Origin of the sequence: Pseudoalteromonas sp. PPB1 (assembly GCF_015356275.1) — a bacterium.
GTDB lineage: Bacteria > Pseudomonadota > Gammaproteobacteria > Enterobacterales > Alteromonadaceae > Pseudoalteromonas > Pseudoalteromonas rubra_D.
This window is the reverse complement of the sequence record NZ_JACEQV010000014.1, coordinates 57672-164064: the sequence shown is the minus strand read 5'-3', so window position 1 is coordinate 164064 and position 106393 is coordinate 57672. Positions and strand designations below refer to the sequence as shown.

Below are 106393 nucleotides of genomic sequence, written 5' to 3'. Positions count from 1 at the left end.
ACTTTCTTTCTTGGATCTTTAGTTTGTTTGGAGAGCTTAATAAATTCAGAAGGCTGCAAAATCACTATCACATAGATGGAAATTGGATTTTGACATTAGATCATAAATTTAATCAATTTGGTATAACTGCCCGCTCACAAAGCCCACACCACCGTCATCCCACACTTGATGCGGGAACTGCCAACAGGCCACACGATTAATATGAATTGTCCTTCCACCTTGCAATCATGATCAGGTATTAATACCAATTTCACTTAATACCTGGTCTATTTGAAGGAGCAAATAGGACGCTAACAGCGTTAAAAATTTCTCATTTAGAACAACTAAATAGCAAAATTTTTGCCTTGTTATCGACCCTATTTTCTCGCCTCAAAATAGATCACTTAATTAAGCAAATTGGTATAAGTGAACCTGGTATAAATATGTCTCTTTGCAAAGAGCGAACAATCACTGGGTACTAATCGCAGAGCAATTTTCTTGATATTGCGCCAGATAAGGTTTGTTTGAAATAAGCGTTTGGAGTGCGTTATTAAAAAGCGCCACATATTTTTCGTTATGTTGGTTAATCAGTAAAAAACCCTGATTAACGAATGCTGGTTTAGGCTGTCGTACCAGGCGTTTTACCTCAGAGTTAGACAGGGCTTTTGCGTATTCCCTTTCTGTTTGCTCATCCAGAACGACAATATCCGCGCGTTGACGCAGCAGAAATTGCAAGTTCTTGGTCGTGTAGGTCGCCTCCATCACCTCTATTTCATATTCTTTTATCGCTTGCCATAGTGTTTTCGGATACGTTAAACCTTTATTAATCAAAAGTCTGAATGGTTTTAAATCAGCGTAGGAGTTAAACTTAAAGGGGATGCTATCCAGGTGGTAAAAGTGGGAAACTTCTGAAGTGAGCGGGTACGATGTATACAGGTACTCGGTTGCTCTTTTTTCATTGTAATACCAATAAGCGCTGCCAATAAATTCCGTTTTTTTTCCTTCTTCGTATGCGCGTTGCCAGGGCATAAATACAAACCGAACACGGATCCCGTGCAAAGCAAAGGCATCTCGGATAAGCTGAGCGGTACACCCTTGATCCTCACGATGCCTGTCTACGTATGGAGGCCATTGACCAGTCGTAATATGCACTGTTTCAGCACTTAACGTAAAACTATAAAATAAAGCAAAAATAAAGTATTTCACTGACAAGGCTCTGAAAATCGGGCTAAACAAAACTATAGCGCTTATTGTTGAATAAAACGAATCGGCTAACAAAAGCGTCTATCCCATTGATCAAAAATAAAAGGCTAAGCTGTGGAGAGTTTTTTAGATATTTATGAACGAGCATGCGAGCGTAAAGGTTCGAAAGACATACTGGAATCATTACTCAGCGAACCCGTATCAAATACGCAACTTGCAATGCTTCCTGATGATGTTTGGCTGGAAGAGTTCACTCGAAAAATATTCCAAAGTGGTTTTTATTGGTCGGTGATTAACGCCAAGTGGTCAGGTTTTCGTGACGTGTTCTGGGACTTTTCGATTGAGAAGTTGCTTTACATGTCGCCTGAAATGTTTGAACAGCGCGCTCAGGATGAACGTATTGTACGTAACTATAAAAAAGTACAGAGCATTGCACATAACTGCCTTATGCTCCATGAGTTGGCATTAGAGCACGGCACTTTTAGTAAGCTTGTTGCAAATTGGCCTGAGGATAACATTATTGAACTATGGTTGTTACTTAAAAAGCAAGGGAGTCGATTAGGGGGCAATACAGGTCCTTATGCACTGAGGGCTGTCGGCAAAGATACGTTTATTCTAAGCCGGGATGTAGAAGCCTATTTGCGCGCGCATGAGGTGATCTCAGGCGGTTTGCATAGCCAGAAATCACTTCGCTCTGCGCAAGCCTTCTTCAATGAGTTACGTAGACAAAGTGGTTATTCATTGCAAAAATTAAGTCAGCTTGTCGCTTATAGTGTGGGTGACAATGAGGTAGGAGTAACATCATGAGCCAGTTTTTTACCCGCTACACCGAGTTGGGAGAGACTTACCTGGTCCCACAACAGCCTTATCAGTTTGAGCAGGCTCAATTACTACTTACTAATCAGGCATTGTTATCTGAATTAGGTATTGAGATCGATCAGCAAACGCTGCGTAACTACCTTGCGGGGGTGTCTCAGGTCGAGCACATTCAGCCGGTTGCAATGGCGTATTGCGGCCATCAGTTTGGTCATTTTAATCCGCAACTTGGTGATGGACGAGCACACCTCATTGCGTCAATCACCGCAGCGGATGGTCTCAGCTATGACATGCACCTCAAAGGCTCTGGTGCGACAGTCTTCTCGCGTGGGGGGGATGGCTTGTGTGCACTGGGTCCGGCTATCCGGGAATACATCATGAGCCATGCAATGCAAGCACTGGGTGTACCAACGACACACTGTCTGGCAGTCTTGACCACTGGTCAACAGGTGATGCGCCAGACGCCAGAGCCCGGCGCTGTTGTATGTCGCATTGCCCGAAGCCATATTCGGGTTGGCACCTTTCAGTTGATGGCAATGAACAAAGATGTGGCGGCGATGAGCAAGCTTGTCGAGTTATGTATCCGTGAATACTTCAGCGACATTACGTCCAGTGGTGAGGCACGTATCTTTGATTTCTTTACGCGGGTATGTCAGCGCCAGTGTGCACTTATTTTAAAGTGGATGCAGGTAGGCTTCATTCATGGGGTTATGAATACAGATAATACCCTGATAAATGGTGAGACGATTGACTATGGCCCTTGTGCGATGATGGAGTCTTTCTCGTTCGATACTGTGTTTAGCTCCATTGATCGTCAAGGACGCTATGCTTTTGGTCAGCAACCTAACATTGCCAGCTGGAATTGTGGCCGTCTGGCAGAGTCTTTGATGGTGTTGATTGAGGATAAAGACGCGGCGCTTGAGCGTTTTTCAGAGATTTTAAGTCAGTTTGCAGAGAGCTTTCATGAGGGCTACCAAGTAATGTGGTCTAAAAAGCTTGGGATAGGTACCTGGGAGGAATCAGATCAGGCATTATTGAGTGAACTGTTATCGCTGATGCAGCAAAATAAACTGGATTACACCAACACGTTTGCTGCTCTGACAAACGCACTCCACGCCAGTCCGCTACCAACCTACCCTTTACCTGAAGTGTTAGCTGACTGGGTCAGTAAGTGGCGAAAGCGGATTAGCGGACACAGTGCAGCTGAGGCTCTGGCGCTGATGCAATCTGTAAATCCGGCTATTATTCCGCGTAATGATCTGGTGGAGCGATTTATTGCCCTGTTTAATGAAGGCACTCTGAGTGATGAGTTTACTGACTGGCTAACTGCTTTGAAGAGCCCCTATACCTATCAAGCCTATCCTGCTCAATGGACGGCGACTATGGCACATGAACAGGCCTACCAGACGTTTTGTGGAACGTAAGCTATGAGTGAGCAGAGTAACCAGGCATTGACCTGGCAGGAAATCAAGCGACAGATCCTGACGCATAAAACTCCCTTGATTTACGCTCATCTGATTGCTTTTTGTGCCGCTCTGGTGAGCGTGCCCATTCCACTCATGATGCCTTTATTAGTGGATGAAGTGTTATTGGCACGCCCAGGTACTGCAGTGGAAACCCTTAATCATGTATTACCTGCTCAGTGGCACGGAGCGACGGGCTACATTATCTCTATCCTGATAGCTGTGGTGTGTATGCGCTTGGGGGCATTGGTGTTGGGTGTTGCGCAGTCACGTCAGTTCACTATCATAGGCAAGGATATTTCTTATCGGATCCGGGAAAGACTGCTTGGCCATCTGGCAAAGGTGCAGCTCAAGGAGTACGAAACCCAGGGCGCTGCGGCGATCAGTTCACGGTGTATCACAGATATTGAGACGCTGGATGGTTTTATCAGCCAAACCTTGTCTCGTTTCTTGATAGGCATTTTGACGATTGTAGGGACGGCCGTAGTACTGCTCTGGATCGACTGGCTGTTGGGTTTGATTATTTTGACACTTAATCCTGCTGTGATTTATTTTTCCCGGCAATTCGGTAAGCGCGTGAAGGACTTAAAGAAGCGTCAGAATAACGCGTTTGAAGCATTTCAGAGTGCGCTGGTCGATACGTTAGATGCCATCGCTCAGCTCAAGGCAATGCGACGCGAGCAAAGTTATTTCGATACGGTTGTAGGGGCGGCTAAATCGCTTCGTCACCACTCTGTACAGTCACAGTGGAAAACAGATGCAGTCAATCGACTTAGCTTCACCGTTTTCTTGTTGGGATTTGAAGTCTTTCGTGCCATCGCTATGCTGATGGTGGTTTTCTCTGACTTAACCGTAGGTCAGATATTCGCCGTATTTGGCTACTTGTGGTTTATGATGGGACCTGTGCAGGAGATACTGAGTATTCAGTATGCTTATTATGGCGCGACCGCTGCACTTCAGCGTCTGAATCAAGTGCTGGCATTCAGTACTGAGCCTCATCAGCCTGCTAACAGCGAGGTATTCAAACAACCCATGATCCGCATCGATTTTCGTCACGTTAGTTTTGCCTATCAAGATGGCATGCCGGTACTCAATGATGTGTCTTTGAGCTTGCCCAGCGGTAAGAAAACAGCGTTAGTTGCGGTATCGGGCGGTGGTAAGTCGACCCTTGTGCAATTACTGCTGGGGTTATATCAGAAGCAGTCAGGAGATATTTTAATTAATGACATGCCTGCCGAAGAGGTTGGTTTCCATGCCATTCGGGAGCATGTCGTGACTGTGCTACAGCAACCCATTCTATTTAATGCCAGTATTCGGGAGAATCTGGCCATGGGTAAAACCTGTGATGATGAGCTGCTATGGCATGCGTTAAAGGTGGCTGAACTGGCTGACACTGTCACAGACATGCCCCAACAGCTCGATACTGTGGTGGGTCGCAATGGGGTGCGACTGTCGGGCGGACAAAAGCAACGCCTGGCCATTGCCCGTATGGTTGCCGCGGATCCTAAAGTGGTGGTTCTGGATGAAGCAACGTCTGCGCTGGATGTGGAAACTGAGGCCAAAATACATCGCAATTTGAATACTTTTCTGTCAGGCAGGACGACCCTGATCATTGCCCATCGACTGAGTGCAATCCGTCAGGCAGACCAAATATATGTTCTGGATGATGGCGTCGTGAGCCAGGCTGGAGATCATCATAGCTTGGTTGCGGAACAGGGCTTGTACCGAGTGTTATTTGGTCATCAGAGCTGAATGTAAAATTAACAAAAAATTCCTAATTTGTGTTAAGTAAATATTAAGACATCATCTACTATTATTACTGCAAATATCAGATTGCATTATTATTTTAGAGAGGGAAGGATGATGAAACTACGAATGCTAAGCGTTGTTGTAACAGCTTTGATGGCAACCAGTGCGTATGCGGATGACCACCAAGAAGGCGTTTATTTGGGCGTCTTTGGTGACTACTATAATGCTGAGTGGGAAAATAGTCGGGATGCAGCTGGCGTCACCGTTGATGATTCAATGGGGTGGGGTGCCGAGCTGGGCTATCGCTTTAGCAAATACTGGAGTGCTCGTCTTGAGTATGCTGATATGGATTTTGATTTGTCAGGATTACGCAGTGACTCTGTAGACGGTGATAGAATTGGTATTGACGGCCTTTATCACTTTAATGGTGGCCCTTTCTATGCACTATTTGGTCTGAAATCAATCGATGTGTTTGACAATAACACCTTTGCCAATGTGGGCGCGGGTTATCGTCATCACTTCAGCGACAACTTTGCTGCTAACTTTGAAACGGCTATTTATCAGGGCATTGATCGGGGTTACACCGATGTGGGCGCAAAGCTCGGTATTAACTACTTCTTTGGCGGCGCGAGCAGCAGTAAACCTGTTGAACCTGCACCAGCTCCGCAGCCAGAGCCAGAGCCTGTTGTCGCAGCGCCTGTCGATACGGACAAAGATGGCATTTATGACATGGATGACCAGTGTGCCAATACAGCAATGAGTGATGCAGTTGATGCGCAAGGGTGTACTTTGTATGAAGACAAAGAGGTAACTGTCAGCTTGCTGGTGCGTTTCCCGAACAATAACTCAAGCGTGTCACAACAGTATCTTAATGATATTCAAGCTGTTGTAAGCTTCCTGAATGAGCACCCAGAAACCACAGTGGTACTTGAAGGGCACACTTCCGCTGTGGGTAAAGCGGATTACAACAAATGGTTGTCTAAGAAGCGTGCTGATGCTGTTGCGAAGCAGCTAATAGAGAAAGGCATTGATGAAATGCGTATCACAACGGTGGGTTACGGTGAAGAACGTCTGAAAAATACCGATGATTCCGCACAAGCCCATGCTGAAAACCGCCGTGTTGAAGCAAAAGTGAAATCTGTAGAGCGTGTCAAAGTTAAGCGCTAACCCTTGTTTATTCTACTCTGGCCCGGCATTGTCCGGGCCTTTTTGTCTCTTTTTCTTACTTCAAGCCATTCATATAAACATTGTTTTTAACTCAGTGTATTCACAGGGTTTATAGTCAATATAAGACGGCAAAGTGGCCGTTTGATTTTCATCTATACTCTAAGACCTTATAATAAATCATCATATTTTACATATAAGCAAATTTATTAGGGTTTTTAACCCTAAAAATTAATTACCTGTTCACGTCACCAAGAGGGCATAACTGTGCTTCAAGAATATCGTAACCATGTTGAGGAGCGCGCAGCGCAAGGGATTGTTCCCAAACCGCTGGATGCGCAGCAAACCGCAGAACTGATCGAGTTATTGAAAACGCCACCAGCAGGTGAAGAAGAGTTCATAGTTGATCTGTTTATCAATCGTGTACCACCCGGTGTGGATGACGCAGCCTACGTCAAAGCGGGCTTTTTAGCGGCTGTAACAAAAGGCGAAGCGACTTCTCCCCTCATCTCTAAAGCTTATGCGGCAGAGTTACTGGGCACTATGTTGGGTGGGTACAACATTGCGCCGATGATCGAATTGTTGGATGACGCAGCATTAGCGCCGATAGCGGTGAAAGGCTTATCACACACCCTGCTCATGTTTGATGCCTTCTATGATGTTGAGGAAAAAGCCAAAGCAGGTAATGTATTTGCTAAACAAGTGATTGAATCCTGGGCAAATGCTGAGTGGTTCCTGGATAAGCCCGCAGTCGCAGATAAAATCTCAGTAACGGTCTTTAAGGTGACGGGCGAAACCAATACGGATGATCTGTCTCCGGCACCGGATGCCTGGTCACGACCCGATATTCCGCTGCATGCGCTGGCTATGTTAAAAAATGAGCGGGATGGCATTACGCCGGACAGAGCTGGCGAAATTGGTCCGGTTACCCAATTAGAAGCGCTGAAGCAAAAAGGGTTGCCCTTAGCGTATGTCGGTGATGTTGTAGGTACCGGCTCTTCACGTAAGTCAGCAACTAACTCTGTTCTATGGTTTATGGGTGACGATATTCCGTTTGTGCCAAATAAGCGAGTGGGTGGTGTGTGCCTCGGTGGCAAGATTGCGCCTATTTTCTTCAATACAATGGAAGATTCGGGTGCTTTACCCATTGAGCTACCGGTTGATGACCTGAATATGGGTGACCAGATTGATATCTACCCATACGAAGGGGTCGTTAAGCGCCATGGTAGCGATGAAGTGGTCACCACATTTAGTTTGAAGTCAGATGTTATCCTGGATGAAGTACGAGCCGGCGGTCGTATTCCTTTGATCATTGGCCGGGGGCTGACTGATAAAGCACGGCATGCGCTGGGGTTGGAGCAGGAAGATATTTTCTGCAAACCTAAACTGATAGAGGACTCAGGTAAAGGGTTCACATTGGCACAGAAAATGGTTGGTCGTGCCTGTAATATGCCAGGGGTTCGCCCGGGTCAGTACTGTGAGCCAACGATGACCACAGTGGGCTCGCAGGATACCACAGGCCCAATGACTCGGGATGAATTAAAAGATCTGGCATGTTTGGGCTTTTCAGCCGATCTAACGATGCAGTCATTCTGTCATACATCGGCTTACCCTAAGCCGATTGATGTAAATACCCACCACACTTTGCCGGATTTCATCATGAATCGCGGTGGCGTATCATTGCGTCCTGGCGATGGCGTGATCCACTCCTGGCTGAACCGCATGTTGCTGCCAGATACCGTGGGGACAGGTGGTGACTCTCATACCCGCTTCCCATTGGGGATTTCATTCCCGGCCGGGTCGGGTGCTGTGGCATTTGCAGCAGCAACCGGTGTGATGCCACTGGATATGCCAGAATCCGTACTGGTGCGGTTTAAAGGTGAGATGCAACCCGGGATCACGCTACGCGATCTGGTTCATGCGATCCCCTACTATGCGATTAAGCAAGGCTTACTCACGGTTGAAAAGAAAGGTAAGATCAATGAGTTCTCTGGCCGTATTCTTGAAATTGAAGGGGTTGAGCATCTGACTGTTGAGCAGGCATTTGAATTGTCCGACGCATCGGCTGAGCGCTCAGCTGCGGGCTGTACCGTTAAATTGTCCCAGGAATCGATTGAAGAGTACTTAAATTCAAATATCGTCATGCTGAAGTGGATGATTGCTGAGGGTTATGGCGATGTTCGCACTATCGAGCGTCGTATCACCAAGATGGAAGAGTGGTTGGCGACCCCTGAACTGATGACTGCGGATCCCGACGCAGAATATGCTCACACGATTGAAATTGATCTCGCTGAAATTAAAGAGCCTATTCTATGTGCGCCAAACGATCCGGATGATGCGCGTCTGTTGTCCGAGGTAACTGGTGAAACAATTGATGAGGTGTTTATTGGCTCTTGTATGACCAACATAGGTCATTTCAGGGCTGCGGGCAAACTGCTCGACAACTTTGGTGCTCGGCTACCAACACAGTTATGGGTTGCGCCGCCTACTAAGATGGACAGAGATCAACTAACAGATGAAGGGTATTACGGTATTTACGGCCGTGTTGGTGCGCGTATTGAAACGCCTGGCTGTTCGTTGTGTATGGGTAACCAGGCCCGGGTCGCGGACAAGGCAACTGTGGTGTCAACTTCTACACGTAATTTCCCCAACCGTCTGGGAACTGGTGCCAATGTCTACCTGGCCTCGGCAGAGCTTGCTGCTGTTGCAGCTATCCTGGGTAAGCTGCCAACGCCGGCGGAGTATCAACAATATGCAGAGCGGATCAATGCCACCGCTGCAGATACCTATCGTTATCTGAATTTCCACAAAATGCCTCAGTACACTAAAAAAGCGGATGATGTGATTATTCAGCAAGCTGTTTAAGTCACTAAGTTCGTATTCAGCCAGAGCCAGCTTCAAGCTGGCTCAGTCATACTTAATGTATATCAAAAGTCAGCTAAGTGTTTGTTTATATTTTATTTCAAATGCTGCCTCATTGGCTTTCGTGGTCCCTAAGGCGAGGTGAGTTTCTTGACTATCTGACGGCTTGACTTATTATTATTCAATAATGTAAGAATCTGTAACCAGGGAGTGGTGCGTTGGTCCTTGTGTTACTTTCCAGTCTACTCTGCGCAAGGTCTAACGTTATGAATAAATCGCTTATTATGGCGTGTTGTCTGGTCACAGGCACCGCTGCGGCTGCACCTAACCCTTCTTATAGTGAAATTCGCCTCGGTTTTGAATCCATTGAATACAGTGAAGCGCTTAATGATTTAAGCGGATTGGGCCGTTTGACTCAGGACGCAAAAGTGCGTAATCCCACAATCAGACAGCTGTCTTATTCTGGCATTAACGACGACTGGGGTGTGTATATTGGCACTGCGGCAACCATTTATCCGGGCCTGGATACAGAAACCTGGTATGTCAATGATTTTCAGGACCCTAACGACAGCTCTGTGACCCACCAGTTTGGCGCAGTGCAATATAACGATTTCAAAGCAAAGTCTAACGAAATAGCAATGAGTGCCGCCTATAACCTAACACGTGCATTGCAAGTCACTATGGGTGGGCGGATTTTTACAACCAGCTTTACCCGGTCGGACTTTCGATTCGCTCAGCCTGGGGCTGGCCAGTTTGATCAGGTCTTACAGTCCGCACCGCGTGGTGATGGCGATCCCGTAGCACGTTTTAATTTACCCGGGCAAAATAACACAGGTACAGGGGATCTGGAGGGCTTACCTGGAAATCTACAGCCCGTCGTTTCTACCACGGAAGATCAATTGAGCATTATTGCTGCGGCCGGGTTAAGATATGACAGCAAACTACAAGATACGTCTAATAAATTTAGCTGGTATGCAGATGCCGAAGTGACACTCCCTGTTTATACCCGAGTACAGAATACCCGGACCATTGAGAGAACACTCAGTGAAACCTTTAATGGTTGGGGCATACAGGGGCGTGCGGGTGTCCGTTATCAGGTTTTTGAGAGCATCGCTGTGATGGCGGGGCTGGATGTATCTTACAAAGAACGTGATGCAATCTCTGAGTCAGATGGCAATCGTCGTACTGTCCCAGACATAGAGTATACCAATATATCCCTGTCAGCCGGGATCCAATGGAGTTATTAATGTACAAACAAAGCAGTATCGCCTTATTACTGGCAGTAACATTATTAGGCGGGTGTAAAACGCTGGATTCAGTGAGCAATATTGTTAGCAGTGATAAGGCAACCCCAGAGCAGATCCAGGCTGCCTATCATAAAGCTGAGGCAGCCTATCAGGAGGCACAACAAGCGATTGGTTTGTCCGCAGAGGCAGAACTGAGTGAGTACGACAGCGAACGGACCTCAAAGGCCAGTAAACTTTGGCAATCATTGCAAGATGACTTCGCTGAGCTCAGTGCAAACCCGGCGGAATCACTCGAAAGCGCCTCTTTGTTTTCCTCGGACACCAAAGCCGATGAGGTGATGGCAGTTAGTCAGGAAATTGTCAGCTTGATTGCGGCAGCACAAAGCGCAAAGCAAGCTATTGTTAGTGTACTGGAACCGGTTCGCGCTCATTTTGTGGTACTCGATAAACTGGAAGCTGGGCAGCAGTTTGCGCGTCGTTATGCTCGGCTTGCGGCGCGCCACGATGACTTCAAAGAGATGCTGGTTGCTGGTAAACGCATTGAGGTTGAGGGAGCGTTGCCTGAACTACAGTCTCAGCTACATGTGCTGGAGCAGGACGCAGCGGAGCACTTTTTTCTGGGTAAAGTGCTGAGTGAGGTACGAACGCTGGCAACCTCAGATAAGGCTGACATTTTGCCGACCGTATATCAGGATGTCAAAGTCACGGCAGAGTCTGCGCAAAGCTATATTCGCCAAAATGTGCGCGCTTATGAAGACATCAAGCACAAGGTGAAACTGGCTGAGTTACAGATAAAAAGAATGGAGCAGCTTTTTTCTGAGCATATGCGCAGGCAGGCTGCCATTGACGATAAGCGCGCAGAAGCCCCGTTACTGGCGCTGGAAGCACAGCTCTTAGAAATGACAAACAAGGCTGGTTTGGGGGATCTGCGTCACCTGAGTTTCAGCGAACAGTTGGAGGCGATTAACAATAAGCTGTAGTGGTGCACTCAGCGACTGTGACACATGGGCAGTCATGTAAATGCTTACTATAAACAAGTTCTTGGATAGAAAAGTTTATGGGGGGCTGTGAATGTCTGGTGGTCGCTTATTGCAATCAACACTTGCTAGTTGGCCAGTTGCAGAGGTGGTTACGACAAATTAATCCCATTTCTGAATTTCCACTCAAAGTACCCATTAAAAGGCTGGGCTTTGTACGTAAAGCCTTGCTTTTTGCATCAACTCCTTTCCATCGCCACAGTATTATACCAATGTCACTTAATACCTAGCCTATTTGAAGGAGCAAATAGGGCGCTAACAGCGTTAAAAATTTCTCAGTTAGAACAACCAAAGAGTAAAACTTGTTCCTCGTCTATATGAATGTAGGTGTCTCAGCGATAGCAGGACGCGGGTACGGTGTGATCGACCCCATTTTCTCGCCTCCAAATAGAATATTGAATTAAGCAAGCTAGTATTATCAATAAGTTACATTGTTAATGACCCGCAATAAAAAATAATTGTATTTTATGCACCTGTTGAAGAAATAGAAACAATGTTAGAATAGGCGTTTAAAACTGCGCTACAAAAGCGATTAGACACAACACAATACTACGAGGATGGATAACCTTGATGCAGGAAGTACAATAATGACTAAAATTAAGGGGTTAATTGTTTCAGGTCAGAGTAAGTGGCCACTTACCGCTGCCTTGGCGTTCGCATTGAGCGGATGTGGAGGGGGAAGTGACAGCACGGGAGCTGACTCAGGTCAGGGCGCTGTTACACCTAAACAGAACCAGGCGCCGGTGGTGAGCATAGCAGCCTTGCCTGAGCAACAGGAGCGCCTCGCATTTACACTGACAGCCAGTGCTAGCGATTCTGATGGCAAAGTGGCCAGTTACGCCTGGTCTCACAGTTCGTCGCTTTCTTTGACGGAAGCAGATACGGATACGGCAATGCCAACCTATACGGTACCGGATATCCAAGAAGATACGACTATTACCTTTACGGTGATGGTAACCGACGATCAGGGAGCGACTCAGCAATCCAGCCAAAGTGTGCTGATCAAACGCAATACAGTTTCAGTTACCCTGAATGGACGCGTGACAGATGAGCCTATTGCCAATGCGGATGTTGTATTGTCTGCGGGCGGATCTGAGGTACAGGTCAAGGCAAACGGAGAAGGCTTGTATTCTGCGACATTGGTTGTAGATGAAAGTGAGGCAGACTACCCGGTCATGATTTCAGCAACCGGCGTGGATGCACAGAGTCAGGTTGAATTTGTTTCTGTGCTGAATTCCATGGCACAGTTGGTACAACAAGCCGGTGAAGATGGTCAGCTCGATAAGACTGAAAACTTTGGCGTTAATGTTACGAACGTTTCGACTGCGGAATATGCGTTGATGACACGCGCAGGCGCTATGCTAACCAGTGATGCTGAATTAAACCAGGCGTTATTAAATGTTGATGCCGACGAAAAAATGTCGCTGGCTTCGTTGATTAAGATTGTTGTTGATAATAGTGATTATAGCCTCCCTGAAGGCGTGAAGACGACATTGGATTTAGTCGACGATGCGCACACTGCTCAACAATTTGAGAATGACGTCAATGCTGCAGATCCCGCGTTGATTGAGTCGACGAAGGCTGCAATAAAGCAAGATGTTGACTTGATTGACGATACTACAGCCCCTGTTGAGGGCGAGTTCATTCTGCAAGCGGTGAAACACTTCAATGCTGCTGCATATCATGTCAGCTTGAGTGGTTCTGGAAAAGGTACTATTTCCGCAATCAATACTGTGGAGATCAAAAGCTGGAAACAAGACAACAACACAGTCCAGATCACCCTGGCGGAGCCGTTACACATCTCAACCCGGGAGAGTGATCCAGAGCGCTCTGTCTACATTGATTCATTGGAAATGACGATCCTGGCGGAAAATGCCGTGTTCAGAACAGTCGACATTGTTGAACAGGGCATCGCTGTGTTCGGCGGGAATGACCCAGAGACAGAACCATATGAAAAAGCTTATACCAGTAATTTGCTGGATAAAGGGATGACCCTGGCCCTGCCGGGTGACGAAGAGATGCAGGGGTTGTGGCATATTGAGGTGCGCGAAAGCGATGGTCAAACTGGCCGTGGTTTCCCGGATCAGTATCAGCTGGAGCAGAACGGAGAAATCTCTACCCCCATTGTGGATCCCAAGCGAGAGGTACTAGCCTGGCGGGTAAATGGCAATACGCTTGAGGTTGACTATCGAGCGGGCGAGCACACTGTGACTGAGGTGTTCTGGATAACCAAAAAACTCGGCGCTGCTTATCAATATGTGAGCCTGGCCAAAGGTGAGGCTGGTATGGCCGATACGCGCTATGGGATCCTGGTTAAACAGCAGCCGGAGGCGGTATTCACCGACAGCAACGTGGTTGGCCGTTGGCAGGGGTTCATTGGCATGAGCCAGACCCCTTTCGATATGGATCTATTTAGCAGTGGTGAGCTGTATATTGATACTTTTGATTGGCAATATGCCTGGTATGTCGACAAGGGTGAGTTAATACGAGAGCGTTACAGATATGGCAGCTATAGCAACACACGCACCCCAGAGTGTAAGCCAAATATGCCAGACTGCACCTTGCAGGCTAAAGTTACACACCAGTTAGTAGCACAATCTGATGATTATTATTATGTAAGTCGTCAGTTTGAGCAGTTTGATAGTGAGGGTAACACAACCTCTTTGTATCATAGTCTGCTGATCTATCACTATACCCCTGAAATAGTACAAACAGAGTTTTTGCCAAGTAACCTGGAAGATATTCACGATATGTGGGCAAAAGACGAAGATTTGGGTTGGTACAAAGTCATGTTTGGACCTATGTTTTGGAGCATAGAACATCCAGACAGTGTTAAAAACCAGTTAATTATCAATGGCGTTGTGCATCAGTACGAATTAGAAGATGGCAAGTTAGCGTTCATGCTCGATGAGCAACCGCATTATGTGGAGCTCCTGAATTATGACGTTAGGGGTATGCAGATCTGTCTTTATGCTGCCAGCCAGGGGTGTCAGGAGTCTGATAAGCAACAGTGGTATTACGATTTTGATGGTTACGAGATCACGACTCAGACAATAGGGCAGGGCAATTTTTATCCCGCCTATCAGGAAATCCCTGAAGGACACTCTGCGCATGTCTATGTTGAGTCCGAGGCAGGTTATATGCTGCAGAGCATCACTGGCTGTGGTGGTGAGCTATCCGAGCCGAATTATTACATTCCAGCACGTGATACGGATTGTGAAATTACCGCCACTTTTGTTGAAAAGGCCAATCTGGCAGAGCTGGCCGGTATCACGGATCCCCGCCTTGCTGAGTGCGTAAACCAGATGTCGGTGCAGTCTCCGCAGGCAATTACCTCACTGTCTTGCACATCGAGTGAAGCAATCCAGTCACTGAACGGATTGAATAATTTGACTGGGTTACAAGAGCTGACACTTGGTCCTGTGGCCGTCAGCGAGTTCGATTTGTCTGGTTTGAGTCAACTGACATCTCTCAGCATTGAGGGGAGCGAACACGGTATTTCTGCCTTGACTGTGCCCGATCCTGAACAGCTACTGGAGCTGAAATTGTATGGTGTCGGACTCAATGATGAGACTCTGGCATCGTTAGGTTTAGCACGTTTTACCGCACTGCATCAACTGGATTTATCCGGCAATGCGCTAAGCACGTTCGACGCACAAAGCTGGCCCAATTTGACAACCCTGATATTGTCAGGCAACCGACTTGAAGAACTTAACCTTGAGCATAACCTTCAGTTACATGACCTGGATGTCAGCATAAATTCGCTGAGTGCGCTGAGTATTGAAAACAATTTGCAGCTGCGTTATTTGGACGCCAGTTGGAACGCGTTAGCGCAGTTGGATATGACTGAGAATACCGCACTGTACAGTGTGGAGCTTTCTGAAAATCATTTAACGCAAGTGTTGACAGGTGAGCACCCCATGCTGACCAGGTTCCGCGCTGAGTTTAATAACCTGACTGCAATGCAGTTGAGTGGGATGCCACGATTAAATGAGCTAGAGCTAGCTTTTAATAATCTGGCACAGCTGGAGCTCATTCATAACCTTGAGCTGGAAACGCTAAACATTAGCAATACACCGCTTGAACAGTTGGAGTTGTCCGCTAATCGTATGCTGAAAGTTCTTCACGCAAGCCGCATTTCGTTGCTGAGTGCGCTGGATTTGAGGAATAATTCGCAGCTTAAAAGCCTATACATTAACGAAAATACCCACTTGCAGTCTGTTATGCTGGCTGACGGGTTACAGCTTGAACATCTGGGCATATCGGATAGCCCTTTACTCGTGAGTCAGCTTGAGCAGTTTGATGGTGAGCGTCTCTCCTTCTTGAGTATCGGTGGGGTGGACTCGCGTTGGGTCGATTTGGCGCAGTATCCAAATCTGATATCATTGGCCTGGCAGGGGGCTGCACTGGAGCAGGTTGATTTGTCCAGTCTGACCAAACTCCGACGGTTGAATCTAAGCCGAAATCCGCTTACGCAAATTGACCTGAGCCACAATACTTTATTGGAGGAGCTGATTTTTTCCTACACGTCCATTACCGAATTAGATTTACAGCATAATCCGCATCTACAATATGTCTACGTGTATGCCAATGCACTGAACTCAGTCTCCGGGGTTGAGGCGATACAAAATAGAAATGTACGACTGGAGTTTGACTTAAACCCGCTCAGTGATGACACGGTCTCTTACCTGTTACAGGTTCAGAACAATGGGTATGATAACCTGACTTACAGTCAGTCCTCTCTGGCAGAGATTGTTATCACAGGGCAGGGCAGCGTCGATGGAACAGTTGTAGAGCTTGGCAACAATCAGTCTCTGGAACTTACCTTGTATCCATATGTCGGTCAGCAGGTTGGTCGTGTCACAGGTTGTCCGGGCGAGTTACTGGACACGGTATACCGACTCGGTCCACTGCAAGGCTACTGTGTGTTGCAGGTGGAGTTCGTGCCGCTACCATAACTCTGTACTCACCCAGCGTTTTGCAATGTAACCAAGATTGCCACAACGCTGACGCTAAAACAGGACTTTGCATGCAAAGTCCTGTTTTTGTATGCAGTAAACACTGAACTTGCAACTTGTGTATTTTTGATTTAAAAAATTGCAAAAAACAGGCTAATTATTCTTTTAAACCGACTAAATAAACAGATTCAAAATCACAATTCCCCTTTAAATGGATTAAGATCTCCGCCAAATTGTCATCCCTAGGCGAGAGCAAAATGACCGCAGTAAACAACCAGAATTTGCTACAACTTCGTTTTATTCAACAAACGCACATCGATGCGGTTAAACCTTCGTTTAACCGTCTGCCAGATAACCCTTATGCGGATGGTGCATTCCGTAAACGTCGTTATTCCGTATTGAAATTCGCCAATGGTGAAGTGGCTTTACAGCCGACTAAAGCCTTTGTGCAGGACGACTCAATCAACACCTTTCAGGGCAATATTGAGCGTGTTTATGAAAATCTGGAAGCAGACCTGATCCACAGCGAAGGTTTCAAGCACCTGCTGAATGAATTTAAAGTAATGACAGGTATCAGCGATGAGCGTGACATCGAAGTCCATCAGTTCCGCATGCTGGCCATTGAGAGTGATACACCGCCAGCACCAGAAGGCGTGCATCAGGATGGTTTTGATCATGTGTGCGTATGTGGTGTGTCGCATGAGAACATCGCGGGTGGTGAGCTGCTGGTATACGAGCACAAAGACGCTGAGCCATGCTTTAAGATGGAGATCAAAGATGGTCTGTTTGCTCTGGTCAATGACCGTGAGGTTTGGCACAACGCGACGCCAATGAACAAGCTAGATGCCACGCAAACGGGGTATCTGGACTGTTTTGTATTTACCGCGTAAGAGGCCATTATGAATCTGAATCAAGTGCGTCGTCAGTTTCCTGCCCTGATGCAACAAGTGGCAGGCCGTTCCCCTATTTTCCTGGATGGCCCGGGTGGCTCGCAAGTGCCGCAGTCTGTGCTCAGTGCTATGTCTGCGTATCTGGGTTACTTTAACTCCAACCTGGGTGGAGCCTTTTTCTCCAGTGATAAAACCGTCGAGCTAATGGACAATGCGCGTCAGGCGGTGGCGGACTTGCTCAATGCGCCAGCCAAAGAGCAGATTGTTTTTGGTGCCAACATGACCAGCCTGACGTTCAGCTTTAGTCGCGCGATTTCACGCGACTGGCAGGCTGGTGATGAGATCATTGTAACCAATGCAGATCATTACTCCAATGTCTCGTCATGGCGTCAGGCTGCTGAGGATAAAGGGGCGAGTGTACATGCAGTGAAGGTGAATGAAGCCGATTGCACGCTGGATATGGACCATTTCCGTAGCCTGCTCAATAGTAAGACTAAGCTGGTGGCCGTGACTTATGCGTCTAATACCACCGGCTCTATCAATGACATCAAACAGATAGTCGAACTGGCGCACCAGGTTGGTGCACTGGTATACGTTGATGCCGTGCACTATGCACCCCATGAGCTGATCGATGTTCAGGCGCTGGACTGTGATTTCCTGGCCTGCTCTGTCTATAAGTTCTTTGGTCCACACGTTGGTGTGGTATACGGTAAAATGGCCCACCTGGCTGGCTTTACGCCGTATAAAGTCGAACCTGCAAAAGACGTGGTGCCGGGCCGTTGGGAAACGGGCACCCAAAGTTTTGAAGGGCTGGCTGGGGTTGTGGCAGCCATTGACTATATTGCCTCGCTGAGTGGATTACCTGAAGATACCCCGCGACGGGAACGTCTGGGTGTGGCTTTTGCCAATACCAAAGCTCATGAAATGGCGTTAAGTGAATACTTCTTGTCACGCCTGCAGGCATTTCCGCAAATCCGTTTGTATGGAATCAAAGACACGGCGCGCTTGGCGAGCGCACCCCCACGTTTGCATTAACCTTTGATGGCATTGCACCACGCACCGTGTCTGAATACCTGGGTAAACAGCATATTTGTGTGTGGGATGGTAACTTCTATGCACAGGGCTTATGTGAACAGCTGGGTGTGATGCAAAGCGGTGGAGTTGTGCGTATCGGTTGTATGCACTACAACACAATTGAAGAGCTGGACACCTTGTTCGGACACTTCGAAGCATTACTGGCACAGTAATACCAAAAAGGCGCCTGAGGGCGCCTTTTTTGAGTGTTCATAAATGGTCTTCAATATAATGGTTGAGTTGACTGATCCGTGCACTCATCCCTTCAATGATCTTATCTTTGATTTTCTCTCTGATCACATTAGGTAAACGTGTCAATGCATCGGGCGTAATAGCCAGCAGGATGGTGTCTTTGCATGCCAGTGCGCTGGTGCTGCGTTCCCGGTGAGAAATAAAAGCGCCTTCGCCGAGAAATTCACCTGGGCCGACCCGGCCAATGGCATGATGTTGATCCTGGTTGTAGATAGACAGCTCACCACTGAGCACAATGTACAGTCGATTGTCTTTATCAAAACGCCGAAATGCGTGCCTGTCTTTGCTGACCAGGTACAGATGGCTAAAGGACTCAAGCAGCACCTGACGTTCGGACAGCGTAAACTCTTTGAAAAAGGTGAGTCTGTTGAGAATTTCCAACTGTTTGATCAGTGGGATATGCTCCAGTAGTTTCATGATATAAAGCAAGTTCGGATCGATATGACAGCATAGTGCTTGCTTTTTACAATGGGGTCAAGGCAGAAGCCAGTTCGAAAACTGCCGGGCTTTCACTCGGCAGTCAGGTGTATAATTAGCAGCCTGGATCATACGGAGAGGTTGGGCAAGTTAGTCCTTGATAGGTCATACATCCCTTGTTATAGGGTGAGCTGGCATACATACCACCTGCAGCTTGTGGTGTTAGCTCCTGAGCTAATGGCGTTTTGTTGTTCAAGCGTTTGAGCGATTTTTTCTGTAAGCTGATTTTCATAGTCGTTCCTTAAATGTTGTAGTTTTAGTGTGCAAAGTGCACTTATTAAAAGTACGAGTTCAAGCTTTTAGGAACAAGTGATGTTTTTTCATACAGGCAACGCTTTTCTCAGGTAAAGTTTCGTTCCTTCAATTTGCGGGTCAGGGTATTACGGCCCCAGCCAATTTTCAGCGCCGCTTCCTGCTTGTGACCATGGCATACGGCCAGCGCAGTTTTGATCAGGCGGGTCTCCAGCTGGGCCTGTACCTGAGGCCAGATGTCTTCTTTGCCCTGATGGAGCTCTTGTTCCAGCCAGTTTTGAAAGGCATCCAGCCAGTCACCTTCAATGGCATCCACAGCGGTAGCTTTGATTGGCTGGTTCAGCTCTTCTGGCAGGTCAGCGACATTGATGACATCACCAGGTGCCATCACCGTTAACCAGCGACAGCTGTTTTCAAGCTGACGCACGTTACCTGGCCAGTGAAATGCCTGCATAACCTTGAGCGCTTCGGTTGTTAGTATCTTGCAAGGGACTTTTAACTCTTTGGCACTGCGTACGAGAAAGTTCTCACTCAGTTTGGCAATGTCTTCTCGGCGCTCACGCAGCGGCGGCAGCTTAAGCCGAACGACATTCAGGCGGTGGAATAAGTCTTCGCGAAACTCCCCCTGTTCTACCAGGCGCTCCAGGTCCTGATGGGTGGCCGCAATGATCCGCACGTCGACCTTAACGCTGTGATGGCCGCCTACCCGGTAAAACTCGCCATCTGCCAGCACTCTGAGCAGGCGGGTTTGCACATCCAGTGGCATGTCGCCGATTTCATCCAGAAACAGCGTACCACCATTAGCCTGTTCAAACCGTCCCCGACGTATGCTGTCTGCACCGGTAAAGGCGCCTTTTTCGTGGCCAAAGAGTTCAGATTCAACGAGGTCTTTGGGAATGGCTGCCATATTCAGTGCGATAAACGGCTGCTCCCGGCGCGGACTGTGGTTGTGCAAAGCGCCAGCCACCAGTTCTTTACCTGTGCCCGACTCTCCGTTGATCAATACGCTCATGCTGGAGACCGAGAGTTTACCGATGGCCCGGAAAACCTCCTGCATGGCCGGCGCTTCACCAATGATATCGGGCTGTTTGGCATTGTTGCTGGGGCGCTTCGCTTTGTTATTTTGTGAGCTGGCCTGATAAGCGCGCTCCACCAGAGAGACGGCTTCGTCCAGATCAAACGGCTTGGCGAGATATTCAAACGCCCCCTTTTGAAAGGCATTGACCGCCGAATCCAGATCGGAATGGGCAGTCATGATGATGACTGGCAGGTTGGGGTGTTGCTCTGCGATTTCTTCCAGCAAGGCCATACCATCTATGCCGGGCATTCTGACATCTGAGATCAATACTGCGGGTTGATCATAGGTCAGCGCGGTGAGTACATCCTGGCCATTAGAGAAACTCTCAGTTTGAAAGTCTGCACGCGCCAGCGCTTTTTCCAGAACAAAGCGAATAGATGCATCATCATCGACAAGCCAAACATTTTTCATGGTGTGATCCCACTTCTCAAAATAGGTTATGAACGCACGTCACAAGACGCGTTTATGCTTCAAAGGGCAGGTAGATGGCAAACTCAGTATGGCCAGGCCAGCTGTCGCAATCGATGAAACCATGGTGTTGCTCGACCAGTGTTTGGGCAATAGACAAGCCTAATCCAGAACCACCTTCCTTGTTGGTTACCATAGGGTAAAACAAGGTGGCCTGCATTTCCTGGGCAATGCCGGGGCCGTTATCTGTGACCCTGATCTGCAACGCTTTTTTCATCAGTTGCTTACCGCGTCTGATACGATGACGGATCCGGGTTGACACTTTTATCTCGCCTTGCTCACCCAGCGCCTGTTGTGCGTTGCGGATAATGTTTAACACCACCTGCTGGATTTTGGCTTCATCCATAACCACATCCGGAATGCTCGGGTCATAGTCTTTGACCAGGCGGATCCCAGCGGCCCCATCGAGTTCACTGAGCCGGATCACCGACTCCAACATACGATGGACATTACAAGGCTCTTTGCGAGGCAATTCGTTAGGGCCCAGTAGCCGGTCTACCAACTCGGTCAGGCGATCCGCTTGCTCAATAATTAACTCTGCGCATTCGTCCCGCTCTTCCTGCTGCACTTCATACTGCAATAATTGCGCCGCTCCTCGGATCCCACCCAACGGATTTTTGATTTCGTGTGCCAGGCCGCGGATCAAGTTGCGGGCAGCCTGATATTGGTGGGCCTGATTAAAGGCCTGATCGAATCGCAGTTCTTCATCGATACGGCGACATTCTAGTTGGATAAATGCCCGGTTTTGGAACATAAAACGACGTGCAAACAGGTTTAGTGTGCTGGCGCGATTATCGATGAAGACCACGTCAACCTTGTGTTGCTGGCAATCGACACCGTCTTCCAGTACGTAACGCTGAAGCCGCTTCATGTCGATCATATGGTGATGAAAAATCGCTTCGAATGGCTGATTTAGTAAGCGTTTACTGCCCAGGCCAAGGAGTTCGCTGGCGCTGTTGTTGGCAAAATAGATGGTGAGGTCTTCGGTCAGTAAGATCACTGCAGTGGATAGATTTTGCCATAATTCATGTATTAATTCTGAGGAGGGTTGTGCCATATTGGATCGCCTTGCACCAAGTTGGTGCACAGCAGATTAGCACACCTATTATTATAATCAACGGTTGAGCACGCTGGCGCGGTGCAGAAAAAAGGTGGTTACTGCACTTTGGGCAACCAGCTTGCCTTTGTCATTAAATACTTTCATTTGCAATTTGTGTTCCCCTCTGGGCACATCGCGTAACGCAAAAGATGCTGTGGTTTGTTTGGGCCCGGTCGCTTTGCCATCAAGAAACAGCTGAACCTGAAAACCATTTGCAAAGCGCGGTGTCACCAGGCCATTCACATACACGCTACCGCTGTTTTCACGTAGCGTTTGCTGATCGCTTGGGGCTGTAATTTTTGCCTGATAAGAAACGGTGGGCGTGGACTGTGTGGGCGTTAAAATACTGGTGTCAGTCGCTGGCATGGTGAGCATATTGGTGCTCAATTTGACCTTCTCAGAGCCTTTTTTTGGCACATCCGAATAGACCCAGTTACCATTTTCGTCTTTCCAGCGGTAGACTTTTTGATCTGACACAGCACTTGCGCTGTACACCAAACAGAGAATCACCCAATAAAGCCGCAACACGATTTCACCTTGCTTAAAAGACACACATTACCAGCTATAACTTTAGTGCTTTTAGCGCAAGTTTACCATTGCACCGGCATGAAAAAAGCCCGCATTGCGGGCTTGAGAACACATATGATTTAAGAGCGCAGAGTCAGCCTGTTCTTTCACGACCAGCGGACTGATCAGTGAGTGAATGCAGCTGAAATAAGCATTCCGGATCGCGCAGTGTGTCAGCTGTAACAGCTCACACACACCAGAACACTGAAAACCAGCTTATACGCTGTAGTACATTTCGAACTCAACCGGGTGAGTTGTCATGTTCAGCTTTTCAACTTCCTGAGATTTCAATGCGATGTACGCGTCGATCAGGTCGTTAGTGAATACGCCACCTTGGATTAGGAATTCACGGTCTGCGTCCAGAGAGTCCAGTGCTTCTTGCAGTGAAGAGGCAACGGTAGGGATCTCTGCAGCTTCTTCAGCTGGCAGGTCGTATAGGTCTTTGTCCATTGCATCGCCAGGGTGGATCTTGTTTTTGATACCATCAAGGCCTGCCATCAGCATGGCAGAGAATGCCAGGTAAGGGTTGGCAGTTGGATCCGGGAAGCGGACTTCAATACGACGTGCTTTTTCAGACGGGACAACCGGAATACGGATTGACGCAGAACGGTTACGTGCAGAGTACGCCAGCATAACAGGTGCTTCAAAGCCAGGTACCAAACGCTTGTAAGAGTTAGTTGAAGCATTGGCAAACGCGTTGATGGCTTTAGCGTGCTTGATGATACCACCGATGTAGTAAAGCGCGTCTTCAGACAGGCCGCCGTACTTGTCGCCAGCAAAGATGTTTTTACCATCTTTACCTAGTGACTGGTGACAGTGCATACCTGAACCGTTGTCGCCAACCACAGGCTTAGGCATGAAGGTCGCCGTTTTGCCATACAGGTGTGCCATGTTGTGGATAACGTACTTCATTTCCTGAATTTCGTCAGCCTTGATAACCATCGTATTGAAGCGCGTTGCGATCTCGTTCTGACCCGCTGTTGCTACTTCATGGTGGTGTGCTTCTACAACCTGACCCATTTCTTCCAGAACAAGACAGGTTGCACTACGCCAGTCACCTGACGAATCAACGGGTGCAACCGGGAAGTAACCGCCTTTGACGCCAGGACGGTGGCCCATGTTGCCTTCTTCGTAGCTTTTATCTGAGTTCCAGCTCGCTTCTTGCGCATCAATCTTGTACATAGAGCCAGACATATCTGTTTTGAACTTGACGTCGTCAAACAGGAAGAATTCAGGCTCAGGACCGAACAATACTGTGTCAGCAATGCCGGTAGAACGCATGTAGTCTTCAGCACGTTTTGCAACAGAACGCGGGTCACGCTCATACCCTTGCATAGTTGAAGGCTCAAGCACGTCACAACGTACAATCAGAGTGGTCTCTTCTGAGAAAGGGTCTAGCTTAGCAGTCGTTGCATCTGGCATCAGTACCATGTCTGATTCGTTGATGCCTTTCCAACCTGCGATAGATGAGCCGTCGAACATTTTGCCATCTTCAAAGAAGTCTTCATCGGCCTGGTGATGAGGAATAGAAACGTGTTGCTCTTTACCTTTAGTATCCGTGAAACGTAAATCAACAAATTTAACGTCATGTTCTTTAATAAGATCTAAAACCGATTGTGACATGTGTCCTCCGACTCGTAGGGTTATATTTTGTTGCAGTGCTCTGCATTTGCGCACTACTAAGCGTTATTCGTGCCAATTTTTTAACTACATGTTTATAAAGGGTTTAGTTTATATCTAAACAAATAAAAAACAGTTTTGCACTAATTTGGTGCGTTAAGAATACTGTTGATGCACCATGTGGGTGCGTTATGCACGGTTTTAATCTAGCACAGTTGAAACCGTATCCTGCGGGTCAGAGCGTATTTTATTTCTCGTTGCGGTGGCAAGCTAGATGGACAGGATAAAAGTGCCTGCATGCAAGTGCACAGACCCGATGAGTCGTATCTTGTAAGTGCATAGTGCCGGAGCTTGCTGTGATATGTCAGAGTGCGACCAGTATGAGCAAAGGCGGTGAGCAAGGTTTCAGAGTCGCTTGGCCTGAGCGGCGTTGTCGTCTCAATAGTCACCTTTTTTCAGGATGACGCGAGCCGTCATACTGACTTCACGCTTGTCTGTCAGGATTAAAAGTTGTGGCCGGATCAGGGGGTTGGTGCTCTGGTGCAAACTTGTTGCCTTAATGACAGTCCTTACTGTTTGTTCTCTTCTGAGTCGGTTCATTGGGCGCAGACAATTGCGTGTTTAGGCATACTGAGCAGAAAAAAACGCTGGATAAACTTTCATCTGTCACATTATTAGGGGATAATACGCGACCTTTAATTGTGGATCGGCATCTTAGGTGCGCATTTTTGCGCGATTCGACTAGGATCACTGAGGGCCAACTTCTCTGAGTAAAAATATGAGCATTGAAAAGTTAAGAAATATCGCGATCATCGCGCACGTTGACCATGGTAAAACTACCCTAGTCGATAAGCTGCTGGAACAATCTGGCACATTAGAGACACGCGGTGGCAACGAAGAGCGTGTCATGGACTCGAATGATATTGAAAAAGAGCGTGGCATCACCATCCTGGCGAAAAACACGGCCATCGAGTGGAATGACTACCACATCAATATCGTAGACACCCCGGGACACGCCGACTTTGGTGGTGAGGTAGAACGTGTACTTTCAATGGTTGACTCAGTATTGCTACTGGTTGATGCCCAAGAAGGTCCAATGCCACAAACGCGTTTCGTAACGCAAAAAGCATTCGCGCTGGGTCTGAAACCTATCGTTGTTATCAACAAGATCGACAAGCCAGGCGCACGTCCTGATTGGGTTATGGATCAGGTATTTGACCTGTTCGATAACTTAGGCGCGACTGACGAGCAGCTGGACTTCCAGGTTATCTACGCATCAGCGATTAACGGTTGGGCGACATTAGACCTGGACGAACCGTCTGACAACATGCAGCCTATGTTCGAAGCTATCGTAGAGCAAGTTGGCCAGCCGGATGCAGATCCAGAGGGTGACTTCCAGATGCAGATCTCTCAGCTGGACTATAACTCATACATTGGTGTAATCGGTGTAGGTCGTATCAAGCGTGGTACCGTTAAAGTCAACCAGCAGGTGACTATCGTTGGTGCTGATGGCACGACACGTAACGGTAAAGTCGGTCAGGTTCTGACGTATCTTGGTCTTGATCGCCACGAAGCGCAAGAAGCACAGGCGGGTGACATCATCGCTATCACAGGTCTGGGTGAGCTGAAAATCTCTGACACTGTGTGTGATGTAAACGCAGTAGAAGCGCTACCTGCGCTATCTGTTGACGAGCCGACAGTAACCATGACCTTCTCTGTAAACACGTCACCGTTCTCTGGTCAGGAAGGTAAATTCGTTACTTCACGTAACATTCTTGAGCGTCTTCAGGCGGAACTGGTACACAACGTTGCATTGCGCGTTGAAGAAACTGATAACCCGGATAGCTTCCGCGTATCTGGCCGTGGTGAATTGCACTTAGGCATCCTGATTGAAAACATGCGTCGTGAAGGTTACGAGCTGGCAGTATCTCGTCCAGAGGTAATCCTGCGCGAAGTAGACGGCCAACTGGAAGAACCGTATGAGACCGTGACGGTTGACGTTCAGGAAGAGCACCAGGGCTCAATTATGGAGCAACTGGGTCTGCGTAAAGCAGAAATGACGGACATGGCACCAGATGGTAAAGGCCGTATCCGTATGGACTTCGTGATGCCTTCTCGTGGCCTGATCGGTTTTCAGACTGACTTCATGACGCTGACTTCAGGTTCTGGTCTGATGTACCACACGTTTGATCACTATGGTCCACACAAAGGTGGTAACATTGGTCAACGTAAGAACGGTGTACTGATTGCAAACGCGGCTGGTAAAGCGCTGACTAACGCCCTGTTCAACCTGCAAGACCGTGGTAAGTTGTTCATTGGTCACGGTGTAGAAGTGTACGAAGGGATGATCATCGGTATTCACGCACGTGATAACGACCTGACTGTTAATGCCCTGAAAGGTAAGCAGCTAACCAACGTACGTGCATCTGGTACTGATGAAGCGCAGAACCTGGTTCCGCCAATCATCATGACGCTTGAGCAGGCACTTGAATTCATCGATGACGATGAGCTGGTAGAAGTAACACCAGAAAGCATCCGTATTCGTAAGAAGCTACTGACAGAGAGCGAGCGTAAGCGCGCGAGCCGTCAGGCCAAGTAAGCAATTACTTGTCGAATACTAGAAAACGCCGCATTCGCGGCGTTTTTTTGTTGCTGCTCTCGGCAAGAGGGCTTTTATTTCTTCCGGTTCATCGTCATTGCAAATGACCTGAGTAGAAAATAGCGCTGGGATCCAGCACCAGGCTCAGGTGTTTTTCTTGTTTTATCTGCCCTTTATTCACCGTGCGGATTAATCTCTGTTGCTGCAGTTGGCAAGATCAGAATAACCCATAGGCTTCTGTTTCTTCCGGTTCATAGTCTTGTAAGTGATCCGGACGGAAGATGGCGCTGGGGTCCAGCACCAGGCTGTGATGCTCTCCTTGTTTAATCAGCCCTTTCATCATCTTGCGCGTTTGAGGGTCAATTTCAAATCCCATACTGGTCATTTCGTGTAGGGATTTGATGTCTGATTCATCGCAGTGAATATTGTCTTCTACCTGGTCAACTAACAAACCAATATGTGGGCGCTGACCATCTTGCGTGGTGAAGACAATGATGGGCTTATGGTCGAGAATGATTTGGTCGCGAGCCGATTCAAACAGCCGGATCAGCTTCATAAAGGTGGTGGATTTTTCTTTTTCCAGTAATCTCAGAGCCTCGGTTTTATCGCCCTTGGCATTGATGGTGAGCAGTTTGTCAGCCAGTGCATGGAGCTTATTATGTGGCTCTTCAAAGCGCGCCAATAGCGTACGCAGGTCATCGTTGTCGGTTTTAAAACTGTAGTACCACTTACCAAAAGCGGATTGCTTTGGGTCCTTGGCCTGGGTAAAAGGCTGATCGTTGTATATGCAGCGCTCCAGCTCTGCCAGCCAGGCTTTTTGATCTTGCTCTCGCTCCTGCAACATAGTGACCAGAGACTTGTTAATGTCGTAGGAAGACTGGTTATTTAAGATTAAACCTAAGTCAAAGATGGGGGTGGGTGTGCCCATGTAGTCTTTGACGCCCATAAAGCTGGGATTATCATTGGGCAGAGAGGTGAGGTTACCTTCGTAGCGCTCGGTCAGCAGGATATCCAATATTTTTAATGAAATGGTTTTTTTCCCTACCCGAAAATTGATTAAGTCCATGTCTGCCTCTGTACGTTAACTTGATGTCCTAAGCATAGACATTATTGAAAGTAAGATCGATACACGCGGGGTTTATTCTCAGTGTCAGAGAGGCCAAAAATCGTGCGTATCGCCGGGTCTTTTTCCAATACCTGCTGCATTGCGTTGGCCAGGCACGCGCGCGTGACCGGCCTGGGGCAGTAGTCGAGCGCTGAAATAAAAATGGCGGCGTTGAGAAACCCTTCAAAAATCTGCGGACTGGTTGCTAAGTGTTGTTTGTGAATCAAAGAGCGAAATAACGCACATAATTGCGCCTGGCACTTGCTTGGGTCGGGTACCACTTCGCTGATCATCAGCGCTGGTTTGCTGGTCAGCTGGGCAAACAGCGCGGTGGAAGAAGTGAAAGAGACACCGGTAAAGGTGCCTTTAAAACCCCGGTGCATCGCTTTATCAATAAAAAGCGAGAGGGGCTGATAAGTGCCTATCATCGCCACGGCTGTGACTTCATTGCGCATGATCACCTTTAGGGCTTTGTTGATATCGGCACTGTTGCGCCGAAAGCGGGCCGTTACTTTGGGTTTGAGGCCCCTGGCGGTCAGTGCCTGACGAAAGCTTTTTTCCAGCGTCAGGCCAAACTCGTCGGCCTGGATCAACAGGGCAATGGCTTTATGTCCTTGTTCATCCACCAGGTAGCGAACCTGCTCATTGGCTTCATCCAGATAGCTGGCTCGCCAGTTAAACACCGGGTAGGGGGTGTTGAAGCGCAGAAAGTCTGCTCCGGTAAAGGGCACCAGGAAAGGGAGCTGATGATGCGTCAGGATTGCCTGAATAGCGTGTGCCGTAGGTGTGCCCATGTTGCCAAAGAGCGCCATGACTTTATGCTGATCAATCAGGTAACGGGTATTTACGACGGTGCGGGCGGGCTCATAGCCATCATCCAGTACCATCAGTGACACTTTGGGGTGGGACCTGTCTGGCAGGCCATTGGCATACTCAAAATACAGCTGGGCGCCTTGTTTGAGTTGCTGGCCAATGTCTTTGGCCGGTCCGCTCAGGGCAACCGACATGCCAAGCTTGAGCACCTCGTCAGCGATAAGCTTAGGGCTGCTCAGCAGAGCGATGCAACAACTCAGGATTGAGATTAATTTCAGCATGTACTTCCGTCACTATTGACCGCAAAGCGGCTTGTCGTTGTTTTTTTGTAGCCAGGTCCAAAGCATCATCTAATACTTTTGGTGGGTGACGTTGTAATAATAGCCGAATCGTTGTGACTTGGGAACTGGCTGATAATCGGTCCAACAGCACAGGATGATTGCGACACAGTGTGCTGATCAGGGCCGCGATTTGTTGCTCTCCTGCTGTGGTGTGTGCAAAGTAGTTTAGCTGTTGCACCAGCACAGGGTCGGGCTCGTTTTGTGGCAGGGTTTTACATAGCTCGATAACCAAAGCACAGGAAAAGTCACGATATAACTCACTGAGTTGATTGAACAGCAGATGCTTAAACCACTGTTGTAGCGGCTCAAGCGCAACGTTCTCAGTACAGGGTTTGATCACCAGGACAGCAAACTCACCGCTGGCTTTATCTTGTTTAAAGCCCAGTTTGACGGGCCGATACTGGTGGTGCTGCCAGAATCGGAGTAATTGCGTGTTACAGCCAAAACTGCTGCCGAAATAGTCAACCTGGCCACTCAGTTGCTGCTCGGCAAAGCGCAATAACTGGCTGCCAATCTGTTGTCCCTGTTGGTGTGGTGACACGGCGATCCGTACCACCCGCGCCCCGCGTTTTTGTGCCAGTTGTGCATTACCGGTTAGTTGCGCAAGTTGCTGTGCCATTAAATGCCCGGCAGGACGCCGCGTTGCTGCCGCAATATCCACACTGAGTGCGGCATCAAAGTCACCTTCCAGTTTTAGCAGACACACCGCCACCACTGTCCCTTGCTGCCGGGCAAGGTATAAACGGTTATGCGGGCTGTCGAGCAGCTGGCGCAGATCGTTCACAGATGTTTGATAATGTGCCAGGACCAATAAGGCAAACACCTGAGACAGAGTATCCTCATCCTCTGCTAACTGTGCGCCCGAACAAGCGCTGAATGCTAAGGGAGCTGTTGCTGTGTACGAACGTTGATAGTCACAATCCAGTGCAAATAGCTGACGTAACAGGGCTTCGAGCGGATCCCGTTCGGCATAGCGGATCGGCTGACTGAGGGATAAGCTCAGGTGCTGTGGGTGGGTGTGTGTAAGCTGCCTGGCAAAGCGCAGCGTATAGCCCCGGCCATTGCCTTCATAGCCAATCAGAGTACTGGAAAACACCACTTTGGGGTAGGCTTTAAGTAATGCCATGAGTACCGGTACTGGGATTGCGGCGGCCTCGTCAACCAGCAGCACATCACAGCTAGGGCGTTGTGCAAGCAGTTGATCAGGAGGCATAAAACGCAGGTTGGCAAGCTGATTAAGTTTGTCGGTAACCGATTTATCCAGCGCGGCACCGAGATGGACAAAACTGTTGTGAACGGCGCGGCGTTGCTGCGCGCATAACACAAAACTCAGCTCGGGCAAGCCAGCTGCCAGTCTGCCAAGCAGCGAGGACTTTCCACGGCCACGATCGGCACTCAGTAATACGGGCCCGGGAGTCGGTTGCTGTAAGTGAGCGGTCAGCTGCGTGAGGGCACGGTGTTGCTCACTGAAATCCAAAGTGGCATACGGTGCATCATAGTGTGGTGGCAGTAAGTCACCCTGTGATTGACTGATCTGCCATACAGAAGTTCTGTTTAGCAGTGTTTGCCAACGTTGCAGGTAGGGGCTGGACTGCGCGGTTTCGTTATAGGACAGCCAGCGCTCAAGTGCCGGATCGCACCAGCTTTGCCACTTTGATAACTCCGGGGAGAGCACAATCAGCACGCCACCGGCTTGTACTGTGCCTGCGGCGGCGGCGAGAGTATTCGGTACTAGCCCGCTGAACAGGTCATAGATGACAAAAGGGTATTCCTGGCCCAGTACCTGATGCAAATGCTCAGGCCAGCAAGCTCCGGGCAGCCTTGCGTGCTGGCTCAGCACTAATGCCGTATTTTGCATAGCAGGGAACAGGCGCTGTACTTCAGTGTAGCTCCAGTCTTGCTCGCCGCTGATCAGGAGTAGTTGGCGATGTCGGGCCTGCCCAAGCTGTGAGAGCAGGCTCGTTAGTTTAGAGTGCTTGCAATCTGGCATAGGCAGTGACCAGCCACTTGCTGCCGACATCGTCAAAATTGACCTGAATTCGTGACTGTGCGCCGTTGCCTTCATAGTTGAGTACCGTGCCGGCACCAAATTTAGCATGTAATACGCGCTGACCGAGGCTGAAACCGCTGTCTTCAAATGCTGCATGGCTCACCGAGCCGCTGAAACGACCACTAGGCGCTGGGCGTGAAACTTGCGTCTTGATGCGAATTTCTTCCAGGCAGTCTTCGGGGATTTCACGCAAAAAACGTGACGGGCTGTGGTATTTTTCCTGACCATACAGGCGGCGGCTTTCCGCATGACTGATGTAAAGTTTTTCCATGGCCCGGGTCATGCCTACATAACACAAGCGGCGTTCCTCTTCGAGACGGCCAGATTCTTCGTGGCTCTGCTGCGAAGGGAACATGCCTTCTTCTACGCCCACCATAAAAACCAGCGGGAACTCGAGGCCCTTGGCCGAGTGCAGTGTCATCATTTGCACGGCATCTTCGTGTTCATCGGCCTGACCTTCGCCAGATTCCAGTGAGGTATAGGCTAAGAAACCTTGTAGTGGCGAGGTGAACTCTTCTTCAGCGGGTAAATCAAACTGACCACAGGCGTTGATCAATTCCTCGAGGTTTTCTACCCGGGCACGGCCTTTTTCACCTTTCTCGGCCTGATACATGGCCAGAAGACCTGATTGCTCTATGGTGGTTTTGGCTTGATCGGCCAGTTCGAGCTCCATCAGTTTGTCGTCCAGCTGTTCAACCAGTTCAATGAAGCGACGAATGACGGTGGCGGCGCGGCCAGCCAGGTGGCCTTGCTCCAGCACAGCTTTGGCCGCGTACCACAGGGGGAGCGACTCGGCCCGGGCACAGTCTCGAATATGGCTCAGGGTTTTATCGCCGATACCGCGTGCCGGGGTATTAATCACCCGTTCAAACGCAGCGTCGTCATTGCGGTTGCTGATCAAACGCAAATAAGACAGGGCGTCTTTGATCTCCTGACGTTCGAAGAAGCGCATACCGCCGTAAATGCGATACTTCAGGCCTTCCTGTAGCAAGGCTTCTTCCAGCACCCGAGATTGGGCGTTACTACGGTAAAGCACGGCACAGTCGCTCAGCGCGTTACCGCCCTGAAGCCAGGACTTGACTTTACCAACCATAAAACGGGCTTCGTCCAGCTCGTTAAATGCGGCGTATACAGAGATAGGTTCGCCCTGATTGCCGTCGGTCCAGAGGCTTTTGCCCATACGCTCAGCATTATTCTGGATCAGCGCGTTAGACGCTTTCAATATGGTGCCGGTGGAGCGGTAGTTTTGCTCAAGGCGGATGGTTTGCGCGTCGAAGTCGGTTAAGAAGCGTTTGATGTTCTCAATCCGTGCGCCTCGCCAGCCGTAAATGCTTTGGTCGTCATCGCCCACTATCATGATGTTGCTGTCGCTGCCGGCGAGTAGTTTTAGCCATAAATACTGAATGCTGTTGGTATCCTGAAATTCGTCGACCAGCATATGGCGGAAGCGTTGCTGGTAATGGCGCAGCAGCGTCGGGTTTTGTTGCAGTACTTCGTAGCAACGCAGCAAAATTTCGGCAAAGTCGACCAGACCGGCACGATCACAGGCATCCTGATAGGCAGTATACACCTGCAACATCAATTGCTCGTTGACGTCATGAGCGGTGATGTCTTTTGGACGTTGGCCTTCGTCTTTGCGCGCGCTGATATACCAACTAAGTTGCTTAGGTGGCCACTTTTTGTCGTCGATGTTCATCGACTTCAGCAGACGTTTGATCATTCTCAGCTGGTCGTCGGAATCCAGGATCTGAAACGATTCTGGCAGCCTGGCTTCGCGGTGATGGGCGCGCAAAATACGATGCGCTAGGCCATGGAACGTGCCGATCCACATGCCACCGACCGGGTTTTGCAAGGTCTCTTCGACCCGGGTACGCATCTCTTTGGCGGCTTTGTTGGTAAAGGTCACGGCAAAAATGCTGTACGCGGAGGCCTGCTCAACCTGCATGAGCCAGGCGATGCGATGTACCAGCACCCGGGTTTTGCCCGAGCCTGCGCCCGCTAATACCAGCATATTTTGTAGCGGTGCGGCAACCGCCTCACGTTGTTTGTCGTTTAAGCCATCAAGTAATTCTGATACGTCCATCTTTGCGCCCATCGTCTTTATTCAGCGCAAAGTATACCTAGGGCAGGGCACAAAGCCCAGTTTGGTGCGGGTATTTTGCACATAGTTAAAATTAACCATTTGAAAAATATAAGGTTTAATTTTTACTTAACCTGTTTTTATATACAGTTATTGATTCAGTACGTCTTTCAGTCGACGTTGCATTTCATCAACCAGTCGGTCCGGCTGAAATTTAGATAAGAAAACATCACACCCCACCTTCTCTACCATGGCTTTGTTAAAGCTGCCACTGAGCGAGGTATTGAGCACGATATAGAGGTCTTTTAGGCGGCTATCGTTACGTATTTCATAGGTTAGTCGGTAGCCATCCATAACTGGCATTTCAGCATCGGTGATCACTGCCATGAGTTCTTTGTTCACGTCTATGCCCTCATCTGCCCAGTGTTGGAGCAGCTTAAGGGCTTCGTGGCCATCGGTTGCGGGTAGCACTTCGATGCCCAGCTGAGCCAGCGTATCGGAGACCTGACGACGTGCCGTGGGAGAGTCATCCACATGCAAAATCTTGCGGCCCTGAAACTCGTTGATGATAGTTTTGTCGAGGATATTTTCGGGGATCACCACGTCGTACGCAATGATCTCGGCCAGCACCTTCTCGACGTCAATGATCTCTACCAGTAACTCCTGGTCGCCGCGCTTGAGCTTGGTCAGTGCGGTGAGGTAATGGTTGCGACCCACTGAGCGCGGGGGCGGCATGATATCAGACCAGGTGGTGTTAACTATCTGGTCGACTTTGCCCACCAGAAATGCCTGAATGGTTCGGTTATATTCGGTGATCACCAGATTGCTGTCACTGTCGTATTCACAATGCGGCATGCAGATCGCCTGGCGTAAATCGATCACCGGGATAGACTCACCCCGAATGGTAGTAACACCGGCTATTTTCGGATGGGCATTGGGCATCTTGTTAAGATGTGGCAACTTAACGACTTCTTTGACTTTAAACACATTGAGTGCAAACAGATGTCGGCTGTGCAAATGAAACAACAGTAGCTCGAGGCGGTTTTCTCCCACCAGTTGTGTGCGTTGATCAACGGATGCTAATACTCCGGCCATAAAGCTACCCTAATATATGTACCTTCCCTCAGTATATACTTATTAGTAAATAAATTAATACTTTCTGTGCGCACAAATTGAGCCCAATCAGGCTGAGTCAAACAATGGCGTTCGGCAAGTGCCACACAGAGGGTTATCTCAGTTGCATAATCCTGATTATTCAGTATGGTAAATCAGAGACTTGCAATATAGGAATGACAATGCCTTTGCTATTTAAGCGTTTGTTGTTGGTATTACAGACGCACATTGATCAGGCCAGTTGGCCACTGATTGGACTGGCGACTGTGTTGCATATGTGCGTGACCTGGGCATTGCTCTGGCTGGCACAGGAGCACGCATTATTGCCTGTCAGCACCTATATCTATTATTACGTCGTGACCACATCGACAGTGGGTTATGGTGATTTTAGTGCCACGACCGACCTGGGACGCTGGGTTGTGGCCTTATTTCAAATCCCGTTGGGTCTGGCGTTGTTTGGCATTTTGCTGGGCAAAGTTGGGCAACTAATTACAATTTGGGTAAAAAGAGCAATGAAGGGCGACAAAGACTATTCACATCTGAGCGATCATATCATCATTTTTGGCTGGCATGCGACACGCACTGAGCGCATGATTGAGTATATTCTGGCCGACAATAAACGCATCGAGCGGCGTATTGTGTTGGCTGTGTGTGACGAAATGGAACACCCGTTGCTGCGTTTTTCCGAGGTGGATTTTGTGCGTTTGTTGAGCTTTACCGATGATCAGCAGTTGGTGCGCACTGGGTTAGCCTATGCGGATAAAATCATTGTTGATGGTCAGGACGATGATCAAACCTTTACGACTGCGCTAAAACTCAGTCCGATGGTGAAAACGGCTGCGCACATCAGTGCTCATTTTAATGATGAAACCAAGGCCCAGTTATTACGCCAGCATTGTCGCAATGTGGAGTGTTCGACGGCGATGTCAGCAGAGATTCTGGTGCGTTCGATGCAGGACCCGGGATCAAGTCGTATTCAGGAAGAGCTGCTCTCCACCCTGCATGGCGACACGCAATTTAGTTTGCAGCTGCCGAAGTCATTAACAGCGTTGACGTTTGGTCAGCTCTTTATGTATTTCAAAACGCATCATAATGCGATTTTACTGGGGGTGGCACGTGACCTCAGTGGTCGTGATATGGATCTAAACCCACCGTTGGATTACGCACTGCAGGGGGGCGATGTGTTGCATTATATTGCACCACAACGCGTACTTCACAGTGAAGTGAACTGGGAGCGAGTATGACAGATCAATTGTTGCTATTGATGGGGGCCTTGTGCTTGTATTTGCTGCCGATAGGACTGGTTGCTGGCAGCAAACGCACTCGGGGTCATGAGAAAAATGGCTGGCTGATCGGCACTTTGCTGTTTTCCTGGCTGGCGCTGATCTTGTACTTTTCTATGATCCCCAAAGGAGGAAAGCAGAAAAAGCGTTAATATATCTGTTTCCTCGTCCGGCACTGTTACTCAGTGCCACCGAGCTGGCAGATGTACGTCCACTCAGCGTCGGTCACAGGCATAATGGACAGACGACCGGCCTTTTTTAGCGCCAGCTCTGTGATGGCATCATCCGCTTTAATGGCTTTGAGTGTCACAGGTCGCGGCAAATGCTGTTGGTAGCATAAGGTGACGCCTACCCAGCGTGGGTTGTCTGTACTGGACTTGGCATCATAATAATCACTGCTCAGATCAAACTGATGGGGATCTGTCTCTGCCCCTTTGGTGATAGTGGCGATGCCGACTACAGCGGGGGTTTTGCAGCTTGAGTGGTAAATAAAGACTTGATCGCCCACTTGTACATCATCGCGCAGAAAGTTACGGGCCTGATAATTACGGATTCCTTCCCAAAACGTACTTTGCTGTGGTGCCTGATGTAAATCGTCGATGGAAAATGCGTCGGGTTCGGTTTTAAATAACCAGTATGCCATGTCAGTTACCTTGTCAGAAAAAGCCGATACACAGTGTATCGCACTCTTGTCCGGCCTGCTACGTGCCTGGGTTAAGCACCTGATTTAAAGAGCTATGCCTCTCTTTACTTGCACAATAGTGTATAATTACAGGATTAGCTATGCAGTGTAAGAGGTGTGCAATGAGTCAGGCATTACAGGGGTTGCTGGAGCTACTTCAGCTTGAAGAAATCGAACAAGGGATTTATCGGGGCCAGAGCCAGGATTTGGGCTTTCCGCAGGTGTTTGGCGGCCAGGTAATGGGCCAGGCACTCTCCGCTGCCAAATACACTTTGCCAGAAGGGCGCTACGTGCATTCGCTGCACTCGTACTTTTTACGCCCCGGCGACGCGGCTAAACCGATTGTGTACGATGTTGAGAATATCCGTGATGGCCGTAGTTTTAGTACCCGCAGGGTCAGTGCTATTCAGTACGGTAAACCCATTTTTTACATGACCGCGTCTTTTCAGGGGGATGAACCTGGTTTATCCCACCAGTCAGAGATGCCGGAAGTTCCGGGTCCGGAAGCATTGCGATCATCGCTGGAGTTTTATCAGGATAAAGCAGACTTAATTCCTGAGCCGCTACGCGCCAAATTTACGCAGCCTATGCCCATCGAAATGCGTCCGGTGGAGTTTCATAACCCGTTTCAGCCCGAGGTGATGGAACCCACACGCCATGTCTGGTTTAAGGCCAATGGGGCCATGCCTGACGATCGCCGCATTCACAACTACTTGCTGGCCTATGCGTCGGATTTTGAGTTCCTGCCCACGGCGTTGCAGCCGCATGGGGTGTCCTTTATGCAAAAAAACATGCAGGTCGCGACCATAGATCATGCGATGTGGTTCCATCGTCCATTTAGAATGGATGAGTGGTTGCTTTATAGCGTTGACAGCCCCAGTGCCAGCAATGGTCGTGGACTGGTCAGGGGCCAGTTCTTTAACCGTCAGGGCGAATTAGTGGCATCTACTATTCAGGAAGGAGTGATGCGTCAGCGCGAAGCGCGCTGACGCTATGATGGTACCTTTATAGTGTAACGTCTTCTATAAGGTATCGCGGATAGACTGCCAGATCCTCGCTGGCAGTAAATCATTGAGGTGATCAGACAAAGTACTGAGTGTTGGCATCGCAGTGATGGTCTGTTGTTCAGAAATACTGATAAAGCCTTGCGTCTGTAATACGCTGATCAGGTTAGTTTGTACCTTCTTATCAAAGAACTCTGGGCTCTTAATGCCGTGTAAGGTACCAAGCCGCTTAGCCAATACGTCACTTTCATTCTCCAGTGTGGTGCGGGCAATGCCTTGATCACGTAATAACAAGCTGACACTGATGGCATAGCGTTCCAGCGTTAGGTGGATCACTTTACCCAGCATCTCTAACTGTGCCAGCGCCTTGTTGTCTTTTACGACGGTTGCCAGGTGACCATCAAAGTCAATTAGGCCCTCCTGAGCGAAGCAGTTTAATACGTCCTCAATATAGTCTTCACGCAGTTCATGCATAAACCATTCTTTGGCAAACAACGGATATAAAGTACCCAGGTGGGCCTGACACTCCGTGACCGTGACGCTGTAGCGGTTAAATAGTATTTGCGCAATAACGCTCGGGACAGCGAACAAATGCAAAATATTGTTGCGGTAATAGTTAAACAGGGTACGCTCTTTTTCCTTAATCGTGATGATCTCACCCAGTTCATCTGCCAGCACATCGAACTTATCCAGCTTAAGCGCGTGATTTAACAGTGCCTCGGCATCTTCATCTGGCGCCGTGACATTGGCATCATAGCGCGCCTGATTTTGCAAGGTGAGATAAAAGCGCATTTGTGTCAGCAGTTTTTGTCGGCTCAGCGCAAACTGCTCATTACACAGCAGCACCATGGCCAGCAGGTTGATGGAGTTCAGTGCCGCACTGGCATTGATGTTGGTCATGATCCGATCTGCCACCTGAGCCACCTGACCATTAAGCCACTGAGGTTTGGCGCCCTCACCCTGGCCGATGGCGTCGCGCCAGTCAGCCTGGTGTTCATTGAGGTATTGATTGAGGTGAATAGGGTCACCGAAGTTCAGATAGCCACGTCCATAGTTTTTGAGGTTTTTAATGGCCTTAAAGACCCCAGCAACGGATTCATTCTTTTTACTGTTACCGGCCAGCTCTTTGAGGTAGGTGTTGATCTCCATGACATGCTCATAGCCAATGTAGACCGGGACGATGGAGATAGGTCGATCGATACCGCGCAACATAGATTGCATGGTCATGGCCAACATCCCCGTTTTGGGCGGCAACAAGCGTCCTGTGCGACTGCGGCCACCTTCAGTGTAAAACTTGACTGAATAGCCTTTGATGAACAGCTGAGTCAGATACTCTTTAAAAATTGTCGAGTAGAGTTTGTTACCGGCAAAAGAGCGGCGAATAAAGAATGCGCCACAGCGCCGGAAAATGCCACCGGCCGGGAAGAAGTTCAGGTTCACCCCCGCTGCAATATGTGGTGGTACCAGACCCTGATGATAAATCACGTAGGTCAGTAACAGGTAATCCATGTGGCTGCGATGGCAGGGCACATAGATGATTTCGTGGCCTTTATCAGCCAGGTCATGTACGCGCTCGGCATTTTTTACTTCGATGCCGTTATAGAGTTTATTCCACAGCCAGGTCAGTACGCGATCGCCCACGCGAACCATAGCTTCAGAGTAGTTGGCAGCAACTTCTTCCAGTAACTCCAGCGCTTTCAGGCGTGCTTCGTCATGGCTCAGCCCTTTCGACTTGGCTTCATCAGCGATGGCGCGTTTGACTGTGGGGGCAGCCAGCAGGGAATTGAACAGAGCTTCACGCGACGGTAATCTGGGTCCGGTTGCAGCCAGCTTCTGGCGATGAAAGTGCACCCGAGCCACGCGGAGTAGTTTATGAGGTAACTCGTCTACATCGGCTTTGTCTGTCATGAGCTGATCCAGGGCGATGGGGGCAGAGAAACGCACCAGGTTATCGCGACCAGAAAACAGCACAACCATAGCCTTGCGTAACCAGCTGGGGGTCAGTGAGTGGCTGAATAAGGTGCCTATACCCGGCTTTTCTTTACCAGGATTACGGCCCCACAGTACAGTCACCGGGACCACTTGTGCTTTGATGTCCGGGTGAGCACGCAAGGCAGAGAAAATCGCTTTACCTTGATCAATTGCGGGGCTCGGTCCTGCTGTTTTGCTCAGCAGGGGAGTCGGGTTTTTGATGCCAATAAAGCGCGGCAGTGTTTTATTCCCTAAAACCTGATCCTGCATCGGGCTTGGCAATCCCAGTTTCTTACACACCGCGTTGAGTGCAGCCAGATCAGCCCGTGAATTGAGTCGGGCTACATAAAAGGTGGGCAGGCTCGGGTCCAGGTTGAACTGCGACACGGGGTCGGCCGGCAACAGTTTGCTTCTGACCAATAAACAGTTGGTCCATTGGGCCACTCGGTTGAGCCCCTGAGAAAGTAAGCGCATAGCAGTACCAGATTCGTATTTTTGCTGTATAGAATATCAGGCTTTAACTGGACTGACCATTTGTGTCAGTACAATGACAAGGACGGTGTATGCAATCCTTTGTATAAAGTATAGACGCCTTGTGCCACTTACAGTGAGGACGAGCCATACGACAAATAATTTTGCAATAATTGTTGCATTTATCGCCAGTCTCATTATAATGCTCAAACTTTCTGTGATTCGTCACACGAAAGTCATACATAGGCCTGGATTTCAGGCACGTAAACAGGAACTCCGATTTGGAGTTCAATGGTAGAAATAGAAGAACAACCGACCTCTTATATTTTGAGATGGCCTCGGGGGTTTTTTTATGCTCTTTTTAAATGCTCTTTTAATTGAGGTTTAAGAATGTCAAATCAACGCATTCGTATTCGCCTAAAAGCTTTTGACCACCGTTTGATTGACCAATCAACGGCGGAAATCGTGGAAACTGCGAAACGCACTGGCGCTCAGGTACGTGGTCCAATCCCACTTCCTACTCGCTTTGAACGTTTCACTGTATTGATCTCTCCGCACGTAAATAAAGACGCGCGTGATCAGTATGAAATCCGCACCCACAAACGTCTGATCGACATCGTAGAACCAACTGACAAGACTGTAGACGCTCTAATGCGCCTAGACCTTGCTGCTGGTGTTGATGTTCAAATCAGCCTGGGTTAATCGAAAGATTAGAGAGGTTTTAGGAAAATGGCATTAGGTCTAGTCGGTCGTAAAGTGGGTATGACACGCATCTTCACTGAAGATGGTGTATCTATCCCTGTGACAGTTATCGAAGCGACTCCTAACCGTGTTACTCAGATCAAATCTGACGCAACAGACGGTTATGACGCGCTTCAAGTTACTGCAGGCGAGAAAAAAGCAAGCCGTGTAAACAAACCAGAAGCGGGTCACTTCGCTAAAGCTGGTGTTGAAGCGGGTCGTGGCCTGTGGGAATTCCGTCTTAACGGCGGTGAAGGTGAGTTTGAAGTAGGTGCTGAGCTTACTGTTGAGCTATTCAACGAAGTAAACAAAGTAGACGTTACTGGTACTTCAAAAGGTAAAGGTTTCCAAGGTGGTGTTAAGCGCTGGAATTTCAGCACACAAGACGCTACTCACGGTAACTCTCTATCTCACCGTGCTCCTGGTTCAATCGGTCAAAACCAATCACCTGGTAAGGTGTTTAAAGGTAAGAAAATGGCTGGTCAAATGGGTAATGTGCAAACAACTACTCAGAACCTAGAGCTAGTACGTGTTGACGCTGAGCGTAATCTGCTTTTAGTTAAAGGTGCAGTACCTGGCGCTATCGGCGGCGACGTTATCGTTAAACCAGCTGTTAAAGCTTAAGTCCTGGAGATTTAGTGATGGAATTAGCAATTAAAGGCGCTGGTGCGCTTGAAGTTTCCGAAGCTACTTTTGGACGTGAGTTTAACGAAGCATTAGTACACCAAGTAGTTGTTGCTTTCGCAGCAGGTGCTCGTCAGGGTACTAAAGCTCAGAAGACACGTTCTGAAGTTGCTGGTGGTGGTAAAAAACCATTCCGCCAAAAAGGTACTGGCCGTGCACGTGCTGGTACAATCCGCAGCCCAATCTGGCGCAGCGGTGGTGTGAGCTTTGCAGCTAAGCCGCAAGATCACAGCCAAAAAGTTAACCGTAAGATGTATCGCGGTGCGATCAAGAGCATTCTTTCTGAGCTTGTTCGTCAAGATCGTCTAGTAGTTGTTGAAGAATTTGGTCTAGAAGCACCAAAGACTAAAGAACTAGTAGCTAAGCTGAAAGAGCTTGAGCTTAAAGACGTATTAATCGTGACTGAAGAAGTAGATGAGAATCTATTCCTTTCTGCACGTAACCTGTACAAGGTTGATACGCGTGATGTAGCTGGCATCGACCCAGTAAGCCTAATCGCTTTCGATAAGGTACTGATTACTGCTGCTGCTGTTAAGCAACTTGAGGAGGCGCTAGCATGATCCGTGAAGAACGTCTTTTAAAAGTAATCCTTGCTCCACACATCTCTGAGAAAAGCACTGTGTCTGCTGAAGAGAACAACACGATTGTTTTCAAAGTAGTTAAAGATGCAAACAAAGCAGAAATCAAAGCTGCTGTTGAGAAGCTTTTCGAAGTAGAAGTAACTGGTGTTCGCACGCTAAATGTTAAGGGTAAAACTAAGCGTACAGGCATGCGTTTCGGCCGTCGTTCAGACTGGAAGAAAGCCTACGTTACTCTTAAAGAAGGCAGCGAGCTAGACTTTGTCGGCGGCGCCGAGTAATAAGGGGAGTTAGAATTATGGCACTTCAAAAGTGTAAACCAACTTCTGCGGGTCGTCGTCACGTCGTTAAAGTGGTTAACCCTGATCTGCACAAGGGTAAGCCTTACGCTCCGCTATTAGAGAAGAACTCTAAATCAGGTGGTCGTAACAACAACGGTCGTATCACGGTTCGTCACATCGGTGGTGGTCACAAGCAACACTACCGTTTAATCGACTTTAAACGCACCAAAGATGGCATCCCAGCTAAAGTTGAGCGTCTAGAGTACGATCCTAACCGTAGCGCAAACATCGCTCTTGTATTATATGCAGACGGTGAGCGTCGTTACATCATCGCACCTAAAGGTGTTCAAGCGGGTGATGCAATCCAGTCTGGTGTTGATGCGCCAATCAAAGCTGGTAACGCAATGCCTATGCGTAACATCCCAGTAGGTACAACGGTACACAATGTTGAGCTTAAGCCTGGTAAAGGTGCTCAGATTGCCCGTTCTGCTGGTGCATATGTACAGATCCTAGCGCGTGAAGGCCAGTACGTGACTCTACGTCTACGTTCAGGCGAAATGCGTAAAGTTGAAGCGGATTGTCGCGCAACTATCGGTGAAGTAGGTAACGCTGAACACATGCTACGTTCACTAGGTAAAGCTGGTGCAACTCGCTGGCGTGGTGTTCGTCCTACTGTTCGTGGTGTTGCCATGAACCCGGTAGACCACCCACACGGTGGTGGTGAAGGTCGTACATCTGGTGGTCGTCACCCTGTGTCTCCATGGGGTAAGCCGACTAAAGGTGCTAAGACACGTAAGAACAAGCGTACTGATAAATTTATCGTACGTCGTCGTACTAAGTAATAGTTGAGGAATTGCCATGCCACGTTCTCTCAAGAAGGGTCCATTCATTGACCTACACTTGCTGAAGAAGGTAGAGAAGGCGTTGGAAAGCGGTGACAAGAAGCCTATAAAGACTTGGAGCCGTCGTTCAATGATCATCCCTAACATGATCGGATTGACCATCGCTGTCCATAATGGTCGTCAGCACGTACCTGTATTCGTTACAGACGAAATGATCGGTCACAAACTAGGTGAATTTGCACCTACACGTACTTACCGCGGTCACGCTGCGGATAAGAAAGCTAAAAAGCGTTAATCGGAGGGTATGATGGAAGCATTAGCTAAACACAAATTCGCCTCTGGTTCGGCGCAAAAAGCACGTCTAGTTGCAGATCAGATCCGCGGACTACCGGTTGATCGCGCGCTAGAAATCCTAGCGTACAGCCCAAAGAAAGCGGCTGTATTAGTTAAGAAAGTACTTGAGTCTGCTATCGCTAACGCGGAGCACAACGAAGGTGCTGACATTGATGAGCTTAAAGTGGCTAAAGTATTTGTAGACGAAGGTCCTACAATGAAACGTATTATGCCACGTGCTAAAGGACGCGCAGACCGCATCCTTAAGCGTTCAAGCCACATCACTGTTGTGGTTTCAGATAGCTAGGAGATATAAGTAATGGGACAAAAAGTTCATCCTACTGGTATTCGCCTAGGTATCTCTAAACCTTGGGTTTCTACCTGGTACGCGAATTCAAAAGATTTCTCTGAGCAGCTTTTTGGTGATCACAAAGTGCGTCAATACCTTACTAAGGAATTGAAAAACGCTTCTGTGTCTAAAATCGTTATTGAGCGTCCAGCTAAATCTATCCGTGTAACAATTCACACAGCTCGTCCTGGTGTTGTTATCGGTAAAAAAGGTGAAGATGTTGAAAAGCTTCGCCACGCTGTAACTAAGCTTGCTGGTGTACCTGCACAAATCAACATTGCAGAAGTACGTAAGCCAGAGCTTGATGCAAAACTAGTTGCTGACGGTATCTCTTCACAGCTAGAGCGTCGTGTTATGTTCCGTCGTGCTATGAAGCGCGCGGTACAGAACGCAATGCGTCTGGGTGCAAAGGGTATCAAAGTTGAAGTTAGCGGCCGTCTAGGCGGTGCTGAAATCGCACGTTCTGAGTGGTATCGTGAAGGTCGTGTACCTCTACACACTCTACGTGCTGACATCGACTACGCAACTTCTGAAGCTTTGACCACTTACGGTATCATCGGTGTTAAAGTTTGGATCTTCAAAGGCGAAGTTATCGGTGGTCTTCCACTGAAACAAGAAGCTGAGAAGCCAGCCAAGCGCGCTCCGAAGAAAGCTAAAAAAAGTGCTAAGTAAGAGGTAGCGACTAATGTTACAGCCAAAACGTACAAAATTCCGTAAAGTGCACAAAGGCCGCAACCGTGGTCTTGCAACTAGCGGTAATAAAGTTAGCTTCGGTTCTTTCGGCTTGAAAGCGACTGGCCGTGGCCGTATGACTGCTCGTCAAATCGAAGCAGCTCGTCGTGCTATGACACGTCACGTAAAGCGTCAAGGTAAAATCTGGATCCGTGTGTTCCCAGATAAGCCAATTACAGAAAAGCCGCTTGAAGTTCGTATGGGTAAAGGTAAAGGTTCTGTTGAATACTGGGTTGCTGAAATTCAGCCTGGTAAAGTACTTTACGAGATGGAAGGTGTGCCGGAAGAGCTTGCTCGCGAAGCATTCAACCTAGCTGCTCGTAAATTACCTTTCAAAACCACTTTTGTAACTCGGACGGTAATGTAAATGAAAGCTAGCGAACTTAAAGACAAAAGCGTAGAAGAGCTAAATGCTGAACTTCTAGAGCTTCTGCGTGAGCAGTTCAATCTGCGCATGCAAGCGAGCACTGGTCAGCTGGCTCAAACTCACGAGCTGAAAAAAGTACGTCGCAATATTGCGCGTGTTAAAACAGTTATCAACCAGAAGGCAGGTTCATAATGAGCGATAATACTCGTACTCTTCAAGGTCGTGTAGTTAGCGACAAAATGGACAAGTCAATCGTTGTTGCTATCGAGCGTCAGGTTAAGCACCCGATCTACGGTAAATTCATCAAGCGTACAACTAAGTTGCACGCACACGATGAGAGCAACACTGCGCAAGCAGGTGATACTGTGACTATCCGTGAATGTGCACCGATCTCTAAGAAAAAATCTTGGACTTTGGTAGACGTTCTGGTTCGTCCTAAGAAAGCTTAATTTTTATTAATTAAGTTTGTCTTGAAAGCCCCGGCCTTTTGGTCGGGGCTTTTGCGTTTGGGGCGGTCAGGTTATTTTGGGGGTCGTCTGAATAGAATGACTATCCGTGAATGTGCGTCACCACCAAAACCCCCTAAGAAAACATCTTGGACTTTGGTAGACGTTCTGGTTCGTCCTAAGAAAGCTTAATTTTTATTAATTAAGTTTGTCTTGAAAGCCCCGGCCTTTTGGTCGGGGCTTTTGCGTTTAGGGCGATCAGGTTATTTTAGGGGTCGTCTGAATAGAATGACTATCCGTGAATGTGCGCCATTCCTGGGGGTATTCTTACAGAGGTACTGCAGCGATGCGTGTTACGTTGCTAAATCAAGGTATTGAGGTTGGTCGTTTTTTGAACTATGCTCGGTGGTGCAATTCACTTTGTTATTAAGGAAAATCCAATGAAATTGAAACTCAACAAAAAGCCGATGAAGGCGTTATCGCCAAGCACAACCACAATGCCTGTTGATATGACCCCAAAAGTTGCGGGTGGCTCACTGCTAGCTTGTTTACCAGTTGGGACGCGCGGTTGTCGAACCAATAACTCCTGTGATCACTTCTGTTTTATTTCCGATCCTGAGGTTCATGGTTGTTAATTGAAGCACCACTAAACGGATTGTACGTATGAGGTGCTTCCCTTTTTGTAAGTCCTTAAATCACCCGTGAAAAGCGGGTGTTTTTGATCTGTTGTTGCAGATAGGCATCAAAGCACATGCAGATGATGCGGATAAACAGGTTCCCCTTAGCTGTGACTTCAATACGTTGCTTGGTGAGGTCCACCAGACCATCTTCAGCCAGAGGTTTAAGTGCCGTCAGCGCATCGGCAAAGTAGTCGTCAAAGTTGAGGCCATGCTCAGCGGCAAAGGTAGTTTTGTCGAGCTCGAAGTGGCAAATAAGCTGCTTGATCGCGGCGGCGCGAATTTCATCATCACGGGTGAGCTTAACGCCTTTATGAATAGCGCTACGGCGCTCAGTGACGGCCTGGTAGTAGGGCTTCAGGTCTTTTTCATTTTGTAAAATGGCATTACCGATCTGTGAAATAGACGACACGCCGAGGCCGAGCAAGTCGCAGTTACCATGGGTGGTATAGCCCTGGAAGTTTCGGTGCAGATGATTATGTCGCTGTGCCACAGCCAGCTCGTCATCGGTTTTGGCAAAATGGTCCATACCGATAAACTGGTAACCGGCATCGCTCATCTGTGTCAGTGTTTGCTTAAAGATCGCGAGCTTTTCTTTGGCGTTGGGCATATCGGCCTCTTTCAGCTTGCGCTGGGCGGCGAATCTGTCCGGCAGATGGGCATAGTTAAACACCGAAACCCGATCAGGGCCCAACTCAATGAGCTGCGCTATGGTATCGCGATAGGACTCAACGCTCTGATGAGGCAGGCCGTAAATCATGTCCATATTAATGGATTTAAAGCCCAGCTCGCGGGCTTGTTTTAAGAGCGACAGCACTTCTGCAATCTGTTGCGGTCGATTTACTGCTGCCTGTACCTGATCATTAAAATCCTGCACCCCGAATGACACCCGATTAAAGCCGAGCTTTTCAAGCGCTGGCAGCATGTCTTCGGCCAGTGATCTGGGGTCGATTTCAATGCCGCGCTGGGCAGTTGGTGTGAAGGTGAAGTGCTGCTCCAGCATGGTGACCAGGCGTGTCATTTGCGCTGTGGTTAGAAAGGTGGGGGTGCCGCCTCCTAGGTGCAATTGCTCAACCTGATAAGCTTTAAACAGCGGTGCCTGAGCGGCTATCTCCAATTCCAGATGGTCGAGGTATACGTCGGCCTTGGACTGATGTCGGGTAATAATCTTATTACAGCCACAGTAATAGCAAAGCTGGTGACAGAATGGAATATGAATATACAGCGACAGTGCACGGGTGTCGGAGTGTGCGATGGCATCAACCAGATCGGCCTGAGTATAACCTGATTCAAGTGATAGGGCTGTTGGATAAGAGGTATATCTGGGGCCTGAGATATTGTATTTGTTGATGAGGGAGTCATCCCACTGAGGTAATTTAATCACGATCGCACTCTCTTTATTATTGAGAATGCTAGTGTAAGCAAAGTTGTGCTTTGAGGCGTTGATCTAAAGCAAAAGGAAGGGCAGGTGATGACGCTCACTGCCCCATCTTGTCGGGCCCTACAGCCTAAATTGGTCCACCAGGGTGTTCAGTTCACGGGCAATGTGGCTCAATGCTTTGGCGTCCTGGGATACTTGCTGTGCCCCTTGCGCTGTTTCCGCGGCACTCTCACTGACATGGGTGACACTTTCAGATATTTGCATTGAGACCGTATTCTGCTCCTCTGATGCGCTGGCAATTTGTAAATTCATTTCGCGAATGGTGCTGATTGAGCCGCAAATTGCTTGTAACGTTGCGCCGGCGTGTTCGGTTTGCTCCGCGGAGTTCTCCGCATGGTCGACATTACGTTGCATATGCTCTACTGAGCGTTTGGCCTCGTTTTGTAAGCGCGAGATCATCGCCTGGATCTCTTCGGTACTTTGCTGCGTACGGCTGGCCAGGCTGCGTACTTCATCAGCCACCACGGCAAAGCCCCGGCCTTGCTCGCCAGCCCGCGCGGCTTCGATCGCCGCGTTGAGTGCCAGCAGATTGGTTTGGTCTGCAATACTGCGGATCACATCCAAAATGGAGCCGACCGACTCCGTCTCGTTTTCTAACTGGGTAATGGCCTCACTGACTTGTTGAATACTGCCCACCAGTTCACTCATGGCTTCACGAGACGTTTGTACCACCTGGATCCCGGTCTGGGATTGCTGATCAGCTTCGGTAGCCGCGTCGGCAGCCAGTTGCGCGCTTTGCGTGATCTCATGTACGGTCGCACTCATTTGTTGCATCGCTGTGGCACTTTGGGTCAGTTGATCTTGCTGTTGATCGGTCTCACTTTTGGTTTTCTCAGTGATTGAAATCATTGCTCCGGTTGTGTCATTTAATGTGGTGGTAGCAGATTTGATTTTACTCACTATGTCCCTCAGTGTGGTTGTCATTTCGGACATCGCCCGATATATGCCTGTGGTATTCGTGGTCGCAAATTGGTAACTGAGATCGCCTTTGGCGATGGCTTTGGCCAGTGCTTCGATTTCTCTTGGCTCACCGCCAATGGGCTCGCGCAGTAAATTGCTGACATACCAGCTCAGGAACGCGCCCGCGAACACCACCAACACCGATACTGTGGTTACCAGCATCACCGCCTGCTCACTGGTGCTTTGCGCTTGAGGGCCAAGCTCGTCCTGGCGGTTTTTAATATCCAGCTTAATATCTTCCAGTGTGTTAGCCACCTGAGGGCCAATAACATTGAGTTTTTGCGAGATGAGCTGGTTACGCTGCAATATGGTCTGGTTCACAGCTTTGACGGCGGTAATGTAATCGAGTTTGTGCTGTAAGAATTCAACAAGCATGCCCTGAACCGGTTGCCATGCAAATGCCCCGGCCTGTTCGTCCAGCAGGGCTGCCAGTTGGCTAAACTCTTCAATGGCGCGTTGGTAATCCTTGTCCGTGTTTGTCACCAGGAATTTGACCACGTATAAACGGCCGAGCAACAACGTTTCCTGCAACCGGGCCGCTGCGAACAAAGCTTCATTATTGTTTTGTTGATGTGCATTGTTGATCACATCGCTGAGTATGGTGCGCATTTGTACGCCTTTGACATCCAGCTGGTTGGTTACTATGTCATTGCGTTGAGCGTATAACTGCACAATTTGCTCGAATGCCCGCCGATATTCTTCAATGTCGCTTGCACTGTTAGTGAGTTGGCTCTGGTAACTGGTATCCGAGATACTTGCCTGGGCCTGATCCATGAGTTCCTTGAGCAAATCAAAACGCTCGTTAAATTCATTAATGTTGGTTGTGCTCTGCTCTTTCAGGTATTTGAGTGCGTTGAGGCGCACCATCAGTAAATTCGCCTGCAGACGGCCGCTTAAATTGGCATTGCGTGCCAATGTACGATATTCGACGAAGTTGTTATAACCGGTATTCAGCCCAAGGTAGGCAGAGATAGAAATCACCGTCATCAGAGCGATGAGGGCGCCAAATGAGTACGCAAGCATCTGCGCCAGTTTGAGGTTTTTAAACATAATTAAGCACTGATCCGCAAAGAGTCACCTTATAAGTGATCGTCTGCAACTGTGCATTAGTCAAGTTTTGGCAAGACAGAAATAGTGAGGAATGTGTTTTCAGGAGGCCCGGGAGCCCGGGCCACTCAGACGTTACAGTTTAAACTGATTTACGGTGTTATTAAGTGCTTTTGCCAGACTATTCAGATCACGGGCTTCATCGGCCAGCAAGTGTGCATGGTTCGCTGTGCTATTGACCAGGTCGTTAATGGCATTGAGGCTATTATTGATATCCTCAGCGACGACCGTTTGTTCTTCCGTTGAGGTCGCAATCTGGTGACTTTGATCTTGTACCGTACTGACCGACTCCGTGATATTACGCAGTGCATCCAGCACTTCCTGCGTTTGTCCCACTGACCCTTCTGCACGCTCCTGACCCTGCTGCATCATCACAGAAGCTTGCTGAGCGATCTGTTGCAGGCGAGAGATCATATTACGGATATCATCTGTCGACTCCTGGGTACGACTGGCCAGGCTGCGTACTTCATCGGCTACCACGGCAAAGCCACGGCCTTGCTCACCCGCGCGGCAGCTTCAATGGCGGCGTTGAGTGCCAGCAGGTTGGTTTGCTCTGCGATGCCATTGATCACGTCAATCACGGCACCAATGTTGCTGGTTTCCTGTTCCAGACCGGCAACCACTTTGGCCGCCTCTCCAATGTGACCAGCAAGCTGAGTCATGACTTCCTGAGCCTGACCCGAGCGCGCTGCACCGTCATTGGTCATGCTCTGAACCAGATCAGCTGCCCGATTTGTTTCATGGGCATTGCGGGAAATCTCAGTGACCGTGGCCGCCATCTCTGTGACTGCTGCGCTCACACTGTCAACTTGCTCTTTCTCCTGCTGGATCTCATTGTTGGTGTTAGTTGAGACATCCTGCAATTGGGCTGCAGCACCACTGAGTTGCTGCGCTTGTGCAGCGGTATCGAGCATCATACTGCGCAGCTTGTCGATAAAGGTGTTCATGTGATGAGCCAGCTGACCGACTTCATCCTGACTGTTGATATCGATACGACGAGTCAGGTCGCCTTCACCTGAGGCAATATCTCGCATGGTATTGGTTAGTGTAGTGATGGGCGCTGCAATCATTTGTGTGGCCCATAGAATCATGGCAACAATAATGGCTAGAATAATGATCACAGCGGTCACTGTGCTCATAACGGCATCATTGACAGGTTCTTCAATTAGGCTGACGGGGATCAACAAACCCAGATGCCAATCCAGGATTGGTTTGTCGAGTTTGACGTTGTTGAATACCACATAGTAGTCAACGCCTTTGAGGGTAACCATCGCGGCCCCCGCGCCTTCTGAACGCATTGCGCGATTGAGCTCAGCAAACCCTTCGGTATCTGCAAATTGTCTTTCCAGCGCTTCCAGACCTTCTTTGCCGTTCGCGCCCTCATCAGTAATAGAGAGTTTATGCCCGGTTCGTTTGGACAGATGGACCACTTTATAATCGTGGTCGAGTAAGAAGCCATAACCCTGACCATCAAACTGGATCTGCTCAACCAGTTCACTGATCTTGTTAATTTGCAGGTCAACGCCACCTACCGCAACCAGTTCGCGCTGGGCATTGTAGACAGGTTGCTGAACAACGGCAGAGACGGCACCCGTGTTGATATCTACAGATACCGCACCGACATACAGACCTCCATGACTCAGCGCATCCTGCCACCATGGGCGCTTGTACGAGTAGTAAGGGCGACCATCAGAGTAGTTTGAGGTACGCTCATTTTCTTTGAAGTATTCACCTGTGCGTGCCGATGCCATAAAAGCGGAAAGAATATTCTCATCGCTGGCTGAGATGCGGATAAAGTCCTGATTGACTTCCTGATAGCCAAGGTCGGCGCTGAGCGGCTTTTCTCGCTGGGTGTAGTCGTCAAACCAATTCACATTATGCGGATTGGTGACGAAGGTTTCTACAATGGCACCATAACGCGTAAAGAAGGATTCCATGGAGAGCTTTTCGGCATATAAATGACTTTCTGCTTCTCTCTCTATGCCTTCTCGGGAAAGTTGGGCAATGTGGTTAACGAAATACCCTGATGCAGCAACCAATAAAATAGAAATGGTACCGCCAATCAAAAAGAGGATTTTTTTTCTAAGGGATAAATTTTCAAGCATGCGTTTTTCTTTTTCTTGGGACCAGGCAAGCCTCAATCAAACCATATCTCATGCAAGAAGGCTACAAATTAAGGCGGTTGATTGATAACACTTGGCGAATAATCTTTACATCCCTAATCGGCAATAGGGACAGATACTTTAACTTTTAGCAATAAATCAGTCGTTTTTATTACTTTCTATGTCATCGCAGATTTTTGCCAGCGCACCGTGCTCTGTTGCATGATGTGTAGCGCTGATCACATCACATTACAGGACAATGATATGCACGATAAACTCGTTGTTGCCGGCGCGGGCTGGTTGGGAATGCCTACAGCTGAGGCTGCGGCGGAGAAGGGGTGGCAGGTACAGGCAACCCGACGGCAGCCACACAGCAATGCGCTGACGCGTCAACTCGCTCATGATGGGACAAGACTGGTGCATGACGTATCGTTACAGCACGCTTTTTGGCTCTGTGCTATGCCGCCGGGTGCGCGTCGTGAAGACAGTAACTATCTGGTGACGCTAGAAGCGACGCTGGCGTTGGCAACAGAGCTGCAAATGCAGGGCTTTTTATTGTGCTCAAGCACTGGGGTTTATGCGCAAGCTGATGGGGTTTATAGCGAGCAGGGAACATTGGCTGCAACCGATTCGCAGCGTCAACGCGTTTTACAACAGGCAGAGCAGCTGGTGCTGTCGCATGGTGGCAAGGTGCTGAGGCTGGCAGGCTTAGTAGGGCCTGAACGGGAACCAGGACAATTTATCGCTGGCAAGACCTTACGCAGTAGCAGCCAGGAGCGGGTTAATATGGTACACCGGGATGATGTGGTTGCGGCCATTATGTCTGTGCTGACTCACTGGCCGCAGGCGAGGTCAGTTTACAACGTGTGTTCTCCTGCACATCCGCTTAAGCAGGATTACTATCAGGCGCATTGCACGCAAGCAGGCACACAGGCTCCGAGCTTTGCCAGTGATGACAGCAAAGCACGTATCATTGACGGCGCGGCTATCTGTGAACTGGGGTTTAGTTATCAGCACGCCATCTGAGTGGGTTCACTTTTTAAAGGTCAGGTGACCGCCCAGGCGATATTTACTGCCCGGTGAGATTAACCGGGCAAAGCTGACAATGCCTCCTTCAGACCAGGTTCTGCGGATCAGTTGTAAGCAGGGCTCTTCATGAAACATATTTAGCCACTGGCAAATATCCGGGCCGGGCATGATGGCCTCAACGGTATGGCGTGCCTCTGTCAGGGGCGCAATCTGGACCAGGTACTCATGGGGGGTGATTTGTGTGAAGTCCTGTTGCAGGTAGTCAGGTGCCAATTGGGGGTTAACGAAGCGCTCTTCGACTTGCAGAGGTTGTTCGTTGTCATGATGTACCAGCACACTGCGATACACCTGAGTATCCATTTCAACACCCAGTGCAATGGCGATTGGGGCAATGGCCGCCATGGATTCCAGGGACAGGACCACACAGGTGTAGTCACCACCGCGCTCTTTGACCTCATCGGCGATATTACGTATTTCCAGCAGAGAAGATTGGGATTTGAATCTGGCAACAAAGGTACCCAGACCCTGGCTACGAGTTAGGATCCCTGCGTCGGTGAGTTCACTGAGCGCGCGTCTGGCGGTCATGCGGCTTACCCTGAATTGCGCGGACAAGGCGTTTTCAGACGGAACTTGTTGATCTTCCTGCCAGACACCACTGCGGATCTGCGTGATGATATGTTGTTTTATTTGTGCAAATTTGGGTTGCGTTGTCACAATCTCATGCCATGGTTAGTAAAGTAAACCCAACTGTAGCGTCAGGCTGAGCGAACATAGCTCGCTGATAAACATGGCACACCTCTATTGTATATACAAGTAATCTTGCTACACTCAAACCAGCAAGTTAGAGATGAGGAATTGAGTGGTGATGGAAGTAGATTTAGTGGTTCTGGACGTTAATCTGGCGACAATGGACCCTGATATTGAGCGCCCTTATGGGGCCATTGAGCATGGGGCGATGATGGTCAAAGATGGGGTAATCTGTTGGCTTGGTGCACAGGCTGATCTGCCGGAGTTTGATCCGGTGACGACACCGACTATCTCAGCAAAAGGGGCCTGGATGACGCCAGGTCTGATTGATTGTCATACTCACATTCTGTTCGCCGGTTCACGCGCTCAGGAATTTGAACAACGCCTTAATGGTGTGTCTTATCAGCAAATCGCGCAACAGGGTGGCGGCATTGCGACGACCATGAAGGCAACCCGTGCGGCGGATCATGAACACTTGTTTGTGGCTGGTAAAACGCGACTGAATGCCTTGCTCAGTGAGGGTGTCACCACAGTAGAAAGCAAATCGGGCTATGGTCTGGATTGTGAAAGCGAAATTAAGCTGCTAGAAGTCAACCGCATGCTGGATGAACATCACCCTATCAGTGTACAAAGTACGTTCCTAGGTGCCCATGCGCTTCCACCGGAATATCGGGATGACGCCGATGGTTATATCGATCTGGTGTGCGAGCAAATGTTACCTCAGGTAGCCGAACACTCCCTGGCCGATGCGGTCGACGCATTTTGTGAAAATGTCGGTTTTAGCAATGCGCAAACGCGCCGTGTGTTTGCCAAAGCCACAGAGCTAGGTTTAAAAGTAAAATGTCATGCTGAGCAGTTGTCTAATCAGCACGGCAGTGAGCTGGTGGCTGAGTTTAATGGTTTGTCCGCCGACCACATTGAGTACCTGGATGAAACCGGTGTTAAAGCGATGGCCGAAGCGGGCACTGTTGGGGTGGTGCTGCCGGGTGCGTTTTATTTTCTTCGTGAAACTCAATTACCCCCGATTGAGCTCCTGCGTCAGCATAATGTGCCGATTGCACTGGCCAGTGACTTTAATCCAGGAACTGCGCCATTGTGCTCATTACGTCTGATGTTGAATATGGCATGCACCTTGTTCCGTATGACACCGGAAGAAGCATTGCTGGGTGTTACACGCCATGGTGCCAAAGCGCTGGGTCTGTCGGATCGGGGGATGCTAAAAGTCGGCATGCGCGCCGATATGGTGCTGTGGCAGGTCGGTCATCCGGCTGAACTCAGTTATCAGTTTGGCGTAAATGACCTGTTAAATACCTGGATTTCGGGTAAACTTGTGCAATAGTAAGAATTTCACAATGGTCCGCCGATGACGAAAAAAGCGCTGCTAAAACATTGTAACAAAAGTATTATCTTACTTCTGGCTGTGTTTCCCTTTGCTGTGATAGCCGCTGCGGGGGGCGTTTCGGCGGTCTCTTTCTGGCAAGGTGCAGGTCAACACTCCCCAATGCTGATGGCTTTTGTAGCCGGTGCGCTGCTCAGTGCCAGCCTTGGTGCGATTATGGTGAGTCAACAGCCATTGCATCGAATTGTATATGCATCCACAACAGCGGTGGCATTGGCGTTCCTTGCTGACACCGCACATCTTTTTTCTTACTTACTGGCGCCGCTGTTGGTATTGCATATCTGGCTTGCCATTCGCTCTGAGCAGTTAAAGTACCAGGTCATTACTTGCTTCAGTGCCTGTGCTGCTGTGTTGGCACTGGCCGGCATATTGTTCTGGCAACTGTCCCCCGGCTTACTGGTGCTGGCGCTGCTACCGATGTTTTTGGCCGAGTTAACGTTATCCAGAGCTTCGCTGGCACCTGCGCCCCCGGCGAGCAGTGATGAAAGCAAAGCGGCGGACATTCTGGAGTTACCGGACAGGGCTGGGTTTCGCAGTGCGTTTTACGATTTTCGTCAGCGTGACCCCAGTGAAGCCATGCTCGTCATGATCCGCCTTGAAGGCTTCCAGCAGGTGAACTTTCATCTTGGCCGGGAGTTTGGCGATCTCTTGCTGGCCCAGTCTGCCAATCGAATTAAACAGCATTTGCAGCATCCGGATGTGATGCCAATTCCGCTTGGCAATGATGTATCCCGGCTGGCTCATCTAGGCGGTTTGCATTTTGTGTTTGTGTGTAGCCTGGTTAATCAGCATCACTTGCATGAGCAGATGATCGGTGAAATTATCGAAAGTACCCTGAAACCCTTTAATGTGGGCAACTGCACCATTGAAGTGAAAGCGCGTGCCAGTTATGTGAACTGTGATGAAGAGCAGGGGGTGTTCGAGAATTTATTAACCTGTGCTTTTTTGGCGCTGGATAGCCAGCCTGACAGTCCGATAGCCCCGTATCAGCAGCAGATGCAGATCAATCGGCTGGAGCAACAGGCCCGTCTGGCAGAGCTTGCACATATTGATTTTCGCCAGGAACTGGAGTTGTATTTTCAGCCTGTGGTACGCAATGAAGATGGTGATATTGAATTTCTGGAGTTGCTGTTGCGCTGGCAGCACCCCAAGCAGGGGATCCTGGCTGCTGGTAAGTTTATCGAAGATATCCGTATTGCGGGCCTGGCATTGCCCGTCGCGCAATACGTGATTGAGCGTGCCGCAGAGATCGCGCTGGCATTGCGTATGGAAGGCATTGCTATGCCACTGAGCCTGAACCTGTTTGGGCCGGAAATGCTGCACGAGGAATTTATCGAGTTTATCGACCACGTGTTGCTGGAGCATCAGCTGAAGCCGGGTGATTTGATCATAGAGTGCCCAGCCAGCTTGTTTACCAGCCTCGAGCCTCAGGGCATTGCCATGGTATCGCGGTTGCGCTCGATGGGGCTGCGTTTGTGTATCGACAGCTTCGGTGAAACCCCGGTCACTTTGTCTAAATTGCCTCAGCTAACCGTAGATTATGTCAAGCTGGGCCGCTCGCTGACCTCAGATCATGGTCATCAGGGCACCTTCAAGAGCGTGGTTCGTGGGATTGTGGAAATGCAGCAGATCCAGGAATGCAAAGTGATTTGTGAGGGGGTGGAGTCACCGGAGCAGCTCCAGTTCGTGAAAAGCCTCAACACGTTCGCGGCGCAGGGATATTATTTTGCCAGACCCCTGAGCAGCGTGGGCATGATCAGCTGGCTGAAACAATGGCGCTGGGAGCACCCGGAAGACACCCCAGAAACTTTTCAGCCAGACTCAAATTAAGTGCCGGTTTATTTAGGCGCGGCCTGCAGGTAGCTACAGACGAGTGAAGCGAGAACCTGGCCGGCATCGCTGATCCCCTGTTTCACACCCTGTGGGTGATGCTCGGGGGCCGCTTCGCACAGATGCAGATAACGCGCGCGTTCCTGACTTGCCGCTAAATGAACGAAGTGCTCGGCATCATTTACGGTAAAACCACAGTTGGTATAGGCGCTCACTGGCATTTGAGATATTGCATCGACATCGACTTCAACACCCAGAGGTGCTTGTCCGTCAAAGCGATTCAGCCCGATCTGGCATGCCTCAGTCAGAGTCAGTGTACGGCGTACCAGAATATCTTGGTAACTGGCGTAGCTGAATCCCGCATTATCCAGTGCTGAGATAATGGTGTGGTTGTTTTTCTGTTCATGCATACCAACCACGTGATAATCGGACAGATGGCCCTGATCATGAGCATAGCTGAAGCCGTTACCAGAATGACGGCCTTCCAGCGCGCGAAAATCGGCATGTGGGTCGAAGTTAATGGCATGACAAGCCTGCTGAGTGCTTTGCGACAACGCTTGCAGCAGGCCGTAGCAGTTATTGTGGCCACCACCAATTACAATGGGCGCCAGACCGGCATCAAAGATGGCTTTCATAACATTGCTGACGCGTTCATCAAGTTGGCCGTTGAGCTCGCGCAACTGAGCCAGTTGCTGCGGGTCACGGTTATCCAGATCGGCACCCTGCTGTTGCAAATCATCACATCGGACTTCGCCTAACAGCAAGACATCATCCGGGGTTAAAAAGCGATTACAAGGCAGGTTTAAGAAGCGCTGTAAAAAAGCTTGCCAGCCCAGGTAGGCGCCACCTCGGCCACAATTAGCCCGAGGTCCCAGGTCCTCGTTAATGGCAACCAACACATACTTAATGCCAAACTGCGCAGCATCGCGCAGCGCCTGGGTTAAGTCATTTTTGGGTTGCAGGAAAGCCAGGGTTTGCCAGAAGCGTTGTTCATTCTCACGGCTGTGGCAATATGCGGTAATGTCCGCTTCGGTGTATATATGAAGCCAGTGGTTACTCATAATTCAGGTCGATCTATGGGGTTGTGCCGGGCAAAGTCGGGCTTTACCCGGGGAGATTAGAATGCGCTAGCGGTGTTATTCGCTCTGTTCGTCGTCGACTTCTAACTGCAGTTCTTCAGCAGAAATAATGATGCCGGTGGCATCCGCATACAGGTAGTCATCGTCATAGAAAGATACGCCGGCAAAATTGACCGGGATACCTTGCTCACCGCTGCCTTGGCTGTCGGCAGCAACGGGTATTGAAGCGATTGCCTGGATACCGAGATCACACTCTTCCAGTTCCTCAACATGGCGCACAGCACCATAGACCACAATACCCTGCCAGTTATTTTCCATTGCCAGTTCTGCAAGCTCAATATCGATGAGTGCCCGGCGTGTGGAACCTCCGCCATCGACCAATAAGATTTGGCCTGTACCATCTTGCTGTAAAACCTGGTTGATCAGTTCATTATTCTCAAAGCACTTGAGTGTTTTGATACGGCCACTGAAGGCGCTTTGACCGCCAAAGTTAATAAACATCGGCTCTAATACATCAACCGCATCGGCAAAATGGTCACATAAGTCGGAAGTGCTGTAATCCATACGGGCGTCCTCGAAAATAACTGAATTCACAATCCAGTATACTCCCATTATGTAGGGGCGCAATGCTTTGAATCAACATACATAATTGTGTCACAAAAATGTCGTGGCAGTGTTATTTAGCTCTTCTATGCTGAATTTGTGAACAAATGTAAGCATGAGCTATGAAAGCACAGATCATCAAACTCGATACGGCGCTTTATTTCGCCCTTTATAAACCCGAGTGTAAGCCTTGGTTCAAAATGGTGATGTTGGCCCTGTCAAAAAGCGGAAACGGTGGACTTTACGTGATTTTGGGAGTCCTGAGTGCACTGTTTATGGGCTCGGTTGGGCAGCAATTTGCCTTGTGTGCCGTGGTCGCTTTTGCCATTGAGCGGCCGCTTTATCTCTATCTGAAAAACCGCATTGCGCGGATCCGTCCCTGTGATTGCCTGGCCGTGAAAGCCATGCTTACGCCAAGTGATAAATTTAGCATGCCTTCTGGTCACAGTGCCGGTGCCTGGCTGTATGCCACGTGTCTGATGGAGCATTTTCCGGCACTGGCGCTACCGCTGATGATGTGGGCATCGGGTGTCTCATTGTCGAGGATTGTTGTCGGGGTGCATTATCCGATTGATGTCATTCTGGGGGCGGTGATAGGTAGCGGATGTGCTGTGTTGGCGATAGGAGTTGTAGGGGAATTATGAAGATTTTATATGGCGTACAAGGGACTGGTAATGGTCATATTACCCGCGCCCGGGTGATGGCAGAGTGTTTTACGCGTTTAGGCGTTGATGTTGACTATGTGTTTTCTGGTCGTCCGGACGAGCGCTATTTTGATATGTCGGTGTTTGGAGATTACCAAACTCGTCGCGGGATCAGCTTTGCGACTCGTCATGGTCGATTGCATTACCAGGGGACGCTTCAGCAATTGCGTGTCGGGCGCTTTGTTAAGGATGTGCAGCGCTTTGATATGCGTGGCTACGACATGGTCTTTAACGATTTTGAACCGGTGACGGCCTGGGCTGCACGTCGTGCTAAGGTGCCAGTGGTTGCAATGAGCCATCAAAGTGCTTTTTTATCACCTAAAGTGCCCATCTTTGGTGGCAACTTTATGCTGCGTTCATTAATTCGTTGGTTTGCACCGGCAGACATTCACCTGGGTGTACACTGGCAACCTTTTGCTGAAAATATCGTACCGCCTTTTATTCCCTACCAGTTGGGAGATTTTGGCAATCAGTCTATCGCGAACAAAGTTTTGGTTTACCTGCCTTTTGAAGACTTATCGCATATTGTTGAGTTACTCAAAGACTTCCCTGACCGGGAGTTTTACTGTTATCACCCGGATGCACATAACACCTCACTGAATCATATTCATTTGCGTGAACCATCACGAGATGGGTTTATCGCTGATTTAGCCAATGCGTCCGGTGTGGTGGCCAATGCCGGGTTTGAATTGTCCAGTGAAGCCCTGAAGTTTGGTAAAAAGTTGTTGTTAAAGCCCTTGCAGGGGCAATTTGAACAGCAAAGTAATGCGATGACCTTACAGTCTCTGGGACTGGCTCAGGTAATGAACTACTTGAATTCAGAAGCGCTGGACGAATGGCTGGAATCACCTGGCGGACAGCAAATTAATTTCCCCAGTGATGCGACACCATTAGCCCTGTGGCTGACAAAGGGACAATGGCATAATGTCAATGAGTTACATGATACGCTCTGGCAAACGGTGCTCAATAAAGCACCAAAGGCCGCTTAATTAATGTGCATTTAGTAATAAAGTCGTGCAAAAATAGCAAATAGTGCGCGGCGTTGCTGACGGAATAATCTATACTCTATTGCAGGTCTTGTAATAATTGGGTAACCGTATGGCATTTCTGGAAAATCTGACCATCAAGCGGCGCTTGCAGTTAAATGCGCTGGTGGTGGGTGTGGCTTTAGTCGTTATGCTGGCAGTGATTATGATCGAAGCCAGTACGATGCGTAAACTGAATGAAACCATTCAGTATGCTGAAGAGCTTGATATTCATGAGCTTTCAATGCGCAAACATGAAAAGAACTTTTTGTTCTATAAAGATACTGAGGCACTAGATTTATATGCCAAGGACTACAGCGAGCTGCAACGTAAAGCTGGACTACTGGACGAGATATTTGCTGAGTTCGGTATCGATGACAGTAATTTACGTGAGTTCGAACGTCTTGCGCAAACCTATGTTGATGATTTCAATCACGTTGTTGAGTTACAACAAACCATAGGACTGCATCCTAAGGATGGTCTCTATGGCGCGCTTCGCAGCGCGGTTCATGAAGTAGAGACAATGCTCAAACAGCAATCACGTGATGACCTGCTGGTCTCCATGTTAATGCTCAGACGCGCAGAAAAAGACTTTATGTTGCGACTGGACTTGAAATACCTCAAGAAGTTTGACGATCAAATCAGCAAATTTGAGGGGCAGGTCAAAGCGGCTGGCTTTGATGCGCAGTATGAGCGTCAGATCCAGACCCTGATAAAGCAATATCAAACCCGCTTTAGAAATTTAGTCGATGCACAGACCAAGCTTGGCCTGGACCTTCACAGTGGTGCTCTGGGCAGCATGAAGAAAAGTGTTGAGCAGAGTGATGCTGTTGTCGCGCGGATCGTCGAGCAGGCAAAACAAGCCGTGACAGAAAATACGCAAATGGCGCAGATGGCTGCCCTGATCATTTTTGTTGTGGCCTCTGTGGTGGTGATGTTGCTGGTGCTGTCGACCAGCCAGTCAATTATTCGTCCGGTTGAACGGGTTTACCAGACCATAGAGCGGATCCGTCGTGAGAATAATTTACGTATCCCTATCGAACAGACGGGTAACGATGAAATTACCCTGATGACAAAAGACTTCAATAGTCTGATTGGCGACTTTAAAGAGTTGATTGGCGACGTAAACAGTGCGCTTGCGATCATCAATGATGCAACCCACCACCTATCGGATACCACAGCACAGACTAGTGCAGGCATGACTGAGCAGCTGCACGAGGCCGATATGGTGGCAACGGCGGCCACTGAGATGCAGGCCACGATCCAGGATATTTCACATAATACCGAAGCGGCGGCAGACAAAGCCGAGTCAACCAACAAGAATGCACAGCTAGGTCGCTCTGAGGTGACTGCAACGATTGAGCATATTATGCAGCTGTCTGAATCGCTCGGTGGTGCATCAGACGTAGTGGGCCAGCTAGAACGCGATGGCGAAACGATAGGCTCAGTACTGGATGTGATCCGCGGTATCGCCGAGCAAACCAACCTGCTGGCACTGAATGCGGCGATTGAGGCGGCCCGTGCCGGTGAGCAAGGTCGTGGTTTTGCTGTGGTCGCGGATGAAGTGCGCTCGCTGGCGCAGCGTACTCAGGATTCGACGCAGGAAATCGAAAGCATTATTTCAACCTTGCAACAGCGTACCCGTGAAGTGGTTAATATCATGGAGCAATGTCGCGAGCAGGGCAATGAAAGTGTAGCACAGGCCGAACGCGCAGGCGATCTGCTCGGAATGATCACCGAAGATGTGCAAACAATAATGGAAATGAGCACCCATATCGCCACCGCGATAGATGAGCAAAAACAGGTGGCCTCTGAAGTAAACAAAAATGTTGTGAAGATCCGAGACATTGCCCAGGTGGCGTCAGATCATGCCAGCAGTAATGCGCAAAGCAGTGAGGAGCTGTCGGAGCAGGCGCGGAATTTATACGAGTCGGTGGAAAAATACCAAGTGTAGTGCCAGCCCGGTTCACCGGGTTTGTAAAAGAAAAGGCGACCACAGGTCGCCTTTTTTGTGTTTATCACAGCGGATCAGGGCGTAAACTTAATGGGCACATCGTGGCGTGCAGACACACGCTGCTGATAAAGTTGCCACAGTTCATCCTCTTGCTCACTGAGCTTTCGCAGGTACTGCCAGCTGAACAGTCCTGAATTATGACCGTCATCGAACACCAACCTGACTGCATAGTGTCCCACCGGCTCAATTTTGCTGATGGCCACATCTTGTTTATTGAGGACCAGTTGCTGCTGACCGGGGCCATGTCCCTGTACTTCAGCGGAGGGAGAATGGACCCGTAAAAACTCAGCGCTGAGTGTGTGCGTCAGACCATCATCAAAGTACACATCAAGCAGGCTTTGTTGGGTGTGGTAATGCAGTTTGGTAACTTGATACATAGGCATAAAAAAGCCCGATCAGTGACCGGGCGGGATTCCGTTAAAGAATAAAGCGGCTCAGGTCTTCGTCCTGTACTAGCATATCTAAATGCTTGTCGACATAGGCGGCATCTATCGTTAGTGACTCACCGGCTTTGTCGGAAGCATCGAAAGAGATTTCTTCCATCAGCTTTTCCATCACAGTGTGCAGACGACGGGCACCAATGTTTTCCGTTTTCTCATTCACCTGCCAGGCAGCCTGGGCAATGCGCTCAATGGCATCATCACTGAATGCGATGCTGACACTTTCTGTGTCCATCAGGGCTTGTTGTTGCTCTGTAAGTGACGCATGTGGCTCTGTCAGAATGCGTTTGAAGTCTTTTGCTGTAAGTGCTTCGAGCTCGACACGAATTGGTAAACGGCCTTGCAGCTCAGGGATAAGATCAGAAGGCTTGGCCATCTGGAATGCCCCTGAAGCGATAAACAGAATGTGGTCTGTTTTTACCATGCCGTGTTTAGTGCTGACCGTTGAGCCTTCAATGAGTGGCAGCAGGTCGCGCTGAACCCCTTCACGGCTGACATCGGGTCCTGAGGCTTCGCCACGCTTACAGATTTTGTCGATCTCATCAACGAACACGATGCCATTTTGTTCAACGGCAAAAATCGCCTGCTCTTTTAGCTCTTCTGGGTTTACCAGCTTCGCAGCTTCTTCTTCAATCAACAGTTTGAAGGCTTCTTTGATTTTTAGCTTGCGGCTTTTCTTTTTGTCGCCTGACAGATTTTGGAACATGCCCTGCAATTGATTGGTCATTTCTTCCATGCCTGGCGGTGCCATGATCTCAACCTGAGGGGAAGTTTCTGCCACTTCAATGTCGATCTCTTTATCATCCAGCTGGCCTTCACGCAGCTTCTTGCGGAATACCTGACGCGTAGAGCTGTTGTCACTCTGTTGTGTTTCACCCCAGGCATCTTTGGCTGGTGGCAGCAGCGCATCTAAAATGCGTTCTTCAGCGGCTTCTTCGGCACGGTGTTTGTGCTTCTTGGTTTGCAGCTCGCGCGTCATTTTAAAAGATACTTCAACCAAATCACGGATGATGGTTTCGACTTCTTTACCCACATAACCGACTTCGGTGAACTTAGTCGCTTCAACTTTGATAAATGGCGCGTTCGCCAGCTTCGCCAGGCGACGGGCGATTTCGGTTTTACCCACACCGGTTGGGCCAATCATCAAAATATTTTTGGGAGTGACTTCTGTACGTAGCTCTTCAGGGAGCTGCATGCGACGCCAGCGGTTTCTGAGCGCAATGGCAACGGCTTTCTTTGCTTTATCCTGACCAATAATATGCTGGTCCAGCTCATGGACGATTTCTCTTGGGGTCATTGCTGTCATGGCAATTCCTATTACAATTCTTCGATGGTTTGGAAATTGTTGGTAAAGACGCAGATATCGCCTGCGATTTTAAGGCTCTTTTCCACAATTTCTCGGGCACTCAGGTCGGTGTTCTCAATCAGCGCGGTGGCAGCTGCCTGAGCAAAGTTACCACCACTACCGATGGCGATTAGATCGTGCTCTGGCTGAACAACGTCACCATTACCTGTGATGATCAATGACGCGGTTTCATCGGCAACGGCCAGCAAGGCTTCGAGCTTGCGCAGTGCTCTGTCGGTTCGCCAATCTTTTGCCATTTCCACGGCTGCACGAGTTAGGTGGCCCTGGTGCATTTCCAGTTTGGTTTCAAAGCGCTCAAACAGGGTGAAGGCGTCGGCAGTGCCACCTGCAAAGCCTGCAAGCACCTTACCGTTGTATAGGCGACGCACTTTTTTAGCATTGCCTTTCATTACCGTATTGCCAAGCGAAACCTGGCCATCTCCACCTATTACGACTTTGTCGCCTCGGCGAACACTCACGATAGTTGTCATAGTATTCCTTAATCAGGAGGCACATGCCTCAAGTATAAAATCAATTAGGGTAGAGATAGGGACGATTTTACGAAGATCAAGTCCACTTCCAGATCCCACAGCTGACGATGTTTATTCGTTCCAGCTTATTTTTATCGCTCTCAGCGCCCCGTTTGGTGTCATAGGGACCCAAACGCACCCGGTACCAGACACCGTTGGAGCCTTCTGTGCGACGGATCTCGGCGATCAGGCCAGCGAACGCCATTTTGGCTTTCATTTGTTCGGCCTGTTCATAGGTTCTGAATGAGCCACACTGCATCTGATAGGGGCCCTGGCTCTCTATTTTCTTGACCTCAACTTTAACCTCATGATCTTTAATGTCTTTGATGAAGTCTGGTGGGCGTGGCAGGTCTTTTTCTGCTTTCGGTTGCTCCGTTTTCTTTGCTGGCATTGGGCTGATGGGCTGTGCCTCGGGTTCGCCATGCTGCTTGATGTACCACAGGCCATAACCAAAGGCACCAATCAACACCAGTGTCAGAGCAGCAAAAAATTTCGGGAAAGGTTTGGCAACCTTTCCTTTGGCGGCTTTTTTACCGCCCGGCTTCTTATTTATGTAGTCGTGTTGTGCCATAACGTTTTTTTAATAGGTATCCATAGGGTCAACGTCAATACTCCAGCGCACCCGGTTGGCGAGTTTATGCTGGCCGATATAATCAGCCAGTTGTGCCAGGTATTGATGCAGTACTTTGCGTTGCGCTGCCTGAATATGCAATTGATATCGGTATTTTCCGGCCAGACGTTCCATCGGCGCGGGGATCGGTCCGAGTAATTGTATACCAGGGTAGGGGGTGGCTGGAACCAGATCCGATAAAAACGCCATGACCAGTTGTGCATTGGTGGCTTCTGCACGGATCAAAGCCAGATGGCTGTATGGGGGCATCTGGGTTTCCTCGCGTTCGCGCAATGCATAGCGGGCAAAATCCTGATAGCCGTTGTTCACCAGATCCTGTAACAAAGGATGTTCCGGGAAGTGGGTTTGCAACAGCACAGTACCGGCTTCGCCACTACGCCCGGCTCGCCCTGCGACCTGGGTTATGAGCTGCGCCATGTGCTCAGTGGCGCGAAAGTCGCACGAATACAAGCCACTGTCTACGTCGAGGATCACCACCAGGTTGACGTCTGCGAAATGATGTCCTTTGGCGAGCATCTGAGTGCCAATGAGCAGTCGCGCGCCCCCTTGGTTAATTTCATCCAGTACGGTTTCCAGGCTACCTTTGCGCCGGGTTGAATCCCGGTCTATCCGGTGCACCGGAAAATCAGCAAATTGCTGGGTTAAAAACTCTTCCAGTTGCTCGGTGCCATATCCCGTTGGCATGATCTGGGTGCTGCCACAGTCAGGGCATTGCACGGGCACAAACGCTTGTTCAGAACAGTGGTGGCAGATCAATCGGCTAAGGGATTTATGATAGGTGGCGCTGGTACTACAACGATTACAGTTGCTGAGCCAGCCGCACTCATGACAGATAAGTGTCGGGGCAAAGCCACGCCGGTTGAGAAATACCATGACCTGCTGTCCGCGTGCCAGTGTAGCAGCTATGGTATCCAGGCTGGCCTTGGCAAACCCCGATTGCTCAGCCTGACCTTTCATATCGACTAACATAAAGCGGTTATCTTGCTGTGTTTGTGCGCGTTTGGTGAGAGACAGCAGTTGATAGCGGTTTTGCAGGGCTTTTTGCAGGGTTTCCAGTGCCGGGGTGGCGGTGCCGAGGATTAATGGAAACTGGCCTTGTGCAGCACGGTAGGCCGCGAGATCACGCGCATGGTAGCGCAACCCGTCTTGTTGTTTGAATGAGCCGTCGTGTTCTTCATCGACTACTATCATGCTCAAGGTCTGAAAGGGCAAAAAGATGGCTGAGCGGGTGCCAATCACCAGAGCTGACTCTCCCAGCTCGGCGCGACGCCAGGTATGTAAGCGCTCATTATCGGTGAGGTTTGAGTGCCAAAGATCGATGGGTAACCCCTCAAAACGGCGTTTGAAACGGTTAACCGTTTGTGGCGTCAGCCCTATTTCTGGCACCAGTACGAGTGCCTGTTTGCCACTGGCTAAAATGGCTTCGAGGCTTTGCAGATACACTTCGGTTTTACCACTGCCTGTCACACCTTCGAGTAAGAAGGTACGAAACCCGGTCTCACTGTTGATGGCACTGCAGGCGGTAGCCTGCTCTGGGTTGAGTCTGGGTTTACTACCGAGCTGCAACGGCCTGGATTGCCAGTGTGTATCTGTGCGCAGTTCTTCTTGGATCAGTGCTTTTTCTAACAAGGCTTTGATCTGTGCCTGTGAGAAGCCCAGTGTTTTGAGCTCACTGGCGGTGGCATCTCCGGCACTGCGCAGTTGCTCAAGCAATGCTAATTGTTTCTTTGCTCTGAGCTGAGTGGTTTCACGCCCCGCTACTGTCAGCGTCAGTACCGGTACCTGGGTTTTATCAACTTGCTCGCCTTCGCGCAGTGCACCGGGCAGGGCAGTAAACAAGGTTTCGCCCAGAGGGTGACAATAATACTGGGCACCGAAGCGCAAGAATCCAAGGTGTTCTGGCGACAGCACGGGGGCAATATCCAGTACAGACTCAATGGCTTTTATTTTCTCGGCGGGCACATCGCTGTGAGACTTTAAGGCCACAACAATGGCAACGCAGGCCCGGTTGGCAAATTTTACTCTGACTCGGCCGCCCACACAGGGCTGCTGTTGTGGCTCGAGGCGGTAATCAAAGGTTCTGTGTAAAGGCACTTTTAAAGCGACTTCGGCGAAGCGCATGGAGACTCCGGCATCTGAATATCAAAGTTAAGGACTGGCGCCTGATAGCCCTATCGGGTGCTAACAGAACACGGGCTCAGTATACCGTAACAATGTAAAAATGCATGCCAGTGGTGAGGGAGTTTAGTGTGTATGGCATATTTTGCGGTTACATTCCGAGATTGCGCAAAAAATAACAGCTAAATTGCATTTATTGCTTGTGGATCATCCCGATTGACCCTAAAATACGCGTCCACAATTTTTGTATAACTACGTATGGTGCCAGACTTCGGGTTTGGAGAGCGATACGGCCTTAACTAGAGGTGTCCTATGAAAGAAGGTATTCATCCTACGTACGAAACAATTACAGCAACTTGTTCGTGCGGTAACAAATTCGAGACTCGTTCAACACTGTGTAAAGACATTCACCTGGACGTATGTTCTGCATGTCACCCGTTCTACACTGGTAAGCAGAAGATCCTAGACACAGGTGGTCGTGTTGATCGCTTCAACAAGCGCTTTGGCGCGCTTAGCAGCAAGAAGTAAGCCTTACTTCTGTTGTAGAAAAAGCACCTTCGGGTGCTTTTTTCGTTTCTGTCCCCGGTAATGTGCGATTTTGCCAAATGCTGCACTTTACTATGCTAAGTGGACGGATCAGTGCCGTTCGGTCAGTAAAGTTTCCAGTAATGCGAGATTGTTGCCGACAAACCTGCATGCTATAGCGTTCGTTAAGTTGTGCTCATGTGACAACCATATCACAGCGCAAATTTCCCCTGAATGATCATATTCACCTGATTAATCTGCATAGCTACCCCGGCCAATGTCTCGATTTTTTTATTTAATATTAGTTAAAAGTCGGTATTTTCTCTAATTATGTTTCTAAATGTCGGGAACTTGTTTTTTACGCTTGTTTTATTCATTTGATTTATACTCCGCATAAAAATGACGCTATTTTGACCTGAAAATGACACTTATCGGATCATTTGTTGTGAGTTAAGTTTGCCGAAAAGTAGCAAAAAAGTCGCTAAATATTGCTAACTGCCAACTATCTTTGCTTTAACAGGATAGACCTGATATGGCTTGAATTAATTTTTAAAAAAGGTATGGTTTAACACAGTTAGCGAATTTTTATCTCACTCTCACTTTCAACTTCTTCGTAGGAAAAAATCGCGTCATGTCAGACTTTCGTGAACAAGCTTTACATTATCATGCCCACCCCGTTCCAGGAAAAATCAGCGTAGAGTTGACCAAGCCTGCAGAAACCGTCAAAGACTTAGCCCTGGCATACAGCCCGGGTGTTGCAGAGCCGGTTCGTGAAATTGCAGCCGACCCCAGCAACGCTTACCGTTACACAGGTAAAGGCAACATGGTGGCTGTGATCAGTAATGGTACTGCTATCCTGGGTCTAGGTAACCTGGGTCCTCTGGCGTCCAAACCAGTGATGGAAGGTAAAGCTCTGCTGTTTAAGCGCTTTGCTGGCCTGGATTCAATTGATATTGAAGTTAAGCACCGTACCACTGAAGACTTTATCAATACAGTTGCAAATATTGCCGATACTTTTGGCGGTATTAATCTGGAAGACATCAAAGCTCCTGAGTGTTTTGAGATTGAGCGTGCGCTGATCGAGCGATGTGATGTGCCGGTATTCCATGATGACCAGCATGGCACCGCGATTGTCACCGCTGCGGGTATGTTGAACGCGCTGGAGATTCAGGGCAAAAATATTCATGACGCGATTATCGTTTGTTTGGGGGCTGGTGCAGCTGCCATCGCGTGTATGGAGCTTTTGATTAAGTGTGGTGCACAACGTGAACACATTTATATGCTTGACCGTAAGGGGGTTATTCACACTCGCCGTGATGATCTCAACGAATACAAAAAGTTGTTTGCCAATAACACGGATAAGCGCACGTTACAGGACGTGATCGAAGATGCAGACGTGTTTGTGGGTGTATCTGGTCCGGACCTGTTGTCACCGGAAGATCTGAAATTAATGGCTGATAAGCCTGTGGTGTTTGCCTGTTCCAACCCGGATCCTGAGATCAGCCCGGAAGTGGCACATGGCGCGCGTGATGATCTGATCATGGCAACGGGTCGCTCTGATTACCCTAATCAGGTGAACAATGTACTGTGTTTCCCGTTTATCTTCCGAGGTGCGCTGGACGTGCGTGCAACGGCCATTAATGATGAAATGAAGATAGCCGCGGTTGAAGCAATTCGTAGCATTGCCAAAGAGCCGGTGCCTGCTGAAGTACTCAAAGCGGCGGATGTGGACAGCCTGGAGTTTGGTGAACATTACATCATTCCTAAGCCGATGGACCCGCGCTTGCTACCACGTATCGCCAGAGCTGTTGCCGAGGCCGCGGTAGAATCGGGTGTCGCACAAATTGAGATGCCAGAAAACTACATGGCCTAAGTCAGTTTGAGCAAAAAAAAAGCCTCACAAAGTGAGGCTTTTTTTATTGCTGTTTTTCACTGTCGCTGCACAGATTATTCTTCATTAATCTCTGGGATCTCCAGACCCATTTCCGTCATGATCTGACGGACTTCCGCCGGGATTTTTTCCGGATTGTCTTTGCGCAGGTCTTCGTCACCAGGGAGTGGCTGGCCGGTAAAGGCATGCAGAAATGCCTCACACAGTAACTCACTGTTCGTCGCGTGGCGCAGGTTGTTGACCTGGCGACGGGTGCGCTCATCGGTTAGCACTTTCAGTACGTTGAGCGGGATAGAAACAGTAATCTTTTTTACCTGTTCTGATTTCTTACCGTGTTCTGCATAAGGGTGAATATATTCACCGTTCCATTTAGCCATAGTGATGTACTTGCCTCAGTGTTGTAGATGCAATGCGAATAAGACTGTGTACTGTGTATGGATCCAACCGTGACACGTAGGCTCTCTGTTGGCAATGTTGCACGTCATTTGCCATAGTTTAAGCTCAAATACTCAGTCTTATTAGCATAGAGTTCGCGTTGAGTGGCGAAATTTTATCGGTTTAAAAAAGATAGTCAAATACTAGTTATTTAGCCATTTAGCGGTATAAATGTTTTGACTTCTAACTTTTGTTCATCTAACCTTTTAGACGTCTAAACATCTAATTCATCCAGGTGACCTATGAGCCAAAGCAACAAGTCAACCATAGCGGTACGTACAGGCATAGATGCCGATAAGCATCATGGTGCGGTGGTGCCGCCGCTTTATCTGTCGACCACCTATTCTTTCGCGGATTTTGATAAGAAGCGTGATTACGATTACGGTCGCAGTGGTAACCCTAATCGCGATATTCTTGCGCAAACACTGGCGGAACTGGAAGGTGGCGCTAAGGGGATCATTACCGCAACGGGTATGGCCGCGGTTCACCTGGTGACTCAGTTACTGAATGCTGATGATACCTTAGTGATCCCACACGACTGTTATGGGGGCAGCTATCGCTTGTTTACCTCTCTGGAAAAGCGCGGTTTGCTGAAGGTCAAAGTACTGGATCTGACGCGCAGCGACAGCTTGCAGGAAATTCTGGCCATTAAACCTAAGCTGGTCTGGATTGAAACACCGAGCAACCCCATTTTGCGCTTGACGGATATTCAGGCTGTTGTGGATGTCGCGGCACAGTGTGGTGCGCTGGTCGCTGCTGACAATACTTTCTTGTCGCCGGCACTGCAAAACCCCATCGCATTTGGCGTCGACATTGTGGTCCATTCCACCACTAAGTATATCAATGGCCACTCGGATGTTGTGGGTGGGGCTGTTATCGCTAAAACCGAGGAGCTGGGTGATGAACTGGCCTGGTGGGCCAATAATATCGGTATCACGGGCGCGCCGTTTGACAGTTACCTGACTTTACGGGGTTTACGTACGCTCAATGTTCGCCTTAAACAGCATCAGGAAAATGCGCTGGCGATTGCACGTTACCTTGAGCAATCAGAATTTGTTAGTCAGGTTTATTACCCAGGGCTGGAAAGCCATCCTCAGCACGCACTGGCGAAACAGCAGCAACAAGGCTTCGGTGGCATGGTGAGCTTTGATATTAAAGGGGAGCTCGCGGATGCCGCTAAATTCCTGACCAGTGTGAAGCAATTCTCTCTGGCAGAATCTCTGGGTGGTGTTGAAAGCTTGATTTGTCACCCGGCGACTATGACACATGCGGGTATGGACCCGGCCGCACGGCTTGAGGCGGGTGTTGGTGACACACTGATCCGCATTTCGGTGGGGATTGAGGAAATCGACGATTTACTAGCAGACTTTGAGCAGGCATTTGCCGCGGTGAAGGCCGCGCAAGGCAACTCCAGTGACAATGCGAAAGCATTTAAGCTCTCGCCAGCACATACGGCATTGTGGTAGAAGAAATGACAAAAGCAGTACATAAATTCGGCGGGTCGAGCTTAAGCTCGGCTGCTCGCTATCAGGCGGTTGCCAATATCATCATTGGACAGTGCCAGAGCGGTGACTGTATCGTGGTATCGGCAGCAGGTAAAACTACCAATACCTTGGTTGCCTTGTGGCACAGTTATCAGCAGCAGGACGAACGAGCCTTTAGCGATATCTTGCTGCAAGTGGAAAACCATCAGTTGCAGCTGATTGATGAGCTATTTTCCGCAGCGCAGCAATCCTCGCTGGTCTCTGAATTACGTGATGAGTTGAGCAGTATCGGTCGCCAGGCGCAGTCGCGTCAGCTACTTGAAGCCCCGTTATTGGCGTTTGGCGAGATCTGGTCAGCACGTTTATTGGCTGCCTTGTTGAACACTTTGAATATTGCCGCTCAGGATATTGATGCACGCACTTTGTTTACTCAGCATCAGGGACAGCTGATGCACAGTCAAAATCGCAGTGCCTGTCATCAGGCACTCGATCAGGACAAAATTTATGTGGTGACTGGGTTTATTGCTGCTGATAGTGCTGGGAATACGGTGACATTAGGGCGTAATGGCAGTGATTATAGCGCTACATTATTGGCCAATTATTTAGATGCCGCGTCAGTGTCAATCTGGACTGACACGCCGGGCGTTTTTAGCACCGATCCGCGCAAAGTGGGTAATGCAATCAAGTACAGCAAAGTGTGCCGTGCTCAGGCTAATTTGCTGGCACGGCTTGGCAACCCGGTATTGCACGCAAAAACACTGTCACCACTTAAAGAAACCGCCATTAAGCTACAGGTACGCAGCAGCTTTGAGCCAGACGTGCAGGGCACTGAAGTGGTTAAGCAAGGTTACAGTAAAGAAAAGCGCTTTGTGACCACTTTTGGTGACCTGGATTTATTGCGGGTTGATACCCTGGTTTCGGGAGAAGTCGGGGCGCTTAGTCAGCTTATTCAGCATGGCATTCATCACTTCAACCAAAACGGTGAAGATTACCTATTGGTGCCTAGCGAGTTTACACATCAGGTTGTTTTACGCCTGAGTGGCCGGGTCACCATCGTCGAGTCACACCTACGTGGCTTTGCTGTGGTTGCACCTTGTCCGGACATTGCTCCGTTGGTGCGTCAGGCACAGACGGTGCTGGATGAACAGGCAGTGGTGGTGCGCTTCACTCACAGTGCGACAGACTATGCTTTATTCCTGACCGATCAGGCCATTGACAGTGATGTATTGGCTATTTTGCATGATAAACTGGTGAATAAGGGACGTGAACTGGCGGTGATCATCGCCGGTCTGGGCAACGTTGGTGAGGTCTTCCTGAGCCAGTGTCAGCAACAAATTACGCGCCTGCAAAGCCAGTTTGATCTTAAAGTGGTAGCACTGTTACGCTCACAGAAAATGGTGTTTTGCCCGAGTGGTTTAACTGTGTCGCAATGGCAGCAGCAGTGGCAAAGTGAAGCGCTGGATTACTCGCATGAAGAGTTGCTGGATCGTATCAGTGAGCTTGATTACGAACATAAGGTGGTGATTGATATCACTGCCAGTGAGACATTTAGCCAGCTGTACCCGGATTTTGCGGCCCATGATTGCCATTTGATCAGTGCAAATAAGTATGCCGGAACTGCGCAGCATGACTGGTACCAGGCATTGCGTACTCAGTTACAGGAACGTAATTTGCTGTGGCGTTATAACACCAGTGTTGGTGCGGGACTGCCAGTTAATTTTGCGCTGGCGGATCTGCAAAATAGCGGTGACAGAGTTGTGCGCATTGAAGGGGTGTTTTCGGGCACTTTATCCTGGTTGTGTAGCAGTTTTGATGGCACTCGTCCTTTCTCTGAGCTGGTTTTGGCAGCACAAGAAATGGGGTATACCGAGCCGGATCCCAGAGAAGATTTATCCGGTCGCGATATGCAGCGCAAGCTGCTGATCCTGGCGCGTGAACTGGGGTTACAGCTGGAGCTGGACGACATTGCATTAGAGGCGTTGATGCCTGAGACACTGGCTGAAGGCAGCTGGGACACCTTTTTGGCACGCAAAGATGAGTTAGATGCGTTTTATCAGCAGCGTCAGGAAGCAGCCCAGGCCGCTGATAAAGTGCTGAGGTATACCGGTGCCCTAGAGATTGACGCATCAGGAACAGTCCATGCCAAAGTGGGGATTGCGCAAGTTGCTCAGGGGAGCGCGATTGCCAATTTGACCCCGGGGGACAACATTTTTGTGATAACCACCCAGTGGTATGAACAAAATCCTTTAGTGATTCAAGGACCTGGTGCGGGTAAAGAAGTCACCGCTGCGGGGATCCATTCCGACCTATACTGGTTAACACAGCAGCTGAGATAACAAAAAAGAAAGACAAAAAAGGCCAGTGATTGACACTGGCCTTTTTGCGTTGTGGTTTTTAGAACAGCTCTTCTGTATCCGGGAGTTGCTCTTCAAATGGCGTACTTGAGCCTGTTTCTAGCACGTATTTTGTTGGGGTTGTGCCGCGTTCAAAGTACTCGAAACGGCTGGTGTGGTCGTTACGCTCACTCAATAACCCGGTTTTTAAATCGATGCGCACAGACACCAGGCCCGGAGGTGGATCAATCGGTGCAAGTGGTTCGTCTTGTAACGCTGTACGCATAAACTGTACCCAGCCAGGTAATGCAGACGTGGCACCTGCTTCGGCACCGACCACTTGTTGTTTACCCAGGTTAGCGTTGTACGCGGCGCGGCCCAGTGATTTACCCGGATCGTCAAACCCGACCCAGACGGTGGTTAATACGTTGCGATTAAACCCCGTGAACCAGGTATCGACCGAGCTGTTGGTGGTGCCCGTTTTGCCAGCCAGATCTTTGCGTTTAAGCGCCTGCGCGCGCCAACCCGTGCCGGTCCAGCCGGTTTTGTGTTTCCAGCTGCCGCCGCCCCAGATCGCGCTTTTCATCGCATCAGCGATTAAAAATGCATTTTGTTCCGAGATGATCCGCGGTGCACAAGTGTATTGATCGATTTCCCACTCTTCTTCACTACAGATGGTCAGTGGCTGGGCGGCTCCCAGAACGTTGCCGTAGCTGTCAGTGAGTTTTTCAATAAAATAGGTCTCGACCAAGTGGCCGCCATTGGCAAAGGCACTCATACCGCGGGCCATTTCCAGCGGCGTCAATGACGCACTTCCCAGAGCCAGCGATTCACTGCGCACAATGTCCTCGTTATTGAAACCAAACTTGAGAATATGATCGGCGGCTTCGTTGAGCCCCATACCCCGCAGCAAGCGTACTGATACAACGTTTTTCGATTGAGCCAGGGCACGGCGAATACGGATAGGGCCACTGTACACATCTGGGCTGTTTTTCGGACGCCAGGCGACGCCCATGCTTTTATCCCAATGATTGATCGGAGCATCATTGATGATGGTCGACAACGTATAGCCAGCCTCCAGTGCACCCGAGTAGATAAATGGCTTGATGTTTGAACCAACCTGGCGTTTGGCCTGAACAGCCCGATTGTACTGGCTTTGACGGAAGCTATAGCCGCCAACCAGGGCTTTAATGCGGCCACTTTGAGGATCCAATGACACCAGAGCACTTGCAGGCTGGGGCTGTTGGCTAAGTTGCCAATTCTGGTCTTTGTAACGTACCCAGATTTGCATACCTGGCGCGAGAATATCACTCGCTTGTTTCGGCGGTAATCCCTGGCGGCGTTCTGTGATGTAAGCACGCGCCCATTTTAATCCGGACCAGGGCACAGTGACTGAGGAGCCGTCTTTGAGCAACACAGTTGCACTTTGCTCCTCCAGTGCTGTTACAACACCAGCTTGAAGCGGGTCTATCTCTTTGACATTGCGCAGCCTTTCCAGGATCTGAGTAGTCGTCCAGGGGGCCTCCTCCGGCTGCCAGTATTGCGCCTGCGGGCCACGGAAGCCGTGTCGCATATCATAAGCGTGCAGGTTGTCGATCAGGGCTTGCTGTGCGGCGGCCTGAACATTGGATTCGACTGTGGTATAGACTTTAAACCCTGAGTTGTAGGCCTGGTCCTCACCATAGGTTTTCACCATGTAAGCACGGACCATTTCCGATATGTAGGGGGCATAGAGTTCTATTTCAGCGCCGTGGCGTTTAGCTGTGATAGGTGCCTGAGTGGCTTCGTTGTACTGAGCTTGAGAAATATAGCCTTCAGTCAGCATCCTGCCCAACACGACATTTCGGCGCAATTTAGCTCGTTGTGGGTTACGGATTGGGTTGAGCGCTGAAGGGGCTTTGGGCAGGCCGGCCAGCATTGCCATTTGCGCCAGGCTCAGCTCGTTTAGCTCCTTGCCATAGTACACTTGGGCGGCGGCCCCAATCCCAAAGGCACGATGACCCAGTTCTATTTTATTGAGGTAAAGTTCAAGAATTTCGTCTTTATTGAGTAAGCGTTCGATATGTAACGCGATAAAGATCTCTTTCACTTTACGAATATAGGCCTTTTCCCGGGTCAGGAAGAAGTTTCGTGCCAGCTGCATGGTGATGGTACTGGCGCCTTGCTTTTTCTCTCCGGTACTGACCAGGACAATAAATGAACGCACAATGCCGATCGGATCAATACCAAAATGATCATAAAAACGGTTGTCTTCGGTGGCCAGAAAAGCCTGGAGTAAAGGCTCTGGAATTTCGTTAATTTTAACCGGAATACGGCGTTTCTCGCCAAACTGGTTGATCAGTTTGCCGTCGCGGGTAAAGACCTGCATTGGGGTTTGCAGCTGTACATCTTTTAAAACCTTTACACTGGGAATGTCAGATTTGACATAGTAATAAAGGCCGAACAAGGTAAGCAGGCCCAGTGTCGTGCAAAGCAGTATAAGTTGTAGTAATCTTTTTAATAAATTCACGAATTTATCCCTAGCGAGACTCCCAATTACAATCGGACGCTGTTAGTATATCCTGATTAAAAAACGATTAATAATTTTTGCGTAAATTACTTTGTGCCTAAAGAAGGTGCATGGGAGTGTGGCCGAAAGTTGGCAAGTAGTATAACGCTTTTCGCCAAACTGTACCTAAATGACTAAACTCTTAATTAACACTGTACAGAATTCTGGATACTTGGGCTAACGGCATGTTGCGTCAATTCTTAAAAAAACAAGCTCCAATGATGGTCGGGGTAGACATAGGCTCACACTGTGTAAAGGCTGTTTTATTGGCTGAATCAAGCGCAGGGTACCGGGTTGAGGCCGTCGCCATTGAACCTTTACCCAAGGGGGCAATGAAAGAGCGCGCCATCCAGGATATTGAAGCGGTTGGTAAAGTCATCAGTAAAATACGTAAGCGTTTGCCAAAAACCAGTCACTTTGCCGCTGTTGCTGTCTCCGGGCAAACGGTTATCACTAAAATGATTTTTATGGATGTGTCGTTAAGCGATGCCGAATTAGAATCACAAATCGCGATTGAGGCCGACAGCCTGATCCCTTACCCACTTGATGAAGTCAGTCTGGATTTCGAAAAACTAACAGTGAATGAAGCGGATCCCTCCAAAGTCAATGTGTTGTTGTCCGCGGCCAGAACAGAAAGCGTGCAGGCCCGCGTTAGTGCACTGGAAGAAGCAGGCTTGAAAGCGAAAGTCGTAGATGTTGAAAGCTATGCCCTCGCGCGCTCCGCAGAAGTTTTATATGGTCAGCTTCCCTCTGATGCTTACGATAAGGTCGTAGGGATCATCGATATTGGCGCCGTGGTGACTTTAGTGAGTGTCGTACAGTCCGGTAAAACGTTATATACCCGGGACCAGGTTTTTGGTGGAGAGCAGTACACCAATAGCATTGTTGCGTATTACAACAAGAGCTTTGATCAGGCCGAGTTGGCAAAAACCACCGGTGATTTGCCGCCGAATTATACCTTTGAAGTGCTCGCGCCATTCCAGACCTCGCTGTTACAGCAGGTGCGTCGCGCGTTACAAATGTTTATGACGACCAGTGGCCAGGAGCAGGTCGACTACATTGTTTTAACCGGTGGTACTGCACAAGTGGAAGGGCTCGACCGTTTGCTTGTGGATGAACTGGGTGTGCATGCGATTGTGGCGGATCCGTTTGCGAATATGGAAATAGCGCCTAAAGTGGATCGAGGTGTACTGAATAATCACAGAGCGCAGTTTGCCATCGCAACCGGGTTGGCATTGAGGAGCTTTTCATCATGCCACATATAAATTTACTGCCCTGGCGTGAGCAGCAACGGCAGGCTTCTCAGCAAAAATTCCTGACCATTTTGGGGATCATCGTCGCAGCCAGTTTAGCGCTGATGTACGGTATTGGTGCATTTTATGACACCCTTAAAGAAGGGCAGGAAATCAAAAATCTTTATCTGTCCAGTGAGATTAAAAAGCTGGATAAGCGGATCGGGGAAATTCGTGGGTTGAACCAACAAAAAGAAAATCTGCAGCGCCGGATCCGATTGATTGAAGAGTTGCAGAGCAACCGTAATTTGGGCACCCAGATTATTGATGAAGTGACACGCGTTGTGCCTGCGGGCGTTTATTTGACGAGCCTGGAACGGCAAAAGAATATGATCAAAGTGATAGGTCGAAGCGAATCGAACAACCGCTTGTCGCAAATGTTGCGGGCTGTCGAGTCGTCCTATTTATTACGCGATCCGTTACTTCAGGGGATTGTCGCCGGTGAACGCGAAGAGCGTTTACTGAGTAATTTCACAATGAATTTTTACGTTAAAACGTTCGCTCAAATGGAGAAAGAACGCGCCGAGTTAGCTCAGACAACGCAGGCGGAGAACTAGGCCATGAAACTAGACTTGAAGTCGCTGCAGGAGATCGACTGGAACGAAATTGAACTGGATAACATTGGCGAATGGCCAATGCCAGTGAAGGCTATTTGTTGCGCTGTGGTGGTGGTGATCATGCTGGTCGTAGGATACAGCATGTTAGTGTCTGCGTCGGTGGCAAGCTTTGAGCGTGCGGTTAAAAAAGAAGAAGAGTTGCGTACCAGCTATCGCGTCAAATATGGTCGGGCAAATAATCTGGAATTATATCGACAGCAGATGCAGGACATGGAAGCGCAGTTTTCTCAACTATTAAGAAAACTACCAACCTCAAATGAAACCCCGGGTTTGCTCGATGACTTAACGTATGTTGGTACGTCCAGTGGCCTGACGTTTCTAAAAATTGGCTGGCTACCTGAGATCAAAAAAGAATTTTATACGGAACTGCCAATTAATCTCGAAGTGGTGGGGACGTATCACGAGTTTGGTGAGTTTGTCAGTAAAGTGGCGCAGTTGCCGCGTATTGTGAGTTTGCACGATTTTCGGATTGAGGGGGCAGGCAATAATCAGTTGGTGTTTAGCGTGGTAGCAAAAACCTACCGCTACGAGCAGGAGACTGAAGAATGAGGCGTCTGCTGGTTTTGTTTGCGGTGATTGCACTGACAGGGTGTAACGATAACACCGCAGAACAGAAAGAGTTTATTGATCGGGTGCAGGCGAATGCAACCCCGAGCATAGATCCTATGCCCGAGATGGCCCGGTTTGAGCACTTCCCTTACAGTGCGGCTCAGCTACGCAGCCCCTTTGTTGCCCCGCAACCGGAAGTTATTGAAAGCCGCCTGGTACAGGTTAAAAATTGTCTTCACCCAGATCCGAATCGTCCCAGAGACCCGCTAGAAAAATACGCGCTGGACAACTTGATGATGAAAGGGACGATCACACGTGGTGAGACGGTATGGGCGTTGATTAGAGCTGGCGAGCAAGGTTTGTTCAGAATAAAGAAAAATGAATACATGGGTTTGTACCACGGTAAAGTGGTGAGCGTACAAGCCGACCATCTGGAGCTGATGGAACTGATCCCGGACGGAACGGGATGTTGGAAAGAGCGCCTGAGCAAAGTCGAAATGGTGGAAGCCGAGGACGTCGGTGCCAGTGAAGAATAAAAAAGGTGAAAATATGATTGCGCGCGACGGGATCAAACACGTTGTGAAAACTCTGATGGGTGGTGTTTTAATGGGCACAGCGTTATTCGCCCAGGCAATGCCAATGCTGTACGATGTGCGTTATAACCCGGTGCCGACCGGAGAGACTGAGTTACAGCTTGTGTTTGACGAAAAGCTGGCGATTGAACCCAAAGTCCAGGTGTTGAATGAACCTGCACGTATTGAGTTGTTTTTCCCGGATGCTGAATATGAGGAAAGCCTGGAACTGCTCAAAGTAAACCAAGCCGGTATCGAGCAGATCAAGAGCAGGATGGAGCAAGGTGGATTTGTCCTGAGTGTTGAAATGGCTGCGCTCAAACTCTACCGCACTGAGGTTAAGAATAATCTGGTGTATATTAAAGTTTCAGACCAGCCTATTCCGGTTTCTAGCGAGGATGCACAACCAGATACGTTGCACAGTGCAATGAATCGGATCCAGAATATAGACTTCCGGCGCACAGATAAGGGTGCCGCTCAGATCCTGGCCTTTCTGGACTCCAGTCAGGCGGCGATAGATGTGCAGGAGCGAGGCGGGCAGATTTACGCAGACTTTCATCATATTGCCATCCCGGATGAGCTATTATACGAGCTGGACGTTGTTGACTTTGGCACCATTGTGAGTACGGTTGAAACTTTCCGTGAAGAGGGAAAAAGCCGTTTGGTGATCAAACCTAATGGGGCTTTTAAGTTCAATTATCAGCAATTAGACAACATCTTTACTCTGACAGTAGAAAAAGATGAGCAGGAATTTTCGTATGCGGATACGAAAAATTATCAGGGACAGCCGATCACACTGAACTTTCAGGATATCCCGATCCGTTCTGTGTTGCAGATAATCGCTGATACTAATAACTTTAATTTGGTCACCAGTGATTCGGTTACAGGCAACATTACCTTGCGCCTGGATGGTGTACCTTGGGATCAGGCCTTGGACGTAGTGTTGCGGGTGAAAGGGCTTGATAAACGCATGGAAGGGGCGATTTTGATGGTGGCGCCGTCTGAAGAGCTGGCAGCCAGAGAAGCGAAAGAGTTGCAGGCCAAGCGTCAGGTTGAAGAGCTGGAACCTTTATATAGTGAGTACATTCAGCTTAACTACGCCAAAGCAGAAGAGTTCGCTGATTTACTAAAAACAGATGAAAATTCCATCATTAGCCTGCGTGGCAGTGTTTCAGTGGACAAACGAACCAATACCTTGTTGATCAAGGATACTTCGCGCAGCATTGAAAACGTCAGACGCATGGTCGAGACGCTGGATGTGCCGGTTAAGCAGGTACGCATCGAATCGCGTATGGTTACGGTGTCAGATAACATTCAGGAAGACTTGGGGATCCGTTGGGGATTCAGTGACCAGCAAGGGACAGACGCCATTTCTGGTTCGCTGGAAGCAACCAATAAGTTGTCTGGTGGCACGATCCCTGATTTGACTGAACGGTTAAATGTGAATTTGCCAGTACAAAACCCGGCGGGTAGTTTGGGCATGCACATTGCCAAGTTGTCAGACGGTACTTTGATAGATCTGGAATTGTCTGCGTTAGAGCAAGAGAACAAAGGTGAGATCATCGCCACACCCAGTATTACGACTGCAAACCAGAAAACGGCGCGCATCGAGCAGGGTACGGAGATCCCGTATGTGGAGTCGGCTTCCAGTGGTGCATCGACCGTCCAGTTTAAAAAAGCGGTACTGAGTTTAGAGGTGACACCACAAATTACGCCGGATAATAAAATTATTTTAGATCTGGTCATAACCCAGGACACTCGGGGTGATACAGTACAGACAGCCAATGGCCCGGCTGTGGCGATAAATACACAAAGGATCCAGACTCAGGTCTTGGTAGAGAATGGTCAGACGGTTGTGTTAGGGGGCATTTATCAGCAGGAAATGACCAATGCGGTGAGCAAGGTGCCTGTGCTGGGAGATGTACCCTACTTAGGTGTCCTATTTAGGAACACACGAGAAATCAATGAAAAGAGAGAGTTATTGATTTTTGTGACACCTAAGATCATGCATGATTCACTCTAGTCAGACTAAAATAACAATAATGGGCGTGAAAGTTACCTTTTGACTTGAAATCACGCATTGATTGCTGAGATAATCCCCTCCTTAATTTTGGGGCCAGGTCGTTAGGCGGGGTTTTATTTCAAATTTTAGAGTTCGTTTGTACTAAAAAGATATGGCTGAGAAACGTAATATATTTCTGGTAGGCCCAATGGGGGCTGGTAAGAGCACGATTGGTCGTCACATTGCGGACCAATTACATCTGGAGTTCTTCGATTCAGATCAAGAAATCGAGCGCCGCACTGGTGCTGATATCTCCTGGGTGTTCGACATTGAAGGGGAAGAAGGGTTTCGTCGTCGCGAAGAGACCGTGATTTCCGATCTTACCGAAAAGCAAGGCATCGTATTGGCTACTGGCGGCGGCTCGGTCATCAGTAAAGAGGTACGTAACAAACTATCTGCTCGTGGTATTGTGGTTTATCTTGAGACCCCAATTGAGAAGCAAGTAGCTCGTACCCAACGCGATAAGCGTCGTCCTTTGCTACAAACAGAAGAAGATTCACGCGACGTATTAGTGCGTCTGGCAGATGAACGTGAACCACTTTATAAAGAAGTGGCGGATCATGTTGTACGCACAGATGAACAAAGCGCCAAAGTGGTTGCTAATCAAATCATTGAGAAGTTAGATTTCTAAACATGTAGGCTAGATAGGAGGTGACGGCACATGCTTGAATTAACAGTAGATTTAAACGAGCGTAGCTATCCTATCTATATTGGCCAAGATCTTCTTACCGATCAGGGGCGGTTATTGCAGCATATTGGCAATGCTCGCCCCGTTATCATCAGCAACGAGACCGTTGCGCCTCTGTATCTGGATACATTACTCACGCAGTTAGAAGGCAAAGCACCGCTTCATTTTTGCATTCCTGACGGGGAGCAATATAAATCTCTGGAGTGGTTTGAGCGCATTAACGCTTTTTTGCTTGAGCACAACTGCGGGCGAGATACCTGCCTGATCGCCTTAGGTGGCGGCGTTGTTGGTGATCTGACCGGGTTTGTCGCAGCTTGCTATCAGCGTGGAGTGCCATTTATCCAGATCCCGACAACCTTATTGTCTCAGGTTGATTCGTCAGTGGGTGGCAAAACAGCCGTCAATCATCCTTTAGGTAAAAATATGATAGGTGCTTTCTATCAGCCTAAAGCGGTGTTTATTGATACCAATACACTGAAGAGTTTGCCACCACGTGAGTTTGCGGCAGGCATGGCTGAAGTGATCAAGTACGGTCTGATCTACGATAAAGACTTTCTGACGCTACTTGAGCACAATGGCAATGCACTGCGCGAGTTGGACACTGACCTGCTGATGCAAGTGATCCATCGCTGCTGTGCTATCAAGGCTGAAATTGTCGCACAAGATGAGAAAGAAGCTGGGTTGCGTGCATTGCTGAATTTGGGGCACACGTTTGGCCATGCCATTGAAGCGCAGATGGGCTACGGTGTATGGCTTCACGGTGAAGCGGTCGCTGCAGGAATGATGCTAGCGGCTCGTCTGGCACAACTTAGAAGTGCATTGACAGAGCATGAAGTTGCGCGTATCGCAGCATTGCTAGAAATGTATCAACTGCCAGTTGCCCCACCCGCATCGATGACAACATCGCAGTTTATTTCCCATATGCGTAAAGATAAGAAAAACAAACAAGGTAAGATCCGCTTTATCGTACCCACCAGTCTGGGCAAGTGCCAGCTGGTTGATGACGTATCTGATGACACCTTAGGCCAGCTAATAGGGCACTGATGCAGTCGCAAATCTTACCGAGTCGTGCCGCTCTGGTCGACCGGATTGCAATGCAGTTTGAATATGGACAAAACCTGATCTGCCTGGTTGGTAACTCAGGGCTAGGTAAAAGTTATCTGGCTGAGTCTTTCATCACAGATAAGTACCCTGATTTTAGCAAAGCTTTTGTTAAATTGGGTGCGCATACCAAAGACACAGAGCTGGTTCAGCAACTGCTAGAAAATAGCTTTCGCGCACCGCTGGTTGATCACAAGTTGTCATTAAGTGAAAATTTCTTTGTTTTGTATAATGAGCAGCCTTGTGGCCCTTGTCTCTGGGTCATTGATGGTGCACGTCATCTGAGTGATGAGCTCATCCAGGAGCTTCAACTGCTGGCTAAAAAGGCCCCGGATACTCTGTATATTCTGGTAACTGGACAAGCCCCTAAGTTACTGCCTGAGGCGCTGGATATTCATCTGGAGCCCTTATCATTAATAGAAAGTCGCCGCCTGATGGCGATGTTTTTTCCAGAGCTTCCGCCTTCAGAAGACCCAATATTTAGCACCTTTTTGAGCGAAGCAGGTGGTAACCCCAGTATTTTGCTCGAATGGCAGCAAAATCAGCATCAATTGACATTGAAATCTAAACAAACAATGAGTAGTCGGCAATGGAAAGGGTTTTTGGGTGCTTTTGTTGTGATTACGGCCTTGTTTCTGGTCGCGCTGCTTTACCAAAAAGATTTGGCCGATTTATTGCGTCTGCAACAGGATGTTGGCGCAACCTCGGTTGAGGCATTGCCTGAGCCGACTGTGTTGACGGCGCAAGAGGCGCTCTCGGATGAAACCGCGCAGCCCGTTTCCGAGACATTGGCAGAACAATCAGAGAGTAGTGACACTCAGGCTCCTTTGCAGCATGATGTGCAATCTATACTCGGCGCGTTAACCTTGGATCACACTGCTGTGGACGCGCGTCAAATCGAAGCCAGTGAAGAAGGCTCTGAACACACTACCGAGTCTGACAGAGATGCACACAGTACACCCAATGCGTCGGCAGCAGTCGCACAAGTGCTGACGCAACCAGATATTCTGAGCGGCGATGCTGAGCACACAGACATCAATGAGCAGATTGAAACGCCACAACCCGACATTATCGCAGAACCTCAGGTGCAGCCGGATCCGGTTTCAAGCTTATCGGACAATGCCTGGTTTATGGCGCAAGACAGCAATGCCTGGACAATTCAACTGCTGGCTGTGACTGACGAGTCCGTGGCACGGCGATATATCGAGCAACATAAGTTGTCGCAGATCCGAACTGCTCAGGTTATGCGCGCAGGCAAGGCGTGGTGGTTTGTTACCCTGGCGCCATTTGCAACCTTAGATGACGCGAAACAGGCCCGGACTGAATTACCTGAAGCCGTGTTAGCAGGGCAGCCGTTTTTTAAACGTATCGTGCAAATTAAGCAACAAATCCAACAGTCACAAACGCAAAAATAGTGTAGAATCGCGCTACTTTGGGGTAACTAGTCAGATCATGCAAAAAAAGACCAGAGCTTTCTTAAAATGGGCAGGTGGAAAATATGCCTTGGTGGAAGAAATTACCAAGCGCTTGCAAGCCGCAAATGAAGAGGCCGAAACTCTGGTGGAGCCTTTTGTAGGGGCTGGATCTGTCTTTCTAAATAGTCACTTCAAGCACTATATACTCAATGACATTAATGCGGACCTGATTAATCTGTACAAAGAGTTGCAACGCACTCCAGACGAGTTCATTAGTGATGCCAGAAAGCTGTTTGTTGATTTGAACAATCATCCCGATGCCTATTATGCGTACCGTCAGCAGTTCAATGAAAGCATTGATGTTTATGAGCGGGCTATTCTGTTTTTGTACATGAACCGGCATGGCTACAATGGGCTTTGTCGCTATAACCTGAAGGGCATTTTTAACGTGCCCTTTGGTAAATACAAGCGCCCCTATTTTCCGGAAAATGAGCTGTACTTTTTCTCAGAAAAAGCACAACAGGCAACCTTCACCTGTTTGAGTTATGAGCAAGTCTTCAAGCGTATTCCGAATAAGGCCGTAGTGTATTGTGATCCGCCCTATGTGCCGCTGAGTAAAACCGCCTCATTCACAGCCTATGCCAAAGGGGGGTTTAACTTTGACGATCAGGCACAACTCGCTAACCTGGCAGAAAAGGCCGCTTTTGAACAGCAAACACCCGTACTGATATCCAACCATGACACGGTGCTCACGCGCAAGATCTACAGCCAGGCTCACCTGGATGTGATCCAGGTAAAAAGAACCATTAGCCCTAAAGGCTCGGGACGTAACCGGGTTGATGAGCTGATGGCCTTATATCACGAATGAGCGCATTGATGGCTGGCATGTCATAATACAACTGCATTAACAAACCAGGCCAAGGCGATAACCAGTGCGATAACAAAACACACGGCTAGCAAGGCAAAAGGCCAAAAGTGTTTTTGGCTGAAATCGACACGATATTTAGCCTGGCTTTGCACACCAAACATCGCAGCAAGTACACTTTGAATAAGTATAAAGAATCGTTCTGTCACGGCATCCTGGCTCCTAATATGCAACGAGATACCTAACAGTATAGTGTATGAATACCAACTCGCCTTAATGACTTGCCCGATTGAAGGCGTACTTAAGCGTGTTGGTATCAATTAGAATTGTGAAAATTGACTCGACGTTTGCTCGTCACCAGATCCCAGTAGTAGCTCAAGCAGATCAAGGTAGTGGAACTGCGCATTACTACTGCCGCCAGTTAACCAGGCATACCAACTAGTGTGTGACTCCAGCTTACATAAATTTGATGATGCGTGCTGACTGACCTGAGTGGTAGAGCACTGGCACATCTCATTTTTTGCGACTAAGTCATCGTCACCGCTGAACGAAACCACGCCAGCAGACAAGACTAAAGCAGCTGTAAGTAAAAGCGTCCGTGTTTTAAGCCGACTTAACATAACCATATCCCCAGTGAATAGTTATCTATAAATAGTACACTATGTATGTTTATTAAACAATCGCTTTGTCCTGCAAAAATGGCAGCTGCTCGCAAATTAACAGTGCCTAACAATCAGGTGTTTTTAGCGTTAAGATGAGTTACAGTAGCCGCTGACATTTTGTTTCAGGGGGTAGTATGTCGCAGAACAATAATAATTCTGAGTTCTTAATTGCACCATCTATTTTGTCTGCCGACTTTGCAAGGTTGGGTGAAGACGTTGCCAGGGTGTTAGATGCTGGCGCGGATGTCGTGCACTTTGATGTGATGGATAATCATTATGTCCCGAATCTGACGTTTGGCCCGATGATCTGTGAGGCGCTGCGCAATTATGGCATAACCGCCCCAATTGATGTGCACCTGATGATCAAACCCGTGGATAGCCTGATCCCGGAGTTTGCAAAAGCGGGTGCAGATATCATTACTTTCCATCCTGAAGCCAGTGAACATATAGATCGCAGTCTGGGTTTGATTAAGGAACAAGGCTGTGAGGCTGGATTGGTACTTAATCCGGCAACGCCATTACATTATCTGGATTATGTAATGGATAAAGTGGATCAAATCTTACTTATGTCTGTCAATCCCGGCTTTGGCGGTCAGAGCTTTATCCCGCAGACGCTGGATAAGTTGCGCCAGGTACGCGAGCGCATAGATGCCAGTGGTCGTAAAATCCGCCTGGAGGTGGACGGTGGCATTAAAGTCGACAATATAGCTGAGGTAGCGGCCGCGGGGGCTGATATGTTTGTTGCTGGCTCAGCGATTTTCAATCAACCAGACTACCGGACGGTCATTGATGCGATGCGTTCTGAGCTCGCTAAGGTGGGCTAATGCGCTACCAGGGTATTTTATTTGATCTCGACGGCACGCTGGTCGACAGTGCGCATGACTTGTATATGGCGCTTAATTTGACGTTAACTGAAGTGGCTTTTCCTGTGGTGAGCCGCGCTCAGGTACTGACCTGGGTCGGCAACGGCATCGATGTATTGGTGCAGCGTGGTTTAAGCGGCAGTCATGATGTTAACGCTGAGCTACCGCCGCGTGTGGTCGCTGAGGCACAAACTCGTTTTGCAGGCCATTATCGGGCCCTGGTTGGGCAATACTCTTTGCTCTATGCCAATGTTGAAACGGTACTGGCTGCATTCAGTCATGTGCCCAAGGCCGTCGTAACCAACAAGAGTCGTGAGTTTACAGTACAGCTACTCGATAACCTTAACCTCAGCCAGCATTTTGATGTTGTGGTGTGTGGTGATGACGGTCAGAAAAAGCCGGCTGCCGAGCCGCTCTTGTCAGCCTGTCAGCAACTTAACATCGAACCACACACGGCCATCATGGTCGGCGATTCAAAAAGCGATATTTTGGCCGCTCAGGCTGCTGAAATACCTGTGATTGCACTCAAATATGGGTACAATCAAGGACTGGATCTGGCCCAGTTTAATCCACAGTACCTCTGTGAGGGCTTCTTGGATATAATCCCCATTTTAAATCAACCTTAAATCAAACTAGGAGTAAGGGAACACAATGACTAAACCAGTAGTGTTAAGTGGCATTCAGCCAACCGGTGGTATGACAATAGGCAATTATGTGGGTGCCATTAACCAGTGGCTTAAGCTACAGGAAGATCATGATTGTTTCTTTATGCTGGTTGATTTGCACGCCATCACCATTCGCCAGGAGCCAAATGTCCTGCGTGATCGCGTTTTGGATGGTGTTGCTTTGTATGCCGCGTGTGGCATTGACCCAGAAAAGTCAGCGTTATTTGTGCAATCACAGGTACCAGAGCATGCGCAGTTAAGCTGGGTGCTGAACTGCTATGCACAAATGGGCGAACTCAATCGCATGACTCAGTTTAAAGACAAGTCAGCGAAAAACACTAACAATGTTAACGTGGGCTTGTTTGCTTATCCGGTATTGCAAGCGGCTGATATTCTGCTTTATCAGGCTGATCAGGTTCCGGTGGGTGAAGATCAGAAACAGCACCTTGAGCTGACTCGTGATATCGCGACACGTTTCAACAACCTGTATGGTGATGTATTCAAAGTACCTGAGCCGTATATCCCAGAGCTGGGTGCCCGGGTGATGAGCTTGCAAGATCCATTGAAGAAAATGTCGAAATCGGACGATAATCCAAATGCCTATATTATGCTGCTGGATGAGCCGAAAAAGATTGAGAAGAAACTGAAAAAAGCGGTGACGGACTCAGACGAACAAGCGCGCATTTACTTTGACCGAGAAGAAAAGCCAGGCGTATCTAACCTGCTGACACTATTGTCGGTGGCGACCAAGCGTGATGTGGCCGATCTGGTGCCAGAGTATGAAGATAAAATGTATGGTCATCTGAAAAAAGACACGGCCGATGCCGTGGTGGCTATGTTGGAGCCTATGCAGGCGCGTTTCAAAGAGATCCGTGAAGATCAAGCGTTGCTGGATCAGATCATGCGTTCTGGTGCAGAAAAAGCAGGTGCTCGTGCAGAGAAAACACTAAAAGCGGCATACGACGCGCTGGGCTTTATCCCGCGCCCGTAATCAGCCAGGTCACAACCACAAAAAAGCCAGCTTATACGCTGGCTTTTTGCTGTTTGAAGATCACATACTGCGGCCGCACCAGACAATTCTGCCCGCAATACCATGCTGTTGGGCATTTTCGGCATGGATTTGCCAGGCTGGGTAGTCCGGGTTATCACTCACTACGCTAATATGATCTCGTTGTTGTTGCAGGCGCTTAGCCATCAGACCATCTTCGGTTTGCAGTACATAAACGCCGCGTTTATTCGCGTCACGCTGGCTTAAATCAACCAGCACCATGTCGCCATGCTGCAAGGTTGGCAGCATACTGTCTCCCCGGATAGTGACAAACGCCAATTGTTCACTGTGCACGCCCAGTTGCGTACTGAGCCAGCGCTTATTCAGGGCAAACTGCTCTGTGATATCTTCACTGCCATTGATGCTACCAAAACCGGCACTGGCCTCAACATCCAGTTTAGGCACCATCAGCATTTCCTGACTGCCCGTCATCGGCGCGTGCTCTGTGGGCTGCTCACCGGTAAGCAGCCAATTTAGATCAATACTGAACAAGCTGTATAAATGTTCCAAATAGGCAACGGATGGTCGGCTCAGGCCACGACAAATACGATAAATGTGTGACGGCGACTTGCCAGTGAGGAGCGCAAACTGACGTTTGTTGCCGGCGCTAAACTGGTCGATCAAAGTAATAAATCGGCGTGAAAATGCTGTGCTCATGACACCCCATACAGGTTACAACAAAGGAAGGGCCTCAGAGTACTTGCCTATTGCGATGCTGTACAGCTACTGACACCTGATTGCTCAATGTCTGCCCAGCTTGGGGGGAGGGAATTACAAATTGCGACATTTTTAACCAGCTACATAACAGTTTGCGAGCTGCTTGTTCCTATAATAACTTACTGAAGTCGACTTGATTGCGACGGCATATAACTCAGGAAAAGAGGAGAAGGAGCGATGAATTATGTGATTAAAAGGGCCTTAGTGCTGGGGATGCTACTGAGTCAATTAACCGCTTGCTCGGGTGGCAGCGATGATAGTTCAGCACCTAAGGATACACCAGACTTGTTGACCATTTCAGCACATAGCGAAGGGGGTGGAGTGTTGGAGCCGGCAAGCCTTCAGGTTGGCAAGGGTAAAGCCGCTGAGTTTATCGCGAAACCTCGGGCGGGTTATGAGCTGGTGGCGCTGAGCGGTTGCGGGGGTAAACGCACGGGGGTTGCTTATCGGGTAGAGCGGGTCGAGCAAAGTTGTCAAATACAGGCACGTTTTTCACCTATCCAGTATCGTCTGGATGCGACCGTTAGTCAGGGTGGAAATGTGGACATCAGCACCCAGCAAATTGTGCATGGCAGCGCTGCTGAGTTTGTCTTTACACCGAACAGCGATCATATTCTGGAGCGCGTTGGGGGATGTAATGGCACACTAACCCAGTACACTTATCACCTACCCGAAGTGACTGGGCCTTGTACTGTGAGTGCGTTATTTTTACCTTACCTTCCTGAGCCTGAGGCGCTCACGCGGATCCGGTTACCGGTCGTCGTACATGTACTGAATAATGGCCATTTTGAACTCAGTGATGCGCAGATCTTATCTCAGTTACGGGCCACGAATTTGCATTTTCGCGGCAAAAATAACGCCGAACTTGAGACTATCCCCGATACCTATTCCCCTTTTGTTGCAGACACTGGGATCCAGTTTTATCTGGCTGACAAAGATCCAGATGGCCAGTCTCATTCGGGGATCGTGCGGGTCGATGCCACAACGAGTGTCTTTGCGCTGGAGGGATACCCCTTTGCCCGCAGCGATGCGGGTGGATCGGATGCCTGGCCGACAGACCGTTACATTAATATCTGGGTGGGCATGTCACGTACCCGGTTCAATGAACCGGTGTTGGGTGGCAGGGCACATGTCCCGGGCATGGCGCCTGAGCTATATATTGGTGTGTCGGTAGAGCAGGGACTATTTGGCACCATCGCACCTCGAGAGCTAAATTATGATCAGGGCAAAACGCTGACGCATGAGTTAGGGCACTTTCTGGGGTTAATTGGTCATACTAATCCGCCGTGGAATGACCAAAACACTCATCGTCACCTGACCTGTGATGGGTTGGCGCAGACTGATTGCGTGAATGCAGATCTGACGATGAACTTTATGAATACCAATGTCTATGATAACAGGCAGAAGATGTTTTCGTTGAGTCAGCGCCAGTTGATGCGTGCGTGGTTAGAAACCGGACCATTGCAGGCTTTGTATCTGAATAACCCGCCTTAACGCTTTAGATATTGCCCGGGTGTGGTGCCGAAAAACTTTTTAAATGCACTGTTGAATGCTGAGCTGGACTCAAACCCCAGTTGCAAAGCGGTGGCTTGCTGGGTTTCACCTGCGGTGAGCATTTCAACGGCACGCAGCGCTCTGAGCTTCTGCTTCCATTGACTAAAGCTCATTGCAAAGCTCTTGTGAAACAGGCGATTAAGGGTTCTGGCTGATGCGCCCACCTGCTCACCCCACTGTTCAAGAGTAAGTGCGCAGCCCGGGTTAGAATACAGTTCACTGACAATTGGCAGCAGGCGATGATCATCGGCTTTGGGAATGAAAAACGCACTGGTAGGTGCCAGCTCTAATCTGTCAATGAACACCTGGATAAAGCGTTCGGTCTTATCGTCGAGCAGATAATCTTCAGGCCAGGTGCAGATAGTGAGGATCATTTCTTTCAGCAGCGCATCGACCACCAGGGTTTTCGCCTGATCGCCCAGGATGGCTGCATACTTTTCATCAATATAGACACTACGAAAATGCCCGCCATAACGACAGAAAGTCTCATGCTCTACGTTGGGCGGGATCCACAAGGCCTGTTGCGGCGGAATAACAAAGGTGCCCTGAGGTGTGAAAATGGTCATCACTGAGTCGCTGATATAGGTGATTTGCCCCCAGTGATGGCTATGGGGCCGCACATGCTCGTTGGCAGGCATCGTGGTGGGTCGGGGGAAGATGGGTCTGCCCAGTACTTTGCGTTTGAATCGGCTGGACACACTGCGCCAGGATGCATCTGTCCGATTTGATAAACTTTGTGTCATGATTTCCCATATTAGCCAGTGTGAACAGCTCATATACTAACCGGGCCGATAACGGCAATCAATGTGCTTAAGGACTGTGAATGAAAAACCCGACCCGACTTTTTGTGCCTTCCCCGATGAGCTTTATGGTGCTGGCAACCATCGTCATGGCTATGACATTTTCTGCCTGGAATGCCTTGCTTAATAACTTTGCGATTGAACAGGCTGCGTTTACAGGTGCGCATATTGGCATGTTGCAATCACTGCGAGAAATCCCAGGTTTCCTGGCTTTTACAGCTGTGTTTGTGTTGCTGGTGCTGAAGGAACAAACCTTTGCCTTGATCAGTTTATGTTTGTTGTCGATAGGTGTGGCACTGACAGGGTTTTTCCCGAGTGTGTATGGCCTGTATGCCACGACGGTGCTGATGTCTATTGGATTCCACTATTTTGAAACACTGAATCAATCGCTGAGCTTGCAGTGGTTCACTAAGGAAGAGGCACCCGAGCAATTGGGCCGTTTACTGTCGATAAAATCGATGGCCTCTTTAGTGACGTTCGGGCTCATCTGGGTGGCATTTACCTGGATGGCGACCGATTATGTGTGGGTGTACTTGTTATTTGGCGGGGCCGGACTGGTACTGACCTTGTTTATGGCGCTGACGCACCCGCACTTCGTTCAACAAGCCACGCAACATAAAAAACTCATTCTAAGAAAACAGTACAGTCTGTATTACGTCCTGACCTTTTTCTCCGGCGCCCGTCGTCAAATCTTTATGGTGTTTGCCGGTTTTTTGATGGTGGAAAAGTTCGGCTTTGATGTGGCCGAGATCACTGCCTTGTATATGCTCAACCACCTTGTGAATATTTTCGTGGCCCCAAAAATTGGTCAGATGATTAGCAAGATTGGTGAGCAAAAGGCCCTGACGCTGGAGTATTCAGGTTTGGTTTTGGTCTTTATTGGCTATGCGCTGGTCGAGTCTGCGCAATTAGCGGCGGTATTATATTTAGTGGATCATATCTTCTTTGCGATGGCCATTGCGCTTAAAACCTATTTCCAAAAAATTGCCCAGCCAGAAGATATTGCCGCCACGGCCGGAGTGAGTTTTACCATTAATCACATCGCGGCAGTGGTGATCCCGGCGAGCTTTGGCATGGTGTGGTTGTATGACCAATCGTTGGTATTTTATTTTGGTGCGGCCCTGGCGGGGTGCTCTTTGATTCTCAGCCAGTTCATTACGCCGCATCTGAAAAAAGTGGCTGCCTGATAAAAAGCCGCCCGGTGTGGGCGGCTTTTAATGTGTGTTTTAAAGGGCCTTAAAGCGGATCGCGGTGCCGCCACTGGTGGCGAGCTTCAGCGTTAAGGTATCTTGTGTCGTGACAATCTGTTTTTGAATGCTCAGATCATAGGGGTTGTATTTCCATTCTGCCTTAGGGCCATCCTGATAGATCTGGGCTTCGAAACGCTGGCCTGGCTCAAGGAAGTCGAGCTTTATGTTAATGCTTCTTGCCTGTTCATCGGTGATGGCACCTAAATACCAGTCATTTCCCGAATACTTACCGCGTTTGCGCTCTTTACGGGCAAAGACCACATAGTCGCCCACTTCACCTGCCAATGCGATACTGTGCTCCCAGTCCGCCGGGACGTCTTTAATAAACTGGAAGGCCTGTGGTTTTGCCAAATAGTTTTCTGGCAGGTCCGCGGCCATTTGCACTGGGCTATACAGTACAACATATAGCGCCAGTTGTTTGGCAAGGGTCGTTTGTGGGCGGTTGGTTTTGTCGCCCAGGCCGTTAAAACTCATGTCGAAAATACCTGGTGTAAAATCCATCGGGCCAGACAACATACGGGTATAGGCCAGCATGGTGGTATGCTCAGGTGGGTTGGGTGGTGTACCCCAGGCATTAAACTCCTGGCCGCGTGCGCCTTCTCGGGTCAGCCAGTTAGGGTAAGTGCGGCGTAATCCCGTATCCTTAATTGGTTCATGGGTATTGATGCTGATCTTATGTTTGGCCGCCAGTTTCACATTGTCCAGGTATTCATTAACCATAAACTGACCGTCGTGCCATTCGAACCGGGCGTGACCACGCTCATCAATGCGCTTGATATTGCCACCATCGGCAACATAGCCGGTTTTAACCTGACGGACACCGGCTTTTTCGTACAGGGCAAAGGCATCTGCCATCTGGTCGCGATAATTGCTGACATTACCTGAGGTTTCGTGGTGACCGATCAGGCGGGCACCTACTTGTTCGCCATGTTTAGCAATGGTATCCAAGTCGAAATCCGGGTAGGTTTCTGTAAAGCTGAATACATCACCATTGAAGAACCAGTCGCCATCCCAGCCGGTATTCCAGCCTTCTACCAGCACACCATCGAAGCCATGCTCGGCTGCGAAACTCAGGTATTCTTTAGTGCGTTCTGTAGTCGCGCCATGTTTTTCACCACTGCCCCAGGTGTTCTTTCCGATGTGCATGCCCCACCAAATGCCGAGGTATTTACCTGGCTCTACCCAGGATACATCGCCTAATTTATTGGGCTCATTCAGGTTGAGAATAAGGCGCGAGTTCAGCAAATCAGTTGCCTGGGCGCCAATCTGAATTGTGCGCCAGGGGGTTTTGAAGTGGCCATTGGTCTTTACGGCAATGCCATCAGACCAGGGGGTCAGATCGCTGATAAAGGTACCGGGGCGACGCTGGTTCAGGGTCATAGCGGCATAGTCAACCAGTGCGGCTTCGTGAATGCTGACATGCACACCATCTTTGTTTTTCAATGTAAATGGGGTGTGGACATGGGCTGCATCATGGAGTGCTGTGGTGTTATAGGTATATTCATAGCGGTTCCAGCCGCGAGCTGGGATCCACCAAGCTTGTGCCTTGTCACTGTCAGCGACAGCAAATTCAGTCAGTTCTCTGGTGATATAGCGGGCAGAGTCCTGAGCTACTTCGTAGCGGAAGCCGACACCGTCATCAAATGCCCGTATTCTCAGGGTATATTGCGCCTGCTTTGACTGACTGTCAGCCAGGGTAACAACCAGTTCATTGTGATGGTCGTGTACTTCTCGTGCCTCACCCCAGGGTTGCTGCCAGCGCTCATCTACGCTGTTGCGCTGGGTTTTGCTGATGATCAGTCCGTCGCGCAGCGAGGGGGCGCGGGCAAAATCGAACCCTAACTTTGAGGGGGCAATCACGGCTTGGTTATTAAACATGATCTGGTAGCTGGGCTGGGTATTGTCATCGCTGACTTGAAAGGTGAGTTTACCGTCTGGCGAGCTGACACTGTATGTCGCAGCCTGTGTTGCAGTGGTAAATAAACCGGCTAAGAGTGTGACAGCAACGCCTGTTGCACTGAAGACTAATCGCATAAACTATCTCGGTTGCAAATGTGAGTGAATGTTTAGCTTACTGTTATCTTCGTCCGGGCATGAACTGTCTGCATACGTATTCACTTTGAAAATGCGATGAATGGAAACTAACGGTCGTCCGGTCTACATCTGTGGCCTATACTAAATCGAGACCGCAAGGAGCTTTTAGGCAATGACTCAATTAAAACATATTCTTAGTATCACTTTAGCTGCCGTAACTCTGATCTCTGCCTGTGCCACTGCCGCTGAGCAGCTCACTGTTCAGGTGCGGGACAAAGAGGGAAAGGTATTGCCCGGCGCGGCCGTATGGCTCAGTGGTAAAGGACTTGCTGCCGATCAGGCTGTCCTCACACGCAGTTATAAAATGGGCCAGAAAAACCGCGCATTTACGCCGCATTTACTGATTGTGCCAAAACAGGCCGAAGTGTCATTTCCTAACTATGACTCTATTTTGCACCATGTGTACTCCTTCTCTCCCGCCAAGCGCTTTGAGTTTAAATTGTATCGGGATCAACCACAGGCCCTGACGTTTTCTGCGACCGGGGCTGTGGAGCTGGGCTGTAACATCCATGACTGGATGCTGGGTTACATTCTGGTTGTTGACTCTACGCATTTTGCCGTAACAGATACTCAGGGCATCGCACGCATTTCAATACCTGCGGCGCAGCACAATGACGTGACGTTAAAAGTCTGGCACGAGGGATTTATGGACTTAGACAGTCCGGAAAGTCATGCATTATCCGCCGTCAAGTCGGGTGAACAACTGAATATTCAGTTGCAGCAGTCCCTTGGTATGCTCCAGGAAGATTTCAGTGATGAGTTTGATGATTATGAATAAACAACTTCAAAAGCTGGGGCTGATTGGGCTGAGTGTTGTGGGCATCAGCACGGCACAGGCACAGGACTTTCAGTATAAAGGTGCAATTCAGGCAAGTTGGCAAAATAGCAGTGAATATGCAGCCTGGTATAACCGGGGCGTGGCAGTAAATCGCTTTGGTGCCGACTCTGAGCGACTCAACTTGAGTCGTGCTGTGCTTGATGTGCGCACTGAGCTGGGCAGCAAATGGTCTTTGCTAGCCAGTGCCCAATATGTTCCCGATCCGGATAGTAAATTCGGGTTTACTGAATTATTTGCACAGTACCATACCCTGAACAAAGGGTCCCGCCAGTGGCAAGCGCGGCTTGGGGGGTTTTACCCACGCATGTCTCTGGAAAACCCTGATATTGGCTGGTCGTCTCCTTATAATTACAGCTATAGCGCGATCAATACCTGGCTGGGTGAAGAGATCCGTACTTTTGGTACGGAAGTGAGCTATAAGCACAGTGACAGCCGGCTGCCACGTCGACAACGAACAGGTCACAATTGGGAGTTACTGGGGGCTGTGTATAAAGGGAATGATCCGGCAGGCACTTTACTGGCCTGGCGTGGTTGGGCAATACATGACAGGCAAAGTGTGTTTAATGAAGCCATCCCTTTTGCGCCGATCAACGCACTACAGGCACCGCCCCTGGCTAAGCAATCCTGGCGAACTGAGCCTTTTACTGAAGTCGATGGTCGGTTTGGGTATTACCTCGGCGCACACTGGGATTATCGGAAGCGTCACACGCTGAGGCTGTATTGGTATGATAATAACGGTGACCCAAGTGTATTGAACTATCAGACCGGGCAATATGCCTGGGATACCAAGTTTTACAGTGCGGCTTATCGTTTTAAGATCACCCGGGCCACGCATCTGGTCATGCAGGCGATGGCTGGCAATACGGCGATGGGGATCAGGCGTGGCGTTGATAACGACTTTAGTAGCCAGTTTATTCTGTTAACCCATAAATGGCAGGATTATCGAGTGAGTGGTCGGGTGGAGCAATTCGACGTGAAAGATCGCGACTTTTGGGATTTCGATCCAAACACCAGTGAGGGAGGGGCGATAACCGTAACAGGTCGCTGGCAGATCTCTGAGCGCTGGCATGTTGGTATGGAGTTTCAGTATCTGGAATCTAAGGTCGCAAATCGAGCCGATTTTAATTTACCGACGCGTCAGATAGAGCAGTTGTGGCGTGTAAGTGGAGCGCTGCGCTTTTAAGGCGCAGCACTCATGCTGGGTCGGGTTAGTCACATAAACGGTTCAATCCGTTGAGTGCGGCAACCCGGTATGCTTCGGCCATGGTGGGGTAGTTAAAGGTGGTGTTGACGAAGTACTCAACATTATTGCCTTTGCCTTTTTGTTCCATAATGGCCTGACCAATGTGAATGATCTCGGAGGCCCGCTCGCCAAAACAGTGTATTCCGAGTATCTCTTTGCTTTCAGCATGAAAAAGCAGCTTCAGTGAACCAACTTCAGTACCTGTGATCTGCGAGCGTGCCAGGTGTTTGAATTGTGCTCGGCCCACTTCGTATGGGATTTTGGCTGCCGTCAGCTGTTGTTCGGTTTTGCCCACTGAGCTCATTTCCGGAATGGTGTAAATACCAGTTGGGATATCAGTGATCAGGCGATCATCGCACTTACCGTGCACAATCGCATGCGCCGCAATGCGACCCTGATCAAAGGCGGCACTGGCCAGGCTGGGATACCCAATCACGTCACCCACGGCGTATACATTGTCTATTTCTGTCTGGTAATGCTCATTGACTTTGAGCTGGCCGCGGCTGTCTGCTTTGAGGCCAATGGCATCCAGATTGAGTGAATCGGTATTACCAGTTCTTCCGTTGGCCCACAAAATGCAGTCGGCTTTAACCTTTTTACCCGATTGAAGATGCAGCACAACGCCCGTGTCCAGGGTTTCAACCTTGGCAAACTCTTCATTGTGTCGGATCACGATACCACTGTTCCAGAAGTGGTAGCTCAGTGCATCGGAGATTTCATCGTCCATAAACGACAGCAGTCGATCACGGGTATTGATAAGGTCAACTTTGGCACCTAAGCCCTTAAATATAGATGCGTACTCACAACCAATGACCCCGGCACCGTAAACCAGTACGCGCTGTGGGTTATGTGTTAAATCTAAAATCGTATCACTGTCATAGACGCGCGGATGAGCGAAATCGACGCCAGGTGGACGATACGGACGAGAGCCCGTGGCAATGACAATGGTCTGCGCAGTCAGTAGTTCCTGCGAACCGTCATGATGTTGGACCCGGATTGTGTGTGCATCGACAAAAGTTGCATCGCCCTGATAGAGGTGGATGCGGTTGCGGTCGTAGAAGCTTGAGCGCAGGCTTGACTGTTTGCTGATCACATTACTGGCATGATGCAGAATGTCCTGAAACGTCAGACGTTGCGGGCGTTCGCTGAACCGAAACAGTGGGTTCGATTTGTACTCAATCAAACGGCTGACAGAGTGACGCAGTGCTTTGGAAGGGATAGTTCCCCAATGTACGCAGCCACCCCCGACATCTTTTTGTCGCTCAATCACGGCGACTTTACGATTGCTTTTGGAGAGATTCATGGCAGCCCCTTCGCCGCCGGGGCCTGTGCCAATGATGATCGCATCATACTGGTATGATGCGCTTTGATTGGGGGTTTTTGTGGCGGTTTTTTTACTCACGGCCTCACCTTACATAATGACTTGTGAGGCGTTATTGGGTTAGCTGGTGGCGCCCTTTAACAACCTCGAGTTTAATGCCAGCCATGCCTGTTTTTGCGCTTCCCAGGCCTGTTCTAGTTCTTGATACTGTTTTAACAGGGCCGATTGCTCGCATTGCTCACGCATGGCATGCTTTTTCGTTTCCAGTACCTGCTTTTGCACGGCACAGAAGTGCTGAAGTTTTTTCAGCAATAAATCATACTCTTGTTGTAACAATGTAAGCTTATCCTGCGCCAAAGGCAATTTCGCTAGGGTAACTTTAGTCTTATTTAATAAGGTTTCTGCCTTGGCTTTTTCTATCCGTTCAATAGGCGTTCGCTTCAGCTTGCTGGCCAGACCAAGATAAGAAAGACCCCGGATCATCCACTTGGTTGGATCATAATGATACCAGCGAATGCCATTGCGATAATCGCTGGCAAAGATATGGTGGAAATTGTGATAGCCTTCACCATAGGTGAGCAGGGCCAGAAAACCATTGTCTCGAGCGGTGTTTTTCTCGGTGTAAGGGCGTTTTCCCCAGATGTGTGCCAGCGAATTGATAAAGAAAGTAAAGTGCTGGCTGAGCACGAGCCGTAGCACACCGGCTAATAATAGCATCCCGATGATGTCGCCCAGCATCAAGCCCAGCAGCAGTGGAATGCCGATATTGGTAAGTAACACCAGCTTCAGGTAGTGCTTGTGTTGCCACATCACGATTTTGTTGCGTTGTAAGTCGCGGGCATTGCTGTAGTCACCGTAGCTGTCTCCCTGATAGTCTCTGAGCATCCAGCCGATATGGCTGTACCAGAAGCCTCGTGTTGCGGCATAGGGGTCTTTGATTGGATCGTCGACCTGACCGTGGTGAATGCGGTGGTCACTGCTCCAGTGCAGTGCGCTATTTTGCAACGCAAAGGCACCGCCCAGTGCAAAGAATACCTGCATAACAGGGTGAACGTCATAGGCCTTGTGGGCCCACAGGCGATGATAACCTGCGGTGATCGACATGCCGGCGTAAAACATACACCCGACAAACGCAATCCAGTGCGTTGCACTGTATCCATATTCGAACCCATACCAGGGGACTAAAGTAATGGCAGCAAGAAAGGACAGACTAAAGAATAAGACATTAGTCCACAATAACGGGGGTTTTTTCATTTTTTAAATCTCAGCGTACACTTGTACGCTAAAATAGTATTTCAAACTTGCGTCGTCAAGTATTAGACTCCCACTATTGTCGATCTGAGCTAATAAATTATAGGAATAGCGTCCATGTCAGGTGTTCGTGCCCAGCAAAAACAAAAAACGCGCCAGGCGTTGATTGAGGCAGCGTTTAATCAGCTCAGTGCTGAGCATAGCTTTACCAATCTTAGTTTGCGTGAAGTTGCCCGAGAGGCGGGGATTGCGCCGACCTCCTTTTATCGTCACTTTAAAGACATGAATGAGCTGGGGTTGACAATGGTGGATGAAGCTGGCCTGACCCTGCGCCAGCTGATGCGTCAGGCTCGGCGCAGAATCGCTAAGGGTGGCGGGAGCGTGATCCACACTTCGGTACTTACCTTTATGGAATTCATAGAAACTTCCAGTAACCAGTTTCGATTGCTGTTGCGCGAACGCTCTGGCACGTCCCCGGCGTTCAGGGCTGCTGTCGCCAGAGAGATCAAACATTTCATCATGGAGTTGTCACATTATCTGGAGACCGAAACACCGTGTGATGCCAGCCATGCTTATATGCAGGCAGAAGCCATGGTGACCTTGGTCTTCAGTTCAGGCGCGGAGGCGTTAGATCAGGATGCGCAGCAACGAGCCGAGTTGACCGAGCGGTTGATCTGGCAACTCAGATATATCGTTAAAGGGGCGTCAGGTTATCAAAAAGAGAGTCAGATACAGGCAACGACCAAAGCACCGGGTCAGTAACCTGATCCGGCTTACTGGCATGATATAATCAGATTTAAACCGCTTTAATACGACATCACAAGGATAGCGCAGTATGCTACTTATGATAGACAATTATGATTCTTTTACGTTCAATTTGGTGCAATATTTTCAACGCCTTGACCAGGAGGTTGTGGTGCATCGCAATGATGCGCTGTCGATCTCTGACATTCGCGCACTAAACCCGGATCATATTGTAATTTCTCCTGGCCCTTGTTCGCCTAACGAAGCGGGTGTGTCTCTGTCGGTCGTTGATGCGTTTCAAGGGCAGATCCCCATTCTGGGTATCTGCCTGGGGCATCAAACGATTGCTCAGGCTCTGGGGGCACGCGTCGTGCGTGCCAGGCAAGTTATGCATGGTAAAACCTCAACGCTGGTGCATAATCAGCGGGGTTCATTCAACGGGTTACCTGCACGCTTTGAGGTTTGTCGGTACCACTCTTTGGTTGTGCAACAAGCAAGTCTGCCAGACGCTCTTGAGGTGACAGCCTGGACGCAAAATAGTTCGGGTGAACTAGATGAAATCATGGGCTTATGCCATACTGAGCGGGCGTTGGAAGGTGTCCAATTTCACCCTGAGGCCATTCTGACCGAGCATGGTCTGCGGCTACTTGATAACTTTATAAGTCGCTTCTAACCTTAGAAAAGTAACCCCCGACAATACCGGAAAAGAACATAATTGATGACAGATGACATTAGGCAACTTAGGATCGCACAAGCGCTGGCAGAGCGTGCCCATGATGTACTAATTAGCCATAACTTTGCGCAGCAGCAGATCGGCTACATTCATACCTTTGATATGAATTTTGGCGAGCGGATACCACAACGCACAATGCTTGAGGTCGAGCTTGCTGCGGCCGCCAAACGCCAGGAGCGCAGTACCAGTCATCATAAGTATATTGCCAAAGCCAGCACCCATCTGCATCAGGTCATCGAAACCGCCATTAATACCCAGCTGGAAGATTTAGATACGATTTATCATGAAGTGGTGGGTATTCAAGAGGCGGTGCCAACGGTATTAGACATTCTGGCTGTGAAGTCGGCATCTGTCGGACGCTTGGAGCCATTGGTTAATGACTTATCCTGGATGGGCCGAGATCTGGTGTCTTTGGTGAATCTCCCTCAATACCGTAAAAAGAGTGCGAAAGGCACAGCCGTGAAGGTTGATACACCGGCATTGGCGTTAAGATATCTGGGACTGGAAAACTTGCAAATGGTGATCCCCACATTTGCAGTACGCCATTGGATGCCTCATTCAACCGAACCTTTTCCATTACTAAAGCGCAAGTTGCGTGATATGAGTATGGCAACCTCCATTGCGGCTAAAACCCTGGCCCCGTTGTATGGCGTAAAAGAGCAACATGCGTTTACGCTGGGTATGTTGTTGGATGTCGGCAAAATTGCCCTGACGCGGCTATATTTGCGTACCTTTGAGCGGGTCTGGCAGGGTAAAGTAAAGATTGCCCGTGATAAAAAACAAAAAGACTTGCATACCGCTCTGGTTGGTTTGGAGCCTGATCCTCTGTTCCTGCGTAACTTACTGCTGGAGCACTCCGCCACGGTGTCACAGTATCTGATTGAGCGCATGGAGTTTCGTTATCTGCCGTTCAATGCCGCTATTGAAGAGTTTGCGCAAAGCTATCTGCCAAAGGCGAATAATCATGCTGCCGACCAATTACCTCTCACTCAGGTAGTGCGTAAAGCCTATTGCTATGCGCAGTATCAGGTCCTAAAAGATACCCATTTATTAGAAGCGGATGAAGCCAAAGATTGGCTTGCCTTCAACCAACTCACCCGCGAAGAGCAAGATCTGCTGTCAAAAACAGCACTGCAAAGCCTACAATTGACTATCCTGTAAAAAAAGCCACACTTTTTTCCCGCTTATTCATTCATCCCGGGTAAGCGGAGGATCTCAGTAAACACCTTGAAGTTATAGGGGCGTTAATTTTAAGCGCCTTAATAGTTATTCACTGAGAATGCAATTATATACTAATCCCTTGAATATAAAGGGCTAGCACGGTGTTTAATATGAGACAAATGCGCTTTTTTTTGAAATAATGAGCGTATGAATTTTGCACCAATTGGGAAAAATTCAGGTCTTTTACATCGCTGTCGCTGAGATTTCATGTATCACTGCCTGCCCCGGTTGAGTGCTGTACTCACCAAAATGAGGAATCAAAATGACTATCAATCGTGAACTTTTCGATCAGGTAATGGTGCCTAACTATTCACCTTCTGCAGTAATCCCGGTTAAGGGTGAAGGTGCGCGCGTATGGGACCAAAATGACAAAGAATACATCGATTTCGCGGGCGGTATCGCAGTAAATTGTCTGGGTCATTGTCATCCGGCACTGGTTGCAGCGCTGAAAGAGCAGGGTGAGAAAATCTGGCACCTGTCTAACGTAATGACCAATGAGCCGGCACTTCGCCTGGCGAAAAAACTGACTGATGCGACCTTCGCAGACAAAGTTTATTTTGCAAACTCTGGTGCAGAAGCAAACGAAGCCGCTTTAAAACTGGCGCGTCGTTGGGCTTTGGACAAATTCGGTGAGCAAAAATCACAAATCATCGCTTTCAACAAAGGCTTCCATGGCCGTACTTTCTTCACTGTTACTGTGGGTGGTCAGGCTGCGTATTCTGATGGTTTCGGTCCTAAGCCGGGCGATGTTGTACACAGTGACTACAATGATCTGGCAGCTCTGGAAGCGCTGATTTCGGACAACACTTGTGCCGTTATGATGGAGCCTCTGCAGGGTGAAGGCGGTATCATTTCCCCAGAAGCGGACTTTGTGAAGGGTGTACGTGCACTGTGTGACAAGCACAATGCATTGCTGATCTTTGATGAAGTACAAACGGGTGTTGGCCGTACTGGTGATTTATATGCTTATCAGGGACTGGGTGTAACGCCTGACATCCTGACAACGGCAAAGGCGCTGGGCGGTGGTTTCCCTATTGGCGCAATGATCACAACCGCAGAGATTGCAGAGCATCTTAAAATTGGTACACACGGTTCTACCTATGGCGGTAACCCGCTGGCATGTGCGGTTGCAGAAGCTGCGCTGGACACGGTAAATACACCGGAAGTACTGAATGGCGTGAAAGAAAAAGAAGCCTTGTTCCGTGAGCTATTAAACGACATCAACGAGAAGCATCAGGTATTCAGCGAGATCCGTGGTAAAGGTTTGCTACTGGGTGGCGTACTGAACGACAAGTATCAGGGTAAAGCAAAAGAGTTCCTGGTTGAAGGTATTAATCAAGGCGTCATGTCTTTGGTTGCCGGTGCCAATGTTGTGCGTTTCACGCCGTCTTTGGTGATCCCTGATGCGGATATCCGTGAAGGTATGGCACGCTTTGAAGCGGCTGTAGCGCGTGTGGTTGCAAACAACGCCTAATTTTAGTCGGTGACATGTGGGTCGCACTTATATGTGCGACTCAGCTATCTACATTTTTTGAGGAGTAAGCGGGCTCATGATGATCCTTCGCCCAATCCAGAAAAGCGATTATTCAGCGCTTTTGAACATTGCCCAGGAGTCGGGGCATGGCTTTACTTCATTGCCGGTCAATGAAGAATTGCTGCAAAACAAGATCGAACGTTCAGTTGCTTCATTTGCTAAAGAGACAGATGTGCCTTTTGATGAAGGCTACTTATTTGTACTTGAAGACAGTGAAACAGGCGAAGTCGTTGGCACCAGTGCCATCGAAGCCGCAGTGGGTCTTGATGATGCCTTCTATCACTACCACTTAAGTAAAGTGATCCACTCATCGCGGACTTTGAATGTTTACAAAGCAGTGGATATTCTAACCCTGTGTAATGATTACACCGGTGCCACTGAGTTGTGTACATTATTCCTGCGCGATAAATATCGTCGCGGATTAAATGGCAAATTATTGTCAAAGTCACGCTTTATGTTTATCAATCAGCATCGTGATCGCTTTGCAGAAACGGTGATTGCTGAGATGCGTGGTGTCTCTGATGAAAATGGCGACAGCCCATTCTGGCAGTGGCTGGAAGAGCACTTCTTCTCAATGGACTTCCCAACGGCGGACTACCTGACTGGCATTGGACAGAAAGTATTCATTGCCGAGTTGATGCCTAAGTACCCAATCTATGTCAATCTGCTGAGCAAAGAAGCCCAGTCAGTTGTAGGTGAAGTACACGACAATACTCGTCCGGCAATTGAACTGCTCAAGAGCGAAGGTTTTACCTTTAATGGTTATGTCGATATTTTCGATGCCGGTCCAACCGTAGAGGCCAAAGTCGACAATATCCGTACCGTGCGTGAAGTTCGTAAGTACATTGTACGCATTGATGATCAGGTTAAGATCGACGCAGAAGGTTCCCCCGTGATGATAGCTAATGATAAACTAGCGGGATATCGTGCGACGGCGCTGACGTTAGCGCTACCAGAAAAAGCAACGGAAGTTGCCATCCCTGGTACGGTAGCTAAGGCCCTTCAGATCGCTGACGGTGATACCGTTAGTATTGCAACTCTTTAATTGGGAAAGAATTATGACAACACACGCAGCACAGTTTATCAATGGTGAGTGGCGCTTAGGTGAAGGCGCAGCGTTTGCTTCGGTAAACCCGGCAAACAACGAAGAGATCTGGCGTGCAAACGCGGCAACCGCAGCGCAAGTTGATAGCGCCGTTAAAGCCGCACGTGAAGCTTTCTACACCTGGAGCGAACTGGCGTTTGAAGAGCGTCTGGCCGTGGTTAAGCGTTTTGCTGAACTACTGAAAGAAAACAGTGAAGCCCTGGCTGTCGCCATTGCTCAGGAAACAGGTAAGCCATTGTGGGAAACGCGTACTGAAGCGGGTGCCATGGTTGGTAAAATTGCCATTTCTGAAAAAGCCTACCATGAGCGTACGGGTGTGGTTGAAAACCCAATGCCAGTGGGCCGCGCTGTGATTCGTCACAAAGCCCATGGTGTGGTTGCTGTTTTTGGTCCTTATAACTTCCCGGGCCATCTGCCTAATGGCCATATCGTTCCAGCATTGCTTGCAGGTAACACCGTGATCTTCAAGCCATCAGAACTGACGCCTTATGTTGCAGAGCTGACATTGAAGCTATGGGAACAGGCGGGTCTGCCAAAGGGTGTCGTTAACCTGGTACAGGGTGAAGTTGAAACGGGTAAAGCATTGGCGTCGCACAAAGGCATCGATGGCTTGTTCTTCACCGGCTCTTCTCGCACCGGTCACCTGCTGCACGAGCAGTACGCAGGTCAGCCAGGCAAAATCCTGGCGCTGGAAATGGGTGGTAACAACCCACTGATCGTGAAAGATGTGGCTGATACCAAAGCAGCTGTACATGACATCATCCAGTCGGCATTTATCTCAAGTGGTCAACGTTGTACTTGTGCGCGCAAACTGTTCCTGCCTGAAGGTGAACAGGGTGATGTGATCCTGGCGCAACTGCTTAAAGCGACCAAAGCGATTAAGATTGGTAACTATGATGCTGAAGATCAGCCGTTCATGGGCTCTATGATCTCTAACAACGCCGCTGCTGGTATGGTTGCAGCACAACAACAGTTGGTTGAGCTTGGTGGTGAGGTTCTGCTTGAGCTGACACATACTGAAGGTACAGGTTTTGTAACACCTGGTATCATTGAATGTAGCAAAGTAACAGACTTCCCGGATGATGAGCACTTTGGTCCGTTGTTGAAGGTTTTCCGTTACAGCGACTTTGATGCGGCGATTGAAAAGGCCAACGACACCAGTTTTGGTCTGTCTGCTGGTCTACTGGGTGACAATCAGGCGGATTATGAGCACTTCCTGCGTCGCAGTCGTGCTGGTATTGTTAACTGGAACCGTCCTATCACGGGTGCTTCAAGCGCAGCCCCGTTTGGTGGTATCGGCGCATCTGGTAACCACAGAGCAAGTGCTTATTATGCAGCAGATTACTGTGCATACCCTGTGGCTTCGGTAGAACTAGACAAAGTAACTTTGCCAGGTACCTTGAGTCCGGGCCTGACAATCGAGTAAAATCCTAAATGGTGAGAGCCCCCTTAATTGCTAAGGTGGATTATCG

At 49.0% G+C, this 106393-nt stretch carries 91 protein-coding genes and 2 pseudogenes; 59 read left to right on the top strand and 34 right to left on the bottom strand.

Annotated elements, in window-relative coordinates; translation table 11 throughout:
* Positions 1-200, top strand: a 200-nt coding sequence (locus IY568_RS24810; RefSeq protein WP_228553368.1) for a hypothetical protein, incomplete at its 5' end; no start/stop codon positions are given.
* A gap of 247 nt (positions 201-447) precedes the next feature.
* Here the strand turns inward: IY568_RS24810 and IY568_RS15615 are convergent.
* The gene (locus IY568_RS15615; RefSeq protein WP_125562999.1) at positions 448-1185 is read right to left on the bottom strand and encodes a substrate-binding periplasmic protein; all 738 of its coding nucleotides are present in this window, start codon (positions 1183-1185) and stop codon (positions 448-450) included.
* Positions 1186-1296: 111 nt separating this feature from the next.
* On the opposite strand from IY568_RS15615, the gene IY568_RS15610 reads away from it, so the two are divergent.
* From IY568_RS15610 to IY568_RS15565, 10 genes and pseudogenes are all read left to right on the top strand, one after another.
* Positions 1297-1989, top strand: coding sequence for a DNA-3-methyladenine glycosylase I (locus IY568_RS15610; protein ID WP_125563001.1), 693 nt, complete (start codon positions 1297-1299; stop codon positions 1987-1989).
* The gene (locus IY568_RS15605) at positions 1986-3422 is read left to right on the top strand and encodes a protein adenylyltransferase SelO (protein ID WP_194868035.1); all 1437 of its coding nucleotides are present in this window, start codon (positions 1986-1988) and stop codon (positions 3420-3422) included. Before IY568_RS15610 ends, IY568_RS15605 begins: the two co-directional genes overlap by 4 nt.
* Positions 3423-3425: 3 nt before the next feature.
* Positions 3426-5213, top strand: a complete 1788-nt coding sequence (locus IY568_RS15600) for an ABC transporter ATP-binding protein (RefSeq protein ID WP_125563005.1) — start codon at positions 3426-3428, stop codon at positions 5211-5213.
* A 111-nt stretch (positions 5214-5324) separates the two neighbouring features.
* Complete coding sequence (locus tag IY568_RS15595) at positions 5325-6377, top strand: OmpA family protein (protein WP_194868036.1); 1053 nt, start codon at positions 5325-5327, stop codon at positions 6375-6377.
* A gap of 264 nt (positions 6378-6641) precedes the next feature.
* Positions 6642-9239, top strand: a complete 2598-nt coding sequence (gene acnB / locus IY568_RS15590) for a bifunctional aconitate hydratase 2/2-methylisocitrate dehydratase (protein WP_138537849.1) — start codon at positions 6642-6644, stop codon at positions 9237-9239.
* A 263-nt stretch (positions 9240-9502) separates the two neighbouring features.
* Positions 9503-10483, top strand: a complete 981-nt coding sequence (locus IY568_RS15585) for an autotransporter outer membrane beta-barrel domain-containing protein (RefSeq protein ID WP_125563009.1) — start codon at positions 9503-9505, stop codon at positions 10481-10483.
* Entirely contained in the window at positions 10483-11463 is a 981-nt protein-coding gene (locus tag IY568_RS15580) for a hypothetical protein (RefSeq protein ID WP_194868034.1), read from the top strand. Before IY568_RS15585 ends, IY568_RS15580 begins: the two co-directional genes overlap by 1 nt.
* Positions 11464-12107: 644 nt before the next feature.
* A complete protein-coding gene (locus tag IY568_RS15575; protein ID WP_194868033.1) occupies positions 12108-16478 on the top strand; it encodes a leucine-rich repeat domain-containing protein in 4371 nt (1456 codons plus the stop codon).
* A gap of 257 nt (positions 16479-16735) precedes the next feature.
* Positions 16736-17368 (top strand): 2OG-Fe dioxygenase family protein, encoded by a 633-nt coding sequence (locus tag IY568_RS15570; protein ID WP_138537846.1) that lies wholly within the window; start codon positions 16736-16738, stop codon positions 17366-17368.
* Between the two features lie 9 nt (positions 17369-17377).
* Positions 17378-18615 (top strand): annotated as a pseudogene (locus IY568_RS15565) (cysteine desulfurase-like protein).
* A gap of 37 nt (positions 18616-18652) precedes the next feature.
* Here IY568_RS15565 and IY568_RS15560 read toward each other — a convergent pair.
* The 6 genes from IY568_RS15560 to glnA all read right to left on the bottom strand — a co-directional run bounded on the left by IY568_RS15560 (position 18653) and on the right by glnA (position 24258).
* Positions 18653-19111, bottom strand: coding sequence for a cyclic nucleotide-binding domain-containing protein (locus IY568_RS15560; protein ID WP_010386139.1), 459 nt, complete (start codon positions 19109-19111; stop codon positions 18653-18655).
* Positions 19112-19226: 115 nt separating this feature from the next.
* Positions 19227-19403 carry a hypothetical protein gene (locus tag IY568_RS15555; protein WP_164517604.1) on the bottom strand — a complete coding sequence of 59 codons (177 nt, stop codon included), beginning with the start codon at positions 19401-19403 and terminating at the stop codon, positions 19227-19229.
* Positions 19404-19511: 108 nt separating this feature from the next.
* Entirely contained in the window at positions 19512-20912 is a 1401-nt protein-coding gene (gene ntrC, locus IY568_RS15550) for a nitrogen regulation protein NR(I) (RefSeq protein WP_125563014.1), read from the bottom strand.
* 52 nt (positions 20913-20964) lie between these two features.
* Positions 20965-22026: a nitrogen regulation protein NR(II) gene (gene glnL, locus IY568_RS15545; RefSeq protein ID WP_125563015.1), complete on the bottom strand. Its 1062-nt coding sequence runs from the start codon at positions 22024-22026 to the stop codon at positions 20965-20967.
* Positions 22027-22083: 57 nt separating this feature from the next.
* Positions 22084-22620, bottom strand: coding sequence for a DUF4124 domain-containing protein (locus IY568_RS15540; RefSeq protein WP_171045038.1), 537 nt, complete (start codon positions 22618-22620; stop codon positions 22084-22086).
* Positions 22621-22851: 231 nt separating this feature from the next.
* Positions 22852-24258, bottom strand: a complete 1407-nt coding sequence (glnA, locus tag IY568_RS15535; RefSeq protein ID WP_010386144.1) for a glutamate--ammonia ligase — start codon at positions 24256-24258, stop codon at positions 22852-22854.
* 775 nt (positions 24259-25033) lie between these two features.
* On the opposite strand from glnA, the gene typA reads away from it, so the two are divergent.
* Entirely contained in the window at positions 25034-26854 is a 1821-nt protein-coding gene (gene typA, locus IY568_RS15530) for a translational GTPase TypA (protein ID WP_049863695.1), read from the top strand.
* Between the two features lie 217 nt (positions 26855-27071).
* Here the strand turns inward: typA and IY568_RS15525 are convergent, their stop codons facing one another.
* The 5 genes from IY568_RS15525 to IY568_RS15505 all read right to left on the bottom strand — a co-directional run bounded on the left by IY568_RS15525 (position 27072) and on the right by IY568_RS15505 (position 34338).
* Complete coding sequence (locus tag IY568_RS15525; RefSeq protein ID WP_010386146.1) at positions 27072-27920, bottom strand: chemotaxis protein CheW; 849 nt, start codon at positions 27918-27920, stop codon at positions 27072-27074.
* Positions 27921-27961: 41 nt separating this feature from the next.
* Positions 27962-29053, bottom strand: coding sequence for an ABC transporter substrate-binding protein (locus tag IY568_RS15520; RefSeq protein ID WP_138537844.1), 1092 nt, complete (start codon positions 29051-29053; stop codon positions 27962-27964).
* Positions 28998-31178 (bottom strand): GNAT family N-acetyltransferase, encoded by a 2181-nt coding sequence (locus tag IY568_RS15515; RefSeq protein ID WP_194868032.1) that lies wholly within the window; start codon positions 31176-31178, stop codon positions 28998-29000. Before IY568_RS15515 ends, IY568_RS15520 begins: the two co-directional genes overlap by 56 nt.
* Entirely contained in the window at positions 31081-33246 is a 2166-nt protein-coding gene (gene uvrD / locus IY568_RS15510) for a DNA helicase II (protein ID WP_194868031.1), read from the bottom strand. The genes IY568_RS15515 and uvrD overlap by 98 nt, the downstream gene beginning before the upstream one ends.
* Before the next feature lie 147 nt (positions 33247-33393).
* Positions 33394-34338, bottom strand: a complete 945-nt coding sequence (locus IY568_RS15505; RefSeq protein ID WP_010386153.1) for a chemotaxis protein CheV — start codon at positions 34336-34338, stop codon at positions 33394-33396.
* Positions 34339-34538: 200 nt separating this feature from the next.
* Between IY568_RS15505 and IY568_RS15500 the strand changes: the two genes are divergently transcribed.
* Both IY568_RS15500 and IY568_RS15495 read left to right on the top strand, forming a co-directional pair.
* Positions 34539-35600 (top strand): potassium channel family protein, encoded by a 1062-nt coding sequence (locus IY568_RS15500; protein WP_125563023.1) that lies wholly within the window; start codon positions 34539-34541, stop codon positions 35598-35600.
* Positions 35597-35791, top strand: a complete 195-nt coding sequence (locus tag IY568_RS15495; protein WP_010386157.1) for a hypothetical protein — start codon at positions 35597-35599, stop codon at positions 35789-35791. The genes IY568_RS15500 and IY568_RS15495 overlap by 4 nt, the downstream gene beginning before the upstream one ends.
* Positions 35792-35817: 26 nt before the next feature.
* Here the strand turns inward: IY568_RS15495 and IY568_RS15490 are convergent, their stop codons facing one another.
* Entirely contained in the window at positions 35818-36282 is a 465-nt protein-coding gene (locus IY568_RS15490) for an EVE domain-containing protein (RefSeq protein ID WP_194868030.1), read from the bottom strand.
* A 161-nt stretch (positions 36283-36443) separates the two neighbouring features.
* Between IY568_RS15490 and tesB the strand changes: the two genes are divergently transcribed.
* Complete coding sequence (gene tesB / locus IY568_RS15485) at positions 36444-37310, top strand: acyl-CoA thioesterase II (RefSeq protein WP_125563027.1); 867 nt, start codon at positions 36444-36446, stop codon at positions 37308-37310.
* A 33-nt stretch (positions 37311-37343) separates the two neighbouring features.
* Here the strand turns inward: tesB and plsB are convergent, their stop codons facing one another.
* A complete protein-coding gene (plsB, locus tag IY568_RS15480; RefSeq protein WP_138537840.1) occupies positions 37344-39770 on the bottom strand; it encodes a glycerol-3-phosphate 1-O-acyltransferase PlsB in 2427 nt (808 codons plus the stop codon).
* A 387-nt stretch (positions 39771-40157) separates the two neighbouring features.
* Here plsB and rpsJ point away from each other — a divergent pair, with 387 nt between their 5' ends.
* The 12 genes from rpsJ (at position 40158) to IY568_RS15420 (ending at position 45755) form a co-directional block, all read left to right on the top strand.
* Complete coding sequence (rpsJ, locus tag IY568_RS15475) at positions 40158-40469, top strand: 30S ribosomal protein S10 (protein ID WP_005495349.1); 312 nt, start codon at positions 40158-40160, stop codon at positions 40467-40469.
* 27 nt (positions 40470-40496) lie between these two features.
* Positions 40497-41132 (top strand): 50S ribosomal protein L3, encoded by a 636-nt coding sequence (gene rplC, locus IY568_RS15470; protein ID WP_010386162.1) that lies wholly within the window; start codon positions 40497-40499, stop codon positions 41130-41132.
* A gap of 17 nt (positions 41133-41149) precedes the next feature.
* Entirely contained in the window at positions 41150-41752 is a 603-nt protein-coding gene (gene rplD, locus IY568_RS15465; protein ID WP_010386164.1) for a 50S ribosomal protein L4, read from the top strand.
* Positions 41749-42051, top strand: coding sequence for a 50S ribosomal protein L23 (gene rplW, locus IY568_RS15460; RefSeq protein ID WP_010386165.1), 303 nt, complete (start codon positions 41749-41751; stop codon positions 42049-42051). The genes rplD and rplW overlap by 4 nt, the downstream gene beginning before the upstream one ends.
* Positions 42052-42068: 17 nt before the next feature.
* Complete coding sequence (gene rplB, locus IY568_RS15455; RefSeq protein WP_054016992.1) at positions 42069-42893, top strand: 50S ribosomal protein L2; 825 nt, start codon at positions 42069-42071, stop codon at positions 42891-42893.
* Between the two features lie 16 nt (positions 42894-42909).
* Positions 42910-43188: a 30S ribosomal protein S19 gene (gene rpsS / locus IY568_RS15450; RefSeq protein WP_010367084.1), complete on the top strand. Its 279-nt coding sequence runs from the start codon at positions 42910-42912 to the stop codon at positions 43186-43188.
* A gap of 12 nt (positions 43189-43200) precedes the next feature.
* Positions 43201-43533, top strand: a complete 333-nt coding sequence (rplV, locus tag IY568_RS15445) for a 50S ribosomal protein L22 (RefSeq protein WP_010386167.1) — start codon at positions 43201-43203, stop codon at positions 43531-43533.
* Positions 43534-43545: 12 nt separating this feature from the next.
* Positions 43546-44247, top strand: a complete 702-nt coding sequence (rpsC, locus tag IY568_RS15440; protein ID WP_194868029.1) for a 30S ribosomal protein S3 — start codon at positions 43546-43548, stop codon at positions 44245-44247.
* Between the two features lie 13 nt (positions 44248-44260).
* Positions 44261-44674, top strand: coding sequence for a 50S ribosomal protein L16 (gene rplP / locus IY568_RS15435; RefSeq protein ID WP_010386169.1), 414 nt, complete (start codon positions 44261-44263; stop codon positions 44672-44674).
* Positions 44675-44866, top strand: coding sequence for a 50S ribosomal protein L29 (gene rpmC / locus IY568_RS15430; protein WP_046004903.1), 192 nt, complete (start codon positions 44675-44677; stop codon positions 44864-44866).
* The gene (gene rpsQ / locus IY568_RS15425) at positions 44866-45123 is read left to right on the top strand and encodes a 30S ribosomal protein S17 (protein WP_046004904.1); all 258 of its coding nucleotides are present in this window, start codon (positions 44866-44868) and stop codon (positions 45121-45123) included. Before rpmC ends, rpsQ begins: the two co-directional genes overlap by 1 nt.
* 437 nt (positions 45124-45560) lie before the next feature.
* Positions 45561-45755, top strand: a complete 195-nt coding sequence (locus IY568_RS15420; RefSeq protein ID WP_125563031.1) for a hypothetical protein — start codon at positions 45561-45563, stop codon at positions 45753-45755.
* 55 nt (positions 45756-45810) lie between these two features.
* Here IY568_RS15420 and hemN read toward each other — a convergent pair whose 3' ends face one another.
* From hemN to IY568_RS15405, 3 genes and pseudogenes are all read right to left on the bottom strand, one after another.
* Positions 45811-47181 (bottom strand): oxygen-independent coproporphyrinogen III oxidase, encoded by a 1371-nt coding sequence (hemN, locus tag IY568_RS15415; RefSeq protein WP_194868028.1) that lies wholly within the window; start codon positions 47179-47181, stop codon positions 45811-45813.
* A 117-nt stretch (positions 47182-47298) separates the two neighbouring features.
* Entirely contained in the window at positions 47299-49248 is a 1950-nt protein-coding gene (locus tag IY568_RS15410; protein WP_194868027.1) for a methyl-accepting chemotaxis protein, read from the bottom strand.
* A gap of 132 nt (positions 49249-49380) precedes the next feature.
* Positions 49381-51410 (bottom strand): annotated as a pseudogene (locus IY568_RS15405) (methyl-accepting chemotaxis protein).
* A gap of 261 nt (positions 51411-51671) precedes the next feature.
* Here IY568_RS15405 and IY568_RS15400 point away from each other — a divergent pair.
* Positions 51672-52433, top strand: a complete 762-nt coding sequence (locus IY568_RS15400; RefSeq protein ID WP_138537835.1) for an NADP-binding protein — start codon at positions 51672-51674, stop codon at positions 52431-52433.
* 6 nt (positions 52434-52439) lie between these two features.
* Here IY568_RS15400 and hutC read toward each other — a convergent pair whose 3' ends face one another.
* Positions 52440-53150 (bottom strand): histidine utilization repressor, encoded by a 711-nt coding sequence (gene hutC / locus IY568_RS15395; RefSeq protein WP_125563042.1) that lies wholly within the window; start codon positions 53148-53150, stop codon positions 52440-52442.
* Between the two features lie 151 nt (positions 53151-53301).
* Here hutC and hutI point away from each other — a divergent pair, with 151 nt between their 5' ends.
* A complete protein-coding gene (gene hutI / locus IY568_RS15390) occupies positions 53302-54522 on the top strand; it encodes an imidazolonepropionase (RefSeq protein WP_194868026.1) in 1221 nt (406 codons plus the stop codon).
* Positions 54523-54546: 24 nt separating this feature from the next.
* Entirely contained in the window at positions 54547-56412 is a 1866-nt protein-coding gene (locus tag IY568_RS15385) for a GGDEF domain-containing phosphodiesterase (RefSeq protein WP_194868025.1), read from the top strand.
* Between the two features lie 8 nt (positions 56413-56420).
* Here the strand turns inward: IY568_RS15385 and IY568_RS15380 are convergent, their stop codons facing one another.
* Together IY568_RS15380 and rraA are read right to left on the bottom strand one after the other, a co-directional pair.
* Positions 56421-57473 carry a formimidoylglutamase gene (locus IY568_RS15380; protein WP_194868024.1) on the bottom strand — a complete coding sequence of 351 codons (1053 nt, stop codon included), beginning with the start codon at positions 57471-57473 and terminating at the stop codon, positions 56421-56423.
* 75 nt (positions 57474-57548) lie between these two features.
* Positions 57549-58055, bottom strand: a complete 507-nt coding sequence (gene rraA, locus IY568_RS15375; protein WP_125563049.1) for a ribonuclease E activity regulator RraA — start codon at positions 58053-58055, stop codon at positions 57549-57551.
* 161 nt (positions 58056-58216) lie between these two features.
* Here rraA and IY568_RS15370 point away from each other — a divergent pair, with 161 nt between their 5' ends.
* From IY568_RS15370 to IY568_RS15360, 3 genes are all read left to right on the top strand, one after another.
* Positions 58217-58738 (top strand): phosphatase PAP2 family protein, encoded by a 522-nt coding sequence (locus IY568_RS15370; protein ID WP_125563051.1) that lies wholly within the window; start codon positions 58217-58219, stop codon positions 58736-58738.
* Positions 58735-59787 carry an MJ1255/VC2487 family glycosyltransferase gene (locus tag IY568_RS15365; RefSeq protein WP_125563053.1) on the top strand — a complete coding sequence of 351 codons (1053 nt, stop codon included), beginning with the start codon at positions 58735-58737 and terminating at the stop codon, positions 59785-59787. The genes IY568_RS15370 and IY568_RS15365 overlap by 4 nt, the downstream gene beginning before the upstream one ends.
* Before the next feature lie 109 nt (positions 59788-59896).
* Positions 59897-61777, top strand: coding sequence for a methyl-accepting chemotaxis protein (locus IY568_RS15360; protein WP_194868023.1), 1881 nt, complete (start codon positions 59897-59899; stop codon positions 61775-61777).
* Between the two features lie 74 nt (positions 61778-61851).
* Here IY568_RS15360 and IY568_RS15355 read toward each other — a convergent pair whose 3' ends face one another.
* The 5 genes from IY568_RS15355 to priA all read right to left on the bottom strand — a co-directional run bounded on the left by IY568_RS15355 (position 61852) and on the right by priA (position 66904).
* A complete protein-coding gene (locus tag IY568_RS15355; protein ID WP_125563182.1) occupies positions 61852-62214 on the bottom strand; it encodes a gamma-butyrobetaine hydroxylase-like domain-containing protein in 363 nt (120 codons plus the stop codon).
* Positions 62215-62254: 40 nt separating this feature from the next.
* A complete protein-coding gene (gene hslU, locus IY568_RS15350) occupies positions 62255-63583 on the bottom strand; it encodes an HslU--HslV peptidase ATPase subunit (RefSeq protein ID WP_125563057.1) in 1329 nt (442 codons plus the stop codon).
* A gap of 11 nt (positions 63584-63594) precedes the next feature.
* On the bottom strand, positions 63595-64113 hold the full coding sequence (gene hslV, locus IY568_RS15345; protein ID WP_010386191.1) for an ATP-dependent protease subunit HslV: 519 nt from the start codon (positions 64111-64113) through the stop codon (positions 63595-63597).
* A 76-nt stretch (positions 64114-64189) separates the two neighbouring features.
* Positions 64190-64723, bottom strand: coding sequence for an SPOR domain-containing protein (locus tag IY568_RS15340; RefSeq protein ID WP_125563059.1), 534 nt, complete (start codon positions 64721-64723; stop codon positions 64190-64192).
* Positions 64724-64732: 9 nt separating this feature from the next.
* Positions 64733-66904 (bottom strand): primosomal protein N', encoded by a 2172-nt coding sequence (gene priA / locus IY568_RS15335; RefSeq protein WP_194868022.1) that lies wholly within the window; start codon positions 66902-66904, stop codon positions 64733-64735.
* A 309-nt stretch (positions 66905-67213) separates the two neighbouring features.
* Here priA and rpmE point away from each other — a divergent pair, with 309 nt between their 5' ends.
* Positions 67214-67429, top strand: coding sequence for a 50S ribosomal protein L31 (gene rpmE / locus IY568_RS15330; protein WP_010386197.1), 216 nt, complete (start codon positions 67214-67216; stop codon positions 67427-67429).
* 628 nt (positions 67430-68057) lie between these two features.
* Positions 68058-69299, top strand: coding sequence for a malic enzyme-like NAD(P)-binding protein (locus tag IY568_RS15325; RefSeq protein WP_010386198.1), 1242 nt, complete (start codon positions 68058-68060; stop codon positions 69297-69299).
* Positions 69300-69373: 74 nt separating this feature from the next.
* On the opposite strand, the gene metJ is transcribed toward IY568_RS15325, so the two are convergent.
* Complete coding sequence (metJ, locus tag IY568_RS15320) at positions 69374-69694, bottom strand: met regulon transcriptional regulator MetJ (RefSeq protein ID WP_010386199.1); 321 nt, start codon at positions 69692-69694, stop codon at positions 69374-69376.
* Positions 69695-69994: 300 nt separating this feature from the next.
* On the opposite strand from metJ, the gene metB reads away from it, so the two are divergent.
* Together metB and metL are read left to right on the top strand one after the other, a co-directional pair.
* The gene (metB, locus tag IY568_RS15315; protein WP_010386200.1) at positions 69995-71218 is read left to right on the top strand and encodes a cystathionine gamma-synthase; all 1224 of its coding nucleotides are present in this window, start codon (positions 69995-69997) and stop codon (positions 71216-71218) included.
* Positions 71219-71223: 5 nt separating this feature from the next.
* A complete protein-coding gene (gene metL, locus IY568_RS15310; RefSeq protein WP_138537826.1) occupies positions 71224-73572 on the top strand; it encodes a bifunctional aspartate kinase/homoserine dehydrogenase II in 2349 nt (782 codons plus the stop codon).
* Positions 73573-73630: 58 nt separating this feature from the next.
* Here the strand turns inward: metL and IY568_RS15305 are convergent, their stop codons facing one another.
* Entirely contained in the window at positions 73631-76078 is a 2448-nt protein-coding gene (locus IY568_RS15305) for a penicillin-binding protein 1A (RefSeq protein ID WP_125563069.1), read from the bottom strand.
* 224 nt (positions 76079-76302) lie between these two features.
* Here IY568_RS15305 and IY568_RS15300 point away from each other — a divergent pair, with 224 nt between their 5' ends.
* From IY568_RS15300 to IY568_RS15260, 9 genes are all read left to right on the top strand, one after another.
* Positions 76303-77382: a pilus assembly protein PilM gene (locus tag IY568_RS15300; protein ID WP_058796913.1), complete on the top strand. Its 1080-nt coding sequence runs from the start codon at positions 76303-76305 to the stop codon at positions 77380-77382.
* Positions 77370-77966: a PilN domain-containing protein gene (locus IY568_RS15295; RefSeq protein WP_125563071.1), complete on the top strand. Its 597-nt coding sequence runs from the start codon at positions 77370-77372 to the stop codon at positions 77964-77966. The genes IY568_RS15300 and IY568_RS15295 overlap by 13 nt, the downstream gene beginning before the upstream one ends.
* Positions 77967-77969: 3 nt before the next feature.
* Positions 77970-78575: a type 4a pilus biogenesis protein PilO gene (locus tag IY568_RS15290; protein WP_049865187.1), complete on the top strand. Its 606-nt coding sequence runs from the start codon at positions 77970-77972 to the stop codon at positions 78573-78575.
* The gene (locus tag IY568_RS15285) at positions 78572-79111 is read left to right on the top strand and encodes a pilus assembly protein PilP (protein WP_125563073.1); all 540 of its coding nucleotides are present in this window, start codon (positions 78572-78574) and stop codon (positions 79109-79111) included. Before IY568_RS15290 ends, IY568_RS15285 begins: the two co-directional genes overlap by 4 nt.
* Before the next feature lie 55 nt (positions 79112-79166).
* Positions 79167-81170: a type IV pilus secretin PilQ gene (locus IY568_RS15280; protein WP_416365170.1), complete on the top strand. Its 2004-nt coding sequence runs from the start codon at positions 79167-79169 to the stop codon at positions 81168-81170.
* 151 nt (positions 81171-81321) lie between these two features.
* Positions 81322-81840 carry a shikimate kinase AroK gene (aroK, locus tag IY568_RS15275; protein ID WP_010386209.1) on the top strand — a complete coding sequence of 173 codons (519 nt, stop codon included), beginning with the start codon at positions 81322-81324 and terminating at the stop codon, positions 81838-81840.
* A 30-nt stretch (positions 81841-81870) separates the two neighbouring features.
* Entirely contained in the window at positions 81871-82941 is a 1071-nt protein-coding gene (aroB, locus tag IY568_RS15270; protein ID WP_125563077.1) for a 3-dehydroquinate synthase, read from the top strand.
* The gene (locus IY568_RS15265; RefSeq protein ID WP_194868021.1) at positions 82941-84413 is read left to right on the top strand and encodes an SPOR domain-containing protein; all 1473 of its coding nucleotides are present in this window, start codon (positions 82941-82943) and stop codon (positions 84411-84413) included. The genes aroB and IY568_RS15265 overlap by 1 nt, the downstream gene beginning before the upstream one ends.
* A 37-nt stretch (positions 84414-84450) precedes the next feature.
* Positions 84451-85281, top strand: coding sequence for a Dam family site-specific DNA-(adenine-N6)-methyltransferase (locus IY568_RS15260; RefSeq protein WP_125563081.1), 831 nt, complete (start codon positions 84451-84453; stop codon positions 85279-85281).
* A 20-nt stretch (positions 85282-85301) separates the two neighbouring features.
* On the opposite strand, the gene IY568_RS15255 is transcribed toward IY568_RS15260, so the two are convergent.
* Both IY568_RS15255 and IY568_RS15250 read right to left on the bottom strand, forming a co-directional pair.
* Positions 85302-85487, bottom strand: a complete 186-nt coding sequence (locus IY568_RS15255; RefSeq protein ID WP_125563083.1) for a DUF2970 domain-containing protein — start codon at positions 85485-85487, stop codon at positions 85302-85304.
* Positions 85488-85598: 111 nt separating this feature from the next.
* The gene (locus IY568_RS15250) at positions 85599-85898 is read right to left on the bottom strand and encodes a hypothetical protein (protein ID WP_125563085.1); all 300 of its coding nucleotides are present in this window, start codon (positions 85896-85898) and stop codon (positions 85599-85601) included.
* Between the two features lie 176 nt (positions 85899-86074).
* Between IY568_RS15250 and rpe the strand changes: the two genes are divergently transcribed.
* From rpe to trpS, 3 genes are read left to right on the top strand one after another with little or no spacing between them, the layout of a single operon-like run.
* Positions 86075-86764 carry a ribulose-phosphate 3-epimerase gene (rpe, locus tag IY568_RS15245; RefSeq protein WP_194868020.1) on the top strand — a complete coding sequence of 230 codons (690 nt, stop codon included), beginning with the start codon at positions 86075-86077 and terminating at the stop codon, positions 86762-86764.
* Positions 86764-87429, top strand: coding sequence for an HAD family hydrolase (locus IY568_RS15240; protein ID WP_010386217.1), 666 nt, complete (start codon positions 86764-86766; stop codon positions 87427-87429). The genes rpe and IY568_RS15240 overlap by 1 nt, the downstream gene beginning before the upstream one ends.
* A gap of 25 nt (positions 87430-87454) precedes the next feature.
* Positions 87455-88459, top strand: coding sequence for a tryptophan--tRNA ligase (gene trpS / locus IY568_RS15235; protein WP_138537821.1), 1005 nt, complete (start codon positions 87455-87457; stop codon positions 88457-88459).
* 60 nt (positions 88460-88519) lie between these two features.
* On the opposite strand, the gene IY568_RS15230 is transcribed toward trpS, so the two are convergent.
* Positions 88520-89173, bottom strand: coding sequence for an XRE family transcriptional regulator (locus tag IY568_RS15230; protein ID WP_194868019.1), 654 nt, complete (start codon positions 89171-89173; stop codon positions 88520-88522).
* Between the two features lie 237 nt (positions 89174-89410).
* On the opposite strand from IY568_RS15230, the gene IY568_RS15225 reads away from it, so the two are divergent.
* Complete coding sequence (locus IY568_RS15225) at positions 89411-90727, top strand: InlB B-repeat-containing protein (protein ID WP_194868018.1); 1317 nt, start codon at positions 89411-89413, stop codon at positions 90725-90727.
* Here IY568_RS15225 and IY568_RS15220 read toward each other — a convergent pair.
* Complete coding sequence (locus IY568_RS15220) at positions 90724-91530, bottom strand: AraC family transcriptional regulator (RefSeq protein ID WP_125563094.1); 807 nt, start codon at positions 91528-91530, stop codon at positions 90724-90726. The genes IY568_RS15225 and IY568_RS15220 overlap by 4 nt on opposite strands.
* A gap of 80 nt (positions 91531-91610) precedes the next feature.
* On the opposite strand from IY568_RS15220, the gene IY568_RS15215 reads away from it, so the two are divergent.
* Positions 91611-92774, top strand: a complete 1164-nt coding sequence (locus tag IY568_RS15215) for an MFS transporter (RefSeq protein ID WP_125563096.1) — start codon at positions 91611-91613, stop codon at positions 92772-92774.
* 39 nt (positions 92775-92813) lie between these two features.
* Here IY568_RS15215 and IY568_RS15210 read toward each other — a convergent pair whose 3' ends face one another.
* A complete protein-coding gene (locus IY568_RS15210) occupies positions 92814-94871 on the bottom strand; it encodes a glycoside hydrolase family 97 protein (protein ID WP_194868017.1) in 2058 nt (685 codons plus the stop codon).
* A gap of 172 nt (positions 94872-95043) precedes the next feature.
* On the opposite strand from IY568_RS15210, the gene IY568_RS15205 reads away from it, so the two are divergent.
* Positions 95044-95709 carry a methylamine utilization protein gene (locus tag IY568_RS15205; RefSeq protein ID WP_010386228.1) on the top strand — a complete coding sequence of 222 codons (666 nt, stop codon included), beginning with the start codon at positions 95044-95046 and terminating at the stop codon, positions 95707-95709.
* Positions 95702-96952, top strand: a complete 1251-nt coding sequence (locus tag IY568_RS15200; RefSeq protein WP_228553366.1) for a hypothetical protein — start codon at positions 95702-95704, stop codon at positions 96950-96952. Before IY568_RS15205 ends, IY568_RS15200 begins: the two co-directional genes overlap by 8 nt.
* Positions 96953-96977: 25 nt before the next feature.
* Here the strand turns inward: IY568_RS15200 and sthA are convergent, their stop codons facing one another.
* Positions 96978-98414 (bottom strand): Si-specific NAD(P)(+) transhydrogenase, encoded by a 1437-nt coding sequence (gene sthA, locus IY568_RS15195; RefSeq protein ID WP_194868015.1) that lies wholly within the window; start codon positions 98412-98414, stop codon positions 96978-96980.
* A gap of 39 nt (positions 98415-98453) precedes the next feature.
* Positions 98454-99587, bottom strand: a complete 1134-nt coding sequence (locus IY568_RS15190) for an acyl-CoA desaturase (RefSeq protein ID WP_125563104.1) — start codon at positions 99585-99587, stop codon at positions 98454-98456.
* A 114-nt stretch (positions 99588-99701) separates the two neighbouring features.
* On the opposite strand from IY568_RS15190, the gene fabR reads away from it, so the two are divergent.
* From fabR to astD, 6 genes are all read left to right on the top strand, one after another.
* Complete coding sequence (gene fabR, locus IY568_RS15185) at positions 99702-100346, top strand: HTH-type transcriptional repressor FabR (protein WP_125563106.1); 645 nt, start codon at positions 99702-99704, stop codon at positions 100344-100346.
* Positions 100347-100419: 73 nt separating this feature from the next.
* Entirely contained in the window at positions 100420-101001 is a 582-nt protein-coding gene (locus IY568_RS15180; RefSeq protein ID WP_125563108.1) for an anthranilate synthase component II, read from the top strand.
* 45 nt (positions 101002-101046) lie between these two features.
* Positions 101047-102222 (top strand): HDOD domain-containing protein, encoded by a 1176-nt coding sequence (locus IY568_RS15175; protein WP_010386238.1) that lies wholly within the window; start codon positions 101047-101049, stop codon positions 102220-102222.
* Between the two features lie 322 nt (positions 102223-102544).
* Positions 102545-103756 carry an aspartate aminotransferase family protein gene (locus IY568_RS15170; RefSeq protein WP_138537816.1) on the top strand — a complete coding sequence of 404 codons (1212 nt, stop codon included), beginning with the start codon at positions 102545-102547 and terminating at the stop codon, positions 103754-103756.
* A gap of 76 nt (positions 103757-103832) precedes the next feature.
* Positions 103833-104861, top strand: a complete 1029-nt coding sequence (gene astA, locus IY568_RS15165; RefSeq protein WP_194868014.1) for an arginine N-succinyltransferase — start codon at positions 103833-103835, stop codon at positions 104859-104861.
* A gap of 13 nt (positions 104862-104874) precedes the next feature.
* Positions 104875-106347, top strand: a complete 1473-nt coding sequence (astD, locus tag IY568_RS15160; protein ID WP_138537815.1) for a succinylglutamate-semialdehyde dehydrogenase — start codon at positions 104875-104877, stop codon at positions 106345-106347.
* Positions 106348-106393 lie beyond the last annotated feature (46 nt).

Coding starts and splice junctions, on each gene's coding strand:
- fabR (WP_125563106.1), top strand. CDS start 99,702: ATGTCAGGTGTTCGTGCCCAGCAAAAACAAAAAACGCGCCAGGCGTTG.
- rpsJ (WP_005495349.1), top strand. CDS start 40,158: ATGTCAAATCAACGCATTCGTATTCGCCTAAAAGCTTTTGACCACCGT.
- IY568_RS15360 (WP_194868023.1), top strand. CDS start 59,897: ATGGCATTTCTGGAAAATCTGACCATCAAGCGGCGCTTGCAGTTAAAT.
- uvrD (WP_194868031.1), bottom strand. CDS start 33,246: ATGGACGTATCAGAATTACTTGATGGCTTAAACGACAAACAACGTGAG.
- IY568_RS15385 (WP_194868025.1), top strand. CDS start 54,547: ATGACGAAAAAAGCGCTGCTAAAACATTGTAACAAAAGTATTATCTTA.
- IY568_RS15285 (WP_125563073.1), top strand. CDS start 78,572: ATGAGGCGTCTGCTGGTTTTGTTTGCGGTGATTGCACTGACAGGGTGT.
- rpmC (WP_046004903.1), top strand. CDS start 44,675: ATGAAAGCTAGCGAACTTAAAGACAAAAGCGTAGAAGAGCTAAATGCT.
- IY568_RS15570 (WP_138537846.1), top strand. CDS start 16,736: ATGACCGCAGTAAACAACCAGAATTTGCTACAACTTCGTTTTATTCAA.
- IY568_RS15180 (WP_125563108.1), top strand. CDS start 100,420: ATGCTACTTATGATAGACAATTATGATTCTTTTACGTTCAATTTGGTG.
- rplP (WP_010386169.1), top strand. CDS start 44,261: ATGTTACAGCCAAAACGTACAAAATTCCGTAAAGTGCACAAAGGCCGC.
- IY568_RS15355 (WP_125563182.1), bottom strand. CDS start 62,214: ATGTATCAAGTTACCAAACTGCATTACCACACCCAACAAAGCCTGCTT.
- IY568_RS15410 (WP_194868027.1), bottom strand. CDS start 49,248: ATGTTTAAAAACCTCAAACTGGCGCAGATGCTTGCGTACTCATTTGGC.
- rplC (WP_010386162.1), top strand. CDS start 40,497: ATGGCATTAGGTCTAGTCGGTCGTAAAGTGGGTATGACACGCATCTTC.
- IY568_RS15210 (WP_194868017.1), bottom strand. CDS start 94,871: ATGCGATTAGTCTTCAGTGCAACAGGCGTTGCTGTCACACTCTTAGCC.
- IY568_RS15340 (WP_125563059.1), bottom strand. CDS start 64,723: ATGGCACAACACGACTACATAAATAAGAAGCCGGGCGGTAAAAAAGCC.
- glnA (WP_010386144.1), bottom strand. CDS start 24,258: ATGTCACAATCGGTTTTAGATCTTATTAAAGAACATGACGTTAAATTT.
- IY568_RS15500 (WP_125563023.1), top strand. CDS start 34,539: ATGCCTTTGCTATTTAAGCGTTTGTTGTTGGTATTACAGACGCACATT.
- IY568_RS15205 (WP_010386228.1), top strand. CDS start 95,044: ATGACTCAATTAAAACATATTCTTAGTATCACTTTAGCTGCCGTAACT.
- IY568_RS15300 (WP_058796913.1), top strand. CDS start 76,303: ATGTTGCGTCAATTCTTAAAAAAACAAGCTCCAATGATGGTCGGGGTA.
- IY568_RS15370 (WP_125563051.1), top strand. CDS start 58,217: ATGAAAGCACAGATCATCAAACTCGATACGGCGCTTTATTTCGCCCTT.
- IY568_RS15420 (WP_125563031.1), top strand. CDS start 45,561: ATGAAATTGAAACTCAACAAAAAGCCGATGAAGGCGTTATCGCCAAGC.
- IY568_RS15585 (WP_125563009.1), top strand. CDS start 9,503: ATGAATAAATCGCTTATTATGGCGTGTTGTCTGGTCACAGGCACCGCT.
- IY568_RS15555 (WP_164517604.1), bottom strand. CDS start 19,403: ATGAAAATCAGCTTACAGAAAAAATCGCTCAAACGCTTGAACAACAAA.
- ntrC (WP_125563014.1), bottom strand. CDS start 20,912: ATGAAAAATGTTTGGCTTGTCGATGATGATGCATCTATTCGCTTTGTT.
- IY568_RS15600 (WP_125563005.1), top strand. CDS start 3,426: ATGAGTGAGCAGAGTAACCAGGCATTGACCTGGCAGGAAATCAAGCGA.
- IY568_RS15240 (WP_010386217.1), top strand. CDS start 86,764: ATGCGCTACCAGGGTATTTTATTTGATCTCGACGGCACGCTGGTCGAC.
- IY568_RS15295 (WP_125563071.1), top strand. CDS start 77,370: ATGCCACATATAAATTTACTGCCCTGGCGTGAGCAGCAACGGCAGGCT.
- IY568_RS15380 (WP_194868024.1), bottom strand. CDS start 57,473: ATGAGTAACCACTGGCTTCATATATACACCGAAGCGGACATTACCGCA.
- rplB (WP_054016992.1), top strand. CDS start 42,069: ATGGCACTTCAAAAGTGTAAACCAACTTCTGCGGGTCGTCGTCACGTC.
- IY568_RS15290 (WP_049865187.1), top strand. CDS start 77,970: ATGAAACTAGACTTGAAGTCGCTGCAGGAGATCGACTGGAACGAAATT.
- aroK (WP_010386209.1), top strand. CDS start 81,322: ATGGCTGAGAAACGTAATATATTTCTGGTAGGCCCAATGGGGGCTGGT.
- IY568_RS15595 (WP_194868036.1), top strand. CDS start 5,325: ATGAAACTACGAATGCTAAGCGTTGTTGTAACAGCTTTGATGGCAACC.
- IY568_RS15575 (WP_194868033.1), top strand. CDS start 12,108: ATGACTAAAATTAAGGGGTTAATTGTTTCAGGTCAGAGTAAGTGGCCA.
- IY568_RS15200 (WP_228553366.1), top strand. CDS start 95,702: ATGAATAAACAACTTCAAAAGCTGGGGCTGATTGGGCTGAGTGTTGTG.
- hslU (WP_125563057.1), bottom strand. CDS start 63,583: ATGACAGCAATGACCCCAAGAGAAATCGTCCATGAGCTGGACCAGCAT.
- metL (WP_138537826.1), top strand. CDS start 71,224: ATGACAAAAGCAGTACATAAATTCGGCGGGTCGAGCTTAAGCTCGGCT.
- IY568_RS15515 (WP_194868032.1), bottom strand. CDS start 31,178: ATGAAGGCAACGGCGCACAGTCACGAATTCAGGTCAATTTTGACGATG.
- glnL (WP_125563015.1), bottom strand. CDS start 22,026: ATGGCACAACCCTCCTCAGAATTAATACATGAATTATGGCAAAATCTA.
- IY568_RS15520 (WP_138537844.1), bottom strand. CDS start 29,053: ATGCTGAAATTAATCTCAATCCTGAGTTGTTGCATCGCTCTGCTGAGC.
- IY568_RS15190 (WP_125563104.1), bottom strand. CDS start 99,587: ATGAAAAAACCCCCGTTATTGTGGACTAATGTCTTATTCTTTAGTCTG.
- plsB (WP_138537840.1), bottom strand. CDS start 39,770: ATGCGCTTACTTTCTCAGGGGCTCAACCGAGTGGCCCAATGGACCAAC.
- IY568_RS15400 (WP_138537835.1), top strand. CDS start 51,672: ATGCACGATAAACTCGTTGTTGCCGGCGCGGGCTGGTTGGGAATGCCT.
- IY568_RS15260 (WP_125563081.1), top strand. CDS start 84,451: ATGCAAAAAAAGACCAGAGCTTTCTTAAAATGGGCAGGTGGAAAATAT.
- hutI (WP_194868026.1), top strand. CDS start 53,302: ATGGAAGTAGATTTAGTGGTTCTGGACGTTAATCTGGCGACAATGGAC.
- trpS (WP_138537821.1), top strand. CDS start 87,455: ATGACTAAACCAGTAGTGTTAAGTGGCATTCAGCCAACCGGTGGTATG.
- typA (WP_049863695.1), top strand. CDS start 25,034: ATGAGCATTGAAAAGTTAAGAAATATCGCGATCATCGCGCACGTTGAC.
- metJ (WP_010386199.1), bottom strand. CDS start 69,694: ATGGCTAAATGGAACGGTGAATATATTCACCCTTATGCAGAACACGGT.
- IY568_RS15250 (WP_125563085.1), bottom strand. CDS start 85,898: ATGTTAAGTCGGCTTAAAACACGGACGCTTTTACTTACAGCTGCTTTA.
- rplW (WP_010386165.1), top strand. CDS start 41,749: ATGATCCGTGAAGAACGTCTTTTAAAAGTAATCCTTGCTCCACACATC.
- astD (WP_138537815.1), top strand. CDS start 104,875: ATGACAACACACGCAGCACAGTTTATCAATGGTGAGTGGCGCTTAGGT.
- IY568_RS15325 (WP_010386198.1), top strand. CDS start 68,058: ATGTCAGACTTTCGTGAACAAGCTTTACATTATCATGCCCACCCCGTT.
- IY568_RS15580 (WP_194868034.1), top strand. CDS start 10,483: ATGTACAAACAAAGCAGTATCGCCTTATTACTGGCAGTAACATTATTA.
- rplD (WP_010386164.1), top strand. CDS start 41,150: ATGGAATTAGCAATTAAAGGCGCTGGTGCGCTTGAAGTTTCCGAAGCT.
- IY568_RS15265 (WP_194868021.1), top strand. CDS start 82,941: ATGCAGTCGCAAATCTTACCGAGTCGTGCCGCTCTGGTCGACCGGATT.
- IY568_RS15490 (WP_194868030.1), bottom strand. CDS start 36,282: ATGGCATACTGGTTATTTAAAACCGAACCCGACGCATTTTCCATCGAC.
- IY568_RS15505 (WP_010386153.1), bottom strand. CDS start 34,338: ATGGCCGGAGTATTAGCATCCGTTGATCAACGCACACAACTGGTGGGA.
- IY568_RS15365 (WP_125563053.1), top strand. CDS start 58,735: ATGAAGATTTTATATGGCGTACAAGGGACTGGTAATGGTCATATTACC.
- rpmE (WP_010386197.1), top strand. CDS start 67,214: ATGAAAGAAGGTATTCATCCTACGTACGAAACAATTACAGCAACTTGT.
- rpsQ (WP_046004904.1), top strand. CDS start 44,866: ATGAGCGATAATACTCGTACTCTTCAAGGTCGTGTAGTTAGCGACAAA.
- IY568_RS15175 (WP_010386238.1), top strand. CDS start 101,047: ATGACAGATGACATTAGGCAACTTAGGATCGCACAAGCGCTGGCAGAG.
- metB (WP_010386200.1), top strand. CDS start 69,995: ATGAGCCAAAGCAACAAGTCAACCATAGCGGTACGTACAGGCATAGAT.
- priA (WP_194868022.1), bottom strand. CDS start 66,904: ATGCGCTTCGCCGAAGTCGCTTTAAAAGTGCCTTTACACAGAACCTTT.
- IY568_RS15225 (WP_194868018.1), top strand. CDS start 89,411: ATGAATTATGTGATTAAAAGGGCCTTAGTGCTGGGGATGCTACTGAGT.
- tesB (WP_125563027.1), top strand. CDS start 36,444: ATGAGTCAGGCATTACAGGGGTTGCTGGAGCTACTTCAGCTTGAAGAA.
- IY568_RS15215 (WP_125563096.1), top strand. CDS start 91,611: ATGAAAAACCCGACCCGACTTTTTGTGCCTTCCCCGATGAGCTTTATG.
- IY568_RS15495 (WP_010386157.1), top strand. CDS start 35,597: ATGACAGATCAATTGTTGCTATTGATGGGGGCCTTGTGCTTGTATTTG.
- IY568_RS15560 (WP_010386139.1), bottom strand. CDS start 19,111: ATGAAACTACTGGAGCATATCCCACTGATCAAACAGTTGGAAATTCTC.
- IY568_RS15280 (WP_416365170.1), top strand. CDS start 79,167: ATGGGTGGTGTTTTAATGGGCACAGCGTTATTCGCCCAGGCAATGCCA.
- rpsS (WP_010367084.1), top strand. CDS start 42,910: ATGCCACGTTCTCTCAAGAAGGGTCCATTCATTGACCTACACTTGCTG.
- astA (WP_194868014.1), top strand. CDS start 103,833: ATGATGATCCTTCGCCCAATCCAGAAAAGCGATTATTCAGCGCTTTTG.
- IY568_RS15220 (WP_125563094.1), bottom strand. CDS start 91,530: ATGACACAAAGTTTATCAAATCGGACAGATGCATCCTGGCGCAGTGTG.
- aroB (WP_125563077.1), top strand. CDS start 81,871: ATGCTTGAATTAACAGTAGATTTAAACGAGCGTAGCTATCCTATCTAT.
- rplV (WP_010386167.1), top strand. CDS start 43,201: ATGGAAGCATTAGCTAAACACAAATTCGCCTCTGGTTCGGCGCAAAAA.
- IY568_RS15170 (WP_138537816.1), top strand. CDS start 102,545: ATGACTATCAATCGTGAACTTTTCGATCAGGTAATGGTGCCTAACTAT.
- hslV (WP_010386191.1), bottom strand. CDS start 64,113: ATGACAACTATCGTGAGTGTTCGCCGAGGCGACAAAGTCGTAATAGGT.
- rpsC (WP_194868029.1), top strand. CDS start 43,546: ATGGGACAAAAAGTTCATCCTACTGGTATTCGCCTAGGTATCTCTAAA.
- rpe (WP_194868020.1), top strand. CDS start 86,075: ATGTCGCAGAACAATAATAATTCTGAGTTCTTAATTGCACCATCTATT.
- IY568_RS15525 (WP_010386146.1), bottom strand. CDS start 27,920: ATGGACTTAATCAATTTTCGGGTAGGGAAAAAAACCATTTCATTAAAA.
- IY568_RS15230 (WP_194868019.1), bottom strand. CDS start 89,173: ATGAGCACAGCATTTTCACGCCGATTTATTACTTTGATCGACCAGTTT.
- rraA (WP_125563049.1), bottom strand. CDS start 58,055: ATGGATTACAGCACTTCCGACTTATGTGACCATTTTGCCGATGCGGTT.
- IY568_RS15605 (WP_194868035.1), top strand. CDS start 1,986: ATGAGCCAGTTTTTTACCCGCTACACCGAGTTGGGAGAGACTTACCTG.